Below are 111271 nucleotides of genomic sequence, written 5' to 3'. Positions count from 1 at the left end.
ACGGCCACCGGCAGGGAATGGAGCGGTTCCTGGAGACGAACGACCGGTCGCTGGACTGGACGGCGATCGAATTCTCCGCCCAGCATCGAGAGGGACACGAGGTGCCGGTCTCGATATCGTTCAGCACGTTCAAGGAAGGCGGCGAACGCAAGTTCGTCGGCGTTCTCCGAGACATCTCGGAGCGTGTTCGGATGGAAGACGAACTCCGAGAGCGAGAACGGCGGTTCCGGCAGATGGCCGAGAACATCCAGGAAATGGTCTGGATGACCGACCCGACGAAGGGAGAAGTGCTCTACGTCAACCCCGCGTACGAGGAGATTTGGGGCCGGTCGCCCGACGCGCTGTACGAGGACCCGCAGTCATTTGCGGACGCCATCCATCCGGAGGACCGAGACCGAGTCGAAGAGATCCTCGATCCGCAGTCGACTGGCTCCTACGAGGAGGAGTACCGCATCGTCCGGCCGAACGGAGAGACGCGATGGGTGTACGACCGGGCCGTTCCGGTGAAAAACGAGGCCGGAGAAGTGTATCGGACCGTCGGTATCGCCTCGGATATAACTGAGCGGCGAGAACGCGAGCGTGAGTTTGATCGCGTCGTCGAACTCCTCGATCACACGGAACGGGTCGCCGATGTCGGCGGCTGGGAGGTCGACCCGAAGACGGGAGACGCGTTCTGGTCCGACCACCTGTTCGAGCTCATCGGCTGGGAGGGCGACCGAGCGCCCTCACTGGAGGACGTCGTCGACATCTACGTCGAGGAAGACCGGCCGAGGGTTGAAGCCGCGGTCGAAAACGCACTTACTCACGGGGAATCGTTCGCGATAGAGGCCCGCCTCCAGCGGTCTAACGGCGAGGATCGGTGGATGGAGATCCGCGGCGACCCTCACGTCGAAAACGGTGAAGTCACGACGCTCCGAGGGGCCGTTCACGACATTACTGAGCGGAAGCAACGAGAGCGGGCGCTTCACGAACTGTACGACGTCACTTCGGACCCGGATCTGTCGTTTGACGAGAAGGTACAAGCGCTTCTGCGGCTCGGTCGGAGGGAGTTAGGAACCGAGTACGGGACCCTCTCGAGCATTCACGACGACGAATACGTCTTCGAGTTCGTCGACACGGACCGTGAGACGATCCAGCCCGGCGACGTAGTTCCGGTCTCGGCGACGAACTGTGAACTAGTAGCGAGCACCAGACAGACGGTCGTGATCGGCGACGTCGAACGGGATGCGCCCGAGGAGACCGGCCGGGCGGGATTCACCGAGTGGGGGATTTCGTCGTACATCGGAGCCCCGGTGTTCGACACCGGTGACGTGTACGGGACGTTCTGTTTCTACGACACTGCGGCCCGGGCCGATCGGTTCACGGACTGGGAGGAGACGCTGGTTGACCTGATGAGCAACTGGGTGACGGTGGAACTCCAGCGAAAGCGGACGACGGAACAGCTCCGAGATCAGAACGAGCAGTTGAGCCAGTTCGCGTCGATAGTTTCGCACGACCTACGGAACCCCCTGAACGTCGCGAAGGGCCGACTGGAGTTGGTACGAGAGGAGTACGACGGTGAGCATATCGACGCGGTGCGCCGGTCTCACGAGCGGATGCAGGACTTGATCGACGATCTGCTTGCGCTCGCTCGCGTCGGAGAACAGATGGGCGAGTTAGAGCGAGTGAACCCGGCGGATGTAGCCAGCGATTGCTGGCGGACGGTCGCTACCACTGAGGCGACGCTCAAAACGGCTATCAGCCGGAGTGTTCGTGCCGATGAAAGTCGGTTTCGCCAGTTGTTCGAAAATCTCATCAGTAACGCGATCGAGCACGGCGGCGAGGACGTGACGGTTACCGTCGGGGAACTGGACGACGGGTTCTACGTCGAAGACACCGGTGTGGGGATTCCGGAAGAGAACCGTGACAGCGTGTTCGAACCCGGCTACTCCACCACGCGAAACGGGACCGGCTTCGGACTACACATCGTGAATCAGGTGGTGAAAGCACACGGATGGGACATCCGGGTGACTACCGGAGCTCGGGACGGCGCCCGGTTCGAAGTCACGGGCGTCGAGTTCAGTTCGGAGTGACCCGTCGCGGGTTCAGCTCCCGAGGCGTCGCCCCGCGACGCGGAGCGGCACGGCCTCTCAGGACTGCTGGTTGGGGAAGACCATCACCGGTACGGCCGCCTCCCGGATGAGTCGGTTCCCGGGGTCGCCCGCCAGCGTCTGCTTCCACGTGTCCATGTCGCGCGGCGTGAAGGCGACCACCGTCGCCGCGGTCATCTCGACCGCGTCGACGAGCGCCTCCGTGACCTCGCGCGCTTCGAGCGTCACCCACTCGAACTCGAGGTCGCGGCGATAGAGGATGTCCGAAAACGTTTCGTAGGTCGCCCCGGCGAACTGGTCTCGACCGGTCTTGATCGTCGTCTCGGCGTCGGTCCCCCGCGTGACGTGTGTCACGATGAGCGTGGTCCCCGCGTCGAGATGCGGCCGGATCGCACGCGCCGTCGCCTCCGCGTCTTCGGGACTCGCTATCGGGACGAGAATGCGTTCGAAGAGCTCGTCGTTCACAACGGAACTGTCTCCCAGACGAACATAACTCGTGGGGGACGTTCCCGAGGTGCGGCTCTCCGTGTGCGGCGGCCACCGACACCTCAGTCGGACTCAGTTGACCTCGATGATCTCCACGTCGAACGTCAGCGTTTCGCCGGCGAGGCGGGGGTTGAAGTCCACCCGAACGATCTCCTCGTCGACGTGAACGACCTCTCCCTGACTCCCGTTCTGAGCCTCGAGATACGAGCCCTCCTCCGGCGTCTGTCCGCCGAGCATCTCTCTGAGCTCCGCGGTCTCGAACTCCTGGACGTGTTCCTCGCTGGGTTCGCCGTAGGCCTTCTCCGGCGGGATCGTCAGCGTCTCCGTGTCTCCCGCCTCTAAGCCGATCAGTCCCTCCTCCATCCCCTCGATGACCTGCTCGGCCCCGATTTCGACCGTCAACGGCGTGTACTCTCTGTCGGGTTGCGCTTCGGCGAGCCCCGCCTCCTCGGCGACGGACTGCCGGGTGGTGTCGAACACTGTTTCGTCGTCGAGTCGGCCCGTATACTCGATCGTCACGGAATCGCCGGTATCGATCGTCATACGCGTTTGAACAGCGCCGCACGGAAAGTCTGTGGCATTGCGCGACAGGAGCCGGTGCGGCACAGTGCGGCGTCGCCGTGTCGGCGGTCAGGGCGGGCGCCGACGGGTAGCTCGCTTCGTCACTGCGATCCGACCGACCGCCGGAGCGCGCGCTGTGCGCGGTACAGCGTGTACGCAACGGAGACCCCGACGAAGACTACCGCCGCACCGACGGCAGCGAGCACCGGACCGGACGCCGGCTCCTTCAGGTCGTCGCCCGTGCCGCAGTTTCCGCAGCCGTCGTCGCCGCAGTTCCCACACCCCGGCGCGTCCGTCGAGTCGTCGTCCGCCGAGTCGGCCGTCGATCCGCCCCGGTCGGCCGCGGTGGCCTCGTCTGCGTCGGGGGTGGCACTCGTCTCGTCCGGTTCGCGAGAGACGCCGTCCGGCCGCGTCTCGCTCGGCGTTTCGTCCGGGCCGTCGTCCGTGGCGACCGGCCCGGCGGTCACTTCGACCGAGTCCGTGGCCTCGCCACCCGAGTCGTCGGGCTCGTCGAACAGGTGCGGCGCGTGCGAGCGGAGCGCCTCCAGCCCAGCCTCGATCTCTTCGCGGTCCTGGTGGCCCACCGCGAACTCGGACAGCTCGTCGACCATCTCGCGGGCGCGCTCGGATCGGTCGTTCTCGACGTAACTCCGGGCGGCGTCGAACATTGCCCGGCCGAGCCAGTGTGCGAACACCGGGTTCTCGTACCGGTCTTCGAGCGCTTCGAGGCGTTCGAGCTTCGTCTCGCCCGCGTCGATGTCGCCGTCGAAGAACGACGCCCGCGCGGAGAAGAACGCCGCCACCGCCGCCCACGTCGCACTCGACGGCGTCGAGAGTCGCTCGTGGTGCGCGGCCGTCTCGCTCGCCCAGTGTTCGACCCGACTGATGTCGGCCGCCTCGAAGCCGGCGCGCGCGGCGTTCGCCGTCGCGACCGGGAGCCAGCGGGTGATCGACTCCTCCCGGGCCGGGTACCGGTCGGCGAGCGCTTCGATCCGACCGATCCGGTCCTCGATCGCTTCGACGTCCGTCCGCTTGGCGTCGGCGTTTGTTCGGCCGGCGAGGACGCCGGCCAGGCCGGCGGCGACGTCGCCGTCCGGGTGGGTTCGAAACAGCTCCTCCGCGCGGGCGACGCGGTCACCTTCGACCGCCGAATCGGGATGGTCGTCGCCCGTGTCGGCGCCGGCGCTGCGGCCCAGCGGCACGTCAGCGGTCTCCTCGCTCTCGGGTTCCTCGCCGAGGTACAGTTCCGCGTGAGCGTACGCCCGCAACAGCGCGGCCGCGACGTCCGGCTCGGGATGCGCGTCGTACAGCGTTTCGAGACGGTCAACCAGGGGTTCGATCCGATCGCGGCGATCCCCCTTCCCGTTCGCGTGGATCGTCTCGGCGGTCGCCCGAGCCAGCGGCGCCGCGATCGCCGGCTCGGGGCGGCGGTCGTACAGCGTTTGGATTCGGTCTCGGTACGCCTCGATGCGGCCGGGGTCGATCGCGGTCTCGTAGAGGTCGTCACGGTCCCGCACGCTCGTCGCGTTCGCGAGGGCGTTCGCGAGGTGGACCGCCGTGTCGTTGGCTCCGCCGTGGCCGCGGAGCCGGTCCAGCCGCGCGATCGTCTCGGCCTCAGCGTCGAACGCTCCGCGTTCGCCGTAGGCGTCGGCGAGCGCGACGAGGGCGTCGGTCAATCGCGCGTGATCGTCCGGGCTCCTCTCAGCCGGTTCCGTCGCGGCGATCGCCTCGACGCGTCGCTCTAGCTCGTCGACAGACCGTGTGTCGCTGGCTACCATATGTGTTGACTTACCCTTGGCGTCTTCCGACGTAAACGCTCGCCTTCGAGCGTGGCGTCACCTGCTGTCGTTTTCCCCGCGCGTCCCGCTCCGTGCTGCCGAGCAGTTTCCGGTCGTCAGGCACTAGCGCTGGCTGCGTCGGCGCTCCGCTTGAGCCTGATAATGAGACTAATCAGGAAGGTCCCTATCATCACCAAGAGCACGTTGACGGCCCCTCGGATTGCCGGCGCCGGGAGCGAGGTGACGGTGGCGCCCTGTATAACGCTCACCGTCCCCACACAGATCAGCACGGCGATCACGTAGGTGACGGTGGCATCGAGGACGGTCCCGTGCGTCAGCCGACGCGCCCGAATCGCCTGTCCGAACGAGACCCCGTAAACGGTGAACGCACCGGCCGCGGTCGCGACGATCACCTCCGCGACCACCGTCGGCCCGAGCCAGACAACGAGCGGGAACTGGATTAAGGCGAGCAGCATGAATCCAGTCTCGATCCGTCGGGCCGTCGACAGCGAGATCCGGGTTCCCTCGGTCGATGTCGCGGGCTGAGCGTAGTACAGTTCTCGGAGTGACAAGGCGAGGAAGACGGCAAAGAACAACTGTGAAAGGAGTCTGAACGCGACGAGAACCGTTCCAACTGCCGGGCGAGTCGTCTCGGCCAGCAACAGCGCCGAGAACACTCCACCGACGGCCGTCGACAACGCGACGTACCGCCACACGAGCGTGTCATGCGGTTCGTGTCGCGCTGTTACCAGCGCGTACCGCGCCGTTCCGAGGCACGCGGCCAGCACGAGGACGAGGGCGACGAACCGAGTGACGCTGACCCCGAGTACCGGTGACGAGGTACTAACGACCGCTGGTCCCGGCTCTAACGCGCTCGACCCGAGAGTCGCCGTCATCAGTTCGTTCCCGCCACGTTCGACGACGCGGTCACGCATTGCTGGTCACGATAACAAGTCTCGTTTGAACGCTGCCACAGAGGCGTATCGCTCCATCTTCGCTGTTCTCAGCGACTTCAGCAGGACTGTGGACAGTCCTTCGGGGATACCGGTCACGACGTCTCGCGTGTGAACGGTCCCGTCGTCGCGGATCGGCGCGGCGCCCGTCAGTAGCTCGTGCCCGATCATACCGAGCCCGTAGATGTCGGTCGCAGTGTCGACCCCGCCGAATCGATCGGGAGCGACGTGTTCCGGTGCCGCGTACGAGTCGGGTATCTCGGAGAACGTAGTCTCCGGCCCGAACACTTCCCGCAGTCCCCAGTCGCTGACCCGCGGAAAGGCCCACGCGTCAGGGTCTTCGACGGCGTTGACCGCAGTAATCACGCCCGGCCACATCGCACCGTGAAGCACGCCCGCAGCGTGTGCGTACTGAACCGCGTCGGCGATCTGTAACAGAATCCACCTGGCTTCAGCCGGTGAGACCGGCGTCTCTCTCTCGGTGAGGAGCCCCGGTGCGCCCCGCTCAGAGACGAGCCACGGTACGGGGCGCGTTCCGGCGTCGACGACGCGTGCGACAGCGTCATGATCGTCGATCCGACGCCACCGCTCGATCGCGTCCCGAAAGGCGTCGTCATGCATACCGCTGGCGATCACACCCCGGCGGCACGTCGCTGTGAATTCGCGCCCGCTCGTCGCGAATTGGATGCGCTCGGCGTCTGAATCGCCGGCTGCTTCAGCAGCCTCTCTTGACCTGTGTTCGGTCAGCGATCGGTCGAGTCGGGGTGGCTTCGCAGGGGGCTCGTTTGGGGGATGTCCGGGCGTCGGCGACGCGTCCTCGCCGTCCGCGGAGCCGGTCGACTCCTCTCGGTCCGCCGCGACGGCGGGTTCGGTCGGTGAGATCGCTTCGTCCCCTTCGTCCGCGATCACTGACCCGCCGGATTCGAACTCGGGGGGTTGATAGCCGGCGACAGTCCGGATGGCAAGTGACTCGTCAATCAACCCGGCTTCGACCGCCCCATCGATGATCTCGGCGACCGCCTCCTGGTTGTGGTCATCGAGCACCGCGAGGGTCTGAAGCGCGACCGACCGGGCCGCTGGATCGCGAAGCGCTCGTCGGAACCGTCCCGCACAGGCGTCGACGAGTTCGGGCGTCTCCGCGGACACGAATCGAAGTGCCCACGACGCGGCTCGTTGAACTTCCTCGTCGTCGTGCTCGAGCTGCGCCACGACCCGCGCGGTCCGCGCGGCGTCGAACGATTCGGGATCTGTGAGCGCCGCCTCGAGCAGCTCGTTCGGGTCCGGCGTCAAGTCCGTTCGGTCCATGATGATACTCTACCCAACAGCACGTCGTCACGTGGTCTGCTCAACCTGAGAGAGTCACGCTAATAAATCACGCTACATCACCCACGGTCCGCTCGATCTCCACCAAACGACTTCGGGGGTCGAAGACCAAGGTGTACCGAGATGAGTGTTCCGCCCGCTACTGTCGAACGAACCTCCGGCGACCCGTTGATCGTACACGTCAGTGATATCCACGGCTACCTCACGGACGCTCGAAGCGCGCTGCTCGCCGTCGGTGATTCCGGGCAGTATCCGGACCTCGTACGGGCCGATGAGTCTGACCGGCTCCACTGGGCGGACAACGATTACGTACTCGTGGTCAACGGCGACGTGATCGACCGGGGGCCGGCGAACGAGGAGTGTCTCGAGATGGTCTGGCGACTCCAAGAGGAAGCCCCGCCCGGGCGGGTCCGATACCAGTTAGGGAATCACGAGTTGGCTATTCTGCTCCCGTCGTTCGTCCGGTGGCCGGGTGCGTATTCCACCGGCCTCGACGCGGCGGACCGGCGCGAGTTTCTCCGGCGAGCCAGCGAGGGGGCTGTCACGGCCGCCTTCGAGGGATATCAGTATCGCTACAGTCACGCCGGACAGAACGAGCCGTTCGACGTGACGAGGGTAAACGACGTAGTCCGGAACGCCGCGAGCGAGCTGTTGCCCGTCGACGGCGACGACAGAACGGTACAGAAGCGGCTCGAACGACGACACGGCCGCGTGTTCGCCCTCGGCAGCGACGGCGGCCGCGGCCCCGATGCCGGGCTCTGCTGGCTGGACTTCACGCACCTGGACCCGTCGGCCCCACCACAGATCGTCGGCCACACGAAGCGAGTCGACCCCGTTCGGAACGGCAACGTGGTCTGCGGGAACATCATCCGGATGAACCACCGCTCGGCAGGGGGCGAGGGCGTCCTGATCGAGAGCGCTGATTCGCTGGAGGTCGTCCGCCGAAAACCCGACAGGTCCGTCTCCGTCTCATCGGTCTGACCGGCGCGCGCCGCGCTGTAGCGAGCGATCGGCGCAGGTGGACCCGCTCCGCGTCTGTGCGTGACAACGCCCGCTGCGGCGACTGCCCAGTTCTACCGGTGTACGGGGCGAGCGCCGCGACGCGCGGCCCCGAGACCGTCCACGGGGCCGAAAGCGTCGACGGTGCGTTTCGGATACGGCTGAAGTGATCAGTCGTCCCCGATGGTGGCCTCAGCGTCGTCCGGTTCAGGTCCCGGTTCGGAGCCGCTGGGGTCCGGCGTCCCGCGAACGTCGCCCGCACGCCACGTCCCGCGTCGGAACCACAGCCACGCGATGACCGCCCCGGCGACGTTCGAGGCGAAGAACGCGATCCAGATGCCCCGGACGTCGGGCTGGCCGAGGAACCACAGGTCGGTCGGGAGTATGCCCTGCGAGGCCACGTAGGAAACGGGCAGCCGGATGACGGCGAGCGCCGTGATAGAGATGGCGGCGGCGATCAGGGTCTTCCCGGCGCCGCGGAAGCCGCCCGTGAACGCCCGCTGGATCCCGATGAACCCGAACGAGAGCGCGACGTACCGGAGGAACTGCGCACCGACATCGAGCACGGCCGGGTCGTCGGTGAACACCGAGACGATTGGTGTCGGGACGAAGAAGATGGCGACGCCGACGACGCCGAGGATCCCGAACAGTCCCTTCGCGGCCACGTAGTTGGCCTCCTGTGCGCGGTCGTACTTGCCGGCCCCGACGTTCTGCCCGGTCATCGTCTCGACGCCGCGCGCGACGGCGATCGCGGGGAGGAAGATGACGGAGAACACCCGCGTTCCGATACCGAACGCGGCGACGACCGAGGTCGAGAACAGCCCCACGACAATCAGCAGGGCGTTGATCGAGAGCGCCCGACCGGTCCCCTCGATCGACGCCGGGACGCCGATTCGGAGGATCTTCCGGAGATACTGGAGGTCGGGCTTCATATCGGCGACGTTGATCTGAATCCCCCGCGTTCCCGACAGCATGATGTAGAGGCCGACGAGCATCGCCAGCGCCCGCGAGAAGATTGTGGCGATAGCGGCGCCCTGAATTCCGAGTTCCGGGAACGCGATCGGGCCAACCGCCCAACCGTTGATCAGGAACGGGTCGAGGATCACGTTGATGACGACCGTCCCGAACATGACGAGCATCGGCGTGATCGTGTCGCCCGCGCCGCGCATCAGCGAGATGAACACGAAGAATCCGAACATGAACGGCAAGCCCAGCGCGACCACCTGCATGTACGCCGTCGCGCCGGGGAGGACTTCGGGCGAGGCGCCGAGGAACGCGAGGAACTCCTCGACGAACGGATACCCGATCGCTCCGAAGATGACCGAGGCGATGAACGCGAACGAGACCGTCTGCGAGGCCGCATACTCGGCTTTTTCCGTCTCCTCGGCGCCAGTGTGCTGGGCGACGAGGACGCTCCCGGCGACCGAGAGCCCCATCCCGAGCGAGATGAGCAGGAACACCATCGGGAACGCGAAGGAGATGGCCGCCAGCGCCTCCGTCGAGTACTGGCCGAGCCAGAACGTGTCCGCCAGGTTGTAGGCGGTCTGCATCAGGTTCGTAATGACGATGGGAAGCGAGAGGAAAAACAGCGGTTTGACGATGCCGCCCTCCGTCAGGTTGAGCTCCTCTTGGCCTTTGAAGAAGCTCACGCGACCACCTCCGATCGGGGCTGCCAGCCGAGGTGGAGTTCCAGCGTGTTTTCGAGCATCCGACGCGTGTCGTCAAGCGGCTCACCGAGCGCCACGTGTCGGGCGTGTGCGCCGTTGATCGTCGTCGTGACGAGCCTGGCGACTTCGTCCGGGTCAGTCTCGGCGAAGTGTCCGCCGTCGACACCGTCGGCGACGATCTCCCTGACGACCTCGCACACGATGTCGTCGAGTTCGAGGAACCGTTCCCGGTACAGTTCCTGGAAGGGTGCTTGGGCTTTCAGCTCCATCATCGCCACGGGGAAGCCGTCGGCGGCGGGATCCGACGGTGTGAAGGCGTGGTCGAGGAACGCTGTGAGCCGGTCGCGCGGGTCGGTCGCCTCGAACGTGAGTTTCGTCTTGAACCGCTCGATCAGGTCGTCGAGGAACGCGTTCAGCAACTCCGCTTTCGTGTCGAAGTGGTAGTGGATCGCGGCGGTGGTCATCGACGCCTCGTCGGCGATTTTCTGTACCGTGAGGCCGGCGTACCCGTGCTCACACAGCACCGAATTCGTCGCGTCGATGATCTCGGATTTTGTCTCCGATCCCATTTCGTTCTGTCTCAACTTACTAACTGATTAGTTAAGGGCCTTCTGATGCGACGGCGGAGCCGAGGAGTCGGTCGCTGCGACTGCGAGAGTCGAGTGGATCGGTGTCGTGTGCGGTATCACATCGCCGAGGCCGACCTTCGGTGTGATCCAGGACCCGGCGCCGACCGGCGGAGTGGCTAGAAGCGCGTCCGGTACGCTGTCGCCGTTGAACTCCGACGGCGCTCGACAGACCGGACCGCGTCGTACGCGTTTCCCGTCGATCGCGTTCCGCGCGTCACCCAGGCCACTCACCGGCGGCGTGACAGAAACCGTGTCAAACTTCACGTCGTGTCGCCGCAATCGTTCGCTCGACATGAATCCGGAGCTGATGGGGGTGGAGGTCGCACTGAGTCTCGTCGGCGTCGCGCCGGTGGGGACCTGAGCCTCTCCGGGCCGAGGCCCCCGACCACTCCGCTGGGGCCGGTGGGACGGGCGCTCCTCTTTGCCGGCCTCGCCGGGATACGACTCAGTCTCGGCCCCGATCGGTGAGTCCCGCCGGTCGTCTCTGGACCGGCGTGAGACGGGCCGCCCGGTCGTCGGGAGGTATGTGTCGAGAGCGGACGGACTACGCACCCGGCGAACGCCCCTAACGGCGAAGTGACTCACTGTTCAGCGGGGACCCACCGGTGAAGTCTCGGCCGACGGTCGCGTGGGCCCTCGGAGTTGTCGAGCAATAGATCGAAGCGAGAACCGAACGAGTGCTTGTGTGTCTACAACACATTTCTGCCGAATGTTTAATCCAGCTAACCGCGAATGGGTGGACGGAAAGAGAGTCGCACGCTCCCTTTCCCCCCTAATGACCGACAGCTCGGCGCCGCTCGGACAGTGCCCGAGCTGCGACCGCGAGATCCCCGCGGCGTGGAAGATCATTGAGTACGACCACGGGGACGGGAATACGGGTGTCTTCGCGGAGTGTCCGGACTGCGATGCGGTCGTGAAACCACGGTAGGCCGGTCCGCTCCCTCGACGTAGTCGGGGAGTTCCGGTCTCGGAGACGGCTTGGTCTCAGATCGCGACCTCACAGACGCGTCTCAGAGAAATGGAGTGGCCCCCTCGCCCGTGTGTGCGTGAACGATGAAAATTGGCACGTCGTTCATAACTGGTCCCGTTAGCTTGTGTACAATTCGCACAATACAGTCTCGACGCCGGCGAGACGACCGGCAGAGATGACCTCACCGTGCGACGATCGACGCCGCGGGACCTCGCCGTGACGGAGACGAATCTCGCCAACGACGAGAAGAGCCGCCGGCGCACGGGATGAGCGGGCCTGTTCAAGCCGGTGGTTCCAGTCGCCCTCCGTTCCAGCGCACCGGCGGATTCGTGACTTCCGGGTCGACCGTTAGCCGCTGGGCGACGCGATGACTTCGGACGACATCACCGCACCCAAAGCGCTACTCGACGTGCTCTTGGAACAGGGACTCGGGGTCGGCCTCCATTTCTGCCTCGACGTCAGCGGACAGTTCGCCGACCGAGAGTTCGTCGAGCGCCTCCTTGAGCTCCTCGGCCCGTGGGAGGGCGAGTATTTTGCAACTCACGGCGTCCCCAGCCGTTTTAATGAGGGTGTCGAACCCGAACACGTACTCCTGCGTCGTCGCGAGATCCAGCATTATCGGATCGACGATAGCCGACGCGAAGTCGTGGACGAACTCCGGAGGGGTATGCTGGTTCGACGTGCCGAGCACGTTCGCCCACCCGTCGACGAATCCGCTGATCATGATATTGCTGATCTCTTCGATCGCGCTCTCGTGAATTCCGTCGAATCCGTCGGTGACCGCTCCGGTACCCATCGCCTCTGCGATTGTTTCGGCGGAGGGCTCGTCGAACAGGACAAGGACGTAGCCGGTGGGGAGGCCGGTTAGCTTCGCAACGACGCCCACCTGCTGCTCGTCACCGAGTCGCGGTCCGATCTGTTCGACCTGAAGGAAGCTCATGCGGCTGACCGTGACCGACGTGTCGATCCCGGTCATCATCGTTATGCTGTCGCCTGCGGTGTCGCCGCCCTTCGCGGCCATTCGGCTGAACACCTGGAGCTTGTCCAGCGGTATCGGCGTCGACTCGCTGGTGAGCCGGGTATCGAGAATATGCCTGAACGACGCCTCCTCGAGGAATACGTACGCCGTCGTTTCGACGACTGCGCTCGACGTTTCGAACGTAGTGTTCACCGTCAGCACCTGATTCGACGCCTGATCGATCGGCGTCGCGTCCGGGATGATGTCCGTCCCGCCTCCCGTCAGGTACGTCGGTGGGCGCTGATCGATAGCCTGGTTCAGATAGTCCGCCCACCCGTCGATGAACCCGCTAAGCATGATGTTTCCGAGTTCCGTGAGCCGCGATTCGAGACCGATCGCCTCGGCGCCGTCACCGGGAAGGCTCTTCGCGAGCGTCCTCGCGCCCGCCTCGTTGAAGACGAGCAGTGCTGTCCCAGCGATACCCCCGGAGAATTCGCTCGAAATGCCGATGAGATCCTGATTGTGAAGGTCAGCGATGATATCTCGACGCCGGAGGAGATCGATGCTCGTCGCTTCGACCGTCGGCCGGACACCGGTCAACTGTCCGAGTGAGTTCGCGGCCTGTTTCGACCCGTCATGAGCGAGGCGATTAAACTCTCCGAGGGCGTTAACCTCAATCTTCATATATGGTATGTTATTTGACAAGGCAGCATTTTAACACTTACCCCGGCGTTCCGCACCGCGGAAGCGAACCCTGAGAGCTCCTCGAACGGTGACGCGTTATACGGGCGCCGAGTGAAGCCAGCATCGGCAACCGCAGCATCGATGAACGCGAAGCGGCCACCCTCGGCAGTTCGTTCGGAGTGACGCGTCGTCCGCTGCGGAGATTCACTGTGCGTCGGAGAATCCGTAGGCTTTCACTCTCTGAACTCCACCGTGTAGCCGTTGTCGCGGAGCGCCTCGACGAGTTCGTCTCCGCGCTCGATCGTGAACTCGTGGAACGAGTTGTCCGGGCTGTCCGCCGAGTACAGCTCCGAGTCGATGTTGTCCGGGACCTCGTTCTGATGGGTGTCCTCCTGGACGACGACCGGCTGACTGGGAACCCGGGTAGAACTGCTTTCCTCTGTCATTTGAACATATCTTGTTACAGGTGTTCGGATATTTGAATTTCGATCCGGGTTCGGATCGGGACCGGCGTCCCCACGAACGAATACGGCCGGATCGGTGCCGACGGCGGACGGGTCGACCAGAACCGTCGACTGCGAGAGCGAGAGCTGTCGGAGCCGGTGCGCGTCACCCGACACTTTTCGTGGGGGCTCGTGTCGTGTGACGTATGGACGTTGATCGGGCCCGCGGTGTCCTCTGTGGGATCGCCTGTGGAGACGCACTCGGTCGGCCGGTCGAGTTCATGTCCGCGTCCGGGATCCGTACCGGTTACGGGCGACTCGACGAGATGGTCGGCCACGGAACGTGGAACCAGCCCGCCGGGACGATCACGGACGACACCGAGCAGGCGCTGTGTATCGCGCGGAGCCTCGTCGAGCGGGGAGAGTTCGATCCGGCGGACATCGCGGAGCGGTTCGTCGCGTGGTACGACAGCGACCCGTTCGACATCGGCCGGATGACGATGAAGTCGTTGAGCCGACTCAAGCACGGCGGCGAGTGGGACGAGGCGGGCCGGCACGTCTGGGAACACAGCCCGGAGGGGCAGAACGCCGGGAACGGGAGCGTGATGCGGTGCGCGCCGCTCGCAGTTCCGTACGCTGCGGACCGAGAGCGACTCGTCGAGGTGAGCCGGGATTCGTCGCGGATCACGCACGCCGATCCGCGGTGTACGTACGGGTGCGGGATCCTGAACCTCACGGTGGCTGGGCTCCTCGACGACGCGGACGCGCCGTTACGGGATGCGCTCGACTACGTGGGTACGGACGCACCCGCTGAACTCGTCACGGCGCTTCGGCCGCTCGCTCGGGGAGACTCGCTCGACGACCTGGAGACGTCGGGCTACGTCGTTCATTCGCTGCGGACGGCACTCCACGACGGGCTGTCCGCCGAGAGCGCCGAGGAGGCAATCGTGACCGCGGTCAATCGCGGCGGAGACGCCGATACAATCGGGGCGATCGCGGGTGCGGTCGCGGGTGCGCGGTTCGGCGCATCGACGCTTCCCAATCGGTGGCTCGACGCCGTCGGCGAGGCTGACGAACTCGAACGGATAGCGGACCGGCTCGTGGAGACGGCGTAATCCCTCTCTTGGCGTTCGACAGGGATCGGACGGTGAACCGGCGGCCCACACGTCGCCAGCGGAACGGAACGTCCGGGGGCAGGTCGTCGCGCAACGGGCGGCGAATCGGCGCCGAGTCGGCGGCCGAGGGACGCACCAACTGACTTATAATCCAGCAAAAAGTGAGTCAGGGCACGGAGGACCGAGTGTGTCACAGGAGTTTCTGATCCCGCTCGTCGCCGGCATCATCGGACTCGGCGTCCTCGCGCAGATCCTCGCCGCTCGGCTCCGCGTCCCGAGTATCATCTTCTTTCTGCTCGTCGGAGTGACGATCGGTCGACCGGGGCTCGGGATCGTGACGAGCGAGAGCTTCGGCGACTCGCTCCCGGCGATCGTCGGGCTCGCGGTCGCGATCATCGTCTTCGAGGGGGCGTTCCACCTCGAGTTCGAGCGCATTCGGCAGGCGCCCCGGGCGGCGGTCCGACTCGTCACGGTCGGGGCCGGCATCGCACTGGTCGGGACCGCGGTGGCCGTCCGAGTCCTCGAAGGGCTCCCGTGGGAGCTCTCGTTCGTGATCGGGGCGCTGCTCGTCGCCACCGGCCCGACGGTCATCTCCCCGATCCTCGAGGTGGTCCCCGTCCGCGATCAGGTCGCAGCCGTCCTGGAGACAGAGGGGATCGTCAACGACGTGACGGCGGCGATCACGGCGGTCGTGCTCTTCGAGACGGTGAACCCGACTGTCGCGGGCGAGGGACTGATTCAGGGGTTCGCGCTCCGCCTCGGAGAGGGGCTGCTCGTCGGCCTCATCGTCGCGGGCATCCTCTACTACCTGCTCCGGTACGTCGACCTGTCGCCCGGGGCCGCGCCGCGGAACGCACGGCTGCTCGCCCTCGCCGGCGCGCTCGCCGCGTACGCGGGGGCAAACCAGCTGGCGAGCGAGGCCGGCGTCGCCGCCGCCGCCACCGCCGGACTGGCGCTCGGGAACGTGGACATCCCATACAAGGAGGAGATAACCGACTTCAAGGGCGACATCACGCTGCTCGTGCTGGCGTTCGTGTTCATCGCGCTTGCCGCGCAGCTCCCCCCCGCGGCGATATTCGACGTGGGGCTCGCGGGGCTCGGCGTGGTCGTCGTGGTCGCGGTGGTGATCCGGCCGCTGCTCGTGTTCGTCTCGACCGTCGGCGACCGGTTCACCCTCTCCGAGCGGCTGTTCATCAGCGCGATCGGGCCGCGCGGGATCATCCCCGCGTCGGTCGCGACGCTGTTCGCCACCGAGCTTCGGGCGGCCGCCACGGAGCTCAACGACCCCGCCCTGGCGCAGCAGGCGGACCTGCTGATCGGGACGGTGTTCCTCGTCATCTTCGTGACCGCCCTCGTCCAGGGCGGGCTGGCGCGGTACATCGCGCAGTACCTCAACGTGATACCCATGAGAGTCATCATCGTCGGAGGCGGACAGGTGGGCCGCGCGCTCGCCGAGCGCCTCGAAGACCGCGGCGAAAACGTCGTCATCATCGAGGAAGATGAGGCGACGGTCGAATCGCTCCGCAACGACGGCTTCGCCGCCGTAATCGGCGACGGGACGGACACGGAGGTGTTGCGCAAGTCCGGCGCGGAGAACGCCAAGATCCTCGTCGCGGCCACCGGAGACGACGACACGAACCTGCTCGTCGCGCAGCTCTCGAAGACGAACTTCGGCGTCGAGAAGATCCTCGCGAAGGCGAACAACTCCGACAACGTCGACGCGTTCGAAGACCTAGGCGTGAGTACGATCTCGGCCGCGATGTCGGCCGCGTGGGCCATCGACAATCAGATCGAGCGACCGGACCTCGCCCACTGGATGACCGACATCGGGGAGACCGGCGACGTCCAACAGATCGAGGTCACCAACGAGGAACTGATCGGTAAGGCCGTCCGCGAGGTGGGTCCGATGCTCCCCGACGGCTGCCTCATCGCCGTTCTCAGCGACGGCGACAGCGAGTCGGTCGCGGTGCCGAGCGCGGACACGGTGGTAAACCGCGGCGACCACGTCACGCTGCTCGGTCGGCGCGAGGCCGTCCGAGAGGGGATGGAGTTGGTTCAGCCCGACTGAGCCGGGCTGGGAGACGATGCGCCTCCGCGCTCGGCGAGACTCACACGGAAGAGAAGTACGACTGGCCGAACCGGAGGAGGTCGCGGTCGAACTCCTCCGGGTCGTCGACCCGGAAGTGAAAGAGTCGGTTCCGCATGTCGCCGATTTCGAGCACGAGCTCGCGGATCACGTCCTGCTGGTCGTCGAAGATCGGCTCGAACTCCGCCCAGTGGATGGAGATGAACTGGGCGTAGTGCGCGTAGCTACAGTGGTCGACTGACGCCGGCGTCGGCAGCGGGTGGTCCTCGTCGAACGTCGCGGCCAGCTCGTCTGACAGCGCGTCGCCGAACGCCCGCGCGAGGAGCTCGCGAAGCCGCATCTCGATCGACTCGATCAGCAGGAACGGTTCGAGCATCCGCTTCAGCCGCGTCAGGAGGTCGTAGTCGGTCAGGATCTGCCACGCCTCGCCCCCGTCGACGACGATGTACGTGTGCTCCGCGAGCGCGTCGAACACCGCGAGGACGGTCTCGTCCTCGCTGACCGTGTGCGCGTCCTCGACGGCCGCCCCGACCGATATCTTGTCCAGCGTCTTGTGGCCCACGTCCAGCTGGTGGAACGCGAGCAGCGTCCGGACGACGGATCGGTAGGTGACAATCCCGACGAGCTCGCCGTCGCGTTCGACGCCGACCTGCGTGTAGTCGTTCTCGAACATCCGGCGGAGGGCCGTTTCGAGCTCGAGGTCGTACTGGACGGTCCGGAGTCGGTTGTCGATCGGGAGGTCTGCGATAGTGTACATGATGCTGTCGTGTCGTCGCGGGGAGAGCTACGCGTCTCCGCGCGGTCGTGTCACCGCTCCGCTCACGGGTGACGCCGGAGTTCGGAGTCGATGTACGAGGCGAGCGAGACCCGGGTCGCCGCCGCGGCGCTCTCGCGGTCGGTCGTCGCGCGGGCGTACATCGCGCCGTTGACAGTCGCCAAGACGTGCTCCGCGACCCGCGACGGGTCGACGTCGCGGAACGTCCCCTCGTCGATGCCGCGCTCGACGATGTCCCGGATGGCGGCCGCTAACCGGTCGTCGATCCGCGTGAACTGCTCGCGGAACACCTCGTTCGTCACGGCCTGCGACCGGAGCTCGACCAAGACGGCCTGGAGCTGGCGCTGCTCCTCGTCCGGTTGGAGCGGCAGGAGCTTCTCGATGACGTGTTCGAGGTCGGCCGTCGGCTCGTCGCCGGTCTCGGTCGCGACGGTCGCTTCGAACCTGTCGACGGCGAACTCGAGAAACGTTGCCAGGAGCTCGTCTTTGGCGTCGTAGTGGTAGTAGATGGCGGCCTTGGACTTGCCGAGTTCGGCGGCGATCCGCGAGATCGACAGCCCGGCGTAGCCGTGTTCGAGCAGCGCTCGGTAGGTCGCCTCCATGATCTCCGCTTCGGCGGCGCTCCAGTCCCGCTCGGGTGCGTCGGCGGCCATCGTCACTCGTCTCCCCGCTCGTCGACCCGTCCGGTGCCGGCGTCGTCGACGGCATCGAACTCGGTCGTACACCAGTGACAGAACCCGATGTCCGGGTCGACAGGCTTCCCGCAGGCGGGACAGGTCGGCGATTCGTCCGCCTCCGTCGCTCCCGCCGCATCGCTCGCCCGAGCGTCGTCGGACCGACGCTCGGCGTTCGCGACGAGGTACGCGTCGAGGACGCTGATACCGGTGACGAGGACGAGCGGGAGCAGCGAGAACGGGTCCACGAGCGTCCCCGAACTCACGGCGGACAGTGTCGATTCGGGGACGAACAGGACCGTCGCGGCGAAGCTGGCCGAGAGCCACCCGAGGGCGCGGACCCAACGCCGGAGGTACAGGTGGCCGAGCCCGGTGGCCAACGTCCCCAACAGGGCGGCGAGCAGCGGATTCTTTCGGAGCGAAACGCGTGCCATACCAAATACTGAACGTTCGGTAGGTAAAAGTGCTTCGTCCGCGTCTCTGGGTGTGTGCCGAGAGCGCTTTCCGCGGTCTCGAAGTCGTCTACCTGCCAGAAGTCTCGTCATACGGCGCTAGAGGCGGCTTCCGAACACCGACGGGGAGTCGTCCCCTTCTACGCCAAACGCGGACGAAAGGCTGATACTTACCGAACGTTCAGTAGAAGTTACGGGCGAACCGACGCCCGCGTTCGACCAATGACCCGCAACCCCCGATCCGCCGACGAATCGACGAAACTGTGGCACGACCGCCAGCTCGCTCACTGGGACGAGTCGGCCCTCTACGAGGCCGTCACCGAGGCCGTCTCGAACGCCACCGGGACGGCCCGCTCGACGGTCGCGTCCCGGTACGACCGCGCGCACGCGGCGGCCCTCAGCCGACTGTTCGGCGAGGGCGACGGGGAGGCGACGCCCTCGACCGGGGTGGTCAAGTTCGTTCTCTCGGAGTGTGTCGTCTCGGTCCACAGCAGCGGACGGATCTCGGCCAGCCCCGCCGACGAGACGCCCGCCGCGGACGGCTGAGACGTCGCGGAGCAGCCGTGGCACCGAGTCGCTCGCGCCAATACCCTCTTTTCGCTGGTCACCCACCGGTCCGGACGGGCGACCGGAGGCGATGGTCGGCCGTTACCGCTCGACGCTGTCGGTCCCTGTTCCTGAAGGGATTTGAGGCGCCGGCGGGACCGAGACATCGAATCGTGAGCGGAGTCGGCGGAAAGACGGCGCCGGTCACCGGTGCGGGCTCGGGCATCGGCCGCGCCTCGGCGCTGCGCTTCGCCGAGGAGGCGGCGAGCGTCATGGTGGCGGACATCGCGACGACCGAGAGGCCTGACCGACTCCGTCGACGGCGGACAGCCCGCGGACTGAGTCGTCTCGCCCGCGTTGCCCGCGTCACCAGTCGCGAGACACCGGCGTCTCGCTCGCGTCGACGTTCGACAGCAGCCACGCCGCGGCCGCCGAGAGCGCGTCGTCGTCGGTGGCGGTCACCTTCAGCCGGTTGTGGTCCGCCTCGCGGTCGGGGTAACAGCCGACGGCGACATCGAACCGGTCCATCGCCTCCCGCAGCGCGGGCACGATGTTCGACTCCGGTTCGACGGTGTACAGGAACCGGGAGCGGCGGTCCCCGGCGAACTCGTCGGCGACCGTCTCGAAGGTCGCCTTCAGCTCGTCCGGGATGCCGGGCAGGACGTAGACGTTCTCGACCACGCAGCCGGGCGCGAGCCCCGCGTCGGTCACCAGCGGGCGGCTCCCCTCGGGGACCGCCGCTTCGGCCTCGACGTCGACGTCGAACTCGCGGTCGGGGACCCGCTCGCGGATCGCCGCAAGCCGGCGCTCGACGGACTCGCGCGTGAGGTCGGTGACGGCCATTTCGCGGTCGAACGCGTCCGCGACCGCCTCCACCGTCACGTCGTCGGGGGTGCTGCCGATGCCGCCGGTGACGATTACGGCGTCGAAGTCCGCGGCGTACTCCCGGACTCGGTCGGCGATCTCTCCCCTGTCGTCGGGGATCGAGAGGATCCGTGCCACGGCGACGCCGCGCTCGCTCAGTTCGGCGGCGAGCCAGTTGGCGTTCGTGTTCACCGTGTCGCCCGAGAGCAGTTCGTCACCCACCGTGATCAGCGCGACCTCCATCAGCATCTCCTACGGTCGGGCGACGGATGTACGTTTCCCGCACCTGAAGGCGCCGAGGTAAGTCCCGACGGAAGCCACCAGAAGGGCTAACTACGCGATCCGTGTACCTCGACGCATGGCCCTCCACGCAGTCGAAAACGTCGAGGAAGCGCTCGGTGTCACTCGAGCGTTTCTGACGCCCGTCACCGTGCGCCGCTGGCTGAAGCTCGCGGTCGTCGTGTTCTTCGTCGGCGGTGGCGTGAGCTTCCCGACGACACAGTTCAGCACGTCGGCTCCGACGGGAGAGGTTTCTCCCGGCGAAATTCCCTCCGGGCTCCCGGTCGAGCTGCTGACGCTCGCAGCCGCGGTCGTCGCCGTCGGCCTCCTGCTCCTCGGGCTGTTCGGCCTGGTCGGAGCGGTCATGGAGTTCGTGCTGATCGAGTCGCTCCGCACCGGCGAGGTGTCGCTCCGACGCCACTGGCGCCGACGCTGGCGGCAGGGGATCCGCCTGTTCGGGTTCCGAGTCGCGATCGGACTCCCGATGCTCGCGCTGTTCGGCGGCTGGGTCGCACTGCTCGCCGTTCCCGTCCTGACCGGGCGCGACCCCGCGCGCTCCGCCACGGCGTTCCTCGTCGGGATCCCGGTGCTGGCTCTCATCAGCGCCGGGTACGCGTTGGTCTCGGGGTTCACGACCGCGTTCGTCGTGCCGCTCATGATTCAGTCGGACTCGGGCGTCGTCGCGGCGTGGCGTCGCCTCTGGCCGTCGGTCAGGGCGGCGTGGAAACAGTACCTGGCGTACGTCGCGGTCGCGTTCCTGTTGACGGTCGCCACCGGGGTCGTCGTCTCGATCGCGGTCGCGCTCGTCGCGTTCGCGCTCCTGGTCCCCGTCCTCGTCGCGGTCGCGATCGTACACGCGACCGTCTCGGTGACGTCGCCGCTCGGACTCGCCCTCCTCGTCCCGCTCGCGGTGCTGTTCGGCGTCGCGTTGCTCGTCGTCGGGACGCTCTCACAGGTCCCCGTCGTGACGTACCTCCGGTACTACGCGCTGCTCGTGCTCGGCGACATCGAGGAGTCGTTCGACATCCTCGCCGACGGGCGGCCGTCGACCGAGGATCGGTGACGAGGTCGCTCCCCCGGCACCGAGCGTCGAGCGACTCCGTTTCGGGGCCGCTCGCATGCGAGAGCCCCGGGTCGGTGGAACGGATCGAGCACTTCGCCGACCGCGTCCGCGTGATCGCCGCCGCGCGTGCGTCTCACGCTCTCGGGCCGGGTGCCGGGGCGGGCCCCGCCCGAGGCGCCTCGGAGGACGGCTCCGAGTAGGCGATGACGGTCAGAACAGCGACTCCAGCTCCCCGTCGCTATCCATCAGCTCGGTGAAGCGGTCCTCGCTCTCGTCGGTGATCTCGCCCAGATTCTGTTGCGCCTCGACCGCGACCTGCTGAAGCTCCTTCACTCGCGGGACGTTCGTCACGCCGCCGAGCAGGACGAGCCCCGCGACGATTCCCTCGCCGCGTCGCGGGTAGTCGCCGCCGCGGACCTCCATCGACCCGGTCTGTTCCTCGAGCCACTTGCGACCGTGCTCGATGCCCTTCCGGTTGAGATACTCCGGCGGCCCGGCGACGACGAGCAGCGCCCGCTCCGTCCCGCTCACCTCACACGGCAGAGTGAGCCGACCGAGCGTCGCCTTCCGGACGAGGCTCGTGATCCGATTGGTGGCCTCCGTGCTGTCGATCCCCTCGTTCGAATCGTTGCCGAACCGCGAGAGCAACCCCGACCGCTTCGGTTCGTTGACCTCGACGTCGGCGTACCCCAGCGACGAGATGCCGCCGCCCTTGAGCGTGTTGATGATCTCGGAGGAGTCGACCACGCTCTCGGCGACGTCGCTCCCCTCGGTGATTTCGCCGGCGCTGAAGAGCACGCCGAACCGCTGGACCAACTCCCTGTTGATCGCGTCGAACCCTTCTCCGACGGACTCGCCCGAACTGCGCCACGCGTCGTTGTCGAACAGCATGAGGTTGTCCACCTCGTCGACGAACGTCTTGAGCGAGCGGGCGGCGTTCAGCGTGTAGATCCCGCCCTCGTCGCTGCCGGGGAGGATGCCGAGCCCGTAGACGGGTTCGGTGTAGATCCGTTTGAGGTTCTTCGCGATCACGGGTGCGCCACCCGATCCCGTCCCGCCGCCCAGCCCCGCAACGACGAGGAACGCGTCGATCTCGTGGACCGGCACCGAGTCGAGCGCCCCCTGGATCTCGTCGATGTCCTCCTCGGCCACTTCCGCGCCCAGCTCGTTGTCCGCGCCCACCCCGTGGCCCTTGACCCGCGATTGCCCGATCAGGATCCGGCGGTCCTCCGGAAGGCGGTCGATCCCGTTGAGGTCCGCCTTCGCCGTGTTGACGGCGATCGCTCCCCGAACGATGTCTGCGCCCGTCTGTGCGTCGTAGGCCAGGAACTCGTCGACTACCTTCCCACCTGCCTGTCCGACCCCGATCAATGCGAGTTTCACGTGAACACACCGCATGTATCTACGCGGGTCGGACTGATAAAGGTTAGAAGCCGCCTCAGCGTAGCGTGAGCGACTGCTTCCCCGGTACAGGAAGCCGCGGTGTTCACAGGCGGGAGTGGCGTCACGAGTCGTCGTCCGCGGACGCGTCGGAGTCGCGCTGTTCGGTCGACGGATCGGCACCGACGCTCGGACCGTCGGCAGGAGTCGCCCCGGTGTCGTCGTCGCCGCCTTCGTTACGAGCCTGCTTGAGTGCGTCGACGGCGCTGTCCGTCGATTCGACCCGGGTTTCGGTCACGCCGCTCGGATCGAGTTTCGGCTCCGCTGCGGCCTCGGTGCCAGTTTCGTCGGCGGCCGAGCTGTCGGTCTCGTCGGCGGCCGGGGTATCGACCTCGGCGTTCGCGTGTGGGTCCCCGTCTCCGTCGGCGTCGCCGTCGCCGTCGCCGCCGAGGCCGAGCCACGATCTGAGTGTGTCAAGCAGTCCCATCGTTAGTAGTGTTTAAACAGGGCCGCGCGAACGTCGTCTTTGGTGCGCGCGGTCTCGACGCTCCCGTCCGGCAGTTCGACCTCGTAGCGGGCGTCGCCGTCGGCCGAGTCCCACTTGTCGCTGTGCGTTTCGAGCAGGCTCAACATCGCGTTGAGCTGACCGTCGTCTCCGGCTTGGTCGCCGGCGTCGGACTCGGCAGCGGTATCGCTCTCGTCGCCGCCGTCCTCGGCGTTGTCGTGGTCCGCTTCGGGACTACCGTCGTCGTCGTGGTCCGCTTCGGAACCGCCCTCGGCGGAGTCGGTGTCTGCTCCGGAGCCACCGTCGTGGTCGGCGTCGGGTAACTCGACGTCGACCGGCGCGAACGGGGCCGTGTAGCGCCGTTCGGCGACGTCGAGGATCGCCGTCACGAGCTCTCCCTTAGTCATGCTGCTGCGGCCCGAGACGTCGTACTCCGCAGCGATGCTGTACAGGTCCATCGGGTCGTCCGGGTTTGCGTCGCTGTGGCGGCGATTACGCTCGCGAAGCCGCGCTTCGAGCCGCTCCCGCGGAAACCCGCCGTCGTCGTCGTCGGCCTCCGATCGGTTGGTATCGACCGCCGCCCGGCGGTCGGGGTCGTCGACGGCGTCGGCGAGGTCGAGGAGGTAGGCCACGGTGTCGCGCAGTGTGACCGAGGTGTATCTGTCGGCGTGCGCGTCGGTGAGCTCTTCGCGCAGCGCGGCGATGCGGTCGCGTTGGTCGTCGGTGATGTCGATCGATGGCATGGGTCAGGACTCCTCGTGGAACCGCCGGAGCGCGTCGTCCCAGCTCTCGACGACCGTTCGATCGCCGGAGTGATCGGCCTCGACGCCGACGTAGCCGCACGCCTCGCACGCGAGCGCCTCGACGCCCGCCAGCGTGAACGCGGTCAGGCTGTCGCCACACCGTGGACAGTCCGGCTCCACTGTTGATCAGTTGAACCTCAGTCGCGGAGTTGTTAAGGACTAGGGTCGGGGGGAACAATGATTACAGTCGGGGCGGAACGCTCCCGTATGAGCGAGGCGACCGACTCGAACCAACTCCTCCGGTACTACCGACGATACATCGGCGACCCCGACCGGACCGTCGACGTGTACGCCGGGTTCGGCCTCTTCTTTGTCGGACTGGTCGCGGGTGCCGTCAGCGTCGTGGTGTTCCTCTACAGCGCGACGTTGCCGGCGGCCTCGTCGTCCTCGTACGCGATCCGCGAGGTCGCCGGCGTCGCCAGCGCGGTCGGATTCCCGGCGCTGCTGCTCGGAATCGTTGTCCTGCTGCCGGTCGACAAGCGGATGCTGTACGTCGCCGCCGCGGGCTCGGTGATCGACCTCGTCGCGGTCGGCCTCTTCGTGTGGGCCTACCCGCAGGACTGGAACGTGACCGTGCCGCCGGACTACAGCGCGCAGGTCATCGCCCTCTACAGCGTCGGTATCGCGCTCGTGGTCGCCGCGACCGGCGCGGCCCTCGTCGCCCACCGGGTCGAGCGCGCGGTCGACGAGACGGGCGAGGCCGAGGCGACCGAGGCGGACGCGGAGGAGACGGAGACCGTCAGCGACGAGCAGGTACGGTCCGACATCGACAGCGCGCTCGACGACGCGGAGCTCTCCTGGGGCGGCGTCAGCCGCACGGAGACGCGACGGCTGAACCTCGACACGAGCGCCATCGACGACATCGACAGCGAGAATCTGCCGGACTCCGGGATCGAGACCCGGACCAGCGACGGCAACGTCTCCGACGCGGTCTCACAGCTACAGGGCCTCCAGGGCGGGGAGGTCGAGACCGCGAGCGGCGAGGGGACCGACGACCAGGCGGCCGCGCTCCGGGAGCTCCGCGAACAGCAGCGCGAGGAGGAGGAGACCGATGCGACCGGCGAGGGGCTCATCGACCGGATCCGCGGGCTGTTCTAAGCATCCTGTCTTCCTACGAAAACTTATGTGGATTCGCTTTGAGGTTAGCGTATGGCCAAGGGACTTGACGTTGGCACGATGAATATTCTCTCCGCGCGTCAGGAAGGCGCAGAAACCGTCTTCGTGCAACAGCGGAACTCGTTCGTCGAGATCGAGTACAGCGACATGGCCGAGCAGATGCTCTCCCGGAGCGAAGTCCTCCACATCCGAAAAGACGATCAGGTGTACGTCGTCGGGGACGACGCGCTCAACTTCGCGAACATCTTCAACCAAGAGACCCGTCGCCCGATGCAACACGGGATCCTCTCGAGCGACGAGTCCTCGGCGATCCCGATGATCAAGCTCATCACGGAGCAGGTCGTCGGCGAGCCGTCGCGGCACAACGAGCGGCTCTACTACTCCAGTCCGGCTGACCCCATCGACTCGGACCTCTCGACGCTGTATCACGAGAAAACGCTGGAGTCGATGCTCGGCGACATGGGGTACGACCCGGAGCCGATCAACGAGGGCATGGCGGTCATCTACTCCGAGCTGGCCGACAACAACTTCACCGGGCTGGGGATCAGCTTCGGCGCGGGGATGACCAACGTCTGTCTGGCGTACTACGCGGTTCCGGTCATGAAGTTCTCTATCGCCCGCGGCGGCGACTGGGTCGACGAGCAGACCGCGCAGGCGACCGGGACGCCGGTCGACAAGGTGACCTCGATCAAAGAGGACGACTTCGAGCTGGACTTCCGGACAGACGTGGGGGGCGTCGAGGGGGCGCTCGCCATCTACTACGAGAACCTGCTCGACTACGTGATAGAGAACATCACCAGCGAGGTCGACGAGGAGGACATCGAGGAGGGCCTCGACGTTCCGGTCGTCGTCACGGGCGGGACCTCGAGCCCCAACGGCTTCGAAGATCTGTTCGCCGACCACCTCGAAGACGCGAACATCCCGTTCTCCATCAGCGGCGTCCACTCGCCGGACGAGCCGATGTACAGCGTCGCCAGCGGGGCCCTCGTGGCCGCCCGCTCCGAAGAGGAAGAGGAAGCCGAAGGACAGGAAGTCGAAGAGCCCGCCGCCGAGGAGTAGCGCCGCCGCGGCTTTTTTTTCGCGTGTCCGAGAGCGCGCAGACTGGAGTCCGCGCGTACTGACGGCTTCGCCGTCGTCCACTGCTCACGCTCGGATACGTGAACCACCCCGATCCGATCCAAATTATAATGAGGAATCGGGTCGTCGGTCGTGAGGTGACACGCGACACCACGCGCCGCGCGGTCCTCGCGAGCGTCCTCGCGGCCGGCAGCGCCGGACTGGCGGCGAGCGACGCGGCCGACCTCCTCGACTCGTTCGCCCCGCTGTCGGGCGAGGCGTGGGACGCCGCCGACCGGTCCCTCCCGGAGACCGTCGAGAGCCCGCACGGGGCGGCGACGGTCGCCCGCGACGAGTTCGGCGTCCCGCAGATCGAGGCGGACGAGGAGCCCGCGGCGTACTTCGCGGTCGGCTACTGTCAGGCGTTCGACCGGCTGTTCGCGATGGATCTCCAGCGGCGGGTGATGCGCGGCCGGCTCTCGGAGGTGATCGGGGAGGCGACGCTCGACAGCGACGAGTTCAACGTCGCGATGGGGTTCGCCGACGCCGCCGCGGCCACGTGGGACGCGGTCGCCGAGACGCGCGCCGGGCCCCTCGTCGAGGCGTTCGCAGACGGCGTCAACGCCGCGAGGGAGGACCTACCGCTCCCGCTGGAGTTCGAGCTGATCGGCTACGAGCCCGAGCCGTGGACCCCCGTCGACTCGATGCTGATGGAAAAGCAGATCTCGTGGACGCTCACGGGGAGCTTCGCCGAACTACGGCGCGCGCTCGTCGCCGACCGCCTCGGATCCGAGCGCGCCGAGACGCTGTTTCCGACGCGGTACGACCACGACGACCCGATCCTCGACGGGACCGAGACGCGGCTCTCCGAGGGGACGGGCGCCGAGAGCCTTCGCGGGGCGGGCGAGCGCGCGCCGAACCTAGAGGCGACCTCGAACGTTGGGGGCGGCGCCGACCCCGTCGACCCCGAACTGACCGACTGGCTCTCCGGCTTCGAGTCGCCGACGGGGGTCGGCTCGAACAGCTGGGTCGTCTCCGGAGAGCACGCCGCGAGCGGGAGCCCGATCGTCGCGTACGACCCGCACCTCTCGCTTCAGGCGCCCCCGCTGTGGTACGAGCAGTCGGTCGACACCCCCGAGCGGTCGGTGCGGGGCGCGACGTTCTCGGGCGTCCCGTTCGTCATCGCGGGCGCGAACGACCGCGGCACGTGGTCGTTCACCAACCTCGGCGCCGACGTGCTGGACTGCTACCGGTACGATATCGACGAGGCGGGCGACCGCTACGAGTACGACGGGGAGTGGCGCCCCTTCGAAGTCGACGAGCGCGAGACGATCCCGGTCGCCGGGGGCGAGGACCGGGAGGTCCGGGTGCGGCGAACCGTCCACGGCCCCCTGATCGAACGCGAGGATCAGACGGTCGGCGTCGCGTGGACCGGCCACACCGCGACGCGCACCACCGTCGCCATCGAGGCGTACGGACGCAGCGAGGGGATCGACGACCTGCTCGACGCGACGCGCAACTTCGATCTCCCCACGCAGAACCTCGTGTACGCCGACGCCGACGGCCGCACGCTCTACTTCGCGACCGGGAAACTCCCGATCCGCCGCACCGACGGCGAGGTCGTCGACGGCGACCGGGTGTTCGACGGCTCCGCCGGCGAGGGGGAGTGGGCGGGGTTCGAGCCGTTCGGTGAATCGTCGTGGGAGGGGTTCGTCCCCTTCGCGGAGAAGCCGCACGCGATCGACCCCGACGCGCTGTCGACCGCCAACCAGCGCCCGATCGACGACCCGATCCACTACGTCGGCGTCGACTATGCGACCCCGTACCGCGGCGCCCGGATCGCCGACCGTCTCGAGGGGACGATCGACGGGGGGGAGGGGTCGACCGACCCCGACTTCCACCGCGCCCTCCAGAACGACGTGCGCGACGGGCGCGGCCCGGAACTCGTCCCCGAACTGGTCGCCGCGGTCCGCGACCGCGACGACCCCGATCCGCCGCTCGTCGACGCCGCGGACGCCCTCGACGAGTGGAACTACCGAATGCGACGGGACTCCCGGGCCGCGCTGCTGTTCGCCCGGTACCTGCCGAAGTTCCGCGAGCGCGTCTTCGAGCCCGCCTTCTCCGACGGCGGCCTCGGCGAGTCCTACTACCCGAGCGACTGGACGCTCGCGCGGCTCCCCGACGACGACCCACTGTTCGAGGGGCGCTCGCGCGGCGACCTCGCGGCCGCGGCCCTCCGCGACGCGCTCGACGAGATCGGCGAGGAGGGTTGGGAGACGTACGGCGACTACAACACCACGCGGGCGATGACCCACCCCCTCGGCGGCGAGGCGGCGTTCCTGAACTACGACGAACTGTCCGCTGACGGCTCGCCCGCGACGGTGAAGAACTACCGCGTCGAGTCCGCGGTCGGGTCGAGCTGGCGGATGGTGGTGCGCCCGGGGACCGACGCGACCGCGGTCCTCCCGGGCGGGAACTCCGGGGACTACTTCTCGGAACACTACGACGACCAGCTCCGGCGCTGGCTGGGTAACGACCAGCGCCCGATGCCGCTCGGCGCGGGCGGCGAACCGGCGGTTCGGTTCGACCCCCCGACGGAGGGGTCGCAGTGAGCGACGCGCCGTCCCCGAACGACGCGCCGGCCCCCGACGACTCCTTGCCCCTCCTCGGACGCGTCCGGACGGAGCCGCGCTCTCACGCGGTCGCGCTCGTCGCCGCGCTGGGAGTCGGCGTCGCGCTCGCGACGGTCCACTGGCTCGGGCTGATCGCCGCCGGCGCGCTCGCGTCGCTCGTCGCGCCGACGGTCCGGCGGGGCGTCGCGTACGCGCTCGGTGCGGGTATCGTCGCGCTCGCGGCGTTCGCGGTCGGTCTCGGTTCCGCGGCCGCCGCGGTGCCGGGGATGCGTCCGGTCGTCTACCTCACGGTCGGCGCGGGACTGGCGCTCCCCCTGTTCGGGTCGCTCGCGCGCGCCGTCGTCTCGTGACTCAGTCCAGCCGCTCCACGCCGGTCACGGTCTCGTCGGTCTCGACGTCGCCCGTGTTGCGCGTCTCGGTGGGTTCGAACAGCAGGATCTCGGCCTCCGGCTCGGCGACGGGGCGGTGGTCCGTCCCGCGCGGGACGACCGTGAGCTCGCCTTCCTCCAGCACAACATTGTCCGCCTCGCGGAACTCGATCCGGAGCCGCCCAGAGTGAACGAAGAACAGCTCGTCGGCGTCCGCGTGGCTGTGCCAGACGAACTCGCCGTCCGCCTTCGCGAGCTTGACCGCCTGTCCGTTGAGTTCGCCCGCGAGCCGCGGGGACCACGTCTCCTCGAACGAGCCGAACGCCTCGGCGAGGGCCACCTTCTCCATACCGCCGATCGGCGGCGGAGCGGGAAAGTCGCTGTCCCCGGCCCGAGAGCTATATACCCCTCCGGAGCCGTCCGGTGTGGCGGATACGTCTCATATAAGCGTTTACAGGAGGTGTCGCCGTGCCGCGACACATGGCAGCGATTCACGCGGACGAGGGGAGCGATCCGATCCGGGCGGCGCGGGCCGCGCTCCGCGTCGAGCGGCGCCGGGTCGTCGACGAGCGCGAGGCGTTCCGGGCGTTCCGGAGCCGCGTGTCGTCGATTCCGGGCGAGAGTGGGGGCACCGGTCCCGCGGACGCCTCCGCGCCCGGCGGGTTCGCCGGCGTCGCCGACGCGATGCGCAGTGCGGTCGGCGACGGGGCGGGCGGTCGCGGCGACGCGGCCGCGGCCCCCGGCTCTCGGCTCGTTACGGTCAGGGACGCGTATCGCGCCACGGTGATGTCGGTCCCGCACTACGCCGAGGAGTACGACGACACCTACGAGCGGAGCGTCGCCGAGGAGTTCGGCCCCGAGCTGGCGTACGCGCTCACCCGGACGGACTGCTTCCGCGAGGAGTACAAGCGGTCGGTGCTGAGCGCCGCCGAGACCGCGGTCCAGGAGCGCGAGGCGTTCCTCGACGCCGTGGAGTCGGAGCTGGAGTCGATCGATCGCGCGGCGTCCCGCCTCGACCCGATCCGGTCCGAGATCGCGGCGATCGACGATGAACTCGGCGACGAGGGGGACGACGCGGCGGCCGGGTTCGGCGCGCTCGACGCCTGCCGGACCCGGACCGCGGCGCTCCGCGACGACTGCGACCGGATCGCCGCGCGCCGCCAGCGCGTGCTCGCCGAGCACACGCGCCGGCTCGCGCTCGACGGCGACCTCGACCTCCCGGGGTACTGCTACCAGGACCTCGACGTCACGTATCCGGTGTTGGCGGCGGTCGGCGCCGTGGGCGACCAGCTCGAGGCGCTCAGAGAGCGGATCGAGCGGGCGATGGCGCTGGCTCGGTGACCGGTCGCCCCGCCGGCTCACCGCCGCCGGGACCCGGTAACATCCGTGTCCGCGCCGATTCAAGTCGGTCCGGGACCTACGGGGTAACATGACCGACGGACCCGACTCAACAGACGGCGAAACCGGCGACGGCCCCGCGCCGACGCCCGGAATCCACCACGTGACCTGCGTGGCCGGCGACCCGCAGCGGAACCTCGACTTCTGGGCCGAGACGCTCGGCCTCCGGCTCGTGAAGCGCTCGATCAATCAGGACGACCCCGGGACGTACCACTTCTTCTACGGCGACGCGGAGGGGACGCCCGGCACCAGCATGACCTTCTTCCCGTGGACGGAGCTCCCGGAGGGCGAGGTCGGCGCTGGTCAGGTCTCGCGCACCGCGTTCCGGGTGCCCGAGGGGAGCCTCGACTACTGGGAGGACCGGTTCGACGAGCGCGGCGTCGACTACGACGCCCGCGAGGAGCGGTTCGGCGAGGCGGTCCTCCCCTTCCGCGACCCCGACGGGCTCCCCGTCGAGCTGGTCGCGGTCGAGGTTCCCGACGACGATCCGACGACGGCGTGGACCGCGTTCGTCCCCAAGTCGGCCGCGATCCGCGGGTTCCACTCCGTGACGCTGTGGCTCGGCGACGCCGAGCGGACCGAACGGCTCCTCCGGACGATGGGGCTGACGGCGGCCGAGACGGAGGCGGACGACGCGGCCGGGAACGAGCGGACTCGCTTCGCGGCTGGCGGCCCGGTCGGGAAGTACGTCGACGTCGTCGAGACGGACCGACAGGGGAGCTCCGGCCGCGGCACGGTCCACCACGTCGCGTTCCAGACACCGACCGACGCCGACCAGTCCGGGATGCGCGACGCGGTCGCGTCGATGGGGCTGCGCCCAACTCAGCAGATCGACCGCCACTGGTTCCGCTCGGTCTACTTCCGGGAGTTCGCGGGCGTCCTCTTCGAGCTCGCCACCGCCGACCCCGGCTACGCGAGCGACGAGCCGCTCGACGCGCTCGGCGAGCGGCTGGTGTTGCCCGGGGAGTTCGAGGGGCGGCGCGAGGCCATCGAGGCCGAGCTCCCCGCCGTGACCGTCCCCCGGCCCGACGGGAAGTTCGCGGCGAACCGCGCTGACTGAGCGGGCGCGGCGAGTCCGTCGCCCTCTCGGCCCCCGTGCCCCCGATCGCCGCGGACCGATCCTTCTAATCGCGCGCGGCCGAACGGTCGCCCATGAGCGAGGACCTCGGCACGCCGGTGTTGGACGACCACCTCCACCTCGACCCCCGACACGGCCGCGGGATCGAGGCCGTCGAGGAGTTCGTCCGGCTCGGCGGCACCCACCTGCTCGTGGTGAACAAGCCCTCGTGGCTGCTGGGCGTCGAGCCGGACGAGCCGGACGACTTCCGGGCCGTCTTCGAGGAGACGCTGGAGACGGTCGCGGCCGCGACGGAGGTCTTACCAGGGCGCGCGTGGCCCGTCCTCGGCGTCCACCCCGGGCTGATCAGCCGGCTCGTCGACGAGCGCGACTTCTCCCCCGAGGCGGCCCGCGACCTCATGCGGGGCGGGCTGGAGGTCGCGAGCGAGTACGTCGCGGAGGGCGACGCGCTCGCGTTGAAGTCCGGCCGCCCACACTACGACGTGAGCGACGCGGTCTGGGAGGCGTCGAACGCGGTCACGCGGCGGGCGTTCGAACTCGGCGCGGAGGTCGACTGCGCGGTCCAGCTCCACACCGAGGCCACGGAGGACCTGACCGACCTCGCCGCAGTCGCCGAGGAGTCGGGGCTGGACCCGTCACGCGTCGTCAAACACTACGCCGCGGGCGAACTCGCCGGCGTCACGCCGAGCGTGATGAGCGACAAGGATCGCCTGGAGCGCGCGGCCGAGGCGGGCGAGCCGTTCCTGATGGAGACCGACTTCGTCGACGACCCGGACCGTCCGGGCATGGTCCTCGGGCCGAAGACCGTCCCGCGCCGGGTGCGCTGGCTGCTGGAGGCGGGACACGACGAGGCGGTCCGCCGGGCGCACGTCGAGACTCCCCGGGCCGTGTACGGGATCGACACCGAAGCGACGCTGGAACGCGAGTCCTGAATCCGAGGATTCACGCGAGTGAGACGGTCTCTCGGGCGGCGATCGATAGGAAAGGCATTTGAGTTGGCCGGGCGACGTACGGGACATGACCGACGACGACGCCGTTGAAACGTTCTATACCGACGAACGCTGGCAGAACTGGCTCGACAGGCTGGCCGAAGAGGAGATCGACCCCGAGAACGAGGACTCCGCGCGGCTCCTCCTGAACCTTCAGGACGACGCCGCGATCGCCGTGGTGAAGGTGCTGGCCGCGTTCGACGAGGACCGCATCGACGAGGACCGCGCCGTCGAGGAGGTCCGCGACATCCGCGACATCGTCCTCGCTGACGTCGAGTTCGACGACGAGGACAAGGTGATGCTGATCGACGGCGTCCAGACCTCGCTCGTCCCCGTCTTCTACGCGGCCGAGGAGTATCTCGTCGGCGGCGTCGTCGACGGCGACGTGAGCGAGTTCGTCCGCGCGGCCGCCGAGGCCGAGGAGGGCGACGACCTCGACGCCGCGCTCGGCTACGTCGTTCAGGCCGGGACGCGCGTCATCGACGGCGAGACGCTCGACATCGAACTCGTCGAGGACTTGGAGTACGGCCTCGTCTCCGAGTGGGTCAACGGGCTCGACTCCCTCCAGTCGGCCATCGAGGACCCGGAAGTCGTCGAGGAAGAGGACTGACGGCGTCGAACCGGACCGGAATCGACGGCGTCAGACGGGTTTACGCACACTTCTGTGGGCCACGCGGATCGGGTCAGAACACTGCCCGAGCGGGCTGTAACTGTTCGGAGAGGGTTGCCCTCGTTCGAACGGGCGTCGACGCGTGGTCGGACAGTGGTTTCGACGGGTTCTACGGACGAGTCCGACGGAACGCGGCTACGGGACCCCAAAATATAATTCTCTCCGTCTCGAAATAGTAAGCAAACAGTAAAGTAAATGTTTTTGGTAAGTTTTTTGCTCGTCGATTCCTTTTCTATTCTCGGACTGAGGCCGAAACAACCGACCGAAAGGTCAGGGAACGCCAAAAATATCACTTCCACGAAACGATGACCGAGACCCAATACGCGGGGACTATCGACTGGGGCGAGTACTGGGACGGAGCCGATGAGGCGGTGCGCGAGGACACGGGGCCGAGCGCGGACCTCGTCGCGGAGCCGTTCGTCGAGTTTCTGGACGCCAATTTCCGCGACGGCCCGGACGCGTACGCCGATGTCGGATGCGGGCCCGGCGACCTCGCGTTCGAGGTCGCGGAGCGCTACCCGGACACGACCGTCGTCGGGTACGACGCCGCCGAGGCGGTCCTCGCGGCGAACCGCGAACGCGCACGCGAAGCCGACCGCGAGGTCGCCTTCGAGCGGGCGGTCCTTCCGGAGTTCGACCCTGACCGCCGGTTCGACGTGGTCTCCTGTCTGTTCACGCTGTGTTACGTGGCGGACATCGCACGGGCGATAGAACGCCTCTACGGCGCGGTGGAACCCGGTGGGTGTCTCGTCTTCAACTACCACAACCGGCTCGCGCGGGCCCACTACAACCGGATCGCGGAAGCGCCGCACGAACACCTCGGCGAGGACGCCGTGTGGGACCCCGAGCGCTTCACCGATCGGTTCGAACTCGTTCTCGCGGGCGAGAACTTGCTTTCGTACGAACGCATCCACGAGGTGTTGGGGGCGTGGCCGCAGAGCGTGTTCTCGCTGGCCGACGACGCCGAGCCGTACGCCGCCCACCGGTACGAACCCCTCGTGTACGTCCCGAAGTGACGGGACCCGAGACGGTGCGACGGTAGACGCGTTTTTGAACGCGCGACGCGTCTGCCTCGTATGGTCTCTCCCGCGGCCGGACTTGCGATCGCGCTGCTCGTCGTCTGGACGGCCAGCGCCTTCGCTCCGTTCGTGCCCAGCGGCGTCCTCGCGGCGCTGACCGTCCTCGCTTACGCGTACACCACCGGCTTCGCCGAGCCGGGGCTCGCCGTCCTGGTCGCGCTCGTCGCCGTCTCGCTGCTCGCCTCCGCCGTCGACCTGCTGTCCGGCATGGTCTCCGGGCGGCTCGGCGGCGCGTCGACCCGGACCGTCGTTGCCGGGACGCTGGTCGGCATCGCGTTGCTGATCCCGCTGGGACCGATCGGACTCGTCGTCGGGCTGGCCGGGACCGTCTTCGTCGTCGCCCTCTACGGGAACGGTGACGACCCCGAGGCGGCCGCCCGGCAGGCGGCGTACGCGGCCGTCGGCGTCCTCGCCAGCGCGTTCGTCCAAGCCGTCATGCTGGCGAGCGTCGCGGTCGTGTTCGCGCTCGCCGTATGGTGAGGCGTTACGACCCGCAGCCCCCGGTCAGGCGGCGACGGAGAACAACAGCAGGTTGTGCGCCGCGGGGCCGAGCCCCATCGCGGCGACGAACCCGAGGAGGAGGTAGCCCTCTCCCGGAGTCTCCCGGACGTATGCGGCGAACAGCCAGACCACGGCGCTCGCGACCGCGAGCTTCACGAGGAGGAACAGCCACCCGTCGCCGATCACCGGAAGCGAGGGCAGTCCGCCGATCTCTAAGAGGATCCGCGACACCGGCGTGCGCTCGCCGAAGCCGAGCTGCGTCGTCCCGACCGCGGTCGAGACGCCGTCGAGCGCGTGCCCGAACACGGCGAGCGCGCCGACGCCGCCGGTGACCGCGACCTCCGGCCGGAAGCGGGTCAGCCCGAGCCAAGCGCCCCCGGCGATCGGAACGGTGAGCCCGAGCGCGACGGCCGACCAGCGCGCGCCGACGGGGGAGAGTCCGGCCCCGACCGCGGCCGCGACGACGGGGACGAGGAGGGCGGCGCCGGTGGTCGCGAGCGTGCCCCCGACCCGTTCGGGACGGGCGGCGTCGGCGGCGAGCCACGCCGCGCCCGCCAGCGACCCGACGGTGAGGTAGACGGTCGGCGAGCCCGCAAGCGGCGCGATCAGGGGCGGGAGCGCGTCGACGACGTAGAGGACGTGCGCGGCGGAGCCGAGCGCCATCCACGGCGCGAGCGCGAGCACCCGGCGACCGGTGACGGCGGGGCGGCGGCGGCGAAGCGCGGCGACGACCCCGCCGGTCGCGAGCAGGACGGCGAGGAGGTGCGGGAGGGGCGGCAGGGTCGTGCCGGCCGGGAGGAGGCCGCCGACCATCAGACGGACAGCACGGGCTGGCTCGCGTACAGGAGGACATATTCCGCCGCCTTCCCCAGCACCTCGCCGGGGTCGCCGGAGACCGGCTCGCGCGGGACCACGATGAAGTCCGACTCCAACTCCTCCGCGGTGTCGAGGACGACGCTTCCCGGGTGGACGGTCTTCACCGACGTGGAGAAGCCGTAGGCGATCGAGTTGCTGTGGGGGACCCCGGCTGTCTCCGCGCGGCGGGCGACGGAGTCGGTGAACGCCTCGGAGTCGTCGGCCACCTCGCTCTCGTCGACCACGCCGTGGTCGATGGCGCGGACGACCTCCTCGTCGAGGACGTACAGCGCGTGGACGCTCGCGTCGTACTCCGCCGCGAGTGCGATGGCGTAATCGACCGCCTCGTGAGACTCCTCGCTGCCGTCGACGGGCACGAGGACGAGGTCGATGTCGAGATCGGTCATACCCGGGTCGTCGGCGGGGGAGGTCAAAAAGCCCGCCCCAACGGCCTCGGCGGCCGCGAGCGAGCGAGCGAGAGTCACTCACCGCCGCGGAACGGCTCCAGCGACGGCGTCCAGTCGTACTCGCGGTAGCGGATCTCGGGCGTCGCGTCCGCGTCGATCACCCCGTACCGCCGGAGCCGCTCTCGGATCCCGCTCCTCCCGCCGAAGTCCCCGCGGTACCACAGCATGAGCCGCGGGACGCGGGCGGTGCCGTCCGCGACGACCGTCTCGCCTCGCAGGTACGTCTCGGCGGCGTGGTCGAGCGCCTCGTCGACGGTCGCCGGGTCGTAGGCGAAGACGGCCGGACAGGCGGTGGCGCCGCAGTTGACCGCGAAGTGGATCCGCGGGTCGAGATCGGCGACGCGGTGCCGGCGGACGAACGCCGAGGGGAACGGGTCCGGCAGGTATCCCAGCCCGTACTTCCACTTCGAGCGGCGTAAGATTCCGTGTTCGATCTCGTCGAGGCTCAGGTCGGCGCCGGCGACGGAGACGACGGACGCGGCGAAGAAGCGGCGCCGGTTCGACAGCCGCGTCGGGTCGTCGAGGAGGGCGTCCCCGGTGGCGGCGTTGTAGACGTTGATCCAGAACGCCAGCTGCTCCGCGGCGTCGAGGGCGTCCAGCGCGGCCGGCGGCAGCGCGTCGAGCCGTCGTCGGGCCGCGTCGACGTCGCCGTCCGTTCGGACGGCCCGGAGGAACTCCCGCGCGGCGTCGACCGGAGCGGGCTCCGCGGCCGCGCCGCTCGCAGCTTCGACGGGCGAGCCGGCGGTCCCGCTCCGTTCGGTCATACTACGTAAACGAGTGTCATTGACCTATATTTGTCCCGGTTCCGCGCGCGGCGCGCCACACCGACTCCCCGTTTATGCGGCGGGAGCGCGTAGCGAGCGCCATGAGCGACACTCGGACGTCCGCCGAGGCGGTCCCCGGCTTCGAGTTGCCGAACGCGGGAGCGGGTCCCGACCGATTTTCACTGTCGGCCGCGGCCGCGGACCCCGACACCGACGCGATCGTCCTCCTGTTCCAGCGCGACTACCACTGCGGGAACTGCCGGAAGCAGGTCCGAGCGATCGCGGACCGGTACGACGAGTTCGAGGCACTGAACGCGACGGTCGTCTCCGTGCTCCCCGAGCCGGTGGGCCGAGCGCGGTCGTGGCAGGACTCGTACGACCTCCCGTTCCCGCTGCTCGCCGACCCCGAGACCGACGTGAGCGACGCGTACGACCAGCCCGTGCGGTTCGGGGTCCTCGGCTCGCTCCACGACCTCGTCGGGCGGATGCCGGTGGCGATGATTCTCGACGCTCGCGGCGGCGAACCGGTCGTCGCGTACGCGTACGAGGGTCGGATGCCCGCCGACCGCCCCGAGATCGACGACCTGCTGGCCGAGGTCCGCGGGCTGGGCGACGACTGACCGATGGACCGGCGCGTCCCGGCCGCCCTCTGGCGGCTCTCGCAGCCGTCGCAGGTCGCGCTGATCGGCTTAGTGTACGCGCTCGGCGTCGCGATGGCGTACGGCCGGGGGTACGGCGAGACGGGGGGCGCAGCGCGGCTCGGACTCGGGCTCGCGGCGCTGATACCGGTCGCCGCGAGCGTCCACTACGCTAACGAATACGCCGACGTCGAAACGGACGCGCTCACCGACCGCACCCCGTTCTCGGGCGGGAGCGGCGCGCTGGTCGAGACCGACCTCCCGCGGAGGATCGCGCTGCGCGGTGCGGTCGCCGCCGGCGGGCTCGGCGTGACCCTGACCGGCCTCGGGGTCGCGAGCGAGGCGACCGGGCTCGCCGAGGCGGCGCTCCTGCCGCCGACAGCGGCCGCCCTCCTCGCGGGAATCCTCGTCGTCGGCTGGCAGTACTCCGTCGGTCCGCTCCGGCTCGCGTGGAACGGGCTGGGCGCGCCGGCGAACGCGCTCCTCGGCGGCGTCGCGCTCCCGCTGTACGGGTTCGCGGTCGTCGCCGGCGAGGTCACCGCCGCCGCCGCGCTCGCGACGCTTCCGTTCGGCGCCACGGTGTTCGTGAACCTCCTGGAGACGACGTGGCCCGACCGCCGGGCGGACGCCGCGGTCGGGAAGCGGACGCTCGCGACGCGCTGGTCGCCCCGGCGGCTCCGGGCCGCGTACGCGCTCGGGGGCGCGACGGCGGCCGTCGCGACCGTCGCCCTCGTCGGGCGAGCGCTCCCGCCGGTCGTGGCCGCGGCGACGCTGCTCCCGCTCGTCGGGCTCGTCCCCGGCTACCGACGGTTCACGCGGCGCGAGGAGCCGCTGCCCGCGGTGGCGACGATGGTCGCGATGGCGGCGACGACGACGGTCGCGTGGGGGTTCGTCGCGCTCTGGGTCCGGCCGGGCGGGTAGGGGGCTCGGGGTCGGAGCGGACGCGTGGCGGAGTCAGGGGAATCGGTCGCGCCGTTCTCAGTATCTTGAGAGCTCTCGCTGGCCGGCCTCGCAACGCTCGGCCGGCGGGACGTTGGTCGCGACGATCTCGTCGACGGCGCCGCGGCTCTCGGCGTCGCTGTTAATCGCGCGGGTTGCGTCCTCGCGGTCGACGCGGAACCCCGCGTCGACGTAGGCGTCGTACATCACGCCGCTGTTCGAGAGCACGACCCACACGCCGGCGTCGTCGAGGTCGGCGGCCACGTCGAGCAGGCGCCGCTGGTCCTCGCGGTCGAACCCGGACGCGCTGTACTCGTTGAAATTCGCGGTCGCGCTCATCGGCTCGTAGGGGGGATCGAAGTAGACGAGGTCGCCCGGCTCGGCGGCGTCGAGGACGTACGCGAAGTCGCCCTGCCGGACCTCGACGTCGGCGAGCAGGTCGCTCGCGCGCCGGATCCGGTCGCGCTGGACCCAGTCGGGGTCGGCGTACCGACCGATCGGGACGTTGAACCCGCCGTCGGCGTTCTCGCGGTAGAGGCCGTTGTAACAGGTCCGGTTAAGGTACAAGAGCAGGGCGGCCTCCGCCAGCGGGTCGAACTCGCCCTCGTACGGCCGGCGGTTGAACCGCGCGCGCTGCTGGTAGTAGTACGAGTCCACGTCCCGGCCGCGCGCCGTCTCCTCGGCGTACGGGAGGGTCGGGTCGGGGTCGCTCTCGGGGTCGTCGAACGACGCGAGCCGGGCGATCAGCTCCTCGGGGCGGTCGCGAACCTGCTCGTAGAAGTTCACCAGCCGCGGGTTCGCGTCGTTGACCGTCGCGCGGGCGGGCTCTAAGTCGAAGAAGACAGCCCCGCCGCCGACGAACGGCTCGTGGTACCGGCCGAACTGGGCCGGGAAGCGGGCGTACAGCTGGTCGAGCAGCTGGCGCTTCCCGCCGGCCCACTTCAGGATCGGCTCGGCCATCGCTGTCGGGTGTCGCCCGCGCCCGGGGATAAACGTCTCGGGCCGCGTCCGCGGCAGTCGCTCTCGGGCCGCCACGCGCGCTCGACCGTCCCGCCGGAGCCGCCGACAGAGCGGTCAGCCGTCGGAGCGATCGGTCGGCGGAGCGGTCAGTCGTCGGAGGGCTCGCCGTCCGGCATCGGGAGGTCGTCGACGTGAGCCGCGGCCTCCTCGAAGTTCGGGCCGGGTTCGATGGTCCCGGCCTCGCGGTCCCACTCGATGTAGCCGGCCGCCTCCAGCGCCGGGAGGTGCGTCTCGCGGAGTTCGGCGGCGATCTCTTCGGCCCGCCCGCGCACACGGAGGTCCGCGACGGTCTCGACGGCCTCGTCTGCGAGACCGGCGACCACGCGCCTGCGCTCCGGCGCCGCGACGACGACCGTCGGATCGGTGGTGGGTGTGTCGAGTGTCATCGTGTCTGTCCGTATCTACGGAAGTCGGTGGAGCGGAATAAAAGCACCGCCGACCCGTCGCACCACCGGAATCGCCGCCGGGGAGACGAGCCGCCCGCCGCCGAGACCGCGACCGCCGTCCGTCTCTGTCGAGGCCCCGGCGATCGGAGTCGTCGACGCGGACGACGGGACTCCTCACAGAAATATGAGAAGTGTACCAACGAGTAGCATGGTACGACTTACACCGCATTAACGACCGTTTCAGTTGATTTACGGATATGTGACATGGTACCGTTTCTCAAAACCTATTTGGAAAGTGAAAGTTTTTAGTCGCCCGAGCGTGTACAGTGAGATATGTATCAAGGCTACATCACGCCGGCCGAGGAACACCGACCGATCGGCTCGGGCTCGCCGCCGGGCAGCCGCTCGCCGCTGGGGACGCTCGCGTTCCTCGCGCTCGTCGTCGCACCGTTCGTCGCGTTTTCCTACCCCGTCGCGACCGTCGCGGTCCTGACCGGCACCGTCGCGCTCGCCGTCCTCTCGCGGTCCGTCCTGCGGACCCTGCGCCGGCGCAGCGGTCGGGTCCAGACGTTCACGCTCCCCGGGCTGGGGACCGTCGAGTACCGCATCACGACGAACTGACGCCGCGCTCGGCGCGCCGTCGAACCGCTTCACAAACCGACCACTTCTCCGGTGACAGCGCCTCGGACCGGCCGACGCCGTCTCCGCCCTCTCAGATCCGATACGCGACGCGCTCGCCGACGTCGAGCCCGTTCGCGATTGCGGCGTGGAGCCGTCCCTCGCCCGCGACCCAGTCGCCGAGCAGGTACAGCCCCGCGTCGCGGGCCGAGTCGACGGGGCCGCCGTCAACGCCCGCCTCGGGGAGCGCATAGCGCCACCCCTGGTGGTCCGTCCACGCGGGGTCGGCCAGCCGGTCGTCGCCGATGATGTCGGCGGCGTGGTCGGCGAGCGCGGCGACGTTCCCCGCGGGGTCGTCTTCGTAGTGCTCGGTCGACCACGCGCCGTTCGCCTGGACGACGAGCAGCGTCTCGCCGTCCGGGACGTGGCCGGCCTTACACTCCTCGCGCGAGATCCACCCGACCGCGTGCTCCTTGTCGGTGTTCACGAGCGCGTAGTAGGGCACGTCGAGTTCGAACGGGTAGCGCAACACCGCGGTCCAGACGCTGCCGTACTCGACCCCGCCGACAGCGTCGACCAGCGTCTCGCGGAGCGGGTCGTCCCACTCGGCCGTCCGGAGCAGCTCCGCGGTCTGGGGGGCCGGCGGGTTCATGAGGAGGCGGTCGAACGGCCCGTGCGTCTCGCCGTCCGCGTCGTCGAGTTCCCACGCGTCCTCGGCGCTCGTCCGTCGAACCGTCTCGACCCGGGTGCGCCGGTGGACCGTGGCGTCCGTGCGGCCGAACAGCCGCTTCGCGATCTGTGTAAGCCCCCGCCGGTAGCTCCACTTGTGCTCGTCGGCGTCGCGGCCCGGGGACACCGCCCCGTCGACGTCGAAGGTGTACACCGGCTCCGTCACCTCGACGAGCCCCTCGTCGTCGAGCGTCTCGGAGATCAGCTCGACGACGCGGTCGTCGTCGCTCTTCAGGTAGTTCGCCCCGTAGTCGTACGTGAGGTCGTCGTGGCGGCGGGTCGCCGCGCGCCCACAGAGGCCGCCCGACTTCTCCAGCACGGTCACGTCCGCCTCCGGCACGGTCCGGTCGATGACGAACGCCGCCGCGGCCGCCCCCGCGCCCGCGCCGACGATGCCTACGTCTGTCACACCGATCGTTGGGGCCGGGCCCACTTAACCGGTCGCGTGCGGCGCCTCCGATGGCGCGAGACGGGCTCAGCCGTCGTCCGGTCCGACGACCATGACCGGGACGTCGGCGCCGCGCCGGACGCGGGCCGGGACCGGGTCGGGACGGAGGAGCCGGTCGAGCCCGGTCCGGCGCGCGGAGCCGACAACCACGAGGTCGGCGTCGTGCGCGGCGGCGAAGTCGACCGCCTCCCGGTGGGTGGTCCCGTAGCGGAACCACTTCTCGACGTCGACGCCGACCGCGGCGCCCGCGTCCTCGGCGGCCTCGACGAGCTCCTCGCCGGTCCGCTCGCGGCGCTCGACGACCACGTCCCACGCCTCTGCCGTGTCGACGACGTACAGCGCGTCGACGACCGCTCCGTGCGTCGCCGCGAGGTCGACGGCCGTCGACACCGCCGCCCGTCCGGCCGGATCGTCGGTCGCGACGACCAGCACGCGCTCGAAGCGTCCCGTCGCTGCGGCGTCGGCGTCCGGAGACACGGCCGCGGTCTCGCCCGTCGCGTCGGTGGCGTCAATATCGGTGGACATGAATTGCGAAAAAAGTCGGATAGCTACCGACCTGTTGTTCGGATTTCGGTAAGCTCTGGCCGTTCTTAACATTTTTCGACAGGATAAACGATTATCATAATTTATTAGTCGGGCGGCCGCGGACCGACCCCAACGACGCGTTTTAGTCGGCGAGCGCGGTGGGTGGAAACGAGACGGCCGCAGCGGGTCGGCGGGGAGTCGACGGGGAGTCGGCAGCGCGCCGCGGTCCGACGAGGGACGGAGACCACATGACACAGACCGACAGCACGCGGACGACGGACGACGATGGCTGAGGACGAGTCGGCGGAGGCGGCCGCCGAGGAGGGGGCGGCGGGCGGCGTCGACTACGCCGCGCGCGCGACCGACATTCTCGGGTTCTCGCGATGGTGGCAGATCGCCGCTGCGGCCGGGATGATGGCGGCGGTGAGCCCGTACCAGTACGTCTGGTCGTCGATCGAGCAGCCGCTCGCGAACAGCCTCGACATCGCGCTGCCGGCGCTGGGCGCGGTGTTCTCGTTTTACGTGGTGTTCCAGTCGCTCTCGCAGTTCCCCGCGGGCAAGTGGCGAGACAGCCGCGGCCCGGGGACGCTCACGTTCCTCGCGGCGATCCTCGCCGGCGGCGGGTACATCGGACTGGCGTACGCGACGAGCCTCTGGCAGCTGTACCTCCTGTACTCGCTCGGCGCGGTCGGCGTCGGCATCGTGTACACCGTCGCGGTCAACACCGCGGTCAAGTGGTTCCCCGACCGCACGGGGCTGACGACCGGCGTCGGGACGATGGCGTTCGCGGCCGGAAGCGCCCTCGTCGTCCCGTACGTCCGGGCGAACGCGACCGTGGCGGGGTACGGCGACGTGCTCCGCAACATCGGGATCGGAATCTTACTCGTGACGCTCGTCGGGTCGTTCCTCCTCCGTGACCCGCCGAAAGACTGGCTGGACCGGACGGACGACGCCGACGGCGGGGACGGCGACGAGGGGCTCGCGGCGTCGATCCGCGGCCGCGACTACTCGACGCGCGAGATGCTCTCGACGTGGCAGTTCTGGCTGCTGTACGCGATGTTCATCGCGATGGCGAGCGCGGACCTCCTCGTGATCGCCAACGTGGTCCGGTTCGCGGAGAACTTCGGGCTCGCGGCGCTGATCGCGACGCTCTCCGCGACGCTCCTCCCCATCGCCGCCGGGGTGTCGCGGCTGATCCTCGGCGAGGCGACCGACCGGTTCAGCCGCAAGCGCGTGATGGCGGGCTCGTTCCTCCTCGCCGGGCTGTTCCGGGTCGGGCTGGTGGCCGCCGGCGAGGCCGGTAACGGCGCGGTCTTCGTCGCGTTCGTCCTCGGCGCGATGTTCTTCTCCTCGCCGCTGTACGTCTACTTCCCGTCCCTGCTGGCCGACTACTACGGCTCGGCCAACTCCTCCGGCAACTACGCGGTCCTGTACACCGCGAAGGTCGGCGGCGGCGTCTTCTCCGGCACCGTCGCCGGCTACCTCGTCGCGACGCTCGGCTGGACGCCGACGTTCGCCCTCGGCGGCGCGCTCGCGGTCGCCGCGGGACTGGCGGTGTTCGTCCTCCGGCCGCCGAGCGGCTCGGGGCTGGAAGCGGCCGAGTCGGCGGCGGCGGACTGACCGGAGCCGCCGTCGGTCCCGGCTCCTGTTCCGGGCCGGCTACGCTCCCGTCCGCGCCGCGCGACGGACCCCGAGCGACCAGAGCCCGACCGCGACACCCCCGGCCGCGAGCGCCGCGTTGACGCCGGCCGGTTCGAGGCCGAAGGGCGTGAACGCGGGCGCCACGGCGGCGTGGAGCAGGAACCCGACGCCGAACGCGGCGGCGGTTCGACGCGGCCCCCACGCCGGCGAATCGGGCCGTCGCTCCGTCGCGGCGGAGACGCGGTCGCCGGAGGCGACGACGAGGTGGCCGACGGCGAACACGACCCCGAGGGCGACCGAGCCGGCGAGGTCGACGGGGACGCTCGTCGTGAAGGCGCGGTACCAGTAGACGTGCGCGAGGCGTGCGGCCGCGCCGAGCGCCAGCGCGAGTCCGATGTCGACGACGGCGGCCGCGGCGCGGCGGGGGGTCACGGGAGCGTTCCGACCGCGGCGTAGAAGGGGTCCTGACCCGGGCGCTCCGCGATCCGGTCCGTCACGTCGAAGCCGCCGGCGTCGAGGTACCGCTCGACGAGGTCGGCGCGCTCGTCCATCGAGGCGGCCCGCCACGCGCGGACGGCCTTCGTCGGGAACATCCGGTTCGAGAAGCTGACGACTATCGTTCCGCCGGGCGCGAGGACCCGGGCGAACTCCTCGAACACGGGGCCGGGGTACTGGAGGTACTGGACCGACAGCGCACAGCAGACGGCGTCGAACGCGTCGTCGGCGAACGGGAGCGACTGATCTTGGTTGAAGTTGCGCACGACGAACTCGTCGAGCCGGTCGTTCTCGGCCAGCTCGGCCTCGTTGAGCCCGTGACCGACCACGCGCTGGTAGTCGGTGTCGGGCAGGTGCGAGACCCAACTGCTCATCGCGTCGAGGACGCGGTCGCCGGGATCGGTCACGGACGCGTACAGCGCGGTCAGCCGGTCGAGGAACGCGTCGTCGGCGTGGGTGACGAACCGCGGGTCGGCGTAGAACGTCCCGTCGGGGCGGTCGTCCCGCTTGCGCCGGTCGCGGTCCGAGAGGACGGTCGTCACGATATCGGATCGAGGGGCGCGGGGAGTAAGAGGGCGTCGCCCCCACCGGACGGCTTTTGCTCGACGGGACTTTACCAGTTGGTAATGGATTCCGCCGCCGCGGCCGACCGCGACCTCTTCCCCGCGCCTCGCTCCGAGGTCTTTCGAGATCAGGGCAAGTTCCGCACGCGATTCAACTTCCCCGGGCGGAACCTCCCGGACCACGACGACCACGGGTACGGCCCGCTCTCGACGGTCGTCGAGTCGTTCATGGACCCCGGCACGCTGATCCGGATGCACCAGCACCGCGACGAGGAGATCGTCTCGTGGGTGCCCGCGGGGGTGATGCGCCACGACGACCGCGAGGGGAACGAACTCGTCACCGACGCGGAGCACCTCCTCGTGATGAACGCCGGATCGGGCTTCTGGCACGCCGAGGAGACACTCGCGGACGACCCGCCGCTCCGGATGCTCCAGATATTCGTTCGCCCGCACGACCTCGGTCTGGAGCCCGGGATCCAGCACGGCCCGCTCCCGGACCCCGAACCGGACGAGTGGCGTCGCGTGTTCGCGCCCGCGGGGTCGGACCACCCGTTCACCGTGCGCAACGCGGTCGACTGCTACGACGTTCGGCTCGACGCCGGCGCGGGCGCGACGCTCCCCGACGTCGAGGGGCGGGACGCCTACGTGTACGTCTTCGAGGGGTCGGCCGAGGTCGGCGACGCCGCGCTCTCGGAGACGGAGAGCGCCCTGTGGACCGGCGAGGGCGCCCCGCCGACCGTGACTGCGGGCGACGAGGGCGCGACCGTCGTGGCGTTCCTCGTCGACCCCGACGCGCCGGTGACGCGGCAGGGGACGATCGGGCGGTAGCGACGGCGGCAGGGAAACGGGTTTCACCGGGGGGCGCGACGCCTCCGTATGACCCAGTCGCGGACCGTCGAGCTGGAGGGACACCTCATCGACAGCGGGACGATGCAGCGCTGCTTCGGCGCGGTGATGGACCTTGGCGGCTCGTTCGACGTCGAGCGGTTCGACGTCGGGAAACACGAGACCGAGGAGTCGTACTGCCGGCTGGCCGTCTCGGCCGACGACCCCGAGACGCTGCGCGCGATCCTCCACGAGCTCCACCAGAACGGCGCGGTCTTGGAGGACCCGTCCGACGTGGAGCTCGTCCCCGCGCCCGCGGACAAGGTGGTGCCGCCGAACTTCTACTCGACGACGAACCACCCGACCGAGGTGCTGTACGACGGCGAGTGGATCGACGTGGAGGGGATCGAGATGGACTGCGCGCTGGTGGTGGAACCCGAGCCGGCAGCGGACGCCGGCGAGGGAGACCGAGCGGACGCATCGGACGCGGGCAACGACGGGGCGGCGCGCGCCCGCACCAAGACGCTCAGCGCGGTCGAGGCGGGCGACCTCGTCGCGACCGACCAGTCCGGGATCCGGGTGAACCCGCCGGAGCGCCCCCGGAGCGGCGGCGGCGCGTTCGGCTTCATGCAGGGCGGCGTCTCCGCGGAGCGCCCCTCCGAGTCGACGATCCGTGAGGTCGCCGCGGAGCTCCGCGCCGTCGAGGCGGACGGCGGGACCGTGATGGTGGTCGCCGGCCCCGCGGTGATCCACTCCGGCGCGGGCGACGCGCTCGCCGACCTCGTCGCCGCGGACTACGTCGACGCGCTCTCCGCGGGCAACGGCTTCGCCACCCACGACCTGGAGCGCTCGATCTACGGCACCTCGCTCGGGATGGACGTTGAGACGCTCGAACACCCGCGGAAGGGACACAAACACCACATCTGGACCATCTCGGAGATCATCCGCGCCGGCGGGATCGAGGCAGCCGTCGAGGACGGGGTCGTCACGGAGGGGGTGATGTACGAGTGCGTCGAGAACGGCGTCGACACCGTCCTCGCGGGGTCGATCCGCGACGACGGCCCCCTGCCGGACACGATCACGGACGCGGTCGAGGCGCAGGACGCGATCCGCGAGCAGGCCCGCGACGCCGACATCGTGCTCATGCTCGCCACGCTGCTCCACTCCGTCGCGGTCGGCAACTGCCTCCCGTCGACGACGAAGACCGTCTGCGTCGACATCAACCCCGCCACGGTCACCCAGCTGCTCGACCGCGGCTCGGCGCAGGCGGTCGGCATGGTCACCGACATCGGCACGTTCGTCCCGACGCTCGCGGAGTACGTGCTGGAGGGCGATGAGGGTGGAGGCGCGGAGACCGGGGGCGACGAGTCGGCGGGCGACGGGAGCGGAGGTTCCGCGGAGGGCGACGCGTGACACCCGAAATCCGGCCCTACGACCGCGAGCGCGACGCCGACGGGCTCTACGCGGCGAAGGTGGCCTTCGAGCGCGGCCTCGGCGAGAGCACCGGCGGCGACGGGAAGGCGGCCGCCTACGCGGAGAAGCTCACCGACACGTACCGCGAGCGGTGGCTCGACTGGGTCGACCGCTGCGTCGCCGACGACCTCCGGTGCGTGACCGTCGCGGTCGACGGGAGCGCCGACGGGCCCGGTGACGAAGCGGCGGCCGACGGCGCCGTCGTCGGCTACGTCTTCGTCCTCCCAGAACGGCTGGCGATGATATGGGACGCGGCGGTGCTGAACGAGCTCTACGTCGCGCCCGAGCACCGCGGGACCGGCGTCGCCGACGACCTGCTGGGCGCCGCGCTCGACCTCGCGGCCGACCAGGAGCTCCCGCTCGACCGACTGGTCCTCGACGTGGACCCGGCGAACGACCGCGCGAGGGGGTTCTACGACCGCCACGGCTTCGAGCCGTGGGGCGAGATGGTCGCGCGGCCGCTGGACGACTCCTGAGGCGGTCGGGACCGGCCGAAGGCGGCCCGGGTCGAGTCCGGCTCCCGAAGCTACAAGCGCGTCCGCCCGCTCTCGTCGGGCGTGATACAGATCGGCATCGTCGGCTGCGGCGTCATCGGGAACCGCCTCGCGGGCGTCATAGCGGACCACGACCGGTTCGAGCTGGCGGCCGCCTGCGACCTCGACGCCGACCGCGCCGCGTCGCTCGCGGCCGACCACGGGACCGACCGCACCGCGACGACGACGGACCACGAGGCGCTCGTCGAGACGGACGGCCTCGACGCCGTCTACGTCGGCGTCCCGCCGCTCGCGCACCGGGAGGTTGTCGCCGACGCGCTCGCGGCCGGCAAACACGTGATCTGCGAGAAGCCCATCGCGGCGGACGCGGAGACGGGCCGCGAGCTCGTCGCGCTCGCCGAGGAGACCGACCGCGTCACGGCCGTGAACCTCCCGTTCCGCTACACCCCCGGCTTCGTCCGGCTCCGGGAGGCGGTCGAAGCGGGCGAGGTCGGCGACCCGCGTCGGGTCGAACTCCGGTTCCGGTTCCCCGAGTGGCCCCGCGAGTGGCAGGACGTGGCGTGGCTGGAGTCGCGCGAGCAGGGCGGCCCGCTCCGGGAGGTGGGGACGCACTTCCTGTTCGGCGTCCGTGAGCTGTTCGGCCCGGTCGAGACCGTCTCGGCGGACGTGGGGTACTCCGGACCCGACACCTATGAGGACGACGCGGTCGCGACGTTCCGGGCCGGCGGGGTCCGCGGGACGCTCGACCTGCTGTGCGACCACGAGGGCGAGGAAGAGAACAGCGTCACCGTCGTCGGCGACGAGGCGTCGCTGTCGCTGACGGAGTGGTACCGGCTCGTTCGCGACCGCGGCCGCGAGACCGAGGCGACGCTCGTCGACGAGCGCGGCGACAGCGTGCGCGCGCTACTGACTGAGTTCGCGAGCGCGCTCGACGGCGACGACGGCGACCTCGTCTCGTTCGCGGAGGCGACCCGCGTTCAGGAAGTGCTCGACGCGATCCACGCCTCCGAGGGCGACTCGGTCCGGCCGGGAGCGAACGCCGGCGGACGGTAAGGTCGGCTCCGACCGGTGGCGGGTGCCGGCGGACGATGGAATCCGCCGTCGCCGCCCGCGGCGCGACGCGGAGTCGCCGCCGGCAGAGCCGCAGACCGGGAACGCCCGACAGGAATTATGTGTCCGTCGGACGCATCTCCGCGTATGAGCTACCTCGTTGCGACCGACGGATCGACGGAGGGGGACGAGGCGGTCCGGTACGCGGCGCGACAGGCGGTCGCGTTCTACGAGACGCTGGAGATCGCCCACGTATTAACGCCGGACTCGGAACTGGTCGACGGCACGATCATCCTCCCGGGCGAGGACGCGGCCGTCGAGGCCGGGCAGGGGGTCTTAGACAGCGCCCGCGCCATCGCCGAGGAGGCGGTCGACGAGCCGATCACCGTGGAGACCCAACTGCTCACGGGCCGGCCGGCCGACGCGATCACCGAGTACGCGGCCGAAGAGACGGTCGACGCGATCTACGTCGGTCACCGCGGGCTCTCCGAGGAGCGCGAGCAGGTCGTGGGCAGCGTCGCCAAGAGCGTCGTCGACAAGGCGGACGTGCCAGTGACGGTGATCCGGTAGGTGTCAGCCGGAATAAACGAGCGAGCGCGCTCGAGGCGGTCGAAATCCGGCGTTTCGGCCGGCTGCCGGTCGTCACAGGCGCCGGAAAGAACCGCCATTATCGGACGTTCAAAGCGGGCTTAGGCCCTACTACGGGTGATGTCCGAAGACGTACTCGTCACGGCGGACTGGGTCGAAGAGCGCCTCGACACCTTTCAGGACGACGACGCCGACCACCGGCTCGTCGAGATCAACAACCCGACCGTCACCGACGAGTCGGAGTACACGCCCTACGAGGAGGGCCACATACCCGGCGCGTTGAACTTCGAGTGGGACGCGGTCTTCACCGACGAGACGGAGCGCGATATCGTCTCGAAGGCGGATTTCGCGGCGCGAAACGGTGAAGGCGGCATCGACGCCGACACCACCGTCGTCGTGTACGGCGGCGGCCGCGTGCCGAACTGGTTCGCGCTGTTCGGCTACTGGATCTACAAGTACTACGGTCACGACGACATCCGCGTGGTCGACGGCGGGAAGGGGTACTGGGTCGAGAACGACTACCCGCTCTCCACGGAGGAGCCCGACTTCACGCCCCGCGATTACGAGGCCCGCGGTCCCTTCGAGAGCGTCCGCGCGTACAAGGACGACATCGACAAGGCGATCGAGGAGGGGATCCCGATGGTCGACGTCCGCTCGCCCGAGGAGTTCTCCGGCGAGGTCATCGCCCCCGAGGGGCTCAACGAGACCGCCCAGCGCGGCGGTCACATCCCCGGTGCGAGCAGCGTCCCGATCGGCACGACGCTGAACGAGGACGGGACGTTCAAGAGCGCGGACGAGCTCCGCGAGCTGTACAGCGACGCCGGCGTCGACGGCGACGAGTCGACGATCACCTACTGCCGCGTCGGCGAGCGCTCGTCGATCGAGTGGTTCCTCCTCCACGAGCTGCTCGGCTACGACGACGTGCGGAACTACGACGGCTCGTGGACCGAGTGGGGGAACCTCGTCGGCGCGCCAATCGAGACGGGCGAGTAACGCGCGCCAAACTGCCTACCGCGTCGCGGACTTCCACTCCCGTAACCCGAGGCGACCGCCGTTCAGGTCCCCGGCCGGCGCCTCGGTGGCGGCCCAGACGAACAGCGGCGCGACGCTCTCGGGGTCGCGGGCGCGCTCTTTCCCCGTGAGGTCGGTCGCGACGAGCCCGGGGTCGACGACGCCGACCGTCGCGTCGAGGTCGGCGGCGAACCCGCGCGCGACCCCCTCGGCGGCCGCCTTCGACACCGCGTACGCGCCCATCCCGGGCTTCGACTCGGCGGCGACCGCGCCCGACGGGACGAGGACGCGCGCGTCGTCGGCCAGGTGCGGGACGGCCTCGCGGATCGTCGCGAACACGCCGCGCGCGTTCGTGCGCATCGTGTCGTCGTAGTCGGCGTACGTGACCTCGGTCGTCGGCCGCTCGCCCGGCGCGCCGTGGAACACGCCGGCGTTCGCGAACACGACGTCGACCGGGCCGGCCTCGCGAGCGACGCGCTCGAAGAAGCGTTCGAGGTCGAACTCGTCGCGCACGTCGACGCGGTCGCCCCACGCGGTCCCGCCGTCGTCCGCCGGCGAGCCGTCCCCGGCGTCCGCGTCGCCCTCGGCGTCGCCGTCCGGGTCGTCGCCCGCGCCGTTCAGTGCCGCGACGGTCCGATCGACGGCCGCGCCGTCGCGTCCGGAGACGGCGACGAACGCCCCCTCGTCGACGAACGCCTCGGCGACGGCCCGCCCGATCCCACTCGTTGCTCCGGTGATCGCGACCGTCAGATCCATGTGAACGGGAGTACGCGCGTCGGCGACTTAGTGGTATCCACTCCGGCCGCCCCCGCCGCTCCGCGCGCTCCCGTCGCCGTGGCGGACCGCTGCGATGCCGTCGCGAGCCCCGCCGACCGAACGTGTCAGGGACCTTCCCGCGACGCGTCTGACCGGATTTATACCGGAGCCGTCCCTAGGATCGCGTATGGACGTGGTCCCGGACATCGACGGCGTTGCCGGCGAGTCTGTCGTCGTTATCGGCGGCGGATTCGGCGGACTCTCGACGGCCTGTTACCTCGCGGACGCCGGCGCGGACGTCACGCTGTTGGAAAAGAACGAACAGCTCGGCGGCCGCGCCAGCCGGCTCGAAGTCGACGGCTTCCAGTTCGACATGGGGCCGTCGTGGTACCTGATGCCCGACGTCTTCGAGCGCTTCTTCGGGCACTTCGGGCGGTCGCCGGACGAGTTCTACGAGCTGGAGCGGCTCGACCCACACTACCGCGTGTTCTGGAAGGACGGAGATCAGGTCGACGTGCTGCCGGACCGCGATGCGAACCGGGAGATCTTCGAGTCGTACGAGCCGGGCGCGGGCGAGGCGTTCGACGCGTACCTCGAGGAGTCCAAGCGGACCTACGAGATCGGGATGGAACACTTCGTGTACGAGGACCGCCCGCGGCTGCGCGACTACGTGGACACGGACGTGATGCGCTACTCGTGGGGGCTCTCGCTGCTCGGTAAGATGCAGGGGCACGTCGAGGACTACTTCGACCACCCGAAGCTCCAGCAGCTGATGCAGTACACGCTCGTGTTCCTCGGCGGCTCGCCGACGAACACGCCGGCGCTGTACAACCTGATGAGCCACGTCGACTACAACATGGGCGTCTACTACCCCGACGGCGGGATCGGCGCGGTCGTCGACGGCATCGTCGAACTCGCCGAAGACCTCGGCGTCGACTTCGTCACCGACGCCGAGGTGACGGGGATCGAGGGGCGGTACGGCGCGTTCGCGGTCGACACCGAGAACGGCGAGCGCTACCTCGCCGACCGCGTCGTCTCCGACGCCGACTACGCGCACACCGAACAGGAACTGCTGCCCGAGCGCAAGCGGCAGTACACCGAGGAGTACTGGGAGTCGCGGACGTACGCGCCCTCCGCGTTCCTACTGTACCTCGGTGTCGAGGGCGACGTGCCGAACCTCGAACACCACACGCTCGTCCTCCCGACCGACTGGGACGAACACTTCGAACAGATATTCGACGATCCCGAGTGGCCCGACGACCCCGCCTACTACCTCTGCGTCCCCTCGAAGACCGACGACACGGTGGCGCCGGAGGGCCACAGCAACCTCTTCGCGCTCGTCCCGATCGCGCCCGGGATCCGTGACACCCCCGAGATCCGCAACCGGTACCGCGACCTCGTGATCGACGACATCGCGGAGAACACCGGGACCGACCTCCGCGGCCGGGTCGTCGTCGAGGAGACGTTCTCGGTCGACGACTTCGCGGACCGGTACAACAGCTACGCGGGCAGCGCGCTGGGGCTGGCGCACACGCTCACGCAGACCTCGCTGCTCCGGCCCGGGCATACCTCGGACGCGGTCGACGGGCTGTACTTCACCGGATCGACGACGACGCCCGGTATCGGCGTCCCGATGTGTCTCATCAGCGGGGGGCTGACCGCGGAAGCGATGGCCGGCGACGACGTGTGATCTCCGCCGTGAGCGACCAGAATCGACCGGCGACCGACGGCGAGCGAGCCACCGCCGAGGGCGGGGACCGGCCCGCGAGAAGCGGCGGCGAGGGGCTCCGGTACCTGCTGGTGCTGTCGCGGCCGCGGTTCTGGCTCTACCTCGCCGGGCCGGTCGCCGTCGGCGTCACCTACGGGATCGGCGACGTGAGCGGGCTGTTCACGCCCGTCACGGTCGCGCTCGCGGCGTACTTCCTCGTGCCGGCCAACGTCTTCCTCTACGGCGTCAACGACGTGTTCGACGCCGACATCGACGAGCTGAATCCGAAGAAGGAGGGCCGCGAGGCGCGCTGGCGAGGGAGCCGGTTCGTCTCGGTCGCCGTCGTCGCGTCCGGCGCGCTGGGGCTCGCGACGCTCGCGATCACCCCGCGGGTCGCGTGGCCGTACCTGCTCGGCTTCCTCGCCCTGGCGGTCGGCTACAGCGCGCCGCCGGCCCGGTTCAAGACGACGCCGTTCCTCGACTCGCTGTCGAACGGGTTGTACGTCCTCCCCGGCGCGGCGGCGTACGCGACGGTTGCGGGCGCGCACCCGCCGCTCGCGGCGCTCGCGGGCGCGTGGCTCTGGACGATGGGGATGCACACGTTCTCCGCGATCCCGGACATCGAGCCGGACCGCGCGGCGGGGATCGACACGACCGCGACCGTCCTCGGCGAGGCGCGCACGTACGCCTACTGCTTCGGGGTGTGGACCGCCGCGGCCGCCGCGTTCTGGCTCGTCGACCCGCGGCTGGGCGCCCTGCTCGGCGTGTATCCGCTGTTCGTCGCGTGGGTCGCGCGCTCGTCGGTCTCGGTCGACCGCGCGTACTGGTGGTTCCCGGCGCTGAACACCGTCGTCGGCACGCTGCTGTCGATGGGCGGCCTCTGGCGGGTGTACCCGCTCTGGGAGGCGCTACCGTGAGCGACGGCGACCGGGCGGGATCGGCCGGGACGACCGCCGCCGCGACGACCGGCTCTCGGCTCGACGCGCTCCGCGAGCGCGCGCCGGACACGCGCAACGAGGCCGAGGCGCTGCTGGACCGGCTCGTCCGTGAGAACCGCTTCACCATCGCGGTCGTCTTCCCGCTCGTCGGGGCGATCGCGCTCGTCGGCAGCGCCGAGGGGTGGGTGCCCGAGCCGTTCGCGTTCCACCCGTGGTTCGTGCTGTTCGGCGTGATCGTGATGCGCTCGCCGCTGGTCGTCGGCGTGCTGCCGACGATCGACCGCCGCGCGCTCGGCTGGATCGGCGTCCTAATGGCGTACACGTACCTCATCGAGTCGGTCGGCGTCGCCACCGGGTGGCCGTACGGGGAGTTCGCGTACACGGTCGACCTCGGACCGATGCTCGGCGGGGTCCCGGTCGCGCTTCCCGTCTTCTTCATCCCGCTCGTGATGAACGCCTACCTGCTGTGTCTGCTGCTGCTCGGTCCGCGTGCCGACAGCGTGTGGGTCCGGCTGGCGACGGTGATCCCGGTCGTCGTCGCGATGGACGTCGTGTTGGACCCCGGCGCAGTGTCGCTCGGCTTCTGGAACTTCGGCGGCGGACCGTTCTACGGCGTGCCCCTCTCGAACTACGCCGGGTGGGTGCTGTCGGCGATCGTCGCCGTCGTCACGCTCGACCGCGCCTTCGCGGCGGTCGGGATCCGCGACCGGCTGCGCGACTGCGAGTTCATGCTCGACGACATGGTGAGCTTCGTGATCCTCTGGGGCGGGATCAACGTCTGGTTCGGGAACCTCCTGCCCGCAGCGGTCGCGGCCGCGTTCGGCGTCGGCCTCGTCCGTGCCGACCGGTTCGACACGCGACTGTTCACGGAGTGGCGGCGATAGCGAGCGCCCGGGGCGAGCGCGGCGGCCGTGCGACGCCGCCCCACTCGGTGGCTCTTATATACCGGGGACTCGTTTGCTCGACCGTGACCGACGGCGGCAATCGCGGCGGGCGACCGAACCGGGAGGACCGACGGCGATGAGCGACCTCGCCATCGACTACGGCGACCACGAGCGCGTGTGCGAAGTCGTCGACCGGCTGATGTACTGCGCCGAACACGTCAGCGTCTCCTTCGACGGGTGGGAGGAACCGCACGTGAAGGGGCCGGGACTGTACTTCGCCGTCATCGGCGACAGCGACTACGGGGCGTACGCCGACCCGATGGGGGACAACCGCTGGCCCCGCGACACCGCCCCATCCGTCTTCGACGGAGGCGCGCTCGCGACGGCGGCGGAGTCGGTGAGCGTCGCGCAGGACGGCGGCGTCGTCGTCGCGGTCGACGGCGAGATCGAGGCCCAGATGGTCCGCTTCCGCGACCTGGGCACCCGCGACGAGGAGACCGATCTCGTCGACGACGTGAGCTACGAGCCGTGGATGGGGTCGCGGCACATGAGCGCCATCGAGACCTCGGTCCGCCCGGAGGTCGTGGCGACGGTGACGCTGAGCGAGGAGACCGGCCGCGTCAGCGTCTTCCGCGACGGCGAGGCGAACAGCATGCGGCGCGAGGAGATCGGCGGCCGCTGGCGCGGCGAGTAGCGCGCTTCGCGCCCGGCGGTTAGCACGGGCGCGGCGCTCCCAGGGTCCGGCCCCGAGGCCCCACGGTTAAGCCTCGGCCGGGCGAACGACGACGCATGTACGACGAGATACTGGTTCCGACCGACGGGAGCGAGGCGGTCGACCGCGCGCTCGAACACGCGGTCCGGCTCGCGACGGACCACGACGCGACGCTCCACGCGCTGTACGTCGTCGACCGGCGGATCGCGGCCGCCAACTCGGGCGACCTCCACGACGAGGTCGTCGAGGACCTCGAATCGCAGGGCGAGGCCGCCGTCGCGGCGGTCGCCGACGCGGCCGCCGAGGCCGGGCTGGACGCCGAGACGCACGTCGCGCACGGGACGCCCGACACGGAGATCGTCGGGTACGCCGACGAGGCCGGCATCGACGTGATCGTGATGAGCCCGGAGGGGAAGTCGCCGCGCGAGCGGATTCGGTCGCTCGGGAGCGTCTCAGACCGCGTCGCCGACGACGCGTCGGTTCCGGTGTTCCTCATCAAGTGACCCGCCCCTCGGAGCGAGTCCGATCGGACCGGAGCCGACCACGGCCGACCGCCGCGCGGCCGAGCCAATTAGGTGGGTGGGGCCGCGACCCGTCGGCATGGAACTCACCGTGCTCGGGTCCGGCAGCGCGATGCCGGTCCCGGACCGCGCGCAGGCCGGCTACCTCCTCGACGACGGCGACCGATCGCTGCTCGTCGACTGCGGCAGCGGCGTCCTCCAGCGGCTCGCGGGGACCGACACGGGCTACGAAGGCGTCTCGACGGTCCTCCTGACCCACCACCACCTCGACCACGTCGCGGCGCTGTTGCCGCTCCTGAAGGCCCGCTGGCTCGCCGGCGAGGAACACCTCGAAGTCGTCGGGCCCGCGGGCACGAAGTCGCTCGTCGACGGCCTGCTCGGCGTTCACGACTACCTCGACGGCCGGATCGACCTCGCCGTCCGCGAGGTGTCGAGCGCGCGCCCGTTCGCCGCCGGCGGGTTCGACGTGACGGCCCGGGAGACGCGCCACTCGATGGACGGGTTCGCCTACCGCTTCTCGCCGCCGAGTTCGGACGCCGCGGCCGCTGACGGCCCGCTCGCGCTCTCCGGAGACACCGAGGCGTTCGCGGGCATGGCGCGGTTCGCGGACGGCGCCGACTGCCTCGTCCACGACTGCTCGTTCCCAGATGACGTCGACGTGTCGAATCACCCGACGCCGATGAGCCTCGGCGAGTCGCTGGCGGACGTCGAGGTCGGGACGCTCCTGCTCTCGCACCTCTACCCGCACACCGGCGGCCGCGAGCGCGAGATGACGGAAAGCGTCCGCGAGGCGGGGTTCGACGGCGAGGTACGGGCCGCGGCCGACGGACTGCGCGTGTCGCTGTGACCGCTGCGCGGACTCGGACCGCAACCGTCGGTCGGCCGCTCACCGGTCTCGACGTTGCCGTCGGTCGGCCGCTCACCGGTCTCGACGTAACCGTCGGTCGGCCGCACGTCGGCTTGGACGTAACCGGCAAACGTTACCTATCCGCACGAACGACCCGGATATTTAAGCGCGCGTGGTCGTTCCTGTCTTCCATGGCCGGCCCACTCGCGGACGACTTCGGACGGGAGGTGACGGGGGTGCGGATCTCGCTTACCGACCGGTGTAACTTCGACTGCGTCTACTGTCACAACGAGGGGTTAGGCGATACGCGCGGGCCGATGGAGCCGAGCGACGCGGAGATGAGCGCCGACGACGTGGTCCGGTTCCTCGAGGTCGTCGAGGGATACGGCGTCGACGCTGTGAAGTTCACCGGCGGCGAGCCGATGCTCCGGCAGGACCTGGAGGAGATCATCGAGCGCACGCCAGATTCGATGGAGGTGTCGATGACGACGAACGGCACGTTCCTCCCCGGGCGCGCCGCGGACCTGAAGGCCGCCGGCCTCGACCGCGTCAACGTCTCGCAGGACGCGCTCGACCCGGACGACTTCGCCGAGGTGACGAAGTCCGGCGCCTACGAGCAGGTCCTCGAAGGCGTGAAGGCGGCGGTCGAGGCCGGGCTCGACCCCGTGAAGCTCAACATGGTCGTGTTCACGCACACCGCGGGCTACGTCGAGGAGATGGTCGAGCACGTCGCCGACAACGAGGGGCTCCAGCTCCAGCTCATCCAGTACATGCCGGAGCTAACCGGCAAGCCGGAGTGGAACGTCGACATCGGGCGCGTCCACGACTGGCTTGCCGAGAAGGCGGACCGCGTCGAACACCGCGAGATGCACGACCGGAAGCGCTACTTCGTCGGCGAGGCGAGCGACGACGAGACGGGCGGCATGGTCGAGATCGTCGACCCCGTCGAGAACGAGGACTTTTGCGCCAACTGCGGCCGCGTCCGCGTCACCCACGAGGGGTACCTGAAGGGGTGTCTCAACCGCAACGACGACCTCCGGTCGATGGGCGAGATGACCCGCGAGGAGATCGCGGAGACGTTCGAGGAGGTGGTGGCCAATCGGGTTCCTTACTACGGCGAGTACCTCGTCGAGGGCGACGACGGCGAGTACGAACTCAACGAGAAGTACCTCGGGACGCCGCCAGCGGCGGACTGAGGCACGGGCCGATGGGCGCGGAGCGCGCCGCGATCGCCGACGTTCGGCGCGCCGGTCGGGGCCTACTCCGGCGGCTCGTACGGCCGACTGCTCCCGTCGTCCGGGAGCCGACGCAGGTACTTCGCGAACAGGTCCGCCACACGGGTGTACGCGTCGAGGACGTGATCCAGTTCGCCGAACCCGTGCGGCTCGCCCTCGTACCGGCGGAGCTCGTGGCGGGCGTCGTGTTTCTCCAGCTCGGCGACGAGCTGCTCCGACTGGCTGATCGGGACGCGGGCGTCCTCCTCGCCGTGGAGCACCATGAGCGGGTCGTCGATGTCGGGGACGGTCCGGATCGGGCTCGCGTCGCGGTAGGCGTCGAGGTCGGCGACGAAGTCGCCCAGCTCGCGCTTGAGTAGTTGCCACCCCACGTCGTCGGTGTCGTCGACGAACGACTCGTAGTCGTACACGCCGTAGAAGGCGGCGCCGGCGCGGAACCGGTCGCTGTTGCCGAGCGCGTTCACGGTCATCAGCCCGCCGCCGGAGCCGCCGAATATCCCGACGCGGTCGCCGTCGACGGCGTCGTAGCGCGCCGCCGTCGCGTCCGCGGCGCGGATCACGTCGTCGAGGTCGCCGCCGCCCCAGTCGCCGTCGTTCGCCATGCGGAACGCCCGACCGAACCCGTCGGAGCCGCGGTAGTTGGGGCGGACGACCGCGTAGCCGAGCGCCGCGAAGTACGCCGCCCGGTGGTCGAAACCGAAGCCGTCGAAGGCGGTCGGACCGCCGTGCGGCTTCACGAGGAGCGGGACGGAGTCCGGCTCGGCGGCCGACGCGGGCGGGTGGACCACCGCGTTGACCCCGGTCCCGTCGGAGTCGTAGGTGAACGCCTCCGGGGCCGGAAGCCGGTCCGACAGCCCCGCCGTCGCCGTCGGCGTGCGTCGCTCGCCGGTCGCCGCGTCGACCGCGGTCGGCGGCTCGGTCGGCGTCTCCCGGACTGACAGCACGCGGTCGCCGTCCCACCGCGGTGCGCCGTGGATCGCGTCGCCGGTCGCGAGGGCGGTCGCGTCGGCGGCCGCGTCGGGGTCGGCGCCCGTCCCGGGGCCGGCGTCCGCGAGCGCGCCGTCGACGTCGACCGCGTGGACGTGCGTCCGGCCGCCCGCGGTGGCGGTCACGGCGAGCCTGTCGCCCGCGTCGTTCCACTCGGGCGCGGCGATCTCGGTCTCCGGGACGCCGTAGATCGGCGTCGGCGAGTCGCTCCCGTCGGCCGCAGGTTCGTCGCCGCCGACGCCGTACACCGCGTCGTATCCGCTGCCGTCGTGGACGAACGCGACCGCCTCGTCGTCGCCGGGTCGCGGGCGCGGACAGGCCGCCCGGACGCCCGGTTCGGCGAACAGTTCGGTGACGGCCCCGCTGCCGTCGCCACCGAACGGGACGCGGACGAGCGCGGCCTCGTAGTCGAACAGGTCGGCGTGTGCCGAGCGCGTCGCGACGACGCTGTCGCCCTGCCAGTGCGGGTCGGCGTAGAGGTACTCGCCGGTCGCGATCGCCTCGATCCGGTCGCCGTCGGGGGAGACGACCGCGAGGCTCGCCCGCGAGAAGGCGTCGGTGACGATCGTGATCCCGGGCTCGCCCCACGCGAGGCCGGAGATGCCGCCCTCCAAGTCGGTCAGCACCTCGACCGCGCCGGTGTCGGCGTCGACGGTCGCCAGCTCGGCGTCGCCGGTGACGAAGGCGATCCGGTCGCCGTCGGGGCTCCAGTCGAGCCACCGCGCGTCGGTGCGCCCGTAGCGCATGGCCGACGCCCCTTGGCTCGTGAGCCGGCGGTCCTCGCCGTCGGTCGCCAGCCAGACGTCGGTGGTCAGCTCGCGGTTCTTCGCGTACGCGATCCGCCCGTCGGGTCCGACCGCGGCTTGGACAACGCGGTCTGCGACGGCCATGTCGGCGAGCAGCCCGTCGTAGTCGGTGTCTCTGAGGTCTCGTCGGTACACGTGTGTCACTGCGGTGAGCGAGCACTTGGGCGTATGGCTCCCGGAAGGGGTAGCTCACGAGACGTTGGACTCGTTATCACGGCGCAATTGAACCCTCTCCCGCTGAGAGTCCGCTGAGCGCGTGCCGAACGCAGAACGCAAGCGTTGTACTCTCCCGTGTTCTGCGGGGCGATCTGCCGTGTGAATCTGGACGGAGACCGTCTCGACGCTTAATTCGCGCAGTGAGAAGCGGGTATCGGGCGTCCACTCGTGCGTCTCGTGCCAGTCTCCCGATTATTCCTGATACTGCGGCACACGGGTGAATAAAAAATATATGACGTCCTTCGTAGATCCCAGTCGTGTCTGAGTTCCTCACTCCGCCCCCTGTCGAACCCGGCGATCGGGTCGCGGTCGTCGCGCCGGCGTCGAACGCACCCGAATCTGCGCGGTTCGTCTACGAACTCGGTCTCGAGCGAATGCGCGACGTTTTCGACCTCGATCCGGTGGAGTATCAGACCGCGACCGCCGACCCGGAGTGGCTTGCGGACAATCCGGAGGCACGCGCCGAGGAGGTTATGAACGCATTCCGCGACCCGGACGTCTCAGCCGTGATCGCAAACATCGGAGGCCACGACCAGATCACGATCCTCCCGTATCTCGACGGAGACGTACTCCGTGAACACCCGACCCGGTTCTACGGGTACTCAGACAACACGAACCTGGCCCTGTTCCTCTGGAACCAGGGGATCGTCTCGTACTACGGCGGATCGACGCTGCTCGAATACGCGATGGACGGAGAGATGTTCGATTACACGGAGGAGTACCTGCGGCGTGCGCTCTTCGAGGACTCGATCGGCGACTGGACCGAAGCAGAGGTGTTCACTGACGAGGCCGGGGACTGGGAAGATCCGGAGTCGGTCGAGACTACTCGCGAGATCGAACAATCCGACGGCCGGATCTGGCGCGGCGGTGAAGAGGCGGTCTCGGGTCGGATCTGGGGCGGTTGCTACGCAGTCCTCGTCGAACAGTTCCTCGCCGATCGGTACCTGCCCGACCCCGACGCGCTGACCGGTACTGTCCTCGCGCTAGAGACGAGCGAATTGGTCCCTGACCCGGCCGTCGTCGGTGCGAACCTTCGCGCACTCGGCGAGCGCGGCCTTCTCGAACGATTCGACGGTGTGCTTGTCGGACGCCCCGCCGCTCGCTCACACATCGAAGAGAATCCGCGAGAGTGGCGGGCGGAGTATCGGGAGCGCCAGCGCGAGGCGATTAGTGACGCGTTCGAGACGTACAATCCGAACGCTCCCGTTGTCTTCAATTGCGAGTTCGGACACACGTACCCGACGTGTCCCATTCCGATCGGCGGTGAGGTCGAAATCGACCCCTCGACCGCATCCATTCGCCTTCTTTGAGTTCACGGCGGGCTAGAATCCGGTGCCAGATAGATTCTCTGTGTCCAGACGGAATGAGACCGGGGTTCACGCGCAAGGTGTGCCGGCCACCGCTGACCGGGGGTGGTGTACAGGCGCAGGTCATTCTGAGGCCGCAGCTACCTGTTCCACCAACAGTCTTCGACGACGAGGGATCGATCGAGGACGCCGAGGTCCGTGATTCCGCTTTGGCGAGGTTGCGGGCGATGCCGTCCGGGTCGTGGCAGGGGCGAGCGTGCTCGATACTGCTCCGTATCGGTGGTTCGAGAGACGTCGTGTCGACACCGCCGGGCTCGGTATCGTTTCCGTCGCGGTCGACGGTCGATTTCGGATCCTGCCGGACGAGGGTCCCGCCGAGCCGGTTCCGGTCGACGGTCCACGGAGAACCGCAACACGGGTAGGCGATCTCGGCGCCGCGTCCAGTGAAAGTCGGATGCGTGCGAGGGACCCGTTAATCTGCGGAACGGGACCCGAACCGCAGCGTCTCGGACGATTTAACGATCCGATCGCAGAGACGCGATCGACCCCAAATTCGGGTGTTTGACAGACGACCCGAGAACCGACGGGTTCGAAGCGAGCACGGTGGGATTCGAACCCACGGCCATCGGATTAGAAGTCCGACGCTCTATCCTGGCTGAGCTACGTGCCCTCACTCGACTCTGATCCGCCGCGTCTAAAAAACGCCCGCGGTTCGCGGCGGGCCGCTCAGCACCGGCCAACAGCAGACCTAAGTCCGCGAGCGGAGTAGCGACCGGTAATGAACGTCATCGGAACCGTCGGCCTCCCCGGCAGCGGGAAGGGGGAGGCGGCAAACGTGGCCGAGGCGGCTGGCATCCCCGTCGTCGTCATGGGCGACGTGGTCCGCGCCGAGTGTCGCCGCCGCGGGCTCGACCCGGCGCAACACCACGGCCGGATGGCCGGCACGCTCCGCGAGGAGGAGGGCGACGACGCCATCGCCGCTCGGACGCTCCCGCGCATCCGGGAGGCGGCGGCCAAGAGCGAGCGCGGCGAGACCGTCGTCGTCGACGGTCTCCGCTCGACCGTCGAGCTCGAACGCTTCCGCGAGGCGTTCGGCGACGACTTCACGCTCGTCGCGATCCGCGCGCCCTTCGAGCTCCGCGCCGAGCGGCTGGGCGAGCGCGGCCGCGACGACTCCGACTCGGACCTGGCGTCGCTCCGCAGGCGCGACGCCCGCGAGATCGACCTCGGACTCGGCGAGACGTTGGAGCGCGCCGACGTCGAGATCGACAACACCGACAGCCTCGCGGCGTTCCGCGAGCGCGTCCGCGAAGTGCTGGGCGTCGACGGCGAGGGCGCGGACCGCTCGGACGGCGACGCCGCCGAGGCGGCCGAGGCCGGGGGTGACGGCGCGTGATCTACAGCGTCGACGTTCGGATCGAGGTGCCGGTCCACGACACGGAGGTGACCGACCGGGTCGCCGACGCGGTCGAGAACGTCTTCCCGGACGCGGAGCCGGTCCACGAGGACGGGCGGCTCGTCTCCGAGACGCACAGCCTCGACGCGTTCTCCGACGTGCTCCACGAGCAGGAGATCCTCGACACCGCCCGCCGCGTCTTCCGACAGAACCGCACCGACGACGGGTTCGCCTTCTCGTTGAAGAAGCAGGCGGCGCTCGAAGGCGTCGTCAACTTCGCGGTCGGCGATCCGGACGAACTCGGTGAGATCGACGTCGAGGTGCGCGTCCGCGAGCCGGACGTCGAGTCGTTCATCGACTACGTCGCGCCCGAGACCGACGGGGGGCAGCCGGTCGACCCCGTCCGCGAGTACGGCGACCGGTTCGACCCCGAGGACGAGGCGTACTGAGGCGCCGACCCGGCGCGCCCGTCGCCGCTCTCCCGGTCACTCGGCCCGTCGCTCACTGATCCACCAGTCACTCGGCCGTGGCGCCGGCCGCGGCCCCGCCGACCGCGCCGAAGACGACCGGATAGACGAGCCCCGCGAGCAGCGCCGCCGTGACGAGCGTCGGGGCGACGCTGCCGCCGTCGCCGACGGCGTACCGGAACAGGAAGGCGCCGATCACCGCGAGCGGGAGGTAGCCGACGACGGCGAGCGCGCCGGACTGCGCGCCGTCGACCGGCGTCGCCGCGCCGGCCGCGCGCGCTATCCCGACCCCGGCGACGACGAGCAGCAGCGGCGGCACGGCGTACAGGAACGTCAGCCCGGCGTCGCTCTGCGCGACGAAGTTCACCGAGCGGGCGGCGCCGATCAGCGAGGGCACGTTCACGTCCACGAAGTGCGCGTTGTAGAACACCCAGCCGACGCCGCGCCACACCGAGATGGTGTCGCCGCCGAACAGGTCGGCGAAGAAGTTGATCCCGGAGAGCCCCTCCTCGACCCGGCCGCTCTGCGTGACGTAGACGACCAGGTAGCCGAGGACGTACGAGACCGCGCCCGCGACCGCCCCGACGACCGCGCCGCGGCCGAGGCTCCTTTCCGCCCCTGTCGCGCTCGATCCGCCGCTGGCTGTCGAAGACATGCGCCCGGTATCGTTTCGGCGGGCGTAAGTGTTTGTTGGGTCGGATCGGGACGCGAAACGATCGCGTCGACGGCCGCAGGAGTGCGTCTATCGGCGGACACCGTCGGATCAGGCCGTCGCCTCGCGCCACTCCGACTGCGAGATCGTGTACCGGACCTCGTCGTGGACGGTGCCGTCCGCGTAGACCAGCTCGTTGCGGAGCCGCCCCTCGCGTCGCCCGCCGAGACGGTCGACGTACCGTTCGATCGCGCGCCGCGACTTCTCGTTGTCGGGGTGGTGGCCCACGGCGACGACATCCAGGTCGAGGTCCGCGAACGCGACCTCGGCGAGCGCGGCGGCGCGCTCGCCGGAGTAGCCGCGGCCCCAGAACCGCTTGCGGAGCCACGTGCCGAGCGTCGCAGTCCGCTTTTCCCAGTCGACCCCGAAGCCGCCGAAGCCGACTATCTCGCCCGCACCGTCCTCCCCCTCGCGGGGGTAGATCACGTACGTCGCCGCCTCGCCGTCCTCGAAGCGCTCGCGCCCGCGTTCGAGGAACTCTAGCGTCTCCTTCTTCGTCTCGTGGGGGTCCCACGTGACGAACTCGGTCACCTCGTCGATGCCGGGATCGGACGAGCAGATCCGATAGCACTCGTCGAGGTCGACGTGTTCGGGACTCCGCACCTCCAGCCGAAGCCGGTCCGTCTCGATGGTCTCGGGGAACACGTCGTGAGGGTCGTCGCCCGCCGAATAAATTCCACCGGCGCCCTGCGACGGGTTGTCACGGGCACCGACCGCCGTCGGTCGTCGAACGCCGTCAGTCGCCGAAGGCGTCGGCGAGGTCGCCGCCGACGCTCGCGATCGCGTCGCGCGCCCGGTCGACCTCCGGCATCGTCATGAACCCGTGGACCATCGCGGGGTAGTTCTCGTATCGGGTCGCCACGCCGTCGGCGACGAGCTGCTCCGCGTACGCCCTCCCGCCGTCCCGGAGCGGGTCGAAGCCCGCTGTGACGACCGTCGCGGGCGCGACGCCGGAGAGGTCGCCGGCGTTGATCGGGTCGGCGTACGGGTTCCGACGGTGGATGTCGCTCCGGTAGTAGGCCGCCGAGAACCACTCGATGTCCGCCCGGGAGAGGACGGTCCCGGCGTGTTCCCGCATCGACTCCTGGTCGGGGTCGACGCCGATCCCCGGGTACAGGAGCGCCTGTCGGGCGATGTCGGGGCCGTCCCGCTCGGCGGCCATGAGGGCGGTCACCGCGGCGAGGGTGCCGCCGGCGGAGTCGCCCGCGACCGCGAGGTCGCCGGTCCCGCGGAGCCGCTCGGTCGCGTCCGCGGCCCGCTCGACGGCGGCGTACGCGTCCGCGACCGCGGCCGGGAAGGGGTGTTCAGGCGCGAGCCGGTACTCGACCGAGAGGACGGCGCACCCGCTCTCCCGGGTCAGGTGCCGACAGAGCCAGTCGTGGGTCTCGACGCTGCCGAGGACGAACCCCCCGCCGTGGAAGAAGACGACCGTCGGGTAGGGGGGCTCGGCGGCGGGGAGGTAGAGCCGCGCGTCGAGGTCGCCGACCGTCGCCCGGTCGCCGAGGGCGCGCCGCGCGTCGTCGTCTTCGGGTCCGGGAAGGGTCAGCGACTCGGTTGCGCCCACGCTCGGCGGGTCGCGGTTCCGGATCCGCATCAGCGGGTCGGTCAGGCGACGGAGGAGCTTCAGCCGGTAGCGACCGTGCGGGAGCGGGACCCGCGACTGTCGGGCGGCGACGCGCTCCGCCTGGGGGTCGATCTGTTCGGCGCTCACGGTCCGGAAGTCGTCGCCCCGCCGACAAGACGGTTGCGGCGGGGTCGGCTGTCGGGCGGTCGGTGGGGCCGTCGGGGTCCCGACTCAGCCCGCGACGCCGACCGCCCGCAGCTCCTCGCGGATCGCGTCGCGTTTCACCAGCGCGAAGCCGACACAGATGGTGAGGAAGCCCGCGACCGTCGTCGGGGTGATCCCCTCGTCGAGGACGAGCCAGCCGACGGCGGCCGCGAACACCGGCGCGACGTAGGAGACGAGGTTGATCTCGATCGGGCCGAGCCGGTCGAGCAGGTCGAAGTAGATGAGGAAGCCGATCCCGCTGGCGACGACCGAGAGGTAACCCAAGGCGAGCAGCGACTCCGTCGTCCAGGTCGCGTCGGCGACCGACTCGCCGAGCGCGAGCGCGAGCAGGTGGGTGAGCCCCGCGCCGAGGAGCATCGACCACGCCTCCATCGTCTCGATGGCGATGTCGGCCTCCGAGGCCCGCGAGAGGACGGAGCCGAGCGCGAACGAGGTCGCCGCGAGCAGCACGAGCAGCTTCGCGACGGTGCCGCCGCCGGTCAGGTTGGCGGGGTCGGGGTTCGCGAGGACGACCGCCCCGGCGAGGCCGATCCCGAGGCCGAGCGCGCCGACCGCGGTCAGCCGCTCCGCCGGCAGGAGGGCGCGGGCGAACACCGTGGTCAACACCGGCGAGAGGCTGACGATAACGGCCGCGACGGCGCTCGTCACCGCCGGGTCACTCTCCCCGACGAACAGGAAGGCGTGGTAGGCGGCGATGATGAACACGGCGCCGGAGACGACCTCGAGCCACTGGTCCCGGCCGCGCGGGACCGGGTCGTCGACCGCGTACGCCGCGTACGCGAGCATGACGACGCCGGCGACGTCGAACCGGAACGCCGCGAACAGCACGGGCGGGAAGTACGCCAATCCCGCGTTGATCGCGACGAACGCGGAGCCCCACGCGGCGGCGAGGACGAGGAACAGCGAGAGGTTTCTGAGACGGCTCACGGTCGTCGTCTCCGGGCGGCGAGCCAAAAGGTTCCGGAAACGGTCGCGGTCGCCGGATCCGGTCGACGGGAGGGGGCCGTCAGCGGACCCGGTACCCGTCTGCGTCGCGGGCGACCACGCCCACGTCGGAGAGCCGCCGCAGGGCGTCCGCGACCGTCGACTCGCGCGCGCCGACCTCGTCGGCGACCGCCGCGGGCGTGCCGTCGGTCTCGACCACCGCGGCGATGACGGTCGCGAAGAAGCGGCTGTCGGCCTGCCCGCCGAGCCGCTCGTCGATCTCGGCGAGCGTGTCCTCGACGCGGCCCTGGACCCACCGCTGGGCGAGCGAGAGCTCCCGGTCGAGGTCTTGGAGGCGGGTGAACTCCTCCGCGAGCTCCGCGAGGTCGCCGGTCGTGCCCGACCCGTCGGGGCCCTCGATCGAGAGGTGCGGACAGCGACCGGACATGTCGAGGCTGTTCTTCGCCGGGTACGCGCTCTTCGCGCCGAAGCCGTACGGCGAGACGCTCACCTCCAGCCGGAGGCTGCGCGCGATCCGGAAGTACTTCCGCCGCTGGTCGTCCGTCGTCGACTCGACGAGCCCGGCCTCCTCCAGCTTCCGCAGGTGGTCGATCACCGCCTTCGGGCTCACGTCCAGGTACTCCGAGATCTCCGTGACGTAACACGGCTTGGTGGCGAGAAGCCGGAGGATGCGCCGCCGGTTCTCGTTGCCGAGGAGATCGAGCAGTACCGCGGAGTCCATTAACGTGTGGTTAGCGTCCAGCGGATAAAAGGTTGGCTTCCGTGACCGGTCGCGTTCCGCTCGGAGCGTCAGGGTACGGCGATTCGGTGCGAACGCGGACAGTCTGTGCCGCTCGTGTCACCCCTTCGCTCGGCGGTAGCCGACGCGTCCGAACGACCCGCCGGGGACGCATCGGCTGTCGCGACCCTCCCGTTTATCACGGTGGAACCGGGAACGTTAGGGGATGAGTTCGGGGGGCAGTTCCGGCGCGAGCGGATCGAGCGGAGGCGGAGAGGGCGGGACCGTGAGCGGCGCGGAGGAGTTCGACTTCGCCGCGCCCGCGACCGACCAGTCGTTCGAGAACGCGCTCGCGAAGGCCCGCGACGGCGCTCGGCTGACGGTCGACGACGCCACCGAACTGCTCGCCACCGGCACGGGGGCGGCCGGGATCGACCCCGTCCGCAAGGAGGCGGTGTTAGAGGCCGCCGACCGGCGCCGGCGCGAGGAGGTGGGCGACGAGGTCACCTTCGTCGCCAACCTGAACAACAACGTCACCACCGCGTGTAACACCGGCTGCCTGTTCTGTAACTTCAAGGACTCCGCGCACGCGTTCGAGGCAGACAGCGACGTCGAGCACGCGGGGTTCACCAAGCCGCCCGCCGAGTCGCGCGCGGTCGTCGAAGACGCCCTCGACATGGGGATCTACGAGGTATGCTCCGTCTCGGGGCTCCACCCCGCGTTCGCGCTGAACGAGGAACATCACGAGATCCTCGCCGCGCACGACGACCCCGCGAGCGAGGTGAACTACAAGCCGCCCGAGCGGTACGCGACCGACCCGGGCACCTACGTCGAGCAGTTGGACGCGATGTCGGTCGGCGGCGTCCACCTCCACTCGATGACCCCGGAGGAAGCGTATCACGCCTCTCGGGGCACTGATTGGGAGTACGAGTCTGTGTACCGCGAGCTGGCGGCCGCCGGGCTCGACTCCGCACCGGGCACCGCCGCCGAGATCCTCGTCGACGAGGTCCGCGACGTGATCTGTCCGGGGAAGATCCGCACCGACGACTGGGTGGCGGCGATGGAGGGCGCGGCCGCCGCCGGCCTCGACGTCACCTCGACGATGATGTACGGCCACGTCGAGACGGTCGCGCACCGCGCGCAACACCTGAAGGTGATCCGAGACCTCCAAGACCGCACGGGCGCGATCACGGAGTTCGTTCCGCTCTCCTTCATCCACCAGAACACCCCGCTCTACCGGCGCGGCGTCGTCGACTCCGGCCCCTCGCACGCCGAGGACGAGCTCGTGGTCGCGGTCGCGCGGCTCTTCTTAGACAACGTCGATCACGTCCAGGCGTCGTGGGTGAAGTCGGGCGACGCCCACGGGCTCAAACTCCTCAACTGCGGCGCGGACGACTTCATGGGCACCATCCTCTCGGAGGAGATCACCAGCCGCGCGGGCGGCGAGTACGGCGAGTACCGCTCGTTCGACGACTACGTCGAGATGATCACGGCGATCGGCCGGACCCCGGTCGAGCGCTCGACCGACTACCGGACCCGGCGCCGGATCGACCCCGACGACGGGCCGCACGGCCCGCGTCTCGGCCCCCGCGCCGACGGGACTCCACTGCTCGCGAACCGCTCGTCCGACGGCGGACGCGGCGGCGGCGCGGTCGGAACGCCGCCGGCCGACGCCGACGACTGAACCGGCTCCGACGGATCGGTTAGCGGCCGAACACGTTCCGCCGGACCCCTGGCGACTCTCATCGAGTGGGAACCCCCGGTACGCCCTTTGTTATGTCACACGTCACCACGTGTGAGATGACCGCACCCGACGCACAGCCGGTCGGCCGCTCGGGAGAGAGCAACGGCGACGGCCGCGGAGAGAGCAACGGCGACGGCCGCGGAGAGAGCAACGGCGACGGCCGCGGAGAGAGCCTCGACGCGCCCTCGCTGACGCGCTCCGACGAGCGGCTGTTGGCGTACCTCGACGACGTGGGGACGGACTACCCGGCCTTCGTCGCGAGCAACACGGGACTGTACGCCGACCACGTCGAGTCGCGGCTGGAGGCGCTCGCGGCCGCGGGGCTCGTCGAGCGCGTGACCGGAGAGACCGTCTACCGTCTCACCGACGCGGGGCGGGCGGCGCTCCGCGACGACTGCCCGCGCTGGTCGGACTGAGGCGGAGGGCGCTCTGCGGGCCGCGGCGCCCGACTACCGCCCGAGTTCCGCGTGCGCCGACGAGAGGTGGCGGGAGCCGAGCGCCGCGAGCAGCGACAGTTCGCCGGCGAGCGCGCAGACCGCGATCGACTCCGCGAGCGCGTCGGCGTTGCTGCCGGCGGGGTCGCCGCCGCCGGCGACGCCGAGGATTTCCAGGCTCGCCTGCTGGGTCGGGAGCTTCGTCCCGCCGCCGACCGTCCCCACTTCGAGACTTGCCAGCGAGACGGAGACGTAGAGGTCGCCGTCGGCGGTCGTCTCGGCGGTCGTGATCGCGTTCGCCCCCTCGACGACCTGCGCCTCGTCCTGCCCGGTGGCGAGGAACATCGCCGCGACCGCGTTGGCGACGTGGGCGTTGAAGCCGAGCGCGCCCGCCTTCGCGGAGCCGACGAGGTTCTTCCGGGTGTTGATCTCAGCGATCGCCTCCGGGGTCGTGTGGAGGCGCTCCTCGACGGTCTCGCGTGGGACCGTCGCGTCGGCGACGACCGAGCGCCCGCGCCCCTCGACGGCGTTGATCGCGGCCGGCTTCTTGTCCGAACAGAGGTTCCCCGACAGCGCGACCAGCGAGGCGTCCGTCTCCGCCTCGATAACGTCGCAGGCCTCTCGGGTCGCGATGGTTGCCATGTTCATCCCCATCGCGTCTTTCGTGTCGTAGCGGAACCGGCAGAACACGTTGTTGCCGACGACGTACGGCGTCACGTCGAGCAGTTCGCCGTGGCTCGTCGTCGACTCCGCGGCCTCGCGCAGCGCGGGGACGTTGTCGCGCAGCCACGCGACGAGCGCCTCGGCCTCGGCGACGCCAGCGACCTGGAAGACGGGCGCGCGCGTCATCCCGCTCTTCGTCACGCGCGCGGTCGCGCCGCCGGCGTCCTCGACGACGGAGCAGCCGCGGTTGATCGACGCGACCAGCGCGCCCTCGGTGGTCGCCAGCGGCAGGTAGCGCTCGGCCGTCCCCGCGCCGCCGTCGACGGTCACCGGACCGGCGACGCCCACGGGGACCTGGACCCCGCCGAGGGTGTTCTCGATGTTCGAGCCGTGGACCGCCGCGGCGTCGAACGCGTACTCGCCGAGCGGGTCGAGGTCGGCGTCGGTCGCCTCCGCGACGAGCAGCCGGCGCGCGGCGGCCGCGGCGTCGGCGTCGGCGTGGTCTTCCAGCTCGTGGAAGCGGAGGTCGCCGTCGCGGACCCGGGCCGCGAGGTCCGCGGGAGTCGGTTGCGACATGCCGCCCTCTCCTCGCGGCGGGCGCTAATTACTGTCGGTTCGGCGGGCCTCCCGGGGCGAGCGGAGCGGACCGACGGGGCGAGCTACCGGCCGACGAACCCCGAGAGCCGCTCGCGGAGCGACTCGCCGCCGAGCTTGAGGTAGTAGGCGTCGCCCCCGTCCTCGTAGTAGTCGTCGATGCGGCGGATCACCTCGAAGCCGAGGTGCTCGTAGAAGCCGAGCGCCTGCCGGTTGGTCGTGCGGGCGTGACAGGTGACGGACCGGTGGTTCTCCGCGACGTCGGCGATCAGGCGCTCGGCGTGGCCGCGGCCGCGGTGATCGGGGTGAACGGCGAGAAAGAGGATGTAGCCGTCGCGCCGGACGGAGGCGAACGCGGCGAGCCGGTCGTTCTCGACGAGGAGGTGGGCGGTCGACCGGCGGTACGCGTCGACGAAGAAACCGCGTCGCTGTCGGAGGACGCCCTCAGCGGACCGAATCTGCTCTTTGAGCTCCCACGCGGCGGTCGCGTAGTCGGACTCGCCGGGCGGGTCGGTCCGTTTCTCGACGTTGACGCTCACTGCGATGACCTAACACGCGGGCGGAATATAACTCCACCGCCAGCGGGGACCGTTGCGGGCGGTAGCTCCGCTCTCAACGGGTCGGGACCGTATCGAAGGCCGGGTCCGAGGCGGGTCGGTACCCGGACCGCCTGCGGACGCCGGCGCGGGCCGAGCGCTCGACGGAAACGTTTTGTCGCGGTCGCGCGTGGTCGCGATCAATGACCGACGAGTCGTCGGGGGTCGAGCTGCTCCGACGGGCCTTCCTCACCGGCGTCGCCGTCATCGTCCCCGCCGTCATCACGCTGGCCGTGCTCGCGTTCGCGTTCAACGCGGTGTACGACTACCTCGACGCGTTCTCCTCGGCGGTCGTGGCCGTGACGCCGGGAGCCGGACTCCCGGTGATCGGCGCGGTCTCCCGCGAGACCGCGATCGAGGTCGCGACGCCGGTCGTGTTCGTGGCCGCGATCCTCCTCGTGGGCGCCGGCGTCGAGTCCTCGCGGTACGGCGAGCGCGCGGTCGACTACGTCGACGACGCGGTCGAGCGGGTCCCGGGCGTCGGCTCCGTCTACCAGGGGTTCCGACAGATGAGCGACGCGATGCTCGACTCGGAGGGCGGGAACTTCCGCGAGGTCGTCCTCGTCGAGTTCCCGACCGAGGAGACGTACACGCTCGCGTTCGTCACGAGCGAGACCCCCGATGTCATCGCGGACCACGCGGACGGCGATGGCGACGGGATGCGAACGCTGTTCATGCCGATGGCCCCGAACCCGGTGATGGGCGGCCACGTCGTCTTCGTCCCCGACCGCCGGGTCGTCGACGTCGAACTGACCGTCGACGAGGGGATCCGCGCGCTGGTCACGAGCGGGGTCGCGCTTGAGGAGGTCGCGGCCGACCTCGACGACGTCGACCCGGATGACCTCCGCCCCGGCGCGCCGGAGCGGACCATCGACGCCCGGTTCCCGGCGGACGGGCGACCGGAGAACGCGGAGGAGCCCCGCGACGAGAGCGGCGGAGAGGGCCACAAGACCGGCGGAGAGGGCCACAAGACCGGCGGAGAGGGCCGCGAGGGCGGCCGAAGCGTGGACGAGCGATGACCTACGAGCTCCGCGACCACACCGCCGACGTCGCCGTCGAGGCGACCGCCGAGACCCCCTCGGCGCTGTTCGCCGCGGTCGCCGACGGACTTACGGCCGCGAGCGCGGAGTCCGTTCCGGCGACGGGCGGCGAGCGGTTCGAGCTAACGGTCACCGCCGAGAGCCGCGAGGCGCTGCTGTTCGACTACCTCGACCGGCTGATATACGAGCGCGACGTGCGGCTCGTGCTCCCGGCCGATCACCGCTGTACGGTCGCCGAACCGGACGACGGGAACGGCGAGGACGACCCCGCGGAGCCGGGCGAGTGGCGGCTCGCGGCCAGCGCGCGCGGCGTCCCGCTCGGCGCGGTGGCCGCCCGAGAGATCAAGGCCGTCACCTACTCCGAGATGGCTCTCGAACGCCGCGGCGACGAGTGGTACGCGTACGTCGTGTTCGACGTGTGAGGCCGTGCCCCCCGCCTCGGAGCCGGCCGTGAGGAACCATTATAGTTATCGAACACATTGGTAACGTATGTCACACTCAGAGCGGAGCGACAGGATCGGATCGACGGTGACGGAGCGGCGGTGGCGCGCGGGGGCGAGCGGCGGGCTCGTGGCCGGCGCCGCGATGGGCGCCGTGTTACACTTCGGTCTCGGGCTCATGCCGACGATCGGCGCGCTGGTCGGGGTAGAGACGGTCCTCGTCGGGTGGGCCGTCCACCTGTTCAACAGCGCGCTGTTCGGTGCGCTGTTCGTCGCCGTCTTCGACCGCCCCTTCTTCGCGGAGCTCCGGGGAGATGTCGGCGGGTGCCTCTCGCTCGGCGTCGTCCACTCCGCGCTGCTGGGCGTGCTCACCGGCGGCCTGCTGTTGCCGGCCGCGATCGCGATCGAGGGCGCGACCGCGCTGCCGGTGCCGACGCTCCCGGTGCCGGGACTGACGGCCAGCTTCGAGTTCGGCGCGGTCATCGCGGTCGCGCACCTGCTGTACGGGCTCGTCCTCGGCCGAGTCTTCGCCGCGTTCACGCTCGCCGAGGGCGCGATCGGCTGGCTCCCGATCGACCCGCTCGACCAGTAGGCGGTCGCGGTCGGGCGACGGGCGTCGATCTCGACGGACTCGCTCGCGTCGCCGCCCGCTGACGCAACGCCCTTGCCTCCCCGCGTCGAACGCCGGGTATGACAACGCGCGAGTTCGATGGGATCCGACTGGAGAAAGTGCGCGAGCACGTCTGGGAGATCCCCCGCGAGGGCGACATGAACGTCCCCGCCCGGGTCCTCGCCAGCGAGTCGCTGCTCGAGGAGATTGGCGACGACGACTCGCTCCAGCAGTTGAAAAACGCCACTCACCTTCCCGGCATCGTCGAGCCCGCGCTCTGTATGCCCGACGGGCACCAGGGGTACGGCTTCCCGGTCGGCGGCGTGGGCGCTATCGACGCCCGAACCGGCTGTATTTCGCCGGGAGCGGTCGGCTATGACATTAACTGCGGCGTCAGAATGGTGCGAACGAATCTCACCTACGACGACGTGCGCGGCCGGGAGGAGGAGCTGGTCGACGCGCTGTTCGAGGCCGTCCCGTCGGGACTGGGCGGCGGCGGCGTGATAGACGGCGACGCCGACGCGATCGAGGGCGCGCTCGAACGGGGCGTCGAGTGGGCGGTCGAGGAGGGGTACGGGATCGAGAGCGACCTCGCGCGCTGCGAGGACGAGGGGCGTCGCCCCGACGCCCGGCCGGAGTACGTCTCCCAGAAGGCGATGGACCGCGGCCGGAACCAGATGGGGTCGCTCGGTTCGGGCAACCACTTCCTGGAGGTCCAGCGCGTCACCGACGTGTTCCGCGGGGACGTGGCCGAGGCGTACGGCCTCGAAGCGGACGGCATCGTCGTCTTAATCCACTGCGGGAGCCGCGGGCTGGGCCACCAGACCTGTAACGACTACCTCCGGCGGATCGAGCAGGAGCACGACGACCTGCTCGCCGAGCTCCCCGACAAGGAGCTCGCGGCCGCGCCGGCCGGCTCCGACCTGGCCGACGAGTACTACGGCGCGATGGGCGCGTGTATCAACTTCGCGTGGGTGAACCGCCAGCTGATCACGCATCAGGCGCGCGAGACGTTCGGCCAGGTGTTCGGCGCCGACCCGATCGAGGACCTCGGGATGGAGCTGCTGTACGACGTGGCGCACAACATCGCCAAGAAGGAGACCCACGAGGTCGGCGTCGACGCCGAGGGGCGCCCGGCCGTCGGCGACGCGGCCGTCGACCGCGCGGAGCGCGAGCTGTACGTCCACCGCAAGGGCGCGACGCGGGCATTTCCCGCCGGCAACAGGGACGTGCCCGAGGCGTACCGCGGGGTCGGCCAGCCCGTCATCATCCCCGGCAGCATGGGCGCGGGCTCGTACGTCCTCCGCGGCGGCGAGGAGTCGATGGGCGTCTCGTTCGGCTCGACCGCCCACGGCGCGGGGCGGCTGATGAGCCGCACGCAGGCGAAACAGGAGTTCTGGGGCGGCGACGTACAGGACGACCTCGAAGACGGCCAACAGATCTACGTGAAGGCGCAGTCCGGTGCCACCATCGCCGAGGAGGCCCCCGGCGTCTACAAGGACATCGACGAGGTGATCCGCGTGAGCGACGAGCTCGGCATCGGCGACAAGGTCGCCCGCACGTTCCCGGTCTGTAACATCAAGGGGTGACGACGGGCCCGGTCGCCCGCCCGCCCCCAGCGCAGAATCAGCGCTCCCGCTTCGCCTCCCGACCGAGCTGTTCCTCGACGGCCTCGACCTTCTCGTCCGCGGTCCCGTCGCTCGCCCGCTTGTCGTCGATCTTCAGGACCGTCGAGACGCGGTCGCCGTCGACCGCGTCGTGGGCCGCCGCCGCGGCCGCGAACAGCGTCTCGGCGTCGTCGGCCTCGATCACGGTCCCCATCGGGTTCGTCTCGTAGCTCACGTCGAAGTCGTCGAGCGCGGCGACGGCGGCCGCCACCTCCTCGGCCATGCTCTCCTCGACCACCGGGGCGACGCTCAGCATCGCGATGGCTGTCATGGGCGGGGATGCGCCGCGGACTCACTTAAGCGGTCGCGCGGGCGACGACGCCCGAGTTCGCCTCTCCCGCGGCGACCTACTCCAGCGCGTCGCGCAGGAAGGAGAGCTGGTGTCCGATCGCGCCCTCGAAGTCGTCGCCGAGCACCGAGAAGTGGTCGGCGGGCATGGTGACGACGGTCCCGCGCGAGAGCCGCTCGCCGGCGTCCGCGACCGACTCGGCGTCAACGATGTTGTCGTCGGTCCCCGCGAGCAGCAGCGTCGGCGCGTCGACCTCGTTGAGTCGCGTCACGGGGCGGTAGCCGACGAGCCCGAGCAGCGACCGGGCGGGGGTCTCGTTGCGCCACGCCGACTCGCGGTCGACGAGGTCGAGGTACTTCCGCTTCGTCCCCGGCTCCGTGATCGCCGCGCGCTCGTCCGTCCCGCCGACGATGGGGACGGTACGACCGCGACCGACCCGGTGCCCGACGAGGTCGCGGAGCCCTGCGATGCCGGAGCGGAGCAGGTACCGCCCGCCGCGTCGGCGGGCGATCGCGCGCCCGTCGAGCATCGGGACGAGGCCCACGACCGCGTCGACGTCCCGGCGCTCCGCGGCGAGCGTCAGGACGTGCGCGGCCGACAGCGACGCGCCCCACAACACGAGGTCGTCGCCCGCGTCGTCGAGGCGGCCCGCGCGGTCGATCGCGGCCTCGTACGCCGCGCGCTGGCGGGCGAGGTCGACCGTCTGCGAGTCGCCGTCCGACTCGCCGAACTCCGGGTGATCGAAGAGGAGGGCGGCGTAGCCCGCGTCGGCGAATCGCTCCGCGACGGCCGGGTAACCGAAGGTGCGCTCCGCGCCGAGCCCGGGCGCCATCACGACGATCGGCGGGTCGTCGGCGTCGCCGCCGGGCAGGTACAGCGTCCCGCGACAGGTCGCGCCGTCGGCGTCGAACGCGACCGCCCGGGTGGCGAACCGCTCTCGGGCCGGGCGCGCGAGGCGGCGCTGCGCTCGGTTGACTGGATGTCGGCGGGTCACCGGTCGCCCTCCGGATCCGCCTCGGACGCGTCCGGTCCGCCGGACGCGCCCGGGGGTTCGCCCTCCGCCTCGGTCTCGTTCAGTGTGTCGAGCACACGGGCCGAGAACTCCGTCTCGGAGATCTCGTAGCGCGCGAGCGCCTCGAACCACTCCGCCTCGGCGTGCCACGTCCCGAGGACATCGCCGGGGGACCGCACGACCGTGCCCTCGACGCGGACGGGGTCCCACTCGTCGGCCTCCGCACGGTCGATGAGCGCGTTGAGCGCGCGCCCGATCTCGCCGCGGTGGACCTCGCGGCCGGGGAAGGCGGTCATGTACGTCAGCTCCAGCGGGTCGCCCCCGTCGATCGATTCGACGCTGACGCCGTAGCTGCGGAGCGCCGGCTCCACGTCGGCCGTCCGCTCGTCGCCGGTCATACCCGATCCGTCGGCGGGACGGGATAAATCGGTACCGGCACACGCCGGCGGCGCCGCCGCTGGGATGGTACGGTCAGACGAAAGCCGCGGGCGGGGGACGACCGCCGAGTGGCGGCCGCAGATAGGTTGTCAGAGGCACACGATTGTCCCGCGCGGCCAACTTGGTGTAACCCGTGGAGTGGTATAAACGCTCGGGCCGGAGACCATTTATGCTGCTCCCGCTCCTGTGTGTAGTCACATGCTCACCGCGGCCGCGACGGCGCTGACCCGAACCGACGACACCGCGGGCGTTGTCCTCGTCGGCGGCGCCGTGACCCTGCTGGCGTGGGTGCTGACGCCGGCGTGGCTCGTCGGCGTCCTCTTCGTCAGCCCGGCGGTCGCCGCGGCGGCGCCGGTCGCGCTCGCGCCGTGGCTCGTCGCGCGGGGGTACTTCGTCCGGGTGACTCGAAGCGCGATCCAGACCGGTGAGGCGACGGGCACGCCCTCGCTGGTCGCGTGGGGGGAGTTGGTCAGAGACGGCGTCAAGTCGGTGCTGCTGTCCGCGGCGCTGCTCGCGCCGCTCGCGGGGGGGCTCGCGGTCGCCGGAGGCGTCGTCGCGGCCCTCATCGAGGGGCCGGTCGACCCGGCGGCGACGGCGACGGCGGTCGAGTCGGCGCTCGGGCCGGGCGGGCCGGCGGTCGTCGCGGTCGCGGCCGTCGGCGTCGTCGCCGCCCTCGTCGGGGCGTACCTCCTCGCGTTCGCGTACGTCCGCCCGGCGGCGCTCGCCGCGTTCGCCGCCTCCGGGCGGCTCAGGGACGGGTTGAGTCCGCAGACGGTGGCCGACATCGCCGCGACGGGCCCGTACGCCACCGGGTGGACGCTCGCCGCCGGGGCGCTCGCCGTCGGGTACGCCGTCGCGGCGCCGACGGCGCCGCTGGTCGTCGGCGTCGCGCTCGCCTTCCTCGTCCGCGTCGTCGCACACGGGCTCTACGGGCGGGGCGCGGCCGCCGCCATGGCGGGTGGCCCCGACAGCCGGACGGAGCCGGGCGTTACGGAGGCTCACATCGCCACGGACGCCGGTGGCCGAGCGCTCCGCGAAACGGGTGCGACGCACGGTGATGTGACGGCTCGTGGTGACGCGGCGACCCGCGGCGACGCGATAACTCGCGGCAACGCGACGGCTCGGGGCGGCACGGAGACTCGCGGCAAGGTGGCGGCTCGGGGCGGCACAGCGGCTGCCGAGGTCGGCCGCGGACGCGACGCCCCGTCGGTTCCCGCCGTGTCCGGCGACGGCGGGCGGCCGATGCGGAGCGAGCCGCCGGCCGCGGTCCAGACCGGTCGAACCGTGCCGATCGAGGGCGGAGATGACCCGGCCGACGCGACCGCGGAGGTCAACGCGGACGCCGCCGAACCGGACGGGGCGGACGCCGACGAGCCCGACGCCGCCGGCCCGGACGGCGGCTTCGTGTGGGGGCCGCGGCTCTCCGACGCGGAAGACAAGAGTTGATACGGTCCCGAGCGAACGCTCGGACATGCGCATCTCCGAGCGGGGGTACGGCGAAGAGGGCCGGGAACGGCTCACGCTGGTCCCCGAGAACGTGGACGACCTCTGGCACCTCGCGCACGTCCTCGAACCCGGGGACCTCGTCGAGGGCGACACCACCAGACGTATCCAGCGGAACGACGACCAGATGCGGGACACCGGCGGGCAACGCGAACACATCTTCGTCACCCTTCAGGTGGAGGACGTGGAGTTCGCGCGGTTCGCCAACCGCCTCCGCGTCTCGGGCGTCATCGTCGGCTGCTCGCGGGAGGACCAGCTCAACGCCCACCACACGCTCAACGTCGAGGAGCACGACGAGATAACCGTCGAGAAGCACTTCAAGCCCGACCAGACGGAGCGGTTGGAGGAGGCCACCGAGGCCGCGGAGAACCCCGACGTGGCCATCGCGACCGTGGAAGAGGGCGCGGCGTACGTCCACACGGTCCAGCAGTACGGCACGGAGGAGTACGCCTCGTTCACGAAGCCGACCGGCAAAGGCGAGTTCTCTCGCCCCCGCGAGGAGCTGTTCGCGGAACTCGGCGAGGCGCTCGCGCACCTCGACGCCGACGCCGTAATCTTGGCCGGGCCCGGCTTCACGAAGAACGACGCCCGCGACTACGTCGACGAGGAGTTCCGCGACCTCTCCGACCGGATCACCACCGTCGACACCTCCGCGGCCGGCGACCGCGGCGTCCACGAGGTGCTCAAGCGCGGCGCGGTCGACGAGGTCCAGAAGGAGACCCGCATCTCGAAGGAGGCGAGCCTCATCGACGAGCTGACCGAGAACATCGCGACGGGCGAGAAGGCGACGTACGGCCCGGACGACACCGCCGAGGCCGCCGAGTTCGGCGCGGTCGAGACGCTGCTCGTCGTCGACGAGCGCCTCCGCACGGAGCGGCAGGGGGACGGCGACTGGGAGATCGACGTGAACGCGGTGATCGAGTCGGTCGAGCAGCAGGGCGGCGACGTGGTCGTCTTCTCTTCGGAGTTCGCGCCGGGCGAGCAGCTCGCCAACCTCGGCGGTATCGCTGCGATCTTGCGCTACCGGCTCCAGTGAGCGGCTGACAGTCGAGGTGCGGTGGCGCGTGCCTGCGAGGCCGCCTCGCGGCCGAGCCGCACGCGCGAGGGAGTCGCTGGCGCCGCCGGCGCCAGCGACGAGGCTGGGGAGGCGTGAGGCGCGCGGCCGGGGCTTCGGCGGTCGTGCTCGGGTCGGTGACCGCGCATCGCCGAGCGGCCGGGGCTTCGCTATGCTCGGTCAGGGGGTCGCTCGTAGCGACGACAGTCACGTATCGCGTTCGAGGAGCGGCCGTGACCTTATCAGAGCGCGTCGCCAATCCCGGGTCGATGGCGGACCGACCCGGCGGTGACGAGAGCGTCTCGACGACCGCCGACCGCGAAGGCGCTGACAACGCGGACGCCGACGCGTTCCCCGACTCCGAGACCCTCCCCGACGACCTCGACGACGCCGGCGTCGACGAGGAGGTGAAGCGCCGGCTCCGCGAGGCGTACCTCAACGACGAGGAGAACGCGCTGATCGTCACTCGGGTACGCTCGGTCGGCGACCGAGTGGTCGTCGAGATGCGTCCGCCGCACGGCGACGCCACGCACACCGAGCGGTTCGACGCGCCCCGCGACGGATCGCTTCAGGAGTCCGAGGAATTCCTCGGATTTCTGGACGCCGCGGGCGTTTCGCCGCTCGACGTCGACGAGCTCGTCGGCACCCGCGTGCCAGCGACGTACGACTCGGAGACGGGCTGGCGGGTCGACGCCGCGTACCGCGCCGCTTCGGAGGCGGACGGCGGGAGCCGGTTCGCGGACGCCCGCGAGTGGCTGTGGACCTACAAGGCCTGGCTGTTGGCCGCGCTGCTCGTCGGCGGCGAGTTGGCGTTCGTCGCGGTGATCATCCTGTTGTACGCCTGACTCCGGGGGCGCGGCGCGTCGGCTCAGAGCACCCGGAGTCGATACCCCTCGGCTGCGGTCTCGTCGGTGACGCGGCCCGTTTCAAGCGCCGTGTCCAGGACCTCGGCGACGAACTCCTTCGGCACCTCGACGCCGATGAAGTCGGTCCCCTCGCGAGCGGTCGTGAGGCGCGCCATCGTTCGCTTCGTGCCGTCGTCGTTGTAGACGCTCCCGACGCGCTCGCCGTCGCGGCGGAACCGCAGCGTCACGTCGGTCGGTTCGAGCGCGTCGAAGCGCACCTCGAACACCCGGTCGTCGCCCTCCAGCCGCGCGAGCATCGCGCCGTCGTGTTCGATCACGGTCGTCTCCATACCCCCGTTACGGGCTCGACGTACATAACGGCGACACGCGATCGACGGGTGCGCTCGGAGGGGACGGGGCCGCGTCACCCCGAGTTCTCGGCGTCGAGGTAGCCAATCACCGCCTGCGGCGCCACGACGCCGACCAGTATCAGCACGCCGATCAGGACGGTGTCGCTCAGGCCCGTCGCGACGCGACCGCCGTACGCCAGCGCCAAGCCGGCCGCCATGAACAGGAGGATGACCGCGTTCTCTCGGGAGACCATAGGCAGACGTGGCGACGCCGATTACAAGAGTCTTGTCGGAGTCACTTCCCCCAGAAGGGGTCGCGCTTCCGGCGCGTCTCCAAGTAGCCTTGGAGGGCCTCGCGCTCGTCTGCGGTGATCTCCTCTTTTAATTCCTGTTCGAGGATCTTCGCGTGCTTCTCTGGCACCTCGGTCCAGAGGGTGTCGCCCTCCTCGATGCCGCGGCCGACGGTCGGGCCGTCGATAGCGATGCTGACGCGCTCGCCGGCGCGAGCCTCGTCGACGTCGTCGCCCTGTTTCTGGATCCCGGAGAGGTCGCCGACGCGCTCGAACTCGTTGCCCTCGAAGTAGCCGACGTTGCGGTTGTTCTGGAGCGTCCCGGAGATGATCTCGACGCCGACGACCGCGGGGTCGTTCTGCCGGAACGTGTGGTCGGGGAGGATGCGGAAGCGAGCCGGGCGGACCACTTTGTCCAGCACCGTCTCCTGTTGCGCGCGCTGCTTCTCCTCGACGTAGCGCTCGTAGTCTTCGACCAGCTGGTAGATGACCTCGTTTTTGAACAGCTTCACGTCCGCGTTCTCTAAGTCCGACTCCGCGTTCTTGAGGAGGTCGACGTTGAACCCGAGGATCGCCTTGTGTTCGTCCTGGTTCGCCGTCTCGGCGACCGCGATGTCGCGCGGCGCGATGTCGCCGACCTCGGCGCGCAGGATCGGGACCTCCGCCTCGCGGAGGGCGTTCGCCATCGCCTCCAGCGAGCCGAGCGTGTCCGCCTTGACGACGACGCCGTTGTCAGCGGTCTCGACCTCTATCTCGGCGAGTTCGGCCTTCACTTCCTCGATGACCTGATCGGCGGTGCGGTCGCGGACGACCCGGACCGGCGCGCCCGCCATCGCCTGATCGAGGTCGGGCGCGGCGATCTTCACGCCGGCCGCGGCGCCGATCTCGCCGACCTTCTCGAACTCCTTCTCGGTGCGGATCTCCGCGAGCGGCCGCGGACGGAGCAGCGCGCGGATCTCGGTGACGATCGGCTCGTTCTGTCCGCCGACCACGATGGTGTCGCCGTTCCGGATCACGCCGTCGTAGACGACGGTGTCGACGGTCGCGCCGAACCCCCGCTCGTCTTTCACTTCGAGGACCGTCCCCTCGCCGGGCCCCGTGACGTCGATCGCCATCTCCTCTTTCATGAACCGCTGGGAGAGACCCATGAGGACCGTCAGGAGGTCCGGGACGCCCTCGCCGGTGAGCGCCGAGAGCGGGACGACGCCGATGTTCTTCTGGAAGTCCTGGACGCGCCAGTAGAGGTCGGCGGAGAAGCCGGCGTCGGACAGCTGGCCGATAATCTCGTAGAGGTTCTCGTCGAGCATGGACTTCGCGCGCTCCGACTGCGCCTCCATGCTCTTCTGGATCGGTTCGCCGTCCTGCGGGTTCCACCCCGGCGTCGTGTCGGCCTTGTTGGCCGCGACGACGAACGGCGTCCCCGTCCGCCGGAGGATGTCTATCGCCTCCTCCGTCTGCGGCTGGAAGCCGTCGTTGACGTCGACGACGAGCACCGCGATGTCGGCGAGCGCGCCGCCGCGGGCGCGCAGCGTCGAGAAGGAGTGGTGGCCCGGCGTGTCGATGAACAGCAGGCCGGGGAGGTCGAAGTCGGACGGGTCGATCAGCTCGCCCGCCATGCCGGAGATGGTGTCGAGCGGGATGTCCGTCGCCCCGATGTGTTGGGTGATCGCGCCGGCCTCGCCCTCGCTGACGGCGGAGCCGCGGATCGTGTCGAGCAGGCTCGTCTTGCCGTGGTCGACGTGACCCAGCACGGCGACGATGGGGGTTCGCAGGGTGTCCGCGTGTGTGTGGTCGGTCATATGTGATCGCCCCGAGAAGGTTATAGCCACCATTCGTTCCGGCCGTCAGTTAAGCCTTTCAAAACGCCGCGGTGATCCGCGGCGGCGAAACCGGTGCCCAGTCACCGAGCGCCCGGCGCCGAGCCCGTCCGCGTCGGTCGCCCGTCGGACGGCCCGTGGCGTTTAAGACCGTCGCCCGGGACCGTGCGGGTATGGTCGACATCCTCGCGGAGAACCTCTCCGGGAAGGCGGTGATGAGCGCCGACGGCACGGAGCTCGGGGACCTGTACAACATCACGATGAACCTTGAGTCCGGCGAGCTGAACCACCTGCTCGTCAGCCCGCACGAGCAGCTCAGGAGCGAGCGCGTCGACTTCGACGTCGACGAGATGGGGCGGCTCCGGGTCCCGGTCGCGAACGTACAGGCGGTGAAAGACTACATCGTCGTCGCCCGCTGATGCAGGTCCTCGACTCGTCCGCGTTCATCCACGAGTACACGACCGACGAGGACGTGGTCTCCATCCCGGCGGTCCACGACGAACTGACAGGCGAGGTCGCGCTCCGGTTCGACGCGATGGAGGGCTCCGGGATGACCGTTCACGTCCCGGCGCCCGAGGCGGTCGACCGAGTCCGCCGGGCCGCGAAGGGGTCGGGCGACGCCGCTGAGCTGTCCGACACCGACATCCGGCTCATCGCGACCGCGCTGGAGCTTCACGGGACGCTCGTCACCGACGACTACGCGATGCAGAACGTCGCCGAGCGGCTCGACCTCCCGGTCGAGCCCATCGAGCGCGATGGGATCACCGAGGAGCGCGAGTGGCGCTTCCAGTGCGTCGGCTGCAACCGCACCTTCGACGAGAACAAGGAGCGGTGTCCGATCTGCGGCAGCGACCTGACGCGGAAGAACCCCGCGTGACCGGGCCGCCGGAGCGCCGCGGCGCGAGTCGTTCCCTCGCGCTCCCGAGCCGCGTGCGACCGGTCCGCACCCGACCGACCGATTGAACAGGCGCCCCGCCGACCGACCGGCATGAACGCCTTCGAGGAGTTGTCGCCGGACGCGCTCCGATCCGGGCGGGCGGACGCGCTCGACGACGCGGTCGCGACCGCGCTCGCCGCCCACCCGCTCGACGGTGTCGAGACCGAGTACCCCCACTATCGGGGCGCCGTCGAGGGGCCGGAGGCGCCGCCGCCCCCGTCGGAGGACCACCCCGTCTTCTACGGCTGTTTCGACTGGCACTCGGCGGTCCACAGCCACTGGGCGCTCGTCCGCGCGCTGCGGCTCGTTCCGCACCACCCGGACGAGGCCGATATCGCTGCCGGGATCGACGAGCGACTGGCTCCCGAGAGCGTCGCGAGCGAGGTCGCCTACCTCGACGAGAACCCCGGCTTCGAGGAGCCGTACGGCTGGGCGTGGCTGCTCCGGCTCGCCGCCGAACTCGACCTGTGGGACGACCCGCGCGCCGACGCGTGGCGCGAGACCCTCCGCCCGCTGGAAGGGCGGGTCCGGGAGGGGGTCCGAGAGTCGTTCCTCGGGATCGACCGCGCTCACCGCGTCGGTACGCACGGCAACACCGCGTTCGCGCTCGTCGGCGTGCTCGACTACGCGCGGGTCGTCGGCGACGCCGACCTCGAACGCGAGGCCGCGGCTGCGGCGCGCCGCCTCTACGCGGACGACACCGCCGCGGTCGTCGGCGCGGAGCCGGTCGGTTGGGACTTCGTCTCGCCCGCGCTGACCGAGGCGGACCTCATGCGCCGCGTCCTCGACCCGGACCCGTTCGCGTCGTGGCTCGACGACTTCCTCCCGGACCTCGCCGCGCCGCCGCACGACGCGCTGTGTTCGCCGGTCGACGTGGAGCCCGACGAGGGCGACGGCGCCGCGATACACCTGATCGGGCTCAACGTCTCCCGGGCGTGGTGTCTCGCCGGACTGGCCGACGCGCTCGACGGGCGGGACGGCCCGGCCGCGGACCGGCTCCGGGAGCCCCTCGATGCCGCGGCGCGCCGCCACGCGGAGGCCGGGGCCGCGGACGTGCTCACCGACGACTACGCGGGGTCGCACTGGCTCTCGTCGTTCGCGCTGTACCTGCTGACGCGGAACGAGGGCGGCGTCGCGCCCGGCGCCGCCTAGTCGGCTCCCGTCGACTCGGGCCCGTCGCCGTCGATCCGACCGGCGGACTCGCCGTCGGCCGGGCCGGCTGAGTCACCGTCGGCGATGTCGAGCGCGTCGTCGGAGAGGTCGCTGCCGTCGAGCCGGGGGATCCGCTCGCGGAGCCTAGCGGCGGCGGCGCGGGCTTCGGCGAACTCCACCTCGGCGAGCGCGCGCACCAATGCGACCGCGCGCTCGGCCCGTGCGCGCTGCCACGATTCCTCGCGCGACTCGTAGGTGCGGATCGCGCGCAGGAAGTCGACCTCGGAGAACTCAGGCCAGTAGGGGGCACAGAAGTAGACGGCGGCCTCGTTGCCGTTGGCGTGCCACGGGAGGAAGTTCGAGGTGCGCTCGTCGCCGCCGGTGCGGACGATCAGGTCAACGTCGCGGATCGGGCGGTCGTACAGGCGCGACTCGACGGTCTCGACGTCGACGTCCCCGGGAGCCATCTCGCCCGCGTCCACGTCGCGGGCGATGGCGCGCGCGGCGTCGAGCAGTTCGGTCCGGCCGCCGTACGCCAGCGCGACGTTGAGCGTGAACCGGTCGTTGCCGGCGGTGCGCCGCTCCGCGTACTCGACCGCGTCGCGGACGCGCGGCGGGAGCCGGGCCACGTCGCCGATGGCGCGGACGCGGACGCCCTCATCGTGGACGCGGTCGGCGTCGGCGAACTCGCGCAGCTTGCGTTCGAGCAGGTCGAAGAGGGGTTCCAGCTCCTCGTCCGGGCGCTCGAAGTTCTCGGTGGAGAAGGCGTAGAGGGTGAGCTCCGAGACGCCGAGGTCGGCGCACCAGTCGAGGACCTGTTCGGTGGTGTCCGCGCCGGCGCGGTGTCCCTCGGGAGCGTCGTCGCCCTGCTCGCGGGCGTACCGACGGTTCCCGTCCTGGATGACGGCGACGTGGTCGGGGATGTCGTCGATCTCGCGGCGGAGGTGCCGCCGGTACGCGCGCCCGGCGAGGCCGCGGAGACGCTGCCACATGACGGGGTCCACGACGCCGAACGGTATGTAGCTTTATGAATCGGTCCGGCGACGGTCGACGCATGGAGGCCGCCTACGTCTTCCGCGTCGCCGTCCGACTCGATCCCGCGGACGCCGCCGTCGACCCGGGCCGGTTCGAGACGACGATGGAACTCCCCGCGAGCGACCCCGGTGCCGACGGGTGGCTGTTCTTCCGCGACCGGCTGTGGCGCGGCGAGGTCGGCGACGAGCCGTCGTTCCGGCGGCTGGCCGCGGAGCGCCTCGGACTGGCGGACGCCGCGAGCGTCGAGGTCGCCGCCGCCGACTTCCGCGAACTCCGCACCGACGAGGCGTACCGCGACGCGCTGACGGACGCGATCGCCGCGGACCTCGGCCGCTTCAACGCCGACTCGGTCGACGAGGTCCTCCGAAAGTACCTCGGCTCGTCGGTCCACGTCCGGGGGTGACGCGAGGGAGGAAGCCGGCCGCCCGGACGGCTCCGGTCGGTGTGAGCAGGGATCCCGCGCACCCGCAACGCACTTGCCCGCCCCCGGCGTACGGGTGGACCGTATGGCCGTCACCGATTACGACTTCCACCTGTTCGACCTCGACGGGACCCTCGTCGACGCCGAGTGGGAGTACACCCGAGCGGTGTTCGACCGCGTCGGCGGCCGGCTGGGCCGCGAGTTCTCGGACCGGGAGGCGCGGGTCCTCTGGAGCGGTCTCGGCGGGTCTCGCGCGGAGACGCTCCGCGGGATGGGGGTCGACCCCGAGGCGTTCTGGCCCGCGTTTCACTCCGTCGAGGATCCGGTCGCCCGCGCGGAGGCGACGTACCTCCACGACGACGCCGCGCGGCTGCTCGACCGCGTCGAGGAGGTCGGCGGGCCGACGGGGCTCGTCACCCACTGTCAGGAGTTCCTCGCCGAGCCAGTCCTCGACCGCGTCGGCCTCGACGACCGCTTCGACGCCGTCGTCTGCTGCACCGACGAGACGGGGTGGAAGCCGTCCCCCGACCCGATCGAGACCGCGATGAGAGACCTCGGCGTCGATCCGACCCGAGGTCGCGGCTACTACGTCGGCGACGGCGAGAGCGACGTGGCGGCCGCCTGGAACGCCGGCCTCGACGCGGTCCACGTCGAGCGCGTCGGCCACGACGAGCGCGGGCGGTGCGTGCTCGGGGACCGGCGCGTGCGCCGGCTCGACGAGCTTGTCGACGCGTCGTGAGCGATTTATGCCGCCGCGGGCCGACTCGCGACACATGACGAAGTGGTTCCACAGCGGCCGCCGCCGCGACCTCTGCGCGCTCCTGTACGAACACGGGGAGCTGCGCGCGCAGTCGCTGAAGAGCCGGCTCGAATCGCACTACGACGAGCGGATCGATCCGGGATCGTTCTACGGCACGCTCTCGGCGCTCGTCGAGGCCGGCCACCTCCGCCGGCGCACCGAGGGGATCGCGGACGTGTACGCGCTCACCGAGGCGGGCGAGGCAGCCCTACTCGACCACTACGCGTGGCTCGGCGAGCGGATCGCAGGCGGCGACAGCGAGGGGACCGGAGGAGGCGGCGACCGGCCCGAGCGAGAAGCGGAACGCGGCGGCCCGGACCTCAAGGATTAACAACTTCCGCGGTATGATTTAATATATGACAGTCGTCAGCGTGTCCATGCCGGAGGAGCTGCTAGAGCGCATCGACAACTTCTCCGACGAGCACGGGTACACCGGCCGCAGCGAGGTCGTCCGCGAGGCCTCCCGGAACCTCCTCGGCGAGTTCGAGGACGCGAAGCTCGAGGACCGCGACCTCATGGCCGTCGTGACGGTGCTTTTCAACTACGAGACGACGAACGTCGAGGAGCGGATGATGCGCCTGCGCCACGAGGACGAGGGGATCGTCGCCTCGAACTTCCACAGCCACGTGGGCTCGCAGTACTGCATGGAGCTGTTCGTGTTGGAGGGCGAGCTCGCGGAGATATCGACGTTCGTGGGCAAGGTCCGCGCGACGAAAGACACGCTCACGGTCGATTACAGCGTCACCCCGGTCGACGAGTTCGGTCCCGGCGCGCTCGGAGACGCCGGCGCGCACGGCGGACACGATCACGGCGAGTCCGACGACGGGGGAACGGAGGGCAGAGAGGTGGAAGAGAAGGGAACGGAGGACGGCGCGGCCGCCGAGTCGAGCGGAGACGACTGACCGGAGACGGGACCGGCCCGCGGGACCTCGGCGCCCTCAGACGCTCTCGGGCCGGACGGACTCGAGCGCCGCGTCGAAGTCTTCCCCGGTGATACCCACCTCGTCGGCGTGGTCGTTGGCGGCCTCGCCGTGCTCGTCGGCGACGCGCTCGATGGCGCGCATCGCCGCCGCCCGCGACAGCGAGGCGATCTCGGCCCCGGAGAACCCCTCCGTCTCGTCGGCGACGCGCTCCAGGTCGACCTCGTCCGTGAGGGGCTTCCCGCGGGTGTGGACCTCCAGGATCTTGCGGCGCGCCTCGCGGTCCGGCTCCGGCACCTCGACGTGCGTCTCGAGCCGGCCGGGGCGGAGCAGCGCGGGGTCGAGCGCGTCCCGCCGGTTGGTGGCCGCGAGGACGACGAGGTTCGGGTTGTCGCTGGCCCGGTCGAGCTCCGTCAGGAGCTGGGAGACGACGCGCTCGCTCACGCCCGAGCCGTCGCCGCCCGCCGCGTCCCGGTCGGTCGCGACCGCGTCGATCTCGTCGAAGAAGACGATCGCGGGGGCCGCCTGCCGCGCGCGGTCGAACAGCTCGCGGACCGCCTTCTCCGACTCCCCGACGTACCGGTCGAGCAGCTCCGGCCCGGCGACCTGGATGAAGTTGACGCCGCTCTCGCCGGCGATGGCGCGCGCGAGCAGCGTCTTCCCGGTGCCCGGCGGGCCGTACAGCAGGACGCCGGTCGGGGGGTCGGCGCCGGCGGCGTCGAACAGCGGCCCGTACGACAGCGGCCACGTCACGGCGCGTTCGAGCTCCCCCTTGGCGTCGTCGAGGCCGCCGACGTCCGCGAAGTCTGTGGTCGGCTGCTCGGCGACGTACTCGCGCATCGCGCTCGGCTCGACGTTGGCGTGCGCCGCCTCGAAGTCCGCCTTCGTGACGGTCACGTCGTTCAGCGCCCGCGAGTCCGACTCCCGGGCGCGACGGAGCGCGGTCATCGCCGCCTCCTGCGATAGCCCCTCGATGTCGGCGCCGACGAACCCGTGCGTCCGGCCCGCGATCCGGTCCAAGTCCACGTCGTCCGCGAGCGGCATCCGGCGCGTGTGGACGTCGAGGATCTGCCGCCGGCCCGACTCGCCGGGCACGCCGATCTCGATCTCGCGGTCGAAGCGCCCGCCGCGCCGGAGGGCGGGGTCGATGGTGTCGACGCGGTTCGTCGCGCCGATGACGATCACGTCGCCACGGGCGTCGAGCCCGTCCATCAGCGAGAGCAGCTGGCCGACGACGCGGTTCTCCACGTCGCCGCCGTCGTCGCGCTTGCCCGCGATCGAGTCGATCTCGTCGAAGAAAACGATCGCGGGGGCGTCGTCGCTCGCGCGCTCGAACACCTCGCGGAGCCGCTCCTCCGACTCGCCCTTGTACTTCGACATGATCTCCGGGCCGTCGACGGTGATGAACGTCGCGTCGACCTCGTTGGCGACGGCGCGGGCGATGAGCGTCTTCCCCGTCCCCGGCGGGCCGTGGAGGAGGACCCCCTTCGGCGGGTCGACGCCGAGCCGGGTGAACACCTCCGGCTCGGAGAGCGGGAGCTCGATGGTCTCCCGGACCAGCTCCAGCTCCTCGTCCAATCCGCCGATGTCCTCGTAGGTCGCGCCTGCGGTGTGTTCCTCGGGCGGCGACCCGCCCTTCGGACGGCCGTCGTCGCCGGGCGTCTCGGTCCCCGGGTTCGCCGGCCCGCTGGCGCGGTCGCTCCCCGGCGCGGCCGACGCGTCGGCGCGGTCTCCGGCGGACCCGGCGCCGTCCTTGTACTCGACGGAGACGTCCGTCGAGGCCGTGATGCGGACGGTGCCCGCCGGGTTGGTCCGAGCGACCACGAACCGGAGCCCGCCCAGTCGCTCGACGTGGACGGCCTCGCCCTCGGTGACGGGGCGGTCGCGGAGCTCGCGGGAGAGCGCCCGCTCGACCACCTCGCGGCTCACGTCCACCTCGGCGAGCCGCCCGGGCGCGGCCAGCGTCACGCGGTCGGCGTCGGCGACGTCGACGGCCGCGATCGTGACGGTATCGCCGACCTTCACGCCGGCGTTCGCACGGGTGTCGGCGTCGATGAGGACGGAGCCCTCGGCGGCGTCGGGACCGCCCGGCCACACCTTCGCGACGGCGGTGCGCTCGCCGCGCACCTCGACCGTGTCGCCGCTGAGGAGGGCGAGCCGCTTGCGGGCCGACTCGGGGAGCCTGGCGATGCCCCGGCCCGCGTCCCGCTTCTCGGCGGCACGCACCGTGAGCCGGAGCCCTGCGGTGTCGTTCATACCACTAGTTCTCGCCGGCGGCTCTTTACGCTTGTCCGGTCGCGGCGGAGCCGCGCAGTCCGGCGTGTCCGTTGGGAGGGATGGGCCGGACGAGAGGGCGCGATCGACGGCGGCTCGTCACCGTCGACTTATCGGCCGGACCACGCGCCGACCGCGTGATCCGCTGCGAGCGGGACGGCCGCCCGGGCTCACTCGTCCAGCACGGTCGTACCGCGGCCGATGCGGGTCTGGTAGGCGCGCGCCTCGATCCCGGCGCCGGCGAAGGCGTCGAGCATCTCGGCCGCGACGGCCCGGCGGTCGCGCTCGCGGCAGGCCGCGATCACCGCCGGACCGGCGCCGCTGACGGTGACGCCCGTCGCGCCGGCGTCGAAGGCGCGTTCGCGCACGTCGTCGTAGCCGGTGATCAGGCGCGCGCGCTCGGGCGTGACCACCGGATCGGTCATGCCGAGGCCGACGAGGGCCGGGTCGGAGCGACACATCCCGACCGCGAGCGTCGCCGCGTTGCCGACCGTCTCCACGAGGTCCTCCATCGAGGCGGTCTCGGGGACGACCCGGCGCGCGTCGCGGGTCGAGACCGCCACGTCGGGGAGACAGACGACCAGGGGGACCGCGGCGTCGACCGAGTGCGTGCCCTGGGCGGTCGTCACGGTGAAGCCGCCGAGGATCGAGGGCGCCACGTTGTCCGCGTGCGCGACCCCGGAGACCACCGCCTCGCCCTCGGCGGCGATCGGGACCAGCTCCTCCCGGGAGCGGCCCCTGTCGTACAGTCGGTTGAGCGCCACGGCCGCGCCCGCGGCGCTCGCGGCGGAGGAGCCGAGCCCCGACGCCGGGCGCACCCCCTTGTCGATGTGGATGCGCGCGGGGGCGTCGAGGGCCTCGACGACGGCGCCGACCGTGTTCTTGTCGGGGTCTTCCGGAATGTACTGCGCGCCGACGCCGGTGACCTCGATCGTCGTCTCGGCCGCCTTCTCGACGGTGACGACGTCGGCCGGCCGCGAGAGGGCCGCCCCGAACACGTCGAAGCCGCTCCCCAAGTTCGCGCTCGTCGCGGGGGCCCGTACCGTTACCATGGCGGGGAGTGTCCCCGGTGGGGCAAAAAGGAGCGGGATCGAACAGAAGTCGAAACCGCGGGGGAGCCGACCGAGTCCGTCTAGGGGGTCGAGAGAGCTGAGAGCAAGAGAGTTCGGCCGCGCGCGCCGCTCGACGGTCAGTTGACGCGGTTCTCAGCGCGCCATCGTCCACAGCAGTGTGCCGACGAGGACGAGCGGGATGCCGAGGAGGATGAACGTCGGCGGCATCGTCGTGTACGGGGCCATCAGGAAGATGACTCCGAACACGGCCATGATCGACGCGAGGGCCTTCTGGGACTTCAGCGGCGCGACACCCAGAAGCGAGACGACGAGCCCGAACAGTAGGACGTGCCCGAGGTGGTAGTCGAGCAGGAACGTGTCGATGACCAGCGGCGAGATCATTCTTGTCCGGAGGTGCGAGCGATTCGCGCATTAAAGTTCCGTTTCTCGTGGCCCGGCCGGGCCGCTGCGTGCCGATCTTATAAGGGCTGTCGGCGCGACCGCCGATCGTGCGACTCGTTCAGGTCATGATTCCGGCGGGCAAGCGGGCCGCTGTCGTCCGCGCGCTCGACGACGAGGGGGTCGACTACGTCGTCACCGACGAGACGAGCGGCCGGGAGTACACCGCGGTCGCGACGTTCCCGCTGCCGACCGCCGCCGTCGAGCCGGTCCTCGACCGACTCCGGGAGGCGGGGATCGACGAGAGCACGTACACCGTGATCGTCGCGGCCGAAACGGTCATCTCGCGCCGGTTCGAGGCGCTCGAAGAAGAGTACGAGGCGGACGCCGAGCGGAGCGGCGACCGCATCTCGCGGGAGGAGCTCCAGGCGAAGGCGGACGACCTCGCCTCGGGGCTCGGCACGTACGTGCTGATGACCGTCATCTCGTCGGTGATCGCCACGGCGGGGCTGCTGCTCGACTCGCCCGCCACCGTGGTCGGCTCGATGGTGATCGCGCCGCTCATTGGGCCGGCGATGTCGGCGGCGATCGGCACCGTCGTCGACGACGAGGCACTGTTCCGGCGGGGAGTGCGGATGCAGGTGATCGGCGTCGCGGTCGCAGTTATCGCGGCGACGGCGTTCGCGTTCGCGCTGCGCTCGCTCGCCTTGGTTCCGCCCGGGCTGGACCCGCTCGAACTCGCGGAGGTGTCGGAGCGACTCGCGCCGAACGTCCTCGTGTTGGTCGTCGCGGTCGGGGCCGGGATCGCGGGCATCGTCTCGCTGATGACCGGCGTCTCCGCGACGCTCGTCGGCGTGATGATCGCGGTGGCGCTCATCCCGCCCGCGGCCGCGGTCGGCATCGGAATCGCCTTTCGGATCCCGCGGCTCGTGATCGGGGCGGGCGTCATCGTCGCGGTGAACGTCCTCTCGATCAACCTCTCGGCGCTCGTGATGCTATGGTACGAGGGGTACCGCCCGCAGCGGTGGTTCCGGGAGGACGAGGCACGCGCCGCGTTCCTCAAGCGCGCCGCCGTCCTCGCGGTCGCCATCGCGCTGCTGTCGGTGTTCCTCGGCGGCGTCACCTACGAGTCGTACGTCGCCTCGACCACCGAGGCCGACATCCGCGCCGCCGCGAGCGACGAGTTGACCGCGCTGGACGCGGAGTTCGAACTCCTCGATCTGACCGTCGAGCGGACGGGAACCGTCCCGCCGCTCGAGACCGACCGGGTCGTGATCCGGGTCGGCACGCCCCCCGGCGGCACCGTCGAGGGGCTCGCGCCCGCGCTCGACGACCGGATCGAGTCGGTCGTCGGCGGCGAGGTGGAGGTTGAGGTCCGCTCGGTGACCGTCGAGCGCGCCTGAGTCCGTCTCGTTCTCCCGACCGCCCTAAGTCCGTCTCGTTTCGCCCGACCGCCCCTGAACTCGTCTCGTTTCGCCCGTCGCTGCGGTCCGCCGGCTCGCGTCCGCGTGATCGGAAGAGCAAGGGCTTTTTATCGGGCCTTCGTGGGCTCGGCCAGTGACGGATCCCACGCAATCCGACGACGATTCCATGCGAGAGGTCGTCGAGCGGTCCCGGAGCGGCGCGCCCGCGGTCGGCGAGGCCGTCCGGGACCGGTTCTCCTCCGACGAGGTGTTCCAGCGGATCATCGCGGCCGCGGACGAGGAGGTGACCTCCGGGAGCCGCGAACTCTTCTTCAGCGGGCTCGCCGCCGGGCTGGCTATCACGATCACGTTCATGCTGTACGCGTCGCTGACCGCGGCGACCGACTCTCACCCGATACTGAGCGTCCTCCTCTACCCGCTCGGGTTCATCTACATCATCATCGGCGGGTACCAGCTGTACACCGAGAACACCCTGCCGCCGGTGGCCCTGACCTTGGAGCGGCTCGCGAGCCTCCCCACGCTCCTCCGGCACTGGACGATCGTCCTCGCGGGCAACTTCGTCGGCGGCGGGATCGGCGCGGCCGTCCTCTCGTACGGCGGCGTCTTCACGGGCGACACCGTCGACGCGGCGCGGTACATCTCCGAGGGGGGATTCGGCGTCCCGTTCGTGCCGCTGTTCTTCAAGGCCGCGATGGCGGGGCTCGTCGTCGCCGGCGTCGTCTGGGTCGGCTTCGCCTCCACCGACTCCGTCAGCCGGATGCTCGTCGTCTACCTCGCGTTCCTCGCGATCCCGCTCGGCGACCTGTTCCACGTGGTCGTCTCCTTCACCGAGGTGCTGTACCTGTTCTTCCAGCACGGCATCCCGCTGTACGGCGCGGAGATCAGCCTCTTCTCCGGGCTCGTCGGCTTCGTCCTCCCGGTCCTGCTCGGGAACACCATCGGCGGGGTCGTCCTCGTCACGCTCGTCAACTACTTCCAGACCAGCGAGGAGCGCCTCGAAGAGGCGCGCTTCGAGGGCGTGAGCCGCCGCCTCACGGTCCCCGAGTGGGTGTTCGGCCGCGCGGCCGGGCGCTCGTACGTCCCGATATTGGACGCCACCGAGGCGACGCTGTTCGCGGGCGAGGGGTACCGGGTCATGGTACCGATCACGAACCCCCGGACCGACGGCCCGATCGTCGACCTAGCGGCGCGGCTCGCGAGCGACCACGACGACGGCGTCGTCCACATCGTCCACGTCGTTCAGGCGCCCGAGCGCATGTCGCTGTCCACCGGGGACGCCGGGCGGCGCATCGCGGACGTCTCCGGCGAGGGGATGGCGAACCTCCGGTCGACCGCGGCCGACTACGACGTGGAGGTGTCGACCTCCACGGTCGTCTCGCACCGCTCGTTCGAGGAGGTGTTCAACATGGCGCGGCGGACCCGGCCGGACGCGGTGCTGATGGGGTGGGGCGACGACCAGCTCTGGAGCGCCGCCCGCGCCGAGCGGCCGATCGACGAGCTCACCAACCAGCTTCCCTGCGACTTCCTCATCCTCAACGAGCGCGATCTCGACACCTCGCGGATCCTCATCCCCACCTCCGGCGGCCCCGACTCCGACCTCAGCGCGGAGGTGGCGAAGGTGCTCGCCGACGCCACCGGGGCCGAGGTGACGCTGCTTCACGTGGTGGACGGGCCCGGAAACAGGGGACGGGGCGAGGCGTTCCTCGCGAACTGGGCGGCGGAACACGACCTCGACGACGCGGAGCTCGTCGTCGACGACGGCGGCGACGTGGAGGACGGCATCTGTCGGGCGGCCGCCGGAAAGACGCTGGTCATCATCGGGGCCACGGAGAAGGGGCTGCTCTCGCGGCTCGTCTCCAACTCGCTCCACCTCGACGTCATCCACGAGGTCGACGCCTCGGTGCTCCTCACAGAGCGGCCCAGCAGCCGGTCGCTGCGCGAGCGGCTGTTCGGCTCCGGCCGCCGCGCCGCAACCGTGACCGGCGGCGTCGAGCGCGAGTCGAACCGCTCCGAAGGGACGGACGTGCAGTCCGCCGCGGACCGCGGTGACGGCGGTATCGAGGGTACCAGCTCGCAGGGCGACGGCGACTCCGACGACGCGGACGCGGGCGACTCCGGAGGCGCGAGCGACGACGCGTTCATCGCGGACCACGACGACGCGGACGAGGAGATCACCGAGGACGCGGCCGGCGAGCGCGACGGCGACGACGGGCGGTAACGAAAACGACTCTTTGCGTTATCTGCGGTTTATACGTGCTTTCGGACCGACTAAGCGCATATGAACAGGCGACTGACAGCGATCGTTGGCATCGCGGCCCTCGTCGCGTTGGCCGGCTGTGCGGGGTTCGCGGGCACCGCGACCCCGACGGACGGCGACGAGGCGCAACTGGAACGGAACATCGAGGTGACGGCGACGGGCGAGGCGACCTCGGCGCCCGACCGCGCCACCCTCCGCGTCGCGGTCACCGCGACCGGGTCGGACGCCGCGGCCGTGCGCGACGAACTGGCCGCGGGCGAGGAGGATCTCCGGGCGGCGCTGACCGAGTGGGGCCTCAGCGACGACGCGATCCGGACGGAGCGGTACGACGTACAGGAGAGCTACGAGACCCGCGACGACCCGAACCGGACGCGGTACCAGGGCGTCCACCAGTACGCGATCGAACTCGACGACGTCGGCGCGGTCGGCGAGGTGATCGACGTCGCGATCGACGCCGGCGCGGACGAGGTCCAGCGGATCGAGTTCGGGCTGAGCGAGGAGACCGAGCGGGAGGTCCGCGAGGAGGCGATCACGCAGGCAATGTCGAACGCCGACGCCGACGCCGCCGCGCTCGCCGACGCGAGCGGGCTCGAGGTCTCGGGGGTCTACGAGGTGTCGACCGGGCGGTCGCAGTCGCGGCCGTACGTCGCCCAGACGTACGAGTCGGCCGCGGGCGGCGACGCCGGGGCCGCGACCGCCGTCGAGAGCGGCGACGTGAGCGTGAGCGTCTCGGTGAACGTCGTGTACGAGGCGGCGCCGGCGTAGCGCCGCGAGGAGCCTTTTTTCGCGGTTCGCGACCGTCGAGCGCGTCGACCGACTACTCCCCGTCGCGGGTGGGGAGGTCGGGCTCGTAGCCGACCGCGTCGACGGCCATGTCGAGGACTTCCTCGACGTTCTCGTCTTCCGTGACGCTCATCGTCGCGTCGACCGATTCCGCCTTGACGCCCTCGAAGCGGTCGTGTTTGTTCGCCACCGTGAGCAGCGGCACGGCCGCGCCGAACAGCTCGCGGGCCTCCTCGCGGAGTTCGAGCTGGACCTCGAGCGGGTAGCCGCAGTCGCCGGAGGGGTCGATGACGAAGATCACGGCGTCCGCGAGGTGTTCGAGGGCGCTCACCGCCTGCCGCTCGATGTCGTTGCGCTCGTCCGCGGGCCGGTCTAAGAGTCCGGGCGTGTCGACGATCTGGTAGCGGATGTGGTCGCGCTCGAAGTGGCCGATCTGGACGCCCTTCGTGGTGAACGGGTACTCCGCGATCTGGTTCGACGCGCGGGTGACCCGGTTGACGAACGACGACTTGCCGACGTTCGGGTAGCCGGCGACGACGACGGCCGGCTCGTCCGGGTCCACGTCCGGCAGGACCTTCAGCTGGTCCCGGGAGTCGCCGATGTAGCGCAGGTCGTCTTCGATCTGGTCCATGATGTCCGCCATGCGGGCGAACGCCTGCTTCCGGTGTTTCCGCGCGGTGTCCACGTCGGAGTTCCGGACCTTCGTCGTGTACTCGTCGCGGAGGTCCTCGATCTGGCGGCTCGCCCACATCACCTGCGAGAGCGCCTGGCGGAGGCGGTCGACGTCGACGAGTGCGTCCGCGAGCTCGTAGTAGAACGGGTCGACGTCGAAGCCGAAGTCGGGCCACGAGGTGACGACGTTCTCCAAGTTGTCCGAGAGCACGTTGCCGGCGGTCCGTAGCATCGACTCCTGCGCCTCGTGGCCGCGCTTCGCGCGCCCGGCCCGCGCCGCCCGCGAGAACGCCTTGTCGACGAGCTCCTCGGAGCGCGGAGTCGTCGGGAGGCCCTCGAATATCATGTTACCCCGGCTTCGCCGCCGACGCGTATAAGAGCGTCCGTTCGCGGACCGCCGCGACACGGCGGCACACGGGCGGACGCGGCGGGTGCCGCGGGGCCTGCCGAAGCCGCTCACCGTAAGCGGCAAGATCTATCGCTATCTATCACACGCATATTTCGAGCCATACTTATGCTTCAAAGGAATACAATCGGACATGGCACGCTCGTTCACCCCGACGGCGTACGACGACCTGGATCCCGACCGCCGCCCGAGTCTCGCGGCGGCGCTGGTCCCGGTCCTCGCCGTCGTGGCGTTCCTCGGAATCGGCTCGGCCGTCCTCGGCCTCGACCCGCACCCGCCGCTGTTGTGGAGCATCGCCTTCGTCGGCGCGTTCGGCCTGTGGCTCGGCTACGACTGGGACGCGCTGTTCGACGGGATCGCGAACGGCCTCGTCATGGGGCTCCAGGCGCTCCTCATCATCTTCACCATCTACGGGCTGATCGCGACGTGGGTCAGCGCCGGCACGATCCCCAGCATGATGTACTACGGCCTGGAGATCTTGTCCCCGACGACGTTCCTCCCCGCGGCAGCGGTCCTCGCCGCGATCGTCGCGTTCGCCATCGGTTCCTCGTGGACCACCGTCGGGACGCTCGGCGTCGCCTTCGTGGGCATCGGCGCGGGGCTCGGCGTCCCCGCACCGATGACGGTCGGCGCGGTCCTCTCGGGCGCGTACGCCGGCGACAAGCAGTCGCCGCTCTCCGACACCACGAACCTCGCCGCCGGCGTCACCAACACCGACCTGTACGGGCACATCCGACGGATGCGGACCGGCACCGCGATCGCCTTCGGTCTCGCGGTCCTCGGCTTCGCCGCGCTCGGCCTCCGCACGAGCGGCGACATTCCCGCCGGCGAGATCGCGGCGATCCAGGGCGGTCTCACCGAGACGTACGCGGTCACCGCCGTCGCCTTCGTCCCGCTCGTCGTCACCTTCGGGCTGGCGCTGCGGGGGTACGCCGCGCTGCCGACACTCGTCGCGGGCGTGTTCGCCGGCGCGCTCACGACGATCCTCCTCCAAGGGACCGGATTCGTCGCCGCCTGGGAGATATTCATGTACGGGACCTCGCCGGAGTCGGCCTCTACGACCGTGAACGAACTCCTCGCGACCGGGGGACTCACCGGCTCCGCGTGGACGATCACGGTCGTCGTCGCCGCGCTGTCACTCGGCGGCATCTTGGAGCGCACCGGCGTCCTCGCGGTGATCGCCCACGCGTTCACCTCGTCCGTGCGGAGTCCGGGCGCGCTCGTCGCCGGAACTGGTGTCTCCGCGATCTTCATCAACGCCCTCACGGCCCAACAGTACATGAGCATCGTCCTGCCGGGCGTCACGCTCCGGAACACCTACGACGAACTCGGCCTCGACACCGACCAGCTCTCGCGCGCGGTCGAAGCGGCCGGGACGCCGACCGGCGCCCTGATGCCGTGGCACGCGGGCGCCGTCTTCATGGCGAGCGCCACGGGCGTCCCGACCATCGAGTACGCGCCGTACTACCTGTTCGCGTTCCTCTCGCCGTTTGTGCTGTTCGTTATGGCCGGGACCGGCCTCACGATCGACGCGGATCCGACCTCGGCCGACGCCGACCCGGCGGAGACCGCCGCCCCCGGCGACGACTGAGTCCCGGGATCGTCCGGTCGCCCCCGGGTTCGACACGTTTACGCGCCCGCCGGGCCGTTCGTCTCACATGAGTCTGGAGGTCGCCGTCGCCGCCCCGTTCAAGGCTCGGGCACAGGACCGGCTCGGGCAGGGGGAGTTCGTCGTCGCGCTGTCGCTGGAGCGCGAGTGGTTCTCGCCCGACCAGGCGAAGCGGCTCGTCGACGTCGCGCTCGGCCGCGGCCTGCTGGCGTCCGAGGACGGCGATCTGGTCCCGCAGTTCGACCCGGCCGAGGTGACCGTCCCGGAGGGGTTCACCCCGGACGAGTCGGTCCTCCGCGAGCAGTCCACCTTCGAGAGCGCGCTCGACGCCGTCGTCGCCGCGGGCGTCGAGAAGCAGCGCGCCGTCGCCGCGATCAACGAGCGTCAGCGGGCGCTGGCGGTCACCATCGAGGCCGCCGCGGTCCTCTACGCCCGCGAGCAGGGCGTCGCGGTCGACCGCCTCGCGGTCGACGTGCGCGAGGAGCTCGCCGCCGAGGCGGGCGACGCGGGAGGCGATCTGACCGACGCCGACGACTCGGGGGCGGCGTGAGATGGTGACGGACCGACTCGCGGACGGCGTCCGGATCGCTCAGCTCCTCGCCTCCGAGGTGACGGGGAACGAGAGCCGGCTCCGCGGGCTGACCGTCGCCGACGCCGACCCCGACGTCGAGCCGACCGCCGACGGCGCGCTGGCGTACCGGATCGTCCGCGAGCGCGACGGCTCGCCAGACGGGGACGCGTCCGCGGAGACCGACCCCGACCCGACCGTCGCCGAGGTGTACGTCCAGCCGGACCGCGCGCGGATCGAAGCGGTCGCGGCCCCGGACGCGGTCGCGGACGCGGCGAGGGAGGTCGACCTCCGCGTCCGGCCGAAGGCGGTCCGCCCGCCCCGGACGCTTGTGTTCGTGGAGGACGGCGCGGGAGTGAAGCGCGCGCTGGCGGTCCTCGAAGCTGTTCGGAGCGAGTCGGACGATAGATAGCCGGGCAGCGCCGAACCGCGGAAAAACGTCTCGTCGCCGCGCGTCTACTCGCGCTGGCCGCCGTCGCCGACCGCCGCGCTCGGGCCGGGGCCCGACGCGGGACCGGTCCCGCCGCCGGAGACGTCGAAGTCCCGGACGAGCGAGCCGAGCCGCTCCGCCTGCTCCGCGAGCGACCCGGCCGCCGTCGTCGCCTCGCTCATCGCGGTCAGCTGCTCGTCAGCGGCCTCGGCGACCGCGTCGGCCTCGTCGGCGGTCGACCCGCTGATCTCCGCGACCTCCTCGGCCATCGAGACGGTCTCCTCAGTGCTGGCCGCCTGATCGTCGGTGGCCCGGCTGATCTCGCGGATCCCCTCGTCGGTCTCCGCGGCGTTCTCCGACACCCGCGCGAACGCGTCCGCGGCGTCCTCGACGGCGTCGGCCCCGGCGGCGATGTTCTCCTCGGCGCTCCGGACCGCCTCGACGGTCCCCTCGGTCTGCGACTGCGTGGCGCCGATGAGCTCCTCGATCTCGGTGGCGGCGTCCTGCGTCTCCTCCGCGAGTTGCTTCACCTCGTCGGCGACGACCGCGAACCCGTCGCTCCCGCCGCCGCTGCCACCCGCGCGGGCGGCCTCGATGTTCGCGTTCAAGGCGAGCAGGTTCGTCTGCTCGGCGATGTCGCCGATGAGGTCGACGATCTCGCCGATGTCCTCCATCCGGTCGTCGAGCTGCTGGACGGTCCCCGCGGCCGAGTCGAGCGCCTCGCGCGACTCCTCGACGCGGCCGATCGCCGCCTCGGCGGTCTCCTCGCCCTCGTCGGCGATGTCGGCGGTCTGCTCGGCGACCGAGACGACCGTCTCGGTCGAGGAGGCGACCTCCTCGATCGTCGCCGAGAGGTCGTTCATCTCGTCGGACACCTGCCGCAGCATCTCGCGCTGCTCGTCGGCGCCCTCGGCGATCTCCGTGACCGACCGGCTGACGGCCTCGCTCCGGTCGGACGCGGTCTCGACGCCGTCGACCGTGTCCGCGCTCGCGGTCGACACGTCCTGCGCGAACGACCGCACCTCGCCCATCGCCGCGTCGATGTCCTCCATCATCTCGTTGAACGCCGCGCCGATCTGCGCCATCGCCTCGCTCTCGCTCTCCGCGTCGAGCCGGACCGTGAGGTCGCCGTCTGCCGCCCGGCCCATCGCGGCGCTGTAGTCGTCCGCCTTCGTCTCGAGGTGGCTGTTCAGCCGCTCGACCTCCTCCCGGCGCTCCTCGACCTCCGCCTTCGCCGCCTCGACGTCCTGGATCTCCGCCTGCTTCCGCTCCGCCAGTTCCAGCTGCTCGCGCGCCGCCTCGCGCGACTTCTCGATCGAGTACCAGTTGACCATCAGCGCGCTGGCCAGCGCGAGGACGAAGACCGCGTGAATGCCGCCCCAGACGATCGGGTTCTGTATCGCCGCGGTGTGGTTGTAGACGAGACTCGAATCGATGAGGCTGAACGCGCCGTGGCCGACCGCCACGTACACGACGCCGACGGCGAACGGGAGCCAGTCCTCGTACAGCGCGAGCACCCCGATAAACACGAAGAAGCTGAAGTGCGCCTCGATGTAGCCGCCCGACAGCTTGACCATCGCCATCGAGACGGTCATGAGGCTGAACGCGGAGAGCACCGTCCGCTGGCGGCGGCCGAGCCGCGACCAGCTTGCCAGTGCGCCGGTGCCGAGGATGACGGCGACGAACCCGCCGAGCATCCACAGCGGCGTCGCCGGAATCTGCGCGCCGGTGAACGACTCCGTCCCGTTGTAGAGGCCGAGCCCGATCAGCAGCGGCACCTGGGCCGCGATCGAAATCAGGATGTTCCGATGCCGCGGGCTCCACATCTCCTCCGGCATCGAGGTGCCGTCCGGAATGTAGCGGATCACGTCCCGCACGCTCTCCGCCAGCCCGCCCGATCCCCCCGCGTCCACGCCGGTCGCAGTCTCTGCCATGGGCGACGATTGTCGCACGGTATAAAAACACGTCGCCTCCAGATATTATCGCTGATACCGTCTCTCAGGTCCTGAGACGCTGGTAATTAAGCCGCTGAGTGATATCGCGCTGACACAATTTACCCCACGACGTTGCCGATTGTTCGGCGATGATCGAACACGTTCGTCCCAGCGGGCGGAATGAACTCATTGAGTGACACGAACTTCACCGGACGGAACCGGTTTCACTGAGCGAACTCCCGCCGAGTGAACCCCCGCTGAGCGAACTCGCGCCGGGCGCCCAGGTCGTCGACCGCGCGGCCGACGCCTTTTATATTGGTCCGGCCCGCCGTACGGTCGTGACGCTCGATCCGATCCACGTCGAGAACATCGCCCGGCTCGCGTACGGCATCGGCGGCGACGTGGACGCGACGGACCACGACGACCTCGCCGAGCGCGTCTGGCGGGAGTGGCTCCCCGAACTACGGCGCGACGGCCGGGTCGTGCTCGCGGCGCTCGGCGACCACGAGCGCCATCGGGCCGCCATCGACGACGTGGCGCTCGCCGAGCGCCCGTTCGAGGCGGTCCACGGGCTCGACTCGGGGACGATCAACCCGACGACGTTCAAGAACGGCCTCGTCGTCGACGTCGCCCACGCGGCGATGGCGAGCTCGCCGACCGACCTCGACCTCCACCGCGACCGCACCATCGTGGCCACCGTCCACGCCGGCGACTCGACCGCCGGCTTCGACAGCGAGTGGACGCGCCGCGACGAGGGCCACACCAAGCAGCGCGTCCTCCACGTCCCGCGGGTGAACCGCTACGCGGAGCGGGTCGTCCACGCGCTCGCCTTATACCTCGCGGAGGGGACCCACGCGCTCGACCACGCCGACCGGGTGGAGGACCTGCTCGTCCTCGACGGTCCCATCTACCCGAAGGAGCTGTTCACGTGGGCCGACCGCGACCCGGAGCTCGGCGCGCTCGCCCGCGAGGCGAAGCCGCGCGCGGTGATCGAGAAGTACGTCCGCCTCGTCGAGCGGTTCGTCGAGCGCGACGTGCCGCTGGCCGGCTTCGTGAAGAACCCCGCGAGCGGCACCGCCGTCCGCGCGCTCTCGCGCGCCGGCGTCGAGTCGCCGTGGCCCGACGACACCGCGCTGTTCACCCGGCTGTTGGAGCGCCGCGAGCCGTACGGGGCCGCCGGCGACGGAGAGTTCACCGACGACGACCGGGGCGCAGAGCGCGGCGCGCGGCTCGACGACGACCTCACGTTCACCACGTGGTTCCGCAGCCGCGGCGGCGCGGACGCGCCGATGGCCGCCGACGGCGACGCGCTCGGTGTCGACCGCGAGCTCGACCCCGAGCTGTACGAGCCCACGTTCATGGTCGTCTACGACCCGCGGACCGACGTGACCTACAAGCTGGAGGCGCCGTACGCGTTCACCCGCGACGCGGGGACCCGCGAACGGCTCACCCGGCAGGTGGTCGCCGAGGTGGCGGCGACCCGCGGCCCGCCGGAGCCGGTCGCGAAGGCGGACGCGCTGGCGCGCATCTCAGCCAGCGAGAAGGCGGCGCTCCGCCGGAAGTTCGAGGAGCGGCTCGGCAGCGACCAGCAGGCGACCTACGACGACCTGCGGTGGGGGAAAGAGACGTACTGAACCGGTGCCCCTCAGAGGGCCTGCGCGAGCAGCACCGCGTAGGTGACCGCGTTGTAGATGCCGTGGACCAGCCCCGGCACCACCACGTTGTCCGTCCACTCGTAGAACGCGCCGAGGACGGACCCCAACACGACCACGATACCGACGTACGCCCACTGCTCGACCGGCGTCCCCGAGACCGAGGGGAGGTGGATCAGCCCGAACGCGAGGCTCGCGATGAGCACCGCGGGGACCGCGTCGAACGCGCGGCGGACGGTGCCTTGGACGACGCCGCGGAACAGCAGCTCCTCGACCGGGCCGACCACCGCGAGCGACACCGCGATCATCGCGAGGTAGTACGGGACGGGGTCGCCGGCGGGGACGACCGCCTGATTCTGCCCGGTCGAGAGGCCGACCTGATCGAGCGCGAACAGCGCGCCGTACTGGAACGCGAAGAGGGCGATACCCCCGCCGACGATGATCGCCGCTTCGCGGGCGTCAGGGCGGGAGATCCGGGCGAGCGTCCACTGGTCGGTGATCGCGAGGTAGCCGGCGACCGCGATCGCGAACCCGACGAACTGGAGCAGCGTCTGAAGGAGCTGGTAGCCGGTCGTGCCCTCCGACACCAGCCCGAGGGAGGCGGCCAGCTCCGCGCCCGGCGCGGTGATCGCGCTCGCGACGAGGAGCGCGAACACGATCGCGAACAGGGCGCTCGCGACGCGGAACACGCGCTGGCCGACCGCCGAGGCCGAGAGGTCGTCGCTCATTACAGTGAACACGACTCGCAAGGGCTTTAGACGCACCGGAAGGGGATTGGCGCCGGCAACGTCCCCACTCGCAGATCGGATCAGTCTATTCGCAGTTCGCGCTTCTCCGCGACCGCCTCGGCCTCCTCGAAGTCGCCGCCGCCGAGCAGCCCGCGGGCCGCCTTCTTGCCCCATTCGACGGCGGGCTGGGTGAACGTCGAGACGCTCGCGAGCTCGCCGTACAGCACGCAAGCGGCCTCCATCCCGAACAGGAGTTCGCCGAGCGCGCGTTCGTCGACGCGGTCGATCTCGACCCGAACGTTGGGGACGCCGGCGGCCGCGAGGCTCGCCTCAGTCGCCTCGAACTCGGCGTCGAGCAGGCCGCCGAGCGACGAGCCGCCGAGGTACGCGAGCCCGTCGAGGTCCGTCTCGGGGATCGGCGCGTCGGCGCGCTCTGTCGGCCGGACGAGCGTCACCAGCTTGTCGGGTGGCCCGGCGCGGTACAGCTGGAGCTGGGAGTGTTGATCGGTCGCCCCGAGCGCGCGCGCCGGGGTCTGCCCCAGCCCGTCCTTCCCGAGGCTCTCGGCCCACAGTTGGGCGAACCACTCCGCGAACGTCTCCAGCGACTCAGCGTACGGCATCACGGCGTTGGTGAGCGCGCCCCGCTCCGCGAGCGCGTACGTCGCCGCCCCGTAGGCGTACGCGGGCGAGTCGTACAGCGACCCGGCGAGCGCGTCCATCCCGTCGCGGCCCCCCGCGAGGACGGCCTCGATGTCGTGGCCCTGGAGCGCGGCGACGGCGAGCCCGACCGTCGACAGCGCCGAGAAGCGCCCGGGGACGCCGTCGGGCACCGGGAGCGACGGAAGGTCGTGGCGGTCGGCCAGCCGGCGGAGGTTCCCCGACTCGCCCGTCGTGACGAGGGTGCGCTCGGTCCAGTCGACGCCCGCGTCGGCCATCGCCTCGCGGACGACGAGGAAGTTCGCGAGCGTCTCCGCGGTCGTCCCCGACTTCGACACCACGTTGACGACGGTGTCGTCGAGCGGGAGGTCGGCGAGGCGGCGCCGCGTCTCGTCGGGGTCGACGTTGTCGAGGACGTACGCGTCCACGTCGCTGTCGAGGGCGTTCGACAGCGTCGCCGCGCCGAGCGCGCTGCCACCGATCCCGACCGTCAGCACCGCCTCGGGGCGGTCGAACCCCTCGACCGCGGCGTAGATCGCGTCCGGGTCCGCGGTCTCGGGGAGCGTCAGGGCGGCGTACCCGAACTCGTCGTCGGCCATCCCGGCCGCGATCCGCTCGTGCGCGGCCGCGACGCGGTCGTCGAGTCGGTCCAGCGTTGCCGTCGTGAGCCCGGGCGTCGTCGCCAGGGCGTTGCCGAGGTCCACTCGCATACCTCCCTCACCGCGCGAGAGTAACTTAAAAGCCGGCGGGGGGTCGCGGTCGCGGCGCCCGCCCGCGGTCGTGGCCCGTCACGGACGAGCACCCGTCGCGGTCAGTCCGCCGCGACCGCCGAGTCGTCGCCGTCGAGCGCCGGCCGACCGAACCAGTAGTCGAACGCGAGCGGGCCGGAGCCGAGCGTGAACACCGCCGACGCCATCCCGAACAGCGCCACGTGCGCGAGGACGGGGTCGTCCGGGAGCCCGAACAGGGTCGTCGTGAACAGGACGAACGAGAGCGCGGCCGCGCCGCGGGTGAAGAAACCCGCGATCAGCGCGAGCCCCACGGCGACCTCGGTCACCCCCGCGCCGACGACCCACAGCCCCGGGTCGACCGGGACTACCGCCGTGAGGTCGTACTTCTCGACAACCTGGAGCGCGCTCGCGGGGTCGGCGAGCTTCTGAATGAGGCCGAGGTAGACGAACGAGACGCCCATCCCGACCCGGAGCACCGTCGGGACGTAGCGCCGCAGCGGGGCCGTCGACTCGTCGAGGAACGACTTGAGGTACTGGACGGGGTCGACCCGGCCGTAGTACGAGCCCGGCGTGCTCGCGACCGCCAGCAGCATGTCGTCGGCGCTCGGGCGGCCGCCGCCGAGGATCAGCAGCGCGAGGAACACCGGGACGTACTCCACGGCGAGGAAGACGAGGGGGTCGACCGCGAGGAACACCCACGCGTACGTCAGCAGGCCGACCGTCGCGGTGATCCGCGTCGCCAGCCCGAAGAGGGTGAAGAACCCGAGCCCGATGAACAGCACCCGGAGGAGCGGGCTCGCCCCGGTGTCGAACGCGAGCGTCGGCGCGAAGAGATACCCCTCGAAGCCGGCGCCGACGAGCGGGAGCCCGACGGCGAGGCGGAGCATCCACGGGACGAGGTCGGCGTACCCGGCGAGCTTTTCGCGGAGGACGACGATGTCGACGATCGTCGGTCGCACCCAGAGGTACGCCGCGATGCCGACGAGCCCGAGCGCTCCGGACCCCGCGAACAGCGCCGCGTTGAACGGGTCCGAGAGCACCTCGACGACGAACGCCACAGCGTCGAGCGGGTCGCCGGAGTCCTCGGTGACGTAGTCGACGTGGGCCGCGGCCGGTCGCGCGGCGAGCGTCGCGAACATGGCGAGCGCGGCGACGGCTACCGATCGGTGACGGACGGACATACCCCTCGTACGGGCTGGATACACCTAACGGTATTTCTTCACGAACGTTCGAATGCGACGGTGTGGCGGCGGTTTCGGACAGATACGGGACGGTCGTTTAGGGTGCCCGCGCGACGACGCCGAACGTTTCGGTCCGCGTCTCGGCGCGCTCGATCTCGAACCCGGCGTCGACGAGCGTTTCGCGCGCGTCGCGCGCAGCGAAGCGCTCGTCGACCGGCGGCCCGTGGTCGCCGTCGCCGTCGGCCGACCAGTCGAACACGACGAGCCGCCCGTCGGAGCGGAGGACGCGGGCGAGCTCGCCGATCGCGTCCGGACTCGCGAACTCGTGGTACGTCATCGTCGAGCACGCCCCGTCGAGTTCGCCGTCGGCGAGGGGGAGGTCCGAGACGTCGCTCGCGACGAGGTCGACGTTCTCCGGGAGCCCCTTGTCGCGGTAGTACTCGTGCATCTCCGACTGGACGTCGACGCCGTAGACGGTCTCGGCGTGTTCGGCGACGGCATCGGTGTAGAAGCCGGTACCGCTGCCGAGGTCGGCGACGACCGCGGCGCCGACCTCGACCAGCGGGCCGATAAGCTCCTCCGCGGAGACCCATCGGTAGCGGCTCGGGCGCTCGAGTTGCGACGCCTGCTCGGCGTCGAACGTGTGGAATCCCATGGGCGGTATTGCGCGTCGAGTACTAAAACGCGTCCGGTCGAGGCGCGTGCGACTGAGCCGACGCGACCCCGCGACGTGGAACGGGACGGCGACCCGTCCCGCCGGTCACCACTCGGGTTCCAGCGCGTCGAGGAGCCGGTCGACCTCCGCCTCCGTCGAGACGGCGTGGACCGACACCCGGATCCCGTCCGGGTGCGGGAGCGACCGGACGACGATGTCCCGCTCGCCGAGTCGCTCGACGGTCGCCTCCGGGTCGTCGACGTCGATCGTCACGAGCCCGGACTCGAACGCCCGCGGGCTGAGGAGTCGATCCTCGGGGACGCCGTCCTTGAGCCGGTCGGTGAGCGCCTCGATCCGCGCCTCGATCGCGTCGAGGCCGACCGCCTCGATGGCGTCGAGCGCCTCGACGAGGCCGACGTGCGCCGCCGCCGTCGTCGTCCCGACCTCGAAGCGCCCTGCGGCCGGCTTGAACTCGATCTCGTCGCCGGTCGGGTCCTCGACGCCGCGGTAGCCGACCGCGTGGGGCGCGAGATCGGCCGCGGCGTCGCGGTCCACGTAGAGGAATCCGGCGCCCCACGGGCCGAGCGTCCACTTGTGGCCGGCCGCGGCGACCGCGTCGGCGCCCCACTCGCTCACGTCCATCGCGCCCTGCCCGGGCGACTGAACCGCGTCGACGAGGGTGAACGCGCCCGCGTCGTTCGCGACCGCAACGAGGTCAGCGACGGGGAGGCGGGTGCCGTGGGTCCACGTGATCGCGCTGAAACAGACGAGCCGGGCGTCCGCGACCGCCGCTGCGTACTCGTCGCGGTCGACGCGGCCCGCCTCCGTTTCGAGGACGCGGACTTCGACGCCCTCGCGTTCGAGGCGCTTCCACGGGAGGACGCCTGCCGGGTGTTCGAGATCGGTCCGGACGACCACGTCGCCCGGTTCCCAGTCGATCGCGCCGGCGACGCGGGTAATCCCGTCGGTCGTGCTCTCCGTCAGCGCGACCTCCTCGGGGTCGGCGCCGACGAACGCCGCGATCCGCTCGCGAACGCGGTCGTACGTCTCGAACGCGTGGCCGTACGGGTCGGTGGTCGCGGAGCCGTACTCGTGCTCCTCGATGAAGGACCCGGCCGCCTCGACGACGTACTCCGGGCTCGGCCCGTGCGCGCCGAAGTTGAAGTACGCCGCGTCGCCGAGGGCCGGGACGTCCGCGCGGAGCTCTCTCGGGGTCATACCGTCGTCGTCGAGTTGGATCGTTCTCATGGTGTCGGTTTCGGCGACTCGGGCCGCGATGGCCGGCGCGGTCCCGCGTCTCGGGTGTTCAGTGTGTGACGCCTGTCGGACCGATTTAGGCGGTGTGTTCGCCGACCGCGTCGGTCAGCGCCTGCTCGCTCTGCGCGCCGACCATACGCTCGACCGGCTCACCGTCGGCGAACACGAGCAGCGTCGGGATCCCCTGGACGCCGTACTCGCCGGCCAGGGCCTGGTGGACGTCGACGTCGACCTTCAGCACCGCCGCGTCGGTGTCGCTCGCGACCGCCTCGACGGCGGGCTCCATCATCCGGCACGGACCGCACCAGTCGGCGTAGAAGTCGACGAGGACGACATCGTTCTCGGCGACCCGGTCGTCGAACGCGTCGGCGTCGTCCAGCTGGATCGGTTCTGCGGGAGCGGCTTCTGTCGAACTCATACCACCGGGTACACGCCCGGGACTGATAATGGTTTTGGATATAGACCACAATACTACACACTACGGAGGATGAGCCGGAGCGACTCGGCCGCCCCGGCCGCTCTCGATCGGTCCCGATTCCGGCGGAATCGGTGGCCGTCGCCGTACTGACCGTATCTTTCCGCCGGCCGGTTCGGGGACCGAGACGACCCGCTGCCGGGTCGCGGCGTAATCGAGAAGAGCGGCGAGAGCATCGATCGGTGACAACACAACTGCGCGTCCGGGGCGGTCCGCTCGCCCGACGAGTCGGGCGTCGCTACTGGATGTGGCCTTCGCGGCGGAGCTGGTCGGCGTCCTCGTCATCGTACCGCCACTCGACGTTCGCCTTCTCGTCCTGCCAGTCCCACGGCTCGGCGAGGACCACGTCGCCCTCGTTGATCCACGTGCGGTACTTCATGCGGCCGGGGATCCGGCCGAGTCGTTCCTCGCCGTCGGCGCAGCGCAGTTGGACGTGGTTGCCGCCGAGGTGTTCTGTCACTACGGCGAACACTTCGTCGTCGTTGGGCATGCGGAGGTTCTTCCGCCCGGATTCTTCGCTCATACCTTCCGTTGTGCGCTCGCCCGTATAAGTGATTGGAGACGCGTGTGTGCGCCCGTCACGCGATCCGTTCGCACGACGACGGCGCCCCGGAGCGCCGGACCGAACTCACTCCGCGTCGGTGAGCGTGGTCGACCGATCGTCTCCGTCAACGGTCGAACCTTCGACGGCCGTACCTTCGCCGGTCGCGTCGCCGTCGGTCGCGTCGTACCCGGCCGCGTCACCGTCGGTCGCCCGCTCGCCGAACGCCGCGTCGACCTGCGCGAACGTCTCCGCCTCGGTCCCGGAGTTGTCGACGACGACGTGCTCCGACGCCACCTCGTCGAACAGCTCCTTGAAGTGGAGGTGGATCTCGAAGTCGGCGTCGCTGATCCCGTCTCGGCGCTCGATCCGGCGCTCGACGACCGCCTCGTCGCAGGCGACCTCGACGAGGTCGAACTCGGCCGCGGCCTCGGCGGCCGTCTCCCGGGCGTCCGCCCGGAATCGGGCATCCGCGAACGTCGCGTCGAGGACGACGGCGCCCCCGTCGCCGACGTCGTCGCGAGCGCGCGCGAGCAGTTCGGCGTAGACCGCCTCGGTCTCCGCGTCGGTGTACTCCGGGTCGTCGAACAGCTGCTTGCGTATCACGTCGGTCCGCCGGATCCGCCCGTCGACGTGGTCGGCGATCCGCTCGGCGACGGTCGTCTTGCCGACGCCGGGCAGCCCGCAGACGACGACCAGTCGCCCGGTCGACGCGCCGTCGTCGGCGACCGGGGCGGACGAGGTCGGCGACGCCGGATCGAAGGAACCCGCCGTTTCACCGCTCGAAGCGGGGGATTCGGTTCGGTCCGACGGTCGACCGCCTCGGTCACTCATCTACCGCTATTCTCCGGGGTGAGGTAAAAGAAACTTCTCATTAGCCACCCCCGACCGACGCGGTGAGGTCCCCCGGCTCGCGGCGGATCAGGACCCCTCGACGTACCGCCGGATCAAGCGTCCGTCCCGGGTCGTCCACCGATAGCCGATGGAATTAATCGAGTATCGTTGCGAGAGTAGCGACGAGCAAGGCGACGATGGTTCCGACGAGGAGGCCGAAAGCCGCGGCCATAGTCACAGAGAGGTACAGTGACAATCCGGTTACCGCCACGACCGCGACGATTACAACCGGGAGTTGTAGCGCAAATCGGGAGCCGAATTCGGAGGTGGCCTCGGATCGGAAACTTATGCTCGGAGGGAAGAATCTCTGCTCAGAAAATCTCCCCGAGCGACGGGTTTGCGATCACAGTCTGATGACTCGTTCAGTGTTCAGTTAGACAGAGTAACGCACTGCCTCCGCTGAACTCGTCGCTATATCGTCCGGTGATTACATCCGGGACTCCCGCCGTCGTGTGGTATCGGCCGCAAGAAAGTGGGTTGGGGCGGTTTTCCGGGTGCCGTCCTGCGATTCTTCCGTTCTCGTAGTATGTTCACTCATTTTGATCGTCCTCGTCAAACCGCAGTTTGTTCAGATGCTGTTCCCGTCGCTGTTGGAACT

116 protein-coding genes, 1 tRNA gene and 1 pseudogene (1 of these 118 cut by a window edge) are annotated in these 111271 nt (G+C 70.1%); 60 read left to right on the top strand and 58 right to left on the bottom strand.

Annotated elements, in window-relative coordinates:
* On the top strand, nt 1-2072 hold the 3' portion of the coding sequence (locus tag EXE51_RS09325) for a PAS domain S-box protein (RefSeq protein ID WP_137692563.1). The gene continues 589 nt to the left of window position 1, outside the view; 2072 of the gene's 2661 nt are visible here — the last part of the coding sequence; its start codon lies beyond the left edge, outside the window; it ends in the stop codon at nt 2070-2072.
* Between the two features lie 57 nt (nt 2073-2129).
* Here EXE51_RS09325 and EXE51_RS09320 read toward each other — a convergent pair whose 3' ends face one another.
* The 5 genes from EXE51_RS09320 to EXE51_RS09300 all read right to left on the bottom strand — a co-directional run bounded on the left by EXE51_RS09320 (nt 2130) and on the right by EXE51_RS09300 (nt 7173).
* Nucleotides 2130-2555 carry a universal stress protein gene (locus tag EXE51_RS09320; protein ID WP_049931046.1) on the bottom strand — a complete coding sequence of 142 codons (426 nt, stop codon included), beginning with the start codon at nt 2553-2555 and terminating at the stop codon, nt 2130-2132.
* A 93-nt stretch (nt 2556-2648) separates the two neighbouring features.
* On the bottom strand, nt 2649-3119 hold the full coding sequence (locus EXE51_RS09315; RefSeq protein ID WP_080508567.1) for a peptidylprolyl isomerase: 471 nt from the start codon (nt 3117-3119) through the stop codon (nt 2649-2651).
* 119 nt (nt 3120-3238) lie between these two features.
* On the bottom strand, nt 3239-4915 hold the full coding sequence (locus tag EXE51_RS09310; protein ID WP_137692562.1) for a hypothetical protein: 1677 nt from the start codon (nt 4913-4915) through the stop codon (nt 3239-3241).
* 116 nt (nt 4916-5031) lie between these two features.
* Nucleotides 5032-5850 (bottom strand): hypothetical protein, encoded by an 819-nt coding sequence (locus tag EXE51_RS09305; RefSeq protein WP_137692561.1) that lies wholly within the window; start codon nt 5848-5850, stop codon nt 5032-5034.
* A 6-nt stretch (nt 5851-5856) separates the two neighbouring features.
* Entirely contained in the window at nt 5857-7173 is a 1317-nt protein-coding gene (locus tag EXE51_RS09300; RefSeq protein ID WP_137692560.1) for a hypothetical protein, read from the bottom strand.
* 141 nt (nt 7174-7314) lie between these two features.
* Here EXE51_RS09300 and EXE51_RS09295 point away from each other — a divergent pair, with 141 nt between their 5' ends.
* A complete protein-coding gene (locus tag EXE51_RS09295; protein WP_137692559.1) occupies nt 7315-8172 on the top strand; it encodes a metallophosphoesterase in 858 nt (285 codons plus the stop codon).
* Nucleotides 8173-8360: 188 nt separating this feature from the next.
* On the opposite strand, the gene EXE51_RS09290 is transcribed toward EXE51_RS09295, so the two are convergent.
* From EXE51_RS09290 to EXE51_RS09265, 5 genes are all read right to left on the bottom strand, one after another.
* The gene (locus tag EXE51_RS09290) at nt 8361-9839 is read right to left on the bottom strand and encodes an MATE family efflux transporter (protein WP_086219270.1); all 1479 of its coding nucleotides are present in this window, start codon (nt 9837-9839) and stop codon (nt 8361-8363) included.
* Complete coding sequence (locus tag EXE51_RS09285; protein WP_086216523.1) at nt 9836-10426, bottom strand: TetR/AcrR family transcriptional regulator; 591 nt, start codon at nt 10424-10426, stop codon at nt 9836-9838. The genes EXE51_RS09290 and EXE51_RS09285 overlap by 4 nt, the downstream gene beginning before the upstream one ends.
* A 27-nt stretch (nt 10427-10453) precedes the next feature.
* Complete coding sequence (locus EXE51_RS09280) at nt 10454-10750, bottom strand: hypothetical protein (RefSeq protein ID WP_137692558.1); 297 nt, start codon at nt 10748-10750, stop codon at nt 10454-10456.
* A 1106-nt stretch (nt 10751-11856) separates the two neighbouring features.
* Complete coding sequence (locus EXE51_RS09270; protein WP_049931030.1) at nt 11857-13098, bottom strand: chemotaxis protein CheC; 1242 nt, start codon at nt 13096-13098, stop codon at nt 11857-11859.
* Nucleotides 13099-13331: 233 nt separating this feature from the next.
* A complete protein-coding gene (locus tag EXE51_RS09265; protein ID WP_049931028.1) occupies nt 13332-13544 on the bottom strand; it encodes a hypothetical protein in 213 nt (70 codons plus the stop codon).
* A gap of 203 nt (nt 13545-13747) precedes the next feature.
* Between EXE51_RS09265 and EXE51_RS09260 the strand changes: the two genes are divergently transcribed.
* Both EXE51_RS09260 and EXE51_RS09255 read left to right on the top strand, forming a co-directional pair.
* Entirely contained in the window at nt 13748-14656 is a 909-nt protein-coding gene (locus EXE51_RS09260) for an ADP-ribosylglycohydrolase family protein (RefSeq protein WP_137692556.1), read from the top strand.
* A 187-nt stretch (nt 14657-14843) separates the two neighbouring features.
* On the top strand, nt 14844-16724 hold the full coding sequence (locus EXE51_RS09255; protein WP_086216522.1) for a cation:proton antiporter: 1881 nt from the start codon (nt 14844-14846) through the stop codon (nt 16722-16724).
* A 40-nt stretch (nt 16725-16764) separates the two neighbouring features.
* Here the strand turns inward: EXE51_RS09255 and EXE51_RS09250 are convergent, their stop codons facing one another.
* The 3 genes from EXE51_RS09250 to EXE51_RS09240 all read right to left on the bottom strand — a co-directional run bounded on the left by EXE51_RS09250 (nt 16765) and on the right by EXE51_RS09240 (nt 18625).
* A complete protein-coding gene (locus EXE51_RS09250; protein WP_086219267.1) occupies nt 16765-17499 on the bottom strand; it encodes a CBS domain-containing protein in 735 nt (244 codons plus the stop codon).
* Between the two features lie 62 nt (nt 17500-17561).
* Nucleotides 17562-18170 carry a TetR/AcrR family transcriptional regulator gene (locus EXE51_RS09245; protein WP_086216449.1) on the bottom strand — a complete coding sequence of 203 codons (609 nt, stop codon included), beginning with the start codon at nt 18168-18170 and terminating at the stop codon, nt 17562-17564.
* 2 nt (nt 18171-18172) lie between these two features.
* The gene (locus EXE51_RS09240; protein WP_094552475.1) at nt 18173-18625 is read right to left on the bottom strand and encodes a zinc ribbon domain-containing protein; all 453 of its coding nucleotides are present in this window, start codon (nt 18623-18625) and stop codon (nt 18173-18175) included.
* A gap of 240 nt (nt 18626-18865) precedes the next feature.
* Here EXE51_RS09240 and EXE51_RS09235 point away from each other — a divergent pair, with 240 nt between their 5' ends.
* Together EXE51_RS09235 and EXE51_RS17935 are read left to right on the top strand one after the other, a co-directional pair.
* Nucleotides 18866-19189 (top strand): HalOD1 output domain-containing protein, encoded by a 324-nt coding sequence (locus EXE51_RS09235; RefSeq protein ID WP_086219264.1) that lies wholly within the window; start codon nt 18866-18868, stop codon nt 19187-19189.
* Nucleotides 19190-19362: 173 nt separating this feature from the next.
* Nucleotides 19363-19476 (top strand): annotated as a pseudogene (locus EXE51_RS17935) (short chain dehydrogenase); the annotation flags it as partial.
* 79 nt (nt 19477-19555) lie between these two features.
* On the opposite strand, the gene EXE51_RS09230 reads toward EXE51_RS17935, so the two are convergent.
* Entirely contained in the window at nt 19556-20296 is a 741-nt protein-coding gene (locus EXE51_RS09230) for a molybdopterin-binding protein (RefSeq protein ID WP_086216452.1), read from the bottom strand.
* A gap of 115 nt (nt 20297-20411) precedes the next feature.
* On the opposite strand from EXE51_RS09230, the gene EXE51_RS09225 reads away from it, so the two are divergent.
* Nucleotides 20412-21395, top strand: coding sequence for a hypothetical protein (locus EXE51_RS09225; RefSeq protein ID WP_089308551.1), 984 nt, complete (start codon nt 20412-20414; stop codon nt 21393-21395).
* A 210-nt stretch (nt 21396-21605) separates the two neighbouring features.
* Here the strand turns inward: EXE51_RS09225 and EXE51_RS09220 are convergent, their stop codons facing one another.
* The 4 genes from EXE51_RS09220 to EXE51_RS09205 form a co-directional block, all read right to left on the bottom strand.
* Entirely contained in the window at nt 21606-22778 is a 1173-nt protein-coding gene (locus EXE51_RS09220; RefSeq protein WP_137692555.1) for a tubulin/FtsZ family protein, read from the bottom strand.
* 121 nt (nt 22779-22899) lie between these two features.
* Complete coding sequence (locus EXE51_RS09215; protein ID WP_137692554.1) at nt 22900-23262, bottom strand: hypothetical protein; 363 nt, start codon at nt 23260-23262, stop codon at nt 22900-22902.
* A gap of 2 nt (nt 23263-23264) precedes the next feature.
* Nucleotides 23265-24023: a Rho termination factor N-terminal domain-containing protein gene (locus EXE51_RS09210; protein ID WP_137692553.1), complete on the bottom strand. Its 759-nt coding sequence runs from the start codon at nt 24021-24023 to the stop codon at nt 23265-23267.
* A 3-nt stretch (nt 24024-24026) separates the two neighbouring features.
* The gene (locus EXE51_RS09205; protein WP_080508566.1) at nt 24027-24203 is read right to left on the bottom strand and encodes a zf-TFIIB domain-containing protein; all 177 of its coding nucleotides are present in this window, start codon (nt 24201-24203) and stop codon (nt 24027-24029) included.
* Nucleotides 24204-24290: 87 nt separating this feature from the next.
* On the opposite strand from EXE51_RS09205, the gene EXE51_RS09200 reads away from it, so the two are divergent.
* The 4 genes from EXE51_RS09200 (at nt 24291) to EXE51_RS09185 (ending at nt 29238) form a co-directional block, all read left to right on the top strand.
* Nucleotides 24291-25181 (top strand): hypothetical protein, encoded by an 891-nt coding sequence (locus EXE51_RS09200; RefSeq protein WP_049931007.1) that lies wholly within the window; start codon nt 24291-24293, stop codon nt 25179-25181.
* Between the two features lie 51 nt (nt 25182-25232).
* Nucleotides 25233-26258 (top strand): cell division protein FtsA, encoded by a 1026-nt coding sequence (locus EXE51_RS09195; protein ID WP_137692552.1) that lies wholly within the window; start codon nt 25233-25235, stop codon nt 26256-26258.
* Nucleotides 26259-26413: 155 nt separating this feature from the next.
* Nucleotides 26414-28867 (top strand): penicillin acylase family protein, encoded by a 2454-nt coding sequence (locus EXE51_RS09190; protein ID WP_137692551.1) that lies wholly within the window; start codon nt 26414-26416, stop codon nt 28865-28867.
* Nucleotides 28864-29238 carry a hypothetical protein gene (locus tag EXE51_RS09185; RefSeq protein ID WP_394334820.1) on the top strand — a complete coding sequence of 125 codons (375 nt, stop codon included), beginning with the start codon at nt 28864-28866 and terminating at the stop codon, nt 29236-29238. Before EXE51_RS09190 ends, EXE51_RS09185 begins: the two co-directional genes overlap by 4 nt.
* 1 nt (nt 29239) lies before the next feature.
* On the opposite strand, the gene EXE51_RS09180 is transcribed toward EXE51_RS09185, so the two are convergent.
* The gene (locus EXE51_RS09180; protein WP_137692550.1) at nt 29240-29605 is read right to left on the bottom strand and encodes a cupin domain-containing protein; all 366 of its coding nucleotides are present in this window, start codon (nt 29603-29605) and stop codon (nt 29240-29242) included.
* 131 nt (nt 29606-29736) lie between these two features.
* Between EXE51_RS09180 and EXE51_RS09175 the strand changes: the two genes are divergently transcribed.
* From EXE51_RS09175 to EXE51_RS09150, 6 genes are all read left to right on the top strand, one after another.
* The gene (locus EXE51_RS09175; RefSeq protein WP_137692549.1) at nt 29737-30597 is read left to right on the top strand and encodes a hypothetical protein; all 861 of its coding nucleotides are present in this window, start codon (nt 29737-29739) and stop codon (nt 30595-30597) included.
* A gap of 88 nt (nt 30598-30685) precedes the next feature.
* Entirely contained in the window at nt 30686-31714 is a 1029-nt protein-coding gene (locus EXE51_RS09170) for a VOC family protein (protein ID WP_137692548.1), read from the top strand.
* A gap of 92 nt (nt 31715-31806) precedes the next feature.
* A complete protein-coding gene (locus EXE51_RS09165) occupies nt 31807-32664 on the top strand; it encodes a TatD family hydrolase (RefSeq protein ID WP_049930995.1) in 858 nt (285 codons plus the stop codon).
* Nucleotides 32665-32749: 85 nt separating this feature from the next.
* Nucleotides 32750-33331, top strand: coding sequence for a DUF2150 family protein (locus EXE51_RS09160; protein WP_049930992.1), 582 nt, complete (start codon nt 32750-32752; stop codon nt 33329-33331).
* Nucleotides 33332-33696: 365 nt separating this feature from the next.
* The gene (locus tag EXE51_RS09155) at nt 33697-34407 is read left to right on the top strand and encodes a trans-aconitate 2-methyltransferase (protein ID WP_049930991.1); all 711 of its coding nucleotides are present in this window, start codon (nt 33697-33699) and stop codon (nt 34405-34407) included.
* Between the two features lie 60 nt (nt 34408-34467).
* Nucleotides 34468-34950, top strand: coding sequence for a DUF456 domain-containing protein (locus tag EXE51_RS09150; protein ID WP_049930989.1), 483 nt, complete (start codon nt 34468-34470; stop codon nt 34948-34950).
* Nucleotides 34951-34974: 24 nt separating this feature from the next.
* On the opposite strand, the gene EXE51_RS09145 is transcribed toward EXE51_RS09150, so the two are convergent.
* The 3 genes from EXE51_RS09145 to EXE51_RS09135 form a co-directional block, all read right to left on the bottom strand.
* Nucleotides 34975-35784 carry a DUF63 family protein gene (locus tag EXE51_RS09145; protein ID WP_137692547.1) on the bottom strand — a complete coding sequence of 270 codons (810 nt, stop codon included), beginning with the start codon at nt 35782-35784 and terminating at the stop codon, nt 34975-34977.
* Nucleotides 35784-36233: a universal stress protein gene (locus EXE51_RS09140; protein WP_049930984.1), complete on the bottom strand. Its 450-nt coding sequence runs from the start codon at nt 36231-36233 to the stop codon at nt 35784-35786. Before EXE51_RS09140 ends, EXE51_RS09145 begins: the two co-directional genes overlap by 1 nt.
* A gap of 74 nt (nt 36234-36307) precedes the next feature.
* On the bottom strand, nt 36308-37057 hold the full coding sequence (locus EXE51_RS09135; RefSeq protein WP_094583255.1) for a DUF547 domain-containing protein: 750 nt from the start codon (nt 37055-37057) through the stop codon (nt 36308-36310).
* A 101-nt stretch (nt 37058-37158) separates the two neighbouring features.
* Between EXE51_RS09135 and EXE51_RS09130 the strand changes: the two genes are divergently transcribed.
* Nucleotides 37159-37677: a peroxiredoxin gene (locus EXE51_RS09130; protein ID WP_137692546.1), complete on the top strand. Its 519-nt coding sequence runs from the start codon at nt 37159-37161 to the stop codon at nt 37675-37677.
* A gap of 3 nt (nt 37678-37680) precedes the next feature.
* Nucleotides 37681-38616 carry a prenyltransferase gene (locus EXE51_RS09125; protein WP_137692545.1) on the top strand — a complete coding sequence of 312 codons (936 nt, stop codon included), beginning with the start codon at nt 37681-37683 and terminating at the stop codon, nt 38614-38616.
* Between the two features lie 57 nt (nt 38617-38673).
* On the opposite strand, the gene EXE51_RS09120 is transcribed toward EXE51_RS09125, so the two are convergent.
* Both EXE51_RS09120 and EXE51_RS09115 read right to left on the bottom strand, forming a co-directional pair.
* Nucleotides 38674-39594 (bottom strand): Dam family site-specific DNA-(adenine-N6)-methyltransferase, encoded by a 921-nt coding sequence (locus tag EXE51_RS09120; RefSeq protein ID WP_049930977.1) that lies wholly within the window; start codon nt 39592-39594, stop codon nt 38674-38676.
* Between the two features lie 146 nt (nt 39595-39740).
* Nucleotides 39741-40040 carry a hypothetical protein gene (locus EXE51_RS09115; protein ID WP_049930975.1) on the bottom strand — a complete coding sequence of 100 codons (300 nt, stop codon included), beginning with the start codon at nt 40038-40040 and terminating at the stop codon, nt 39741-39743.
* Between the two features lie 333 nt (nt 40041-40373).
* On the opposite strand from EXE51_RS09115, the gene EXE51_RS09110 reads away from it, so the two are divergent.
* Nucleotides 40374-40661 carry a hypothetical protein gene (locus EXE51_RS09110; RefSeq protein ID WP_049930974.1) on the top strand — a complete coding sequence of 96 codons (288 nt, stop codon included), beginning with the start codon at nt 40374-40376 and terminating at the stop codon, nt 40659-40661.
* 91 nt (nt 40662-40752) lie between these two features.
* Here the strand turns inward: EXE51_RS09110 and EXE51_RS09105 are convergent, their stop codons facing one another.
* Nucleotides 40753-41796 carry an NAD(P)/FAD-dependent oxidoreductase gene (locus EXE51_RS09105; RefSeq protein ID WP_137692544.1) on the bottom strand — a complete coding sequence of 348 codons (1044 nt, stop codon included), beginning with the start codon at nt 41794-41796 and terminating at the stop codon, nt 40753-40755.
* 66 nt (nt 41797-41862) lie between these two features.
* Nucleotides 41863-42360 carry a universal stress protein gene (locus EXE51_RS09100; protein WP_086217012.1) on the bottom strand — a complete coding sequence of 166 codons (498 nt, stop codon included), beginning with the start codon at nt 42358-42360 and terminating at the stop codon, nt 41863-41865.
* A gap of 285 nt (nt 42361-42645) precedes the next feature.
* Here EXE51_RS09100 and EXE51_RS09095 point away from each other — a divergent pair, with 285 nt between their 5' ends.
* Entirely contained in the window at nt 42646-43980 is a 1335-nt protein-coding gene (locus tag EXE51_RS09095) for an OFA family MFS transporter (RefSeq protein WP_137692543.1), read from the top strand.
* 39 nt (nt 43981-44019) lie between these two features.
* On the opposite strand, the gene EXE51_RS09090 is transcribed toward EXE51_RS09095, so the two are convergent.
* The gene (locus EXE51_RS09090; protein ID WP_137692542.1) at nt 44020-44433 is read right to left on the bottom strand and encodes a hypothetical protein; all 414 of its coding nucleotides are present in this window, start codon (nt 44431-44433) and stop codon (nt 44020-44022) included.
* A complete protein-coding gene (locus EXE51_RS09085; RefSeq protein ID WP_094495225.1) occupies nt 44430-45038 on the bottom strand; it encodes a class I SAM-dependent methyltransferase in 609 nt (202 codons plus the stop codon). The genes EXE51_RS09090 and EXE51_RS09085 overlap by 4 nt, the downstream gene beginning before the upstream one ends.
* A gap of 84 nt (nt 45039-45122) precedes the next feature.
* Here EXE51_RS09085 and EXE51_RS09080 point away from each other — a divergent pair, with 84 nt between their 5' ends.
* From EXE51_RS09080 to EXE51_RS09055, 6 genes are all read left to right on the top strand, one after another.
* Nucleotides 45123-45887: a pirin family protein gene (locus tag EXE51_RS09080; protein WP_089308564.1), complete on the top strand. Its 765-nt coding sequence runs from the start codon at nt 45123-45125 to the stop codon at nt 45885-45887.
* A gap of 48 nt (nt 45888-45935) precedes the next feature.
* Nucleotides 45936-47297, top strand: a complete 1362-nt coding sequence (locus EXE51_RS09075) for a TIGR00300 family protein (protein WP_137692541.1) — start codon at nt 45936-45938, stop codon at nt 47295-47297.
* The gene (locus tag EXE51_RS09070) at nt 47294-47833 is read left to right on the top strand and encodes a GNAT family N-acetyltransferase (protein WP_094520727.1); all 540 of its coding nucleotides are present in this window, start codon (nt 47294-47296) and stop codon (nt 47831-47833) included. Before EXE51_RS09075 ends, EXE51_RS09070 begins: the two co-directional genes overlap by 4 nt.
* An 81-nt stretch (nt 47834-47914) precedes the next feature.
* A complete protein-coding gene (locus EXE51_RS09065) occupies nt 47915-48904 on the top strand; it encodes a Gfo/Idh/MocA family protein (RefSeq protein WP_094520726.1) in 990 nt (329 codons plus the stop codon).
* Nucleotides 48905-49048: 144 nt separating this feature from the next.
* On the top strand, nt 49049-49471 hold the full coding sequence (locus tag EXE51_RS09060) for a universal stress protein (protein WP_049930953.1): 423 nt from the start codon (nt 49049-49051) through the stop codon (nt 49469-49471).
* 138 nt (nt 49472-49609) lie between these two features.
* Complete coding sequence (locus tag EXE51_RS09055; RefSeq protein WP_049930951.1) at nt 49610-50482, top strand: sulfurtransferase; 873 nt, start codon at nt 49610-49612, stop codon at nt 50480-50482.
* A gap of 15 nt (nt 50483-50497) precedes the next feature.
* Here the strand turns inward: EXE51_RS09055 and EXE51_RS09050 are convergent, their stop codons facing one another.
* A complete protein-coding gene (locus EXE51_RS09050; protein WP_049930949.1) occupies nt 50498-51256 on the bottom strand; it encodes an SDR family oxidoreductase in 759 nt (252 codons plus the stop codon).
* A 187-nt stretch (nt 51257-51443) separates the two neighbouring features.
* On the opposite strand from EXE51_RS09050, the gene EXE51_RS09045 reads away from it, so the two are divergent.
* The 7 genes from EXE51_RS09045 (at nt 51444) to moaA (ending at nt 58062) form a co-directional block, all read left to right on the top strand.
* Nucleotides 51444-52946 carry an NAD(P)/FAD-dependent oxidoreductase gene (locus EXE51_RS09045; protein WP_086216931.1) on the top strand — a complete coding sequence of 501 codons (1503 nt, stop codon included), beginning with the start codon at nt 51444-51446 and terminating at the stop codon, nt 52944-52946.
* A complete protein-coding gene (locus EXE51_RS09040) occupies nt 52943-53881 on the top strand; it encodes a prenyltransferase (RefSeq protein WP_049930946.1) in 939 nt (312 codons plus the stop codon). Before EXE51_RS09045 ends, EXE51_RS09040 begins: the two co-directional genes overlap by 4 nt.
* On the top strand, nt 53878-54786 hold the full coding sequence (gene cruF, locus EXE51_RS09035) for a bisanhydrobacterioruberin hydratase (RefSeq protein WP_049930944.1): 909 nt from the start codon (nt 53878-53880) through the stop codon (nt 54784-54786). The genes EXE51_RS09040 and cruF overlap by 4 nt, the downstream gene beginning before the upstream one ends.
* A 136-nt stretch (nt 54787-54922) precedes the next feature.
* A complete protein-coding gene (locus tag EXE51_RS09030) occupies nt 54923-55480 on the top strand; it encodes a diadenylate cyclase (protein WP_049931055.1) in 558 nt (185 codons plus the stop codon).
* A 95-nt stretch (nt 55481-55575) separates the two neighbouring features.
* Complete coding sequence (locus EXE51_RS09025) at nt 55576-56001, top strand: universal stress protein (RefSeq protein WP_049930942.1); 426 nt, start codon at nt 55576-55578, stop codon at nt 55999-56001.
* 97 nt (nt 56002-56098) lie between these two features.
* The gene (locus EXE51_RS09020; protein WP_094495218.1) at nt 56099-56866 is read left to right on the top strand and encodes an MBL fold metallo-hydrolase; all 768 of its coding nucleotides are present in this window, start codon (nt 56099-56101) and stop codon (nt 56864-56866) included.
* Nucleotides 56867-57057: 191 nt separating this feature from the next.
* Nucleotides 57058-58062, top strand: a complete 1005-nt coding sequence (gene moaA / locus EXE51_RS09015; RefSeq protein ID WP_089308570.1) for a GTP 3',8-cyclase MoaA — start codon at nt 57058-57060, stop codon at nt 58060-58062.
* Nucleotides 58063-58124: 62 nt separating this feature from the next.
* Here the strand turns inward: moaA and EXE51_RS09010 are convergent, their stop codons facing one another.
* On the bottom strand, nt 58125-60029 hold the full coding sequence (locus EXE51_RS09010; RefSeq protein ID WP_137692540.1) for a prolyl oligopeptidase family serine peptidase: 1905 nt from the start codon (nt 60027-60029) through the stop codon (nt 58125-58127).
* A 338-nt stretch (nt 60030-60367) separates the two neighbouring features.
* On the opposite strand from EXE51_RS09010, the gene EXE51_RS09005 reads away from it, so the two are divergent.
* Nucleotides 60368-61420, top strand: coding sequence for a S66 peptidase family protein (locus tag EXE51_RS09005; RefSeq protein ID WP_137692539.1), 1053 nt, complete (start codon nt 60368-60370; stop codon nt 61418-61420).
* Nucleotides 61421-62012: 592 nt separating this feature from the next.
* Here EXE51_RS09005 and EXE51_RS09000 read toward each other — a convergent pair.
* Nucleotides 62013-62087, bottom strand: a tRNA-Arg gene (locus EXE51_RS09000).
* A gap of 108 nt (nt 62088-62195) precedes the next feature.
* On the opposite strand from EXE51_RS09000, the gene EXE51_RS08995 reads away from it, so the two are divergent.
* Nucleotides 62196-62813, top strand: coding sequence for an AAA family ATPase (locus EXE51_RS08995; RefSeq protein WP_137692538.1), 618 nt, complete (start codon nt 62196-62198; stop codon nt 62811-62813).
* Nucleotides 62810-63262 carry an RNA-binding domain-containing protein gene (locus tag EXE51_RS08990; RefSeq protein ID WP_049930931.1) on the top strand — a complete coding sequence of 151 codons (453 nt, stop codon included), beginning with the start codon at nt 62810-62812 and terminating at the stop codon, nt 63260-63262. The genes EXE51_RS08995 and EXE51_RS08990 overlap by 4 nt, the downstream gene beginning before the upstream one ends.
* A 67-nt stretch (nt 63263-63329) precedes the next feature.
* On the opposite strand, the gene EXE51_RS08985 is transcribed toward EXE51_RS08990, so the two are convergent.
* From EXE51_RS08985 to EXE51_RS08965, 5 genes are all read right to left on the bottom strand, one after another.
* Nucleotides 63330-63935 carry a transporter gene (locus tag EXE51_RS08985; protein ID WP_086216857.1) on the bottom strand — a complete coding sequence of 202 codons (606 nt, stop codon included), beginning with the start codon at nt 63933-63935 and terminating at the stop codon, nt 63330-63332.
* A 108-nt stretch (nt 63936-64043) separates the two neighbouring features.
* The gene (locus EXE51_RS08980; protein ID WP_094553058.1) at nt 64044-64637 is read right to left on the bottom strand and encodes a GNAT family N-acetyltransferase; all 594 of its coding nucleotides are present in this window, start codon (nt 64635-64637) and stop codon (nt 64044-64046) included.
* A gap of 91 nt (nt 64638-64728) precedes the next feature.
* Nucleotides 64729-65703, bottom strand: a complete 975-nt coding sequence (locus EXE51_RS08975; RefSeq protein WP_089308574.1) for an alpha/beta hydrolase — start codon at nt 65701-65703, stop codon at nt 64729-64731.
* 84 nt (nt 65704-65787) lie between these two features.
* Complete coding sequence (locus EXE51_RS08970; RefSeq protein ID WP_049930924.1) at nt 65788-66708, bottom strand: DMT family transporter; 921 nt, start codon at nt 66706-66708, stop codon at nt 65788-65790.
* A 79-nt stretch (nt 66709-66787) separates the two neighbouring features.
* Nucleotides 66788-67447 carry an ArsR family transcriptional regulator gene (locus tag EXE51_RS08965; RefSeq protein ID WP_049930922.1) on the bottom strand — a complete coding sequence of 220 codons (660 nt, stop codon included), beginning with the start codon at nt 67445-67447 and terminating at the stop codon, nt 66788-66790.
* Nucleotides 67448-67670: 223 nt separating this feature from the next.
* Here EXE51_RS08965 and cofH point away from each other — a divergent pair, with 223 nt between their 5' ends.
* Nucleotides 67671-69128 (top strand): 7,8-didemethyl-8-hydroxy-5-deazariboflavin synthase subunit CofH, encoded by a 1458-nt coding sequence (gene cofH / locus EXE51_RS08960; protein ID WP_049930920.1) that lies wholly within the window; start codon nt 67671-67673, stop codon nt 69126-69128.
* 116 nt (nt 69129-69244) lie between these two features.
* Nucleotides 69245-69604, top strand: coding sequence for a DUF2250 domain-containing protein (locus EXE51_RS08955; RefSeq protein WP_137692537.1), 360 nt, complete (start codon nt 69245-69247; stop codon nt 69602-69604).
* 33 nt (nt 69605-69637) lie between these two features.
* Here the strand turns inward: EXE51_RS08955 and hmgA are convergent, their stop codons facing one another.
* Complete coding sequence (gene hmgA / locus EXE51_RS08950) at nt 69638-70861, bottom strand: hydroxymethylglutaryl-CoA reductase (NADPH) (RefSeq protein ID WP_049930916.1); 1224 nt, start codon at nt 70859-70861, stop codon at nt 69638-69640.
* An 83-nt stretch (nt 70862-70944) separates the two neighbouring features.
* Entirely contained in the window at nt 70945-71418 is a 474-nt protein-coding gene (locus tag EXE51_RS08945) for an N-acetyltransferase (RefSeq protein WP_008441952.1), read from the bottom strand.
* 200 nt (nt 71419-71618) lie between these two features.
* Between EXE51_RS08945 and EXE51_RS08940 the strand changes: the two genes are divergently transcribed.
* The 4 genes from EXE51_RS08940 (at nt 71619) to EXE51_RS08925 (ending at nt 75154) form a co-directional block, all read left to right on the top strand.
* Complete coding sequence (locus EXE51_RS08940) at nt 71619-72494, top strand: DUF502 domain-containing protein (RefSeq protein WP_137692536.1); 876 nt, start codon at nt 71619-71621, stop codon at nt 72492-72494.
* Nucleotides 72491-72937, top strand: coding sequence for an archease (locus EXE51_RS08935; protein WP_049930913.1), 447 nt, complete (start codon nt 72491-72493; stop codon nt 72935-72937). Before EXE51_RS08940 ends, EXE51_RS08935 begins: the two co-directional genes overlap by 4 nt.
* 67 nt (nt 72938-73004) lie before the next feature.
* A complete protein-coding gene (locus EXE51_RS08930; RefSeq protein WP_137692535.1) occupies nt 73005-73547 on the top strand; it encodes a hypothetical protein in 543 nt (180 codons plus the stop codon).
* Between the two features lie 98 nt (nt 73548-73645).
* Nucleotides 73646-75154, top strand: coding sequence for an RtcB family protein (locus EXE51_RS08925; RefSeq protein ID WP_137692534.1), 1509 nt, complete (start codon nt 73646-73648; stop codon nt 75152-75154).
* Between the two features lie 37 nt (nt 75155-75191).
* Here EXE51_RS08925 and EXE51_RS08920 read toward each other — a convergent pair whose 3' ends face one another.
* The 3 genes from EXE51_RS08920 to EXE51_RS08910 form a co-directional block, all read right to left on the bottom strand.
* Nucleotides 75192-75503: an MTH1187 family thiamine-binding protein gene (locus EXE51_RS08920; RefSeq protein WP_049930907.1), complete on the bottom strand. Its 312-nt coding sequence runs from the start codon at nt 75501-75503 to the stop codon at nt 75192-75194.
* 76 nt (nt 75504-75579) lie between these two features.
* Complete coding sequence (locus EXE51_RS08915; protein WP_137692533.1) at nt 75580-76515, bottom strand: alpha/beta hydrolase; 936 nt, start codon at nt 76513-76515, stop codon at nt 75580-75582.
* On the bottom strand, nt 76512-76931 hold the full coding sequence (locus EXE51_RS08910; protein ID WP_086215362.1) for a hypothetical protein: 420 nt from the start codon (nt 76929-76931) through the stop codon (nt 76512-76514). Before EXE51_RS08910 ends, EXE51_RS08915 begins: the two co-directional genes overlap by 4 nt.
* Before the next feature lie 238 nt (nt 76932-77169).
* Between EXE51_RS08910 and EXE51_RS08905 the strand changes: the two genes are divergently transcribed.
* The 3 genes from EXE51_RS08905 (at nt 77170) to EXE51_RS08895 (ending at nt 80373) form a co-directional block, all read left to right on the top strand.
* Nucleotides 77170-78417, top strand: a complete 1248-nt coding sequence (locus EXE51_RS08905) for a DUF4013 domain-containing protein (RefSeq protein WP_094592457.1) — start codon at nt 77170-77172, stop codon at nt 78415-78417.
* 25 nt (nt 78418-78442) lie between these two features.
* Nucleotides 78443-79510 carry an mRNA surveillance protein pelota gene (locus EXE51_RS08900; RefSeq protein WP_049930899.1) on the top strand — a complete coding sequence of 356 codons (1068 nt, stop codon included), beginning with the start codon at nt 78443-78445 and terminating at the stop codon, nt 79508-79510.
* Between the two features lie 287 nt (nt 79511-79797).
* Nucleotides 79798-80373, top strand: coding sequence for a hypothetical protein (locus EXE51_RS08895; protein WP_137692597.1), 576 nt, complete (start codon nt 79798-79800; stop codon nt 80371-80373).
* Nucleotides 80374-80396: 23 nt separating this feature from the next.
* Here EXE51_RS08895 and EXE51_RS08890 read toward each other — a convergent pair whose 3' ends face one another.
* The 3 genes from EXE51_RS08890 to infB form a co-directional block, all read right to left on the bottom strand.
* The gene (locus EXE51_RS08890; RefSeq protein ID WP_007345153.1) at nt 80397-80723 is read right to left on the bottom strand and encodes a hypothetical protein; all 327 of its coding nucleotides are present in this window, start codon (nt 80721-80723) and stop codon (nt 80397-80399) included.
* A 74-nt stretch (nt 80724-80797) separates the two neighbouring features.
* Complete coding sequence (locus tag EXE51_RS08885) at nt 80798-80977, bottom strand: hypothetical protein (protein WP_049930893.1); 180 nt, start codon at nt 80975-80977, stop codon at nt 80798-80800.
* Nucleotides 80978-81018: 41 nt separating this feature from the next.
* Nucleotides 81019-82812: a translation initiation factor IF-2 gene (gene infB / locus EXE51_RS08880; protein ID WP_049930890.1), complete on the bottom strand. Its 1794-nt coding sequence runs from the start codon at nt 82810-82812 to the stop codon at nt 81019-81021.
* Between the two features lie 191 nt (nt 82813-83003).
* On the opposite strand from infB, the gene EXE51_RS08875 reads away from it, so the two are divergent.
* The 3 genes from EXE51_RS08875 to EXE51_RS08865 all read left to right on the top strand — a co-directional run bounded on the left by EXE51_RS08875 (nt 83004) and on the right by EXE51_RS08865 (nt 84919).
* Nucleotides 83004-83249 carry a PRC-barrel domain-containing protein gene (locus EXE51_RS08875; RefSeq protein ID WP_049930889.1) on the top strand — a complete coding sequence of 82 codons (246 nt, stop codon included), beginning with the start codon at nt 83004-83006 and terminating at the stop codon, nt 83247-83249.
* The gene (locus EXE51_RS08870; protein WP_049930887.1) at nt 83249-83707 is read left to right on the top strand and encodes an NOB1 family endonuclease; all 459 of its coding nucleotides are present in this window, start codon (nt 83249-83251) and stop codon (nt 83705-83707) included. Before EXE51_RS08875 ends, EXE51_RS08870 begins: the two co-directional genes overlap by 1 nt.
* Nucleotides 83708-83818: 111 nt before the next feature.
* Nucleotides 83819-84919: a DUF2891 domain-containing protein gene (locus tag EXE51_RS08865; RefSeq protein WP_137692532.1), complete on the top strand. Its 1101-nt coding sequence runs from the start codon at nt 83819-83821 to the stop codon at nt 84917-84919.
* Here EXE51_RS08865 and uppS read toward each other — a convergent pair.
* Nucleotides 84916-85911, bottom strand: coding sequence for a polyprenyl diphosphate synthase (uppS, locus tag EXE51_RS08860; protein WP_137692531.1), 996 nt, complete (start codon nt 85909-85911; stop codon nt 84916-84918). The genes EXE51_RS08865 and uppS overlap by 4 nt on opposite strands.
* 62 nt (nt 85912-85973) lie before the next feature.
* Here uppS and lwrS point away from each other — a divergent pair, with 62 nt between their 5' ends.
* The 4 genes from lwrS (at nt 85974) to EXE51_RS08840 (ending at nt 88076) form a co-directional block, all read left to right on the top strand.
* Nucleotides 85974-86357: an LWR-salt protein gene (lwrS, locus tag EXE51_RS08855; RefSeq protein WP_049930883.1), complete on the top strand. Its 384-nt coding sequence runs from the start codon at nt 85974-85976 to the stop codon at nt 86355-86357.
* Between the two features lie 103 nt (nt 86358-86460).
* The gene (locus EXE51_RS08850; protein ID WP_086215367.1) at nt 86461-87114 is read left to right on the top strand and encodes an HAD family hydrolase; all 654 of its coding nucleotides are present in this window, start codon (nt 86461-86463) and stop codon (nt 87112-87114) included.
* 34 nt (nt 87115-87148) lie between these two features.
* On the top strand, nt 87149-87505 hold the full coding sequence (locus EXE51_RS08845) for a helix-turn-helix transcriptional regulator (RefSeq protein ID WP_049930878.1): 357 nt from the start codon (nt 87149-87151) through the stop codon (nt 87503-87505).
* Between the two features lie 25 nt (nt 87506-87530).
* On the top strand, nt 87531-88076 hold the full coding sequence (locus EXE51_RS08840) for a CopG family ribbon-helix-helix protein (RefSeq protein WP_049930877.1): 546 nt from the start codon (nt 87531-87533) through the stop codon (nt 88074-88076).
* A 36-nt stretch (nt 88077-88112) separates the two neighbouring features.
* On the opposite strand, the gene EXE51_RS08835 is transcribed toward EXE51_RS08840, so the two are convergent.
* The 3 genes from EXE51_RS08835 to EXE51_RS08825 form a co-directional block, all read right to left on the bottom strand.
* Nucleotides 88113-90350 (bottom strand): AAA family ATPase, encoded by a 2238-nt coding sequence (locus EXE51_RS08835; RefSeq protein WP_137692530.1) that lies wholly within the window; start codon nt 90348-90350, stop codon nt 88113-88115.
* A 188-nt stretch (nt 90351-90538) separates the two neighbouring features.
* Entirely contained in the window at nt 90539-91420 is an 882-nt protein-coding gene (locus tag EXE51_RS08830) for a homoserine kinase (RefSeq protein WP_049930873.1), read from the bottom strand.
* Nucleotides 91421-91573: 153 nt separating this feature from the next.
* Nucleotides 91574-91822, bottom strand: coding sequence for a hypothetical protein (locus tag EXE51_RS08825; protein ID WP_049930871.1), 249 nt, complete (start codon nt 91820-91822; stop codon nt 91574-91576).
* Between the two features lie 125 nt (nt 91823-91947).
* On the opposite strand from EXE51_RS08825, the gene EXE51_RS08820 reads away from it, so the two are divergent.
* From EXE51_RS08820 to EXE51_RS08810, 3 genes are all read left to right on the top strand, one after another.
* Nucleotides 91948-93222: a TIGR00341 family protein gene (locus tag EXE51_RS08820; RefSeq protein ID WP_049931052.1), complete on the top strand. Its 1275-nt coding sequence runs from the start codon at nt 91948-91950 to the stop codon at nt 93220-93222.
* A 154-nt stretch (nt 93223-93376) separates the two neighbouring features.
* Nucleotides 93377-95461 carry a formate/nitrite transporter family protein gene (locus tag EXE51_RS08815; RefSeq protein ID WP_049930869.1) on the top strand — a complete coding sequence of 695 codons (2085 nt, stop codon included), beginning with the start codon at nt 93377-93379 and terminating at the stop codon, nt 95459-95461.
* A 60-nt stretch (nt 95462-95521) separates the two neighbouring features.
* On the top strand, nt 95522-96265 hold the full coding sequence (locus tag EXE51_RS08810) for an SIMPL domain-containing protein (protein WP_137692529.1): 744 nt from the start codon (nt 95522-95524) through the stop codon (nt 96263-96265).
* A gap of 52 nt (nt 96266-96317) precedes the next feature.
* Here the strand turns inward: EXE51_RS08810 and EXE51_RS08805 are convergent, their stop codons facing one another.
* A complete protein-coding gene (locus EXE51_RS08805) occupies nt 96318-97301 on the bottom strand; it encodes a GTPase (protein ID WP_094495205.1) in 984 nt (327 codons plus the stop codon).
* Between the two features lie 193 nt (nt 97302-97494).
* Between EXE51_RS08805 and EXE51_RS08800 the strand changes: the two genes are divergently transcribed.
* From EXE51_RS08800 to EXE51_RS08790, 3 genes are all read left to right on the top strand, one after another.
* A complete protein-coding gene (locus EXE51_RS08800; protein WP_089308586.1) occupies nt 97495-98952 on the top strand; it encodes a Na+/H+ antiporter NhaC family protein in 1458 nt (485 codons plus the stop codon).
* Nucleotides 98953-99019: 67 nt separating this feature from the next.
* The gene (locus EXE51_RS08795; RefSeq protein WP_179235266.1) at nt 99020-99520 is read left to right on the top strand and encodes a DUF2240 family protein; all 501 of its coding nucleotides are present in this window, start codon (nt 99020-99022) and stop codon (nt 99518-99520) included.
* A gap of 1 nt (nt 99521) precedes the next feature.
* Nucleotides 99522-99950: a hypothetical protein gene (locus EXE51_RS08790; protein ID WP_086219681.1), complete on the top strand. Its 429-nt coding sequence runs from the start codon at nt 99522-99524 to the stop codon at nt 99948-99950.
* A 44-nt stretch (nt 99951-99994) separates the two neighbouring features.
* Here EXE51_RS08790 and EXE51_RS08785 read toward each other — a convergent pair whose 3' ends face one another.
* Nucleotides 99995-101902 (bottom strand): methyl-accepting chemotaxis protein, encoded by a 1908-nt coding sequence (locus tag EXE51_RS08785; RefSeq protein WP_137692528.1) that lies wholly within the window; start codon nt 101900-101902, stop codon nt 99995-99997.
* Nucleotides 101903-102240: 338 nt separating this feature from the next.
* Between EXE51_RS08785 and EXE51_RS08780 the strand changes: the two genes are divergently transcribed.
* Nucleotides 102241-103536: a DNA double-strand break repair nuclease NurA gene (locus tag EXE51_RS08780; protein WP_086215374.1), complete on the top strand. Its 1296-nt coding sequence runs from the start codon at nt 102241-102243 to the stop codon at nt 103534-103536.
* Nucleotides 103537-103547: 11 nt separating this feature from the next.
* On the opposite strand, the gene EXE51_RS08775 is transcribed toward EXE51_RS08780, so the two are convergent.
* The 8 genes from EXE51_RS08775 to EXE51_RS08740 form a co-directional block, all read right to left on the bottom strand.
* Nucleotides 103548-104282, bottom strand: coding sequence for a CPBP family intramembrane glutamic endopeptidase (locus tag EXE51_RS08775; protein WP_049930859.1), 735 nt, complete (start codon nt 104280-104282; stop codon nt 103548-103550).
* 80 nt (nt 104283-104362) lie between these two features.
* Nucleotides 104363-105649, bottom strand: a complete 1287-nt coding sequence (locus EXE51_RS08770; RefSeq protein ID WP_137692527.1) for a glucose-6-phosphate isomerase — start codon at nt 105647-105649, stop codon at nt 104363-104365.
* A 101-nt stretch (nt 105650-105750) separates the two neighbouring features.
* On the bottom strand, nt 105751-106851 hold the full coding sequence (locus tag EXE51_RS08765; protein ID WP_137692526.1) for a DoxX family protein: 1101 nt from the start codon (nt 106849-106851) through the stop codon (nt 105751-105753).
* A 97-nt stretch (nt 106852-106948) separates the two neighbouring features.
* Complete coding sequence (locus tag EXE51_RS08760) at nt 106949-107506, bottom strand: class I SAM-dependent methyltransferase (protein ID WP_089308591.1); 558 nt, start codon at nt 107504-107506, stop codon at nt 106949-106951.
* Between the two features lie 105 nt (nt 107507-107611).
* On the bottom strand, nt 107612-108754 hold the full coding sequence (locus EXE51_RS08755) for an aminotransferase class V-fold PLP-dependent enzyme (protein WP_049930852.1): 1143 nt from the start codon (nt 108752-108754) through the stop codon (nt 107612-107614).
* An 85-nt stretch (nt 108755-108839) separates the two neighbouring features.
* A complete protein-coding gene (trxA, locus tag EXE51_RS08750; RefSeq protein ID WP_049930851.1) occupies nt 108840-109181 on the bottom strand; it encodes a thioredoxin in 342 nt (113 codons plus the stop codon).
* A gap of 295 nt (nt 109182-109476) precedes the next feature.
* Nucleotides 109477-109761: a translation initiation factor eIF-1A gene (locus EXE51_RS08745; RefSeq protein WP_049930850.1), complete on the bottom strand. Its 285-nt coding sequence runs from the start codon at nt 109759-109761 to the stop codon at nt 109477-109479.
* A 105-nt stretch (nt 109762-109866) separates the two neighbouring features.
* Nucleotides 109867-110613: an AAA family ATPase gene (locus EXE51_RS08740; RefSeq protein ID WP_137692525.1), complete on the bottom strand. Its 747-nt coding sequence runs from the start codon at nt 110611-110613 to the stop codon at nt 109867-109869.
* Between the last annotated feature and the right edge of the window lie 658 nt (nt 110614-111271).

Origin of the sequence: Halorubrum sp. CGM5_25_10-8B, assembly GCF_005435095.1 — an archaeon.
Lineage (GTDB): Archaea > Halobacteriota > Halobacteria > Halobacteriales > Haloferacaceae > Halorubrum > Halorubrum ezzemoulense.
Note: the sequence above shows the minus strand (reverse complement) of the source record. Positions and strands in the feature narration are given on the sequence as shown.

Coding starts and splice junctions, on each gene's coding strand:
- EXE51_RS09315 (WP_080508567.1), bottom strand. CDS start 3,119: ATGACGATCGATACCGGCGATTCCGTGACGATCGAGTATACGGGCCGA.
- EXE51_RS09310 (WP_137692562.1), bottom strand. CDS start 4,915: ATGGTAGCCAGCGACACACGGTCTGTCGACGAGCTAGAGCGACGCGTC.
- EXE51_RS09305 (WP_137692561.1), bottom strand. CDS start 5,850: ATGCGTGACCGCGTCGTCGAACGTGGCGGGAACGAACTGATGACGGCG.
- EXE51_RS09300 (WP_137692560.1), bottom strand. CDS start 7,173: ATGGACCGAACGGACTTGACGCCGGACCCGAACGAGCTGCTCGAGGCG.
- EXE51_RS09295 (WP_137692559.1), top strand. CDS start 7,315: ATGAGTGTTCCGCCCGCTACTGTCGAACGAACCTCCGGCGACCCGTTG.
- EXE51_RS09285 (WP_086216523.1), bottom strand. CDS start 10,426: ATGGGATCGGAGACAAAATCCGAGATCATCGACGCGACGAATTCGGTG.
- EXE51_RS09270 (WP_049931030.1), bottom strand. CDS start 13,098: ATGAAGATTGAGGTTAACGCCCTCGGAGAGTTTAATCGCCTCGCTCAT.
- EXE51_RS09265 (WP_049931028.1), bottom strand. CDS start 13,544: ATGACAGAGGAAAGCAGTTCTACCCGGGTTCCCAGTCAGCCGGTCGTC.
- EXE51_RS09260 (WP_137692556.1), top strand. CDS start 13,748: ATGGACGTTGATCGGGCCCGCGGTGTCCTCTGTGGGATCGCCTGTGGA.
- EXE51_RS09250 (WP_086219267.1), bottom strand. CDS start 17,499: ATGTACACTATCGCAGACCTCCCGATCGACAACCGACTCCGGACCGTC.
- EXE51_RS09245 (WP_086216449.1), bottom strand. CDS start 18,170: ATGGCCGCCGACGCACCCGAGCGGGACTGGAGCGCCGCCGAAGCGGAG.
- EXE51_RS09240 (WP_094552475.1), bottom strand. CDS start 18,625: ATGGCACGCGTTTCGCTCCGAAAGAATCCGCTGCTCGCCGCCCTGTTG.
- EXE51_RS09235 (WP_086219264.1), top strand. CDS start 18,866: ATGACCCGCAACCCCCGATCCGCCGACGAATCGACGAAACTGTGGCAC.
- EXE51_RS09230 (WP_086216452.1), bottom strand. CDS start 20,296: ATGGAGGTCGCGCTGATCACGGTGGGTGACGAACTGCTCTCGGGCGAC.
- EXE51_RS09225 (WP_089308551.1), top strand. CDS start 20,412: ATGGCCCTCCACGCAGTCGAAAACGTCGAGGAAGCGCTCGGTGTCACT.
- EXE51_RS09215 (WP_137692554.1), bottom strand. CDS start 23,262: ATGGGACTGCTTGACACACTCAGATCGTGGCTCGGCCTCGGCGGCGAC.
- EXE51_RS09210 (WP_137692553.1), bottom strand. CDS start 24,023: ATGCCATCGATCGACATCACCGACGACCAACGCGACCGCATCGCCGCG.
- EXE51_RS09200 (WP_049931007.1), top strand. CDS start 24,291: ATGAGCGAGGCGACCGACTCGAACCAACTCCTCCGGTACTACCGACGA.
- EXE51_RS09195 (WP_137692552.1), top strand. CDS start 25,233: ATGGCCAAGGGACTTGACGTTGGCACGATGAATATTCTCTCCGCGCGT.
- EXE51_RS09180 (WP_137692550.1), bottom strand. CDS start 29,605: ATGGAGAAGGTGGCCCTCGCCGAGGCGTTCGGCTCGTTCGAGGAGACG.
- EXE51_RS09175 (WP_137692549.1), top strand. CDS start 29,737: ATGGCAGCGATTCACGCGGACGAGGGGAGCGATCCGATCCGGGCGGCG.
- EXE51_RS09170 (WP_137692548.1), top strand. CDS start 30,686: ATGACCGACGGACCCGACTCAACAGACGGCGAAACCGGCGACGGCCCC.
- EXE51_RS09165 (WP_049930995.1), top strand. CDS start 31,807: ATGAGCGAGGACCTCGGCACGCCGGTGTTGGACGACCACCTCCACCTC.
- EXE51_RS09160 (WP_049930992.1), top strand. CDS start 32,750: ATGACCGACGACGACGCCGTTGAAACGTTCTATACCGACGAACGCTGG.
- EXE51_RS09155 (WP_049930991.1), top strand. CDS start 33,697: ATGACCGAGACCCAATACGCGGGGACTATCGACTGGGGCGAGTACTGG.
- EXE51_RS09150 (WP_049930989.1), top strand. CDS start 34,468: ATGGTCTCTCCCGCGGCCGGACTTGCGATCGCGCTGCTCGTCGTCTGG.
- EXE51_RS09145 (WP_137692547.1), bottom strand. CDS start 35,784: ATGGTCGGCGGCCTCCTCCCGGCCGGCACGACCCTGCCGCCCCTCCCG.
- EXE51_RS09140 (WP_049930984.1), bottom strand. CDS start 36,233: ATGACCGATCTCGACATCGACCTCGTCCTCGTGCCCGTCGACGGCAGC.
- EXE51_RS09135 (WP_094583255.1), bottom strand. CDS start 37,057: ATGACCGAACGGAGCGGGACCGCCGGCTCGCCCGTCGAAGCTGCGAGC.
- EXE51_RS09130 (WP_137692546.1), top strand. CDS start 37,159: ATGAGCGACACTCGGACGTCCGCCGAGGCGGTCCCCGGCTTCGAGTTG.
- EXE51_RS09125 (WP_137692545.1), top strand. CDS start 37,681: ATGGACCGGCGCGTCCCGGCCGCCCTCTGGCGGCTCTCGCAGCCGTCG.
- EXE51_RS09120 (WP_049930977.1), bottom strand. CDS start 39,594: ATGGCCGAGCCGATCCTGAAGTGGGCCGGCGGGAAGCGCCAGCTGCTC.
- EXE51_RS09115 (WP_049930975.1), bottom strand. CDS start 40,040: ATGACACTCGACACACCCACCACCGATCCGACGGTCGTCGTCGCGGCG.
- EXE51_RS09110 (WP_049930974.1), top strand. CDS start 40,374: ATGTATCAAGGCTACATCACGCCGGCCGAGGAACACCGACCGATCGGC.
- EXE51_RS09100 (WP_086217012.1), bottom strand. CDS start 42,360: ATGTCCACCGATATTGACGCCACCGACGCGACGGGCGAGACCGCGGCC.
- EXE51_RS09095 (WP_137692543.1), top strand. CDS start 42,646: ATGGCTGAGGACGAGTCGGCGGAGGCGGCCGCCGAGGAGGGGGCGGCG.
- EXE51_RS09080 (WP_089308564.1), top strand. CDS start 45,123: ATGGATTCCGCCGCCGCGGCCGACCGCGACCTCTTCCCCGCGCCTCGC.
- EXE51_RS09075 (WP_137692541.1), top strand. CDS start 45,936: ATGACCCAGTCGCGGACCGTCGAGCTGGAGGGACACCTCATCGACAGC.
- EXE51_RS09060 (WP_049930953.1), top strand. CDS start 49,049: ATGAGCTACCTCGTTGCGACCGACGGATCGACGGAGGGGGACGAGGCG.
- EXE51_RS09055 (WP_049930951.1), top strand. CDS start 49,610: ATGTCCGAAGACGTACTCGTCACGGCGGACTGGGTCGAAGAGCGCCTC.
- EXE51_RS09050 (WP_049930949.1), bottom strand. CDS start 51,256: ATGGATCTGACGGTCGCGATCACCGGAGCAACGAGTGGGATCGGGCGG.
- EXE51_RS09045 (WP_086216931.1), top strand. CDS start 51,444: ATGGACGTGGTCCCGGACATCGACGGCGTTGCCGGCGAGTCTGTCGTC.
- EXE51_RS09030 (WP_049931055.1), top strand. CDS start 54,923: ATGAGCGACCTCGCCATCGACTACGGCGACCACGAGCGCGTGTGCGAA.
- EXE51_RS09025 (WP_049930942.1), top strand. CDS start 55,576: ATGTACGACGAGATACTGGTTCCGACCGACGGGAGCGAGGCGGTCGAC.
- EXE51_RS09020 (WP_094495218.1), top strand. CDS start 56,099: ATGGAACTCACCGTGCTCGGGTCCGGCAGCGCGATGCCGGTCCCGGAC.
- moaA (WP_089308570.1), top strand. CDS start 57,058: ATGGCCGGCCCACTCGCGGACGACTTCGGACGGGAGGTGACGGGGGTG.
- EXE51_RS08995 (WP_137692538.1), top strand. CDS start 62,196: ATGAACGTCATCGGAACCGTCGGCCTCCCCGGCAGCGGGAAGGGGGAG.
- EXE51_RS08985 (WP_086216857.1), bottom strand. CDS start 63,935: ATGTCTTCGACAGCCAGCGGCGGATCGAGCGCGACAGGGGCGGAAAGG.
- EXE51_RS08965 (WP_049930922.1), bottom strand. CDS start 67,447: ATGGACTCCGCGGTACTGCTCGATCTCCTCGGCAACGAGAACCGGCGG.
- cofH (WP_049930920.1), top strand. CDS start 67,671: ATGAGTTCGGGGGGCAGTTCCGGCGCGAGCGGATCGAGCGGAGGCGGA.
- EXE51_RS08955 (WP_137692537.1), top strand. CDS start 69,245: ATGACCGCACCCGACGCACAGCCGGTCGGCCGCTCGGGAGAGAGCAAC.
- hmgA (WP_049930916.1), bottom strand. CDS start 70,861: ATGTCGCAACCGACTCCCGCGGACCTCGCGGCCCGGGTCCGCGACGGC.
- EXE51_RS08940 (WP_137692536.1), top strand. CDS start 71,619: ATGACCGACGAGTCGTCGGGGGTCGAGCTGCTCCGACGGGCCTTCCTC.
- EXE51_RS08935 (WP_049930913.1), top strand. CDS start 72,491: ATGACCTACGAGCTCCGCGACCACACCGCCGACGTCGCCGTCGAGGCG.
- EXE51_RS08930 (WP_137692535.1), top strand. CDS start 73,005: ATGTCACACTCAGAGCGGAGCGACAGGATCGGATCGACGGTGACGGAG.
- EXE51_RS08925 (WP_137692534.1), top strand. CDS start 73,646: ATGACAACGCGCGAGTTCGATGGGATCCGACTGGAGAAAGTGCGCGAG.
- EXE51_RS08920 (WP_049930907.1), bottom strand. CDS start 75,503: ATGACAGCCATCGCGATGCTGAGCGTCGCCCCGGTGGTCGAGGAGAGC.
- EXE51_RS08910 (WP_086215362.1), bottom strand. CDS start 76,931: ATGACCGGCGACGAGCGGACGGCCGACGTGGAGCCGGCGCTCCGCAGC.
- EXE51_RS08905 (WP_094592457.1), top strand. CDS start 77,170: ATGCTCACCGCGGCCGCGACGGCGCTGACCCGAACCGACGACACCGCG.
- EXE51_RS08900 (WP_049930899.1), top strand. CDS start 78,443: ATGCGCATCTCCGAGCGGGGGTACGGCGAAGAGGGCCGGGAACGGCTC.
- EXE51_RS08895 (WP_137692597.1), top strand. CDS start 79,798: ATGGCGGACCGACCCGGCGGTGACGAGAGCGTCTCGACGACCGCCGAC.
- EXE51_RS08890 (WP_007345153.1), bottom strand. CDS start 80,723: ATGGAGACGACCGTGATCGAACACGACGGCGCGATGCTCGCGCGGCTG.
- EXE51_RS08885 (WP_049930893.1), bottom strand. CDS start 80,977: ATGGTCTCCCGAGAGAACGCGGTCATCCTCCTGTTCATGGCGGCCGGC.
- infB (WP_049930890.1), bottom strand. CDS start 82,812: ATGACCGACCACACACACGCGGACACCCTGCGAACCCCCATCGTCGCC.
- EXE51_RS08875 (WP_049930889.1), top strand. CDS start 83,004: ATGGTCGACATCCTCGCGGAGAACCTCTCCGGGAAGGCGGTGATGAGC.
- EXE51_RS08870 (WP_049930887.1), top strand. CDS start 83,249: ATGCAGGTCCTCGACTCGTCCGCGTTCATCCACGAGTACACGACCGAC.
- EXE51_RS08865 (WP_137692532.1), top strand. CDS start 83,819: ATGAACGCCTTCGAGGAGTTGTCGCCGGACGCGCTCCGATCCGGGCGG.
- uppS (WP_137692531.1), bottom strand. CDS start 85,911: ATGTGGCAGCGTCTCCGCGGCCTCGCCGGGCGCGCGTACCGGCGGCAC.
- lwrS (WP_049930883.1), top strand. CDS start 85,974: ATGGAGGCCGCCTACGTCTTCCGCGTCGCCGTCCGACTCGATCCCGCG.
- EXE51_RS08850 (WP_086215367.1), top strand. CDS start 86,461: ATGGCCGTCACCGATTACGACTTCCACCTGTTCGACCTCGACGGGACC.
- EXE51_RS08845 (WP_049930878.1), top strand. CDS start 87,149: ATGACGAAGTGGTTCCACAGCGGCCGCCGCCGCGACCTCTGCGCGCTC.
- EXE51_RS08840 (WP_049930877.1), top strand. CDS start 87,531: ATGACAGTCGTCAGCGTGTCCATGCCGGAGGAGCTGCTAGAGCGCATC.
- EXE51_RS08835 (WP_137692530.1), bottom strand. CDS start 90,350: ATGAACGACACCGCAGGGCTCCGGCTCACGGTGCGTGCCGCCGAGAAG.
- EXE51_RS08830 (WP_049930873.1), bottom strand. CDS start 91,420: ATGGTAACGGTACGGGCCCCCGCGACGAGCGCGAACTTGGGGAGCGGC.
- EXE51_RS08825 (WP_049930871.1), bottom strand. CDS start 91,822: ATGATCTCGCCGCTGGTCATCGACACGTTCCTGCTCGACTACCACCTC.
- EXE51_RS08820 (WP_049931052.1), top strand. CDS start 91,948: ATGATTCCGGCGGGCAAGCGGGCCGCTGTCGTCCGCGCGCTCGACGAC.
- EXE51_RS08810 (WP_137692529.1), top strand. CDS start 95,522: ATGAACAGGCGACTGACAGCGATCGTTGGCATCGCGGCCCTCGTCGCG.
- EXE51_RS08805 (WP_094495205.1), bottom strand. CDS start 97,301: ATGATATTCGAGGGCCTCCCGACGACTCCGCGCTCCGAGGAGCTCGTC.
- EXE51_RS08800 (WP_089308586.1), top strand. CDS start 97,495: ATGGCACGCTCGTTCACCCCGACGGCGTACGACGACCTGGATCCCGAC.
- EXE51_RS08795 (WP_179235266.1), top strand. CDS start 99,020: ATGAGTCTGGAGGTCGCCGTCGCCGCCCCGTTCAAGGCTCGGGCACAG.
- EXE51_RS08790 (WP_086219681.1), top strand. CDS start 99,522: ATGGTGACGGACCGACTCGCGGACGGCGTCCGGATCGCTCAGCTCCTC.
- EXE51_RS08785 (WP_137692528.1), bottom strand. CDS start 101,902: ATGGCAGAGACTGCGACCGGCGTGGACGCGGGGGGATCGGGCGGGCTG.
- EXE51_RS08775 (WP_049930859.1), bottom strand. CDS start 104,282: ATGAGCGACGACCTCTCGGCCTCGGCGGTCGGCCAGCGCGTGTTCCGC.
- EXE51_RS08770 (WP_137692527.1), bottom strand. CDS start 105,649: ATGCGAGTGGACCTCGGCAACGCCCTGGCGACGACGCCCGGGCTCACG.
- EXE51_RS08765 (WP_137692526.1), bottom strand. CDS start 106,851: ATGTCCGTCCGTCACCGATCGGTAGCCGTCGCCGCGCTCGCCATGTTC.
- EXE51_RS08760 (WP_089308591.1), bottom strand. CDS start 107,506: ATGGGATTCCACACGTTCGACGCCGAGCAGGCGTCGCAACTCGAGCGC.
- EXE51_RS08755 (WP_049930852.1), bottom strand. CDS start 108,754: ATGAGAACGATCCAACTCGACGACGACGGTATGACCCCGAGAGAGCTC.
- trxA (WP_049930851.1), bottom strand. CDS start 109,181: ATGAGTTCGACAGAAGCCGCTCCCGCAGAACCGATCCAGCTGGACGAC.
- EXE51_RS08745 (WP_049930850.1), bottom strand. CDS start 109,761: ATGAGCGAAGAATCCGGGCGGAAGAACCTCCGCATGCCCAACGACGAC.
- EXE51_RS08740 (WP_137692525.1), bottom strand. CDS start 110,613: ATGAGTGACCGAGGCGGTCGACCGTCGGACCGAACCGAATCCCCCGCT.